Genomic DNA, 113,772 nt, shown 5'->3' on the forward strand with positions numbered 1-113,772 from the left:
ACAAGGTTCCGATTCTCGGCGACATCCCCGGCCTCGGGTATCTGTTCCGCAGCAGGGAGACGGTCAACGACAACGCCGAGCTCTTGATCTTCGTCACGCCGCGGATCATCGACGACGGCGTCGGCATCAACTGACCGGCGCAATCGGAATCTTTCGGACTTAGGGACAGGCGGGCGGGCTCGCCGGCCATCTAGGGGACCAGGCATATGCGAAGGCTCACCTTCTTGCTGATCATCGTTTCCGTCCTCGCCGGCGGGTGCAGTGGCGGCAGTGACAACACGCTCGGAGGCGCCACGGGAACCGGCGGCGACACGGGCGACACGGGTGGAAACCAGGCCGGAGGCGACACCGCCGCTCCCGCGGCGACGCTCACCGTGACCACGAGCACCCAGAGCATCGCCGCCGACGGCTCCGAAAGCGCCACGATTACCGCGTTCGTCCGGGACGCAGACAACAATCTTGTCGCGGGCGTCCCGGTAGAGTTCACCGCATCGTCTGGTGGAATCTCCGGCTCCCCTGCCGTCACCGACGACAGCGGACAGGCCACCGCCACCCTGGTCACGGCGGGCGATAATTCGCTGCGCACCATCACGGTCACGGCCGCCGCCGGCTCGTTGCAGGCGCAAGTGAACGTTCAAGTGGTAGCTTCGTCCTCCGCCTCCTCCGTTCAAATGGGAAACGGCAGCGGCGCGACTTTCCAGGCCGGGATCATCGGTATTTCTAACTCCGACGTCTCCGCCGGCGGCGCCACGAGCTTGACCGTTTCCCTGGTGCAGTCGGGCGGTACTCTGTACACCGGCGCCGCGACGATCAACTTCAACTCCCCCTGCGTCGCAAACGGCCTCGCCGAGATCCGCCAAAACGGCGCCCCCGTGACGGCGGTCACCACGCAAACGGGTATCGCCACGGTCACCTACGCGGCTGTGGGCTGCAGTGGCGATGATGTGATCACCGCCAGCTCCACGATCGACAACGAAAGCCTGTCCGCCACGGGGACGGTCACCGTGGCGGCGGCAGCAGTGGGATCCATCGAATTCGTGTCGGCGACGCCCACGAACATTGCGCTGCAGGGCACCGGCGACGCAACGCGCCCGGAGAGCTCCACCGTCGTTTTCCGCGTGAAGGACGCGTCCAACGGACCCGTGCAGGGCGCGACGGTCGCGTTCACGCTGAATACGGCGGTCGGCGGCATAGCCTTGTCGACGACGTCCGAGACGAGCGATAACCAGGGCTTCGTTCAAACCGTGGTGAACGCGGGTACGGTCGCGACGTCCGTCAAAGTCACGGCCACCGTCACCAGCGCTTCGCAACCGATATCCACGCAGTCGAGCCAGCTTACGGTGACCACCGGAATTCCGACGGACGACAGCTTCTCCTTGGCCGTGGGCTGCTTCAACATCGAAGGGTGGGAGTACGACGGGGTTACGACCGAGGTCACGGCAAGGCTCGGCGACAGATTTCAGAATCCGGTGCCCGACGGCACGGCTATCACTTTCACCGCCGAAGGCGGCAACATTCAGTCGCAGTGCACGACAGAGACGACGGATATCGAAGGCGGCGTTTGCTCCGTCAATTTCCGCAGCTCGAATCCGCGGCCGGCCGACGGCCGTGTCACGATACTGTCGAAGGCGATCGGCGAGGAATCGTTCGTCGACGCGAACGGCAACGGCGCGTTCGACGACAGCGAGACGTTCTCGGACATTCCCGAGCCGTTCCGCGACGACAACGAAGACGGAGACTACGACGCGGGCGAAGATTTCTTCGATTTCAACAACAATCAGTCGCGGGACGTCGAGGATTCCAACTTCAACGGCGTCCTCTGCAACGACCCGCTCCGCTGTTCCGGCGCCCCCTCCACGGGCATTGCGGAATCGAACCTGATCATTCTGTCTGGCAGCGCGGCGGTCATCACGGACGACGCGGGGCTGCCTCCGCCCTCGTCGGTGACGATGGGAACGGACTCCGCGATGAGCTTCGCGTTCTGGATCCGCGACGTCAACGGCAACGTCATGCCCGGCGAAACCACCGTGACGCTTTCGGCGAGCGGGGGAGGCTTGACCGTCACGCAGCCGGCGTCCTATGCGATTCCGTGCAGTGCGATCGCGCCAGACGTCCAGTTCCCTGGGATCACTCTGTTCCCGTTCACGATCACGTCGAGTGATGCGCCGGGAACCGGTGTGGTCACACTGACGGTCGAGACGCCGCGCGGGCTCCTGTCGACGCACCAGATCACGGTCGACGTGTCCTGAGCTCCGACGATGCATGGAGGGCGGCGGTCACCGGCGGCCGCCGTCCTCCCGGTCTGACCAGCTTCGTTCAGCCGGCCCGGGGAGTATCATCTTCGGCCGAGCCAACTCCCCCGTGCCTCCTCCTTTGGTTGTATCACGCGGCAACTACTACCTCATCGGTCCGATGGGCGCCGGAAAGACGGCCGTCGGGCGTCAGCTCGCCCGGGAGCTCGAGCTCACCTTCAAAGACAGCGACGCCGAGATCGAGCGGCGCACGGGCGTGGACATCCCGTTTATCTTCGAGAAGGAAGGCGAGGCCGGTTTTCGCAGCCGCGAGAAGGAGGTGATCGCGAGCCTCACGGCCGAGCGCGGCATCGTGCTCGCGACCGGCGGCGGCTCGATCCTCGACCCCGATAACCGCGAGCGGTTGAAGAGCAACGGAATCGTGATCTATCTGCACGCGAGCATCGCCGACCAGCTCAAACGCACGGCACGCGTGCAGGATCGCCCGCTGCTGATGGAGGCCGACCCGCAAGCGGTGCTCGAGCGGCTCATGGCGGTCCGCGGGCCCCTTTACGAGGAGATCGCCGATATTCGGATCGATACGAGCGGCCGCCATGTCGGCTCGGTAGCCGCCGCGCTGCGCCGGCTTCTCGCCGAGGGGGACCTGCTGCCGTTGAAAACTTGAGCGGCGCCTGCGACCCTTCGGGCGTGAAAAGGTTACGAGTCGAGCTCGGCGAGCGCAGCTACCCGATCTACATCGGCTCGGGGGTGATGCGCGACGCCGACGTGCTGCGCGACGCCGTGCGCGCCCGCCAGGTGCTGATCGTCACGAACGACGTCGTCGGGCCGCTCTATCTCGAGCCCCTTCGCGCCGCGCTCGGCGAGCGCAGCATCGAAACGCTGATCCTGCCGGACGGCGAGCGGCACAAGACCGTCGCGACGTTCGCGGCGATCGTCGATCGCCTGGTCGGGGCCGCGTTTCACCGCGACTGCTGCGTCGTGGCGCTCGGCGGAGGCGTCGTCGGGGACGTCGCGGGATTCGCGGCGGCGTGCTACCAGCGCGGCGTCGACTTCGTGCAAGTGCCGACGACCCTGCTCGCGCAAGTGGACTCCTCCGTCGGCGGCAAGACGGCGGTCAACCACCCGCAGGCGAAAAACATGATCGGCGCGTTCCACCAGCCGTCGGCGGTGCTCGCGGACACGGCCGCGCTCGCCACGCTGCCGCCGCGCGAGCTTTCCGCGGGCCTCGCCGAGGTCGTGAAGTATGGTTTGATCCTCGACCGGCCGCTGTTCGACTGGCTGGAGGAGCACATCGAATCCCTGAGACGTCTCGACGAGGCGGGCTTGATCCACGCGATCGGACGAAGCTGCGAGATCAAGGCCTCCGTCGTCGCCGAGGACGAACGGGAGCGAGGGCGGCGGGCGCTGTTGAACCTCGGGCACACGTTCGGGCATGCCCTCGAGGCGATCGGCGACTACGAGCGCTGGCTCCACGGCGAAGCCGTCGCGATCGGCATCGTCCTCGCCGCGAGAGCCTCCGCCGCGCTCGGGCGGATCGGCGCCGAGGATTGCGCGCGGATCGAGTCGCTGCTCGCGCGCGCCGGCCTGCCGACCCGCGCGCACGGCGTCGACCCCGACGCGCTGCTCGATCGGATGCGGCTCGACAAGAAGGCGGGCCGAGAGGGGCTGAAGGTCGTGCTCCTCCGCGGGATCGGCGAGGCGGACGTCGTGCCGGCGCCGCCCCGGGCGCTGCTGCGCGACGTCGTCGCGGCCATGACGACGGAGCCGGGCGGCGCCACGAGCCATGCCTGAGGCGGCTTACGTCACGTTGGCCCCGTACGCCGCGGACAGCCGACGGTCGCGCGGCCGCCGGCACGCGGAGGACCCGCCGGCGCATCGGACGGAGTTCCAGCGCGACCGCGACCGGATCGTGCACTCCACGGCGTTTCGCCGCCTCGTCTACAAGACACAGGTCTTCGTGAATCACGAAGGCGATCATTACCGCACGCGCCTCACGCACTCGCTCGAGGTCGCGCAGATCGCGAGGACGGTCGCGCGCGCGATGCGGCTCAACGAAGATCTCGTGGAGGCGATCAGCCTCGCGCACGACCTCGGGCACACTCCTTTCGGCCATGCCGGACAGGACGCGCTGAACGAATGCATGCGCGAGTTCGGCGGCTTCGAGCACAACCTCCAGTCGCTGCGAGTCGTCGACGAGCTCGAGGAGCGTTACGCGGCGTTCCCGGGGCTGAACCTGACGTTCGAGACGCGCGAAGGCATCTTGAAGCACTGTGCGCTGCGGCATGCGCGCGACCTCGGTGACGTCGGGCGGCGTTTCGTCGAGCGCACGCAGCCGAGCCTCGAGGCGCAGCTCGCGAACATCGCGGACGAGATCGCATACAACAACCACGACGTCGACGACGGCCTGCGATCGGGGCTGCTCACGCTCGACCAGCTCGCGGAGCTGCCGTTCTTCGCCGAGCAGCTCGAAGCCGTCGAGGCGCGCTATCCGAACGCACCGCGGGAGCGCATCGCGCGCGAGGTCGTGCGCAGGATGATCGGTCAGCTCGTCGCGGACCTGATCCGCACGAGCAGCGAGGCCGTGAGCGCCGCGGCTCCGCGGAGCATCGACGACGTCAGGGCGCTCGACCGACCGTTGATCCGATTCAGCGAGCCGTACGTCGCCGTGCAGACCTCCCTGAAGCGGTTTCTGCGCGACCACCTGTACACGCATCCGCGCGTGAAGCGCATGACCGACCACGCGCGCGAGACGGTGCGCCTGCTGTTCGACGCGTTCAGCGCCGACCACGCACGGATGCCGGAGAAGCATGCCGCCCGGGCCGCGGCCGCCGAGGCCCGGTCGGGCCGCGCCGGCGCAGCCCGCGTGATCGCGGACTACGTCGCCGGCATGACCGACCGCTTCGCGCTCGAGACCCGCGAGAGGCTCGCGCTCGGCAAGAAGGGCGCGGCGCACCGCTGACAGGCGATCCCGCTCGGCGCTGCGCGCGCCGATGCGGCTGCCCGACCGTTCGCGCCACCGTTCCCCGAGCGGCACCTGGAACGCGCGGCCGCCGCTATCGATTTGACCGTTGCGGGCCTCTAGAATGTGCGCGTGCCGCCGGACGCCACCCCGTGAGCATCCCCGTTCGTGAACGCCTGATCGTCGCGCTCGACGTTCCCGACGTCGAGTCCGCGAAGTCGCTCGTGCACACGCTCGGCGACGCCGTCGTCTTCTACAAGATCGGCCTCGAGCTCGCGATGTCGGGCCGCTACTTCGAGCTTCTCGACTGGCTGCTCGAGCAGGACAAGCGCGTGTTCGCCGATCTCAAGCTCTACGACATCCCGGCGACCGTGGCCGCCGCCGTCCGGCAGCTTCGCGACCGGGGCGCGTCGTTCCTCACGGTGCACGGCGAGCGCTCCGTGATGGAGGCTGCCGCACGGGAAAAAGGCGAGCGGACGAGAATCCTCGCCGTCACCGTGCTGACGAGCATCGAGCAGGCCGACCTCGAGAGCGTCGGCATCGACGTGCCGGTCGAGACGCTCGCGCGCCGCCGCGCCGCGCAGGCCCTCGGGGCCGGCTGCGACGGCGTGATCGCCTCGCCGCTCGAGGCGCGAAGGCTGCGCGAGGACCTCGGCCCCGGCGCGCTCATCGTCACGCCGGGCGTGCGCCCGGCCGGCAGCGGGGGCGGAGACGACCAGCGGCGGGTCGCAACGCCGCGCGCGGCGCTCGAGGCCGGCGCCGACCATATCGTCGTCGGCCGGCCGATTCGCACGGCCGCCGACCCCCGCGAGGCCGCGCGGCGCATTCAGGCCGAGATCGCCGGCTGCTTCGAATGATCCCCGGACAAGCGGAGCGCGCGCGGCGCTTGAAACGCATGCAGCGCTTCGCCACCGGCTTGCTGGTCGCGATGACGGCGCTCTTCGTGAGCGCGGCCCTTCTCGGCCGGCGATACCCCGCGCTCGGCGTCGTCGAAGCGTTCGCGGAAGCCGCGATGATCGGCGGCCTCGCGGACTGGTTCGCCGTCACGGCGCTGTTCAGGCGGCCGCTCGGGCTGCCGATCCCGCACACCGCGATCGTGCCGACACGCAAGAACGAGATCGGGCGCGCGCTCGCCCGATTCATCCGCGACCACTTCCTGACCCGCGAGGCGGTGCAGGGCCGTCTCGAGCGCGCGGACCTGGTCGCGCGGCTCGGCGGCTGGCTGCGCATCGAGCACAACGCGCGCCTGCTTTCGCGCGACGCCGGCGTCGCGCTCGACTGGCTGATGCGCGCGGTCGACAGCGCGGACCTCCGCCTCGCGATGCGCACGAGCCTGCGCGAGGCGCTCGACCGCGTGCCGGTCAACGTCGCGCTCTCCACCGTGATCGACGTGCTGCTCGCCGGCGACCACGCGCAAAAGCTGATCGATCAGCTCGTGCAGTTCGGCCGCGAGCAGCTCGAGCGGAACAAGGCCGAGATCAGGCGGCGAATTCACGACCGCAGCCCATGGTGGCTGCCGCGCTTCGTCGACGAGGAAATCTACGACCAGCTGGTCGCCGAGTTCGAGCGCATCCTGAACGACGTCGGCGACGATCGGCACCACCCGGCTCGGGTCCAATTCAACGAACGGCTGCGATCGCTGAAGGCGTCGCTCGCGACCGACCCGGAGCTGATCCGCAAGGGACAGACGCTGTGGGACGAGCTGGTCGAGCATCCCGCGGTCCGCCGCTACGTGCAGGAGCTGTGGGAGCGAATGCGCGGCTACCTGCACGCATCGTTCACGACGCCCGACTCGGCGCTCCGCGTCGGCATCGAGCGGGAGATCCGCAGCATCGGCGAGACGTTCACGCGCGACGCGGACGCGGCCCGGCGGCTGAACCGCCGCCTCGAGGATCTCGTGATCTATCTCGTCGAGAATTACCGAGATCCGCTGAGCGAGATCGTTTCGGACACGATCGAGCAGTGGGACCCGGACGCGACCTCCGAGCGGATCGAGCTGCACATCGGCCGGGACCTCCAGTTCATCCGCGTGAACGGCACGCTGGTCGGCGGGCTCGTCGGCGTCGGGATCTATCTGCTCGCGGCGGCGCTGCCGGCCTAGTGGACTCCTCTGGTATCGTGTCCCGCAAATACCTAGACATGATGCTTGACGGGACGCTCCGCGTACGCCACCCCAGCGCTCACTCCGTTCGCGCCGGGGACCCCGGGCAGGGATGTCGCGGAGCGAGCCCCCAGGGATGATGAAATGGACTCCTCCCCCGGGCAGTACGGGTTCACGGCGTTCCCGGCAAGCATCATGTCTAGGTATTTGCGGGACACGACGCCTACGAACCTTCCGCGACGCGCCGAACGGCGGCGTCCGCCCGCTGCTTCAGCTCCCGTCTGAGGATCTTGCCGACGTTCGACTTCGGCAGCTCGTCGATGAACTCCACGAGATGCGGCACCTTGTAGCCGGTGAGCCCCGCGCGGCAGTGCGCGATCACCTCCGCCTCGGTCAGCGACGGATCCCGCTTCACGACGTAGAGCTTCACCGCCTCGCCGGACTCCGGGTCCTTCACGCCGACCGCGGCGGTCTCGAGGATTCCGGGGTGCGTGGCCGCGACGTCCTCGACTTCGTTCGGATACACCTTGAACCCCGACACGACGATGACGTCCTTCTTGCGGTCCTCGATGTAGAGATAACCTTGCTCGTCGAGCCGCCCGATGTCGCCGGTCCGGAGCCAGCCGTCCTCGCTCAGCACCTGGGCGGTCTCCTCGGGCCGGTTCCAATAGCCGGCCATGACCTGGGGGCCCTTCACGCAGATCTCGCCGGCCGTCCCGAACCCGAGGTCGCGGCCGTCGTCGTCCATGATCGCGACATCGGTCGAAGGGAACGGCAACCCGACCGAGCCGTTGAACTCCGTGAGATCGAGCGGATTCGCCGACACGATCGGCGAAGCCTCCGTCAGGCCGTAGCCCTGCGCGATCAGCACGCCGGTGACCGCGCGCCAGCGCTCCGCCACGCTGCGTTGCACGGCCATCCCGCCGCCCATGCTGGCCTTGAGCGCGCTGAAGTCGAGCCGATCGAAACCGGGCGTGGCGAGCAGCGCGTTGAACAGCGTATTGACGCCGGTCATGTAAGCGAACGGGCGCTTCTTCAGCTCCGCGACGAAGCCTTTCATGTCGCGCGGGTCCGTGATGAGCACCTGATGCCCGCCGAGCTCGACGAAGCAGAGGAGGTTCGCCGTCAACGAATAGATGTGATAGAGCGGCAGCGCCGTGATCACGACGCCGTCCTCGTGGGAGTAGAACGGCGAGGCCCATGCGGCGGCCTGGAGCGTGTTCGCGACCAGGTTGCGGTGCGTCAGCACGGCGCCCTTCGCGACGCCGGTCGTGCCGCCCGTGTACTGGAGAAAGGCGGGATCGCCGGGACCGACCTGCACCGGCTCGTAGTCGTGCCACGCGCCCTCCGCGAGCGCGTCGCGATAATCGACGGCGTCCGGAATCCGCCACTCCGGCACCATTCGCCGCACGTGCCGCACGACGAAGTTCACGGCCTTGCGCTTGACGAGCGGGAAGTGGTCGCCGAGCCGCGTGACGACGACCCGCTCGACCTTCGAGCCCGGCAGCGCGTGCATGACCGTGCGGGCGAAGTTCTCGAGCACGACGATCACGCGGGCGCCGCTGTCGGACAGCTGGTGCTCGAGCTCGCGCGCCGTGTAGAGCGGGTTCACGTTGACGACGACCAGGCCCGCCCGCAGCACGGCGAACAGCGTGACCGGGGATTGGAGAAGGTTCGGCAGCATGACGGCGACCCGGTCCCCGCGCCCGAGGCCCGGAATCGCCTGCAGATAGGCGGCGAGCGCGCGGCTTTGCCGGTCGATGCCGGCGAAGGTCAGCGTGGTGTCGCGGTTCGTGAAAGCGGGTTGGTCGGCGAATCGCGCGAAGCTTCGCTCGAGCAGCGCGACGAGCGATGGATACTTGTCGGGATCGATTTCTGCCGGGACGCCGTCCGGGTACGCGTCCAGCCACGGCTTCGCGCCCGCCATCTCAGAGTGGCGGCTCGAAGGCGGCCCGCGGATGCGGCCGGACGTGCGGACGGACGAGCGATACGAGCATGCCGATACGCGCAGAGTCGTGGACGAGAGAGGTTACCAGCCCCGAAGGCGCGCTGCATATTCCTGCCGCGCCGCTCGTCGGCGCGCGCCTACACCACCCGGCGCAGGCTGCGGCTCTCGATGAAGTGCGCGACGTTCTCCGCGACCTGGTTCAGGGCTCGCTGACGGGCCTCGCGGGCGGCCCACGCGACGTGCGGCGTGACGATCAGGTTCGGGACGTCGGGCGCGAGTAGCGGCTCGTCACCGACCGGGGGCTCCGTGGGCAGCACGTCGATGCCGGCTCCGCCGATCCGCCCCTCCCGGAGCGCCTGCGCGAGGGCCGCGCCGTCCACGAGACCGCCGCGCGCCGTGTTGATCAGCAGCGCGTCGCGCTTCATCCGCGCGAGCTCCGGCGCACCGATCAGGCCGCGGGTGGAGTCGTTCAGCGGACAGTGCAGGCTCAGCACGTCGGCTTCCGCGAGCACCGTGTCGAACGGCACGCGGTCGGGCGGCACGTCGGCCGGCGGCGTTCGCGGGCGCGCCGAGACGAGGACACGCATGCCGAGACAGCGTCCCAAGTCGCCTACGGCGCGCCCGAGCGTGCCGTAGCCGACCACGCCGAGCGCGCGGCCGGCGAGCTCCCGGATCGGATAGTCGAACATCGCGAAGCTGCGGCTGCGGGCCCAACCGCCCGAGCGGACGAGCGCGTCGTATTGCGCGACGTGCTGCGTCAGGCCGAGCACGAGCGCGAACACGTGCTGCACGACGGCCGTGCTGCAGTAGTCGCGCACGTTGGCGACAGCGATCCCGCGCTCGCGGGCCGCCTCCGTGTCCACGTTGTCGGTGCCCGTGGCGGACAGGGCGATCATCCGCAGCCGGCGCGCTCGTGCGATCATATCCGCGGATATTTGCGCCTTGTTCACGATCGCGAACTCGCACGCTTCGATCCGGGCGAAAATCTCGTCCGGGGACGAGAACGGGTAGTACGTGACGTCGAGCAGCCGATCGAGCGCGCTCGTGTCGACGTCCGGTCCGAGCGTCGCAAAGTCGAGGAACGCCGCCTTGGGCTTCGGCATGCGAAAAGCTTACACCACCGTGCGCGAGACGATCAGCGCGCAACTCCCGTACTGTGAGCGCGACCTCGTTCGAGCAGCCGACCGATGACGAATTCGAAACCGTTTTGGGAGCGGAAGCGCCTGCACGAGATGAGCGACGAGGAATGGGAGTCGCTCTGCGACGGCTGCGCACGATGCTGCCTGAGGAAGCTCGAGGATGCGGACACCGGCGAGATCTACTACACGGACGTCGCCTGCCGCCTTCTCGACCTCCGCCGCTGCCGATGCCGGCACTACGGCGCGCGCTTACGGCTCGTGGCCGATTGCGTGGACCTGCGGCGCGCGCCGCCCGACGCGTTCCGTTGGATGCCGAGCACGTGCGCGTACCGCAAGATCGCGGAGGGGAAACCCCTCGAGTGGTGGCACCCGCTCGTGTCGGGCGATCCGGAAACGGTTCATCTCGCGGGCGTGTCGGTGCGCGGGCGCGCGATCTCGGAGCGGCACGTGCACGAGCGCGACGTCGACGAGCGCGTGGTCGACTGGCCGAAGTGAGGCCTTTCGGGGAGGAGGCGGCGCGCGCCGCGATGCCGGCGGGGCGTGTCCGGGCAGGCGCGGCCGGCAAGGATTTCCGCGTGCCGGGGGATCCGACATGGACTTCTCATACCTTTCGGGTGCATGCTGGCCGGATCGGATTTCCCCTGCGTCGAGGAGGACCATGGGATTAGGCGGAGTCAGCATGACGGAGCTCTTGATCATCCTCCTGATCGTCGTCCTGATCTTCGGGACCAAGCGGCTCGGGACGCTCGGAGCGGACCTGGGCAGCGCGATCAAGAGCTTTCGTAAGGCGATGGAGGCCAAGGACGAGGACACGCCGGCACCGAAGCCTGCGGGCGCGCTTCCGCCGCAGGCGGCGGCCGAGCCGCAGAGCGTCGCCGCGAAGGTCTCGGCGTCGTCTCAAGCGCCCGGGCGACCGGACGTCGAGCCGCTCGGCGCAGGCCCGGCGAGCCGCGACGCGTAGGCTGCGACGCGGGTTACCGCGAGAGCGCGGGCGTCAGCCCGTGTTCTGCATGCCGTGCGCGATGCCGTTGACGCTGACCATCAGCGCCTGGAGCAACGCGCCTTCCGGGCGGCCGCTGCGCCGCCAGCGGTCGAGCAGATCGACCTGCAGGAAGTTCATCGGGTCCATGTAGGGGTTGCGGAGCCGGATCGCGCGCCGCAACGTCTCTTGCTCCGCGAGAAGCTCGTCGTTCCCGGTCAGGGTCAGCACGAGCTCCACGCAGCGCTCGTACTCGGCGCGGATCGCCGGGAAGAACTCGTCGTGGAGCGGCCCGGCGAGGCGCGAATAATGCGCGGCCACCTCGAGATCCGCCTTCGCGAGAACGGCCTCGACGTCGCTGATCAAAACCTTGAAGAACGGCCAGTTCGCGTGCATCTCGCGCACCGTGTCCCGCCCGTATGTCTCGACCGCATGCGACAGACCCGTGGCGAAGCCGAACCAGCCCGGCAGCAGGCACCGGGACTGCGTCCACGCGAACACCCACGGGATCGCGCGCAGCTCCTCGATGCCGCCTTTGCCGTCGCGCGAAGGCGGCCGCGAGCCGATATTGAGCCGCTCGATCACGTCGATCGGCGTCGCGTCGCGGAAGTACCGGGCGAATTCCGGGCGGTCGTAGACGAGCCCCTTGTATGCCTGGCGGCTGCGATCCGCGATCCGCTGCATGATCGCCTGCCATTCCCGTTGCCGCTCGTGCGCGGGCTGTGACCGCGCGGTGAGCCACAGCACGGAGCCGAGGGTCTGCTCGAGGCTGCGCATCGCGATCCCGCGCAGGCCGTACTTCGCGTTGATCGTCTCCCCCTGCTCGGTCATCCGTAGCCGCCCGTTCACGGCCCCTTCGGGCGCCGCCAGCAACCCCTCGGTCAGCCGCCCGCCCCCGCGGCTGATCGTGCCGCCCCGTCCATGAAACAGCGTGAGCTTCACGCCGAGGTCGCGCATCGTCCGAACGAGCGTCTGCTGCGCTTTCTGCAGCCCCCAGCGGGCGGAGACGAGCCCGCCTTCCTTGTTGCTGTCGGAGTAGCCGATCATGATCATCTGCTCGTCGCCGCGCGAGCGCAGGTGATTGCGGTAGTGGGCGTCGGCGATCAGCCTCGACATGATCTGGTCGGCGTTCTCGAGATCCTCGACGGTCTCGAACAGCGGCGCGATGTCGAGCGGCACGGCCCCTCCTTTCGGGCCGAGGCCGCCCCAGCGGGCGAGCAGCAGGACCGACAGCACGTCGTCCGGACCGTGCGCCATGCTGACGATGTATTGGCCGATCGCTTCCCGCCCGTACTTGCGCCGGCTGTGCGCGATCGCCTGGAACACCGCGAGCGTGCGGCGCGCCTCCGACGACAACGCGCCCGCCGGCGACTCCCTCCGCTCGAGCGCTTCCTTCAGCCGCGCGGTGCGCGCGTCGCTGTCGAGCGCAAGCCAGTCCGGCTCGCCGAGGCCTTCGCCGACGACGCGCCGGTGCACGAGCGCGTTTTGGCGGACGTCGAGCGTCGCGAGGTGAAACCCGAAGGTCTCGGCCCTGCGGAGCAGCCGCTGCACGAGGAACAGCCCGGCGTGGCGGCCCTTGTTCGCCCGCAGGCTGTCGGCGACGATCGTGATGTCCTCGATGAACTCCTCCGGCGATTCGTACGGAAACGCGGCGTCGTCGTACGTCGCCTGGAGCCGCGCCCTGACGAGGCGCAGAAACACGCGGTACGGCATGCGCCGGTGCCGGGCGGGGACGGAGTGGAACGCCTGCGGGAAGTGCGCGGCATAAAGCCGCGTCTTCGCCTTCAGCTCGTCCGAGACGCCGACGCGCGTGTCGCTCTGGCTCAAGTGCCGGGCGAGGTCGCGGCATTCCTGATAGTACAGATCGAGCACGAGCGAACGCTGGCGCGCGAGCGTCTCGCGCATGCTCTTCGCGGTCACGTTCGGGTTGCCGTCCATGTCGCCGCCGACCCAGGACGAGAACTTGACGACGATCGGCACGCGCACCCGAACGCCGCGCTCCGCGAAGGTCTCGGACAACGCGCTCTCGAGGCTCTCGTAGAACGCCGGGATCATCCGATAAAGCACGTCCGTCACGAAGAAGAGCACGTGCTCCGCCTCGTCGCCGAGCGTCATCTGCTCGCCGGCGAACTCCTCCGTCTGCCAGCCCGTCGTCATCTCTAGCCGGATCCGGCCCATCGTCGCGGCCACCTCCTGCCGCGTCATGTAGGGGTCGAGCATGTCGAGGAGGTAGCGCGCGATGTTCTGCTGCTTGCGCAGGAGCGTGCGGCGCGTGACCTCGGTCGGATGAGCCGTGAAGACGGGCTCGATGCAGGTTCGCGCGATCACGTCCTCGATCGCCGTGGCATCGACGCCCGACGCCTTGAGCCGCTGCAGCACGTCGAGCAGCCCGAACGGCTGAGGCTTCGTGGAGTCTTGAGCATACGCGCGGCGCCGGCGGATGCGATGCACCGTCTCCGCCATGTTCACCATCTGGAAATAGGTCGAGAACGCGCGGATGAAATCTCGAGCCGTGCTCGGCGCGAGCGCGCCGAGCAACGTGCGCAGCTCCGTGAAAGCCTCCGCGTTGCCTTCGCGCCGCGAGATCGACGCGCGCCTCGCGGCTTCGACGAGATCGAACAGCGCCTCGCCGCCCTGCTCCTTGACGAGATCGCCGACCAGCTCGCCGAGGCGGTGCACGTCCTCGCGCAGGGCCTGGTCCTTTTCGGCGAAGAAGATGTCCGTGCGGACCACGCCTTTGGATTTCGATGACGCCAAGCGCCGCTCCGATCGGTGCGCCGCACCCCGTTCCGCCGGGCACGCCGCACGTCCGCTCCCGATGACCGCAACCTCCGATCGGGCGATTGTAGCGCGCCGCTCCCGACCGATCCGTGCGGCCGCGCAGCGACGCCGAAAGGACCAGGCGGCCTCGTTTCGCCGCGGCGTGGACGCGGCGGGTCAGCGATAACCCCGCGCCTGGAGCTCGAACAGACGGGCGTAGCGGCCGCCGAGCGCGACGAGCTCGTCGTGCGTGCCCTGCTCGACGATGCGTCCCTGATCCATCACGACGATCTTGTCCGCGCGGCGCACCGTGGAGAACCGATGCGAGATCAGGATCGTGATCTTGTTACGCGTGAGCGAGCGAAAGTGCTCGAACACCTCCGCCTCCGTCTCCGCGTCCATCGCGGCCGTCGGCTCGTCGAGGACGAGGATGTCGGCGGCGCTCCGCATGAACGCGCGCGCGAGCGCGATGCGCTGCCACTGCCCGCCGGAGAGCTCCTGGCCCTTGTTGAACCAACGGCCGAGCGCGGTCTCGTACGCCTCCGGGAGCGTCTCGATGAAGGTCGCGGCCCGCCCTTTCTCCGCGGCATCGCGCCAGCGCTCGGCGTCCGAGAACTTCTGCACGTCGCCGACGCCGATGTTCTCGCCCGCCTTCAGCTGATACCGGACGAAGTCCTGGAAGATCACCCCGATCCGGCTCCTGAGGGCGTCGCGGTCCCACTGCGGAAGAGGCAGGCCCTGATAAAGGATGCGGCCCGAGTCCGGCTCGTAAAGGCCGGCAAGGAGCTTCACGAGCGTCGTCTTCCCGGAGCCGTTCAGGCCGACGAGCGCAACGCTCTCGCCCCGGGCGACGGCGAGCGAGACGTCGCGCACGGCCGGCGTGTCGGAGCCGGGATACGTGAACGTCACGTGCTCGAACACGAGCCCCGCGTCGGGGTCGGTACCCTGCGTCGCGATGCCGTGCCGGGCCCGGCGCGGCTGCTCGAGGTACTCGTAAAGGTTCGAGAGGTACAGGTTGTCCTCGTACATGCCGCCGATCGCAGTCAGCATCGCCGACACGGCCGACTGCCCCTGCCGGAACACGAGGAGGTACATCGTCATCTCGCCGAGGGTGATCGCGCCCTGGATCGTCGCCACGGCGATCCACCCGTACGCGGCGTAGAACGCGGCGTTGCTCAGGATGCCGAGCGCGAGCCCCCACGCATCGCGGCGCACCGCGAGGCGCTTCTCCTCCTCGTAGATGGCGCGAAAGATGCGCTTGTAGCGGCCGAGGAGCTTCGGGCCGAGGCCGAAGAGCTGCACCTCCTTCGCGTGATCCTCGCGCGCGAGCACGATCTCGAGGTACATCAGCATGCGCCGGTCCGGGGAGCGCCAGCGAAACACGTGGAAGCGCTCGTTCGAGAAGCGCGCTTCGGCGAAGAATACCGGCAGGCCGGCGACGATCAGGATTGCGACGGCCCACGGCGAGAACTGCAGCAGCAGCGCGGCGTAGCTGACGAGCGAGATGCCGTTTCGCCCGAGCGTGAAGGTGCGCGTGACGAGGCTCAGCGGGCGCGTGGACGCGTCTTGACGCGCGCGGGTGAGCTTGTCGTAGAACTCCGAATCCTCGAACTGTGCGAGCTCGAGCGTCAGCGCCTTGTCGAGAATCATCACGTTGACGCGCTCGGAGAGCTTGAGCCGCAGCAACGCGTGGCAGAAATCGATCGCGCGCTGCGCCGCCGCGACGCCCGCGACGAGCGCCCCCTCGAGCGCGACGAGCAGCAGCACGTCCGCATACGGGGCCGCGCCGCCCTCGCGGTAGACCTCGATCGCGGCCACGACCGCATCGACGATCAGCTTGCCGACGTACGCGGCGGCCGCGGGCAGCAGCCCGGCCGCGATCGTCAGCGCGGCGAGCGCGACCGTGAGACGGGCGCTCGTCGACCATACGAGCTCGAGCGCGCGGCGGCTGTATCGCCAGACGCCGAGCGAGCCCGCGACCCGGTCGCGGGCGGCCGCGCCGGAGGCCGTTACGGTGACCATGGCCGCTTCGGCCGCTGCCGAGGCCCGGAGAGAGAAGCGCGTCCCGGCGCTCGCGCCGGCCCGCGTCCGGCGCCCGCGCGGCGCGGGGCGCTTTCGTGCGCCTCGGCGCCGGTGCCCCGCCGGTCCCCGCGGCGCGCGCACACGGGGGCGGCGCCGGTTCCCGCGCGCGGCCCGCGCGCGGCCTCCGCCGGCGGGTTCGTCCGGGCGCTCCGGCCCGGGAGTGCAACGGCTCCGTCGGTCATCGCTCGAGTGCGCTGCGCCCCGCCGGCTGCGGGACCGCGTCGGCGTGGCCCCGCGCCGCGCCGGCCGAGGCTTGGCGCGGCTTCGTTGCGCGTGCTATTAGGGGGAGCAAATATTTCGAATGCTCGGCGAATCATACTCCGTGCCGAATCTCCACGCGCTGGCCGCGCTGCTCTTGACCGTCGTCGCGCTGTATCTGTTCACGCGCGACAAGATCCCGCTCGAAGCGTCCGCGCTCGCGATCCTCGTCACGCTGCTTCTCGTGTTCCAGCTCTCTCCGTACGAGGACGCCGACGGCCCCCTCGAGCCGACGCGCTTTCTCTCCGGCTTCGGCCACGAGGCGCTGATCACGATCGCCGCCCTGATGATCATCGCGAAAGGCCTCGAGACGACGGGCGCGCTCCAGCCTCTCGCGCTGCGGCTCGCGCGGGCGTGGACGGCGCGGCCGCGCGGCGCGATTTTGATGACGATGCTCATCGCCGCCGTGCTGAGCGCGTTCGTGAACCACACGCCGGTGCTCGTGATGCTGCTGCCGATGCTGATCGGCGTCGCCGTCCGCAACAAGATCCCCCCGTCGTCGATTCTGATGCCCATCGGCTTCGCCGCGCTTCTCGGCGGGATGGCGACGACGATCGGCACGTCGACGAACCTGCTCGTGGTCGGCATCGCCGCCGATTCGGGGCTCCCCGAGCTCGGCATGTTCGATTTCACTTTGCCGGCCGTGCTCGTCGGAAGCATCGGCATGGCGTACCTGTGGCTGATCGCGCCGCGGCTGCTGCCGGCCCGCAAGCCCCCGCTCGCCGACACGTCGCCGCGGGTATTCAACGCGACGCTCCACATCACCGAGGACAGCGCCGCCCGCGGCCGGACCTTCGCCGAGTGTCTCGCGATGACGAACAACGAGATGCGCGTGGACCGGATCGAGCGGGGCGAGGGGCTCGTCGTGACGAAGCTGCCGATCGTGCGCATCCAGGCCGGCGACCGATTCGTCGTCCGCGACACGCCCGAGCGGCTGAAGGAATTCGAGAAGCAGCTCGGCGCCACGCTGCACGACGTGCCGGCGACCGCCGGCGTCGCGCAGGCGGCGCCGGTCGAGCAGGAGCAGCTTGCGGAGATCGTCGTGACGCGCGGCTCGATGCTTCACAGGGCGAGCCTCGCGGCGACCCGCTTCGCGCAGCGCACGGGGCTGCTGCCGCTCGCGCTGCATCGCGCCCGCGCGGACGGCGAGCCGCTCAGCAGCCACATCGGCCTCGTGCCGCTCCGCGCCGGGGACGTCGTGCTCGTTCAGGGCACGACGAGCGATCTCGAGCGCTTGAAGCGCTCCGGCACGGCGCTCGTGCTGGACGGCACGACGGATCTGCCCCGCACTCATCGGGCCGACCGGGCGCTCACGATCATGGTGCTGGTCGTCGTCGCCGCCGCGGCGGGGATCGTGCCGATCGCGGTCTCGGCCGTCGTCGGCGTGGGACTGATGCTCGCCACGCGCTGCCTGGCCTGGCGCGACATCGGCAGCGCGCTCTCCGCGCCGATGATCATGGTCATCGTCACGAGCCTCGCGCTGGCTCAGGCGATGACCGAGACCGGCGCAGTCGAGCTCGTCGCGCGCCCGTTCGTCGCGGTCGCCGGCGTGTTGCCGGTCGGCGCGATCCTGAGCGGGCTGATGCTGATCGTCACGATCCTGACGAACGTCGTCTCGAACAACGCCGCCGGCGTGATCGCCGCGCCGATCGCGATCCAGGTCGCGCGGGATCTCGGCGTCTCGCCGGAGCCGTTCGTGCTCGCGGTGCTGTTCGGCGCGAACATGAGCTACGCGACGCCGTTCGGCTATCAGACCAACCTGCTGCTCCTGACGGCCGGCGGGTACAAGTTCGCCGACTTCGTCCGCGCCGGCGTGCCGCTGACCGTGATCCTGTGGCTCGGCTTCTCGTTCGCGCTGCCGGCGATCTACGGCTTGTAGCCGCTCCGCTTGACCCGCGCCGGGACGGCCGACATACTTCCGGCCCATGAACGGCCTGCGACGGCAACGTCCCGATCACCTCCGTTGGTGGCGACGCTCACCAGCGGAGAGGGTAGTGCGCGCCGAATAGCCCGCGGACGACTCGAGGATCAGGCCGGCCACGACCGGCCCGTTCCACGGCGGCAACCGGACGGACGGAGCCTCGCAGAAGCTCTAGCCGTTCCTCGAATCCAGCAAGACCCGTCTCCGCGTATCCGGAGACGGGTCTTTTCGTTTTGGGACCCGACCACCGACGAGCGCCGGCGATTCCCGGGAGTTCCGGGCCGGCAACGACCGAAGGCTAGAGCCACGATGGAGTCACCGTTCGACATCGCCGCGGACCTCGATACACCGGTGTCCGCCTACATCAAGCTGAAGCCGTTCAAGCCCCGCTTCCTGCTCGAAAGCGTCGAGAGCGGCGAGCGGCTCGCGCGCTACTCCTTTCTCGGCTTCGGCGAGGGCCTCACGCTCGAGCTTCGGCCCGACCGCGTGCTGCGGAACGGCAAGCCGACGCCTCGACCGGAGGGCCGCGCGGAGTGGCTCGCGCTGATGCGCGCCGCGCTCGCCGCGAGCCCGGTCCTGCGGCCCGCGATCGATGGGATCCCGTTCACGGGCGGGCTCGTCGGCACCGCCGGCTACGACGTCGTCCGCCACTTCGAGCGCCTGCCGGCGAGCCGCGCGCCGCTCGAGGATCTCCCCGAGGCGGCTTTCGTCGCGCCGGAATCGCTCCTCGTGTTCGATCACCTGACGCGGCGGGTCGCGCTGCTGCACGCGGGGTCGGAAGCCGACCGGCGCGCGCTTCGCGCCGAGGTCGTCGCACGCCTCCGCGGCGGCGTGGACGCGCCGGAGCGCTCCGGCGGCTTCTCGGATGCGGCGCCGAGCTTCTCGCGCGGCAGCTTCATCGAGGCGGTGGAGCGGGCGAAGCGCTACATCAAGGCCGGCGACATCTACCAGATCGTGCTGTCGGAGCGCTTCAGCGGCCGCAGCGACCTCGATCCGTTTCAAACGTACCGGGGCTTGCGGCTGCTGAATCCGTCGCCGTACATGTACTTCTTCGAGCTCGGCGACGTGCGCGTCGCGGGCTCCTCGCCCGAGGCCCTCGTGCGGCTCCACAACGGCAACGCGAGCCTGCGCCCGATCGCCGGCACACGGCCGCGGGGCGCCACGCCCGACGAGGACCGTGCCCTCGAGCGCGAGCTTCTCGCCGACCCGAAGGAGAACGCCGAGCACGTGATGCTCGTGGATCTCGCCCGCAACGACCTCGGGCGCGTCGCGCGCGCCGGATCGGTGGTCGTGGACCCGTACCGGAGCATCGAGCGCTACAGCCACGTCATGCACATCGTGAGCGGCGTGAAGGGCCGCCTTGCCCCCGAGCGCGACGCGTTCGATCTCTTCGCGGCCGCGTTCCCGGCCGGCACGCTGGTCGGCGCGCCGAAGGTCCGCGCGATGGAGCTGATCGCGAATCTCGAGCCCACCGCGCGGGGGCTCTACGGCGGCACGGTCGGCTACTTCGCGAACAACGGCAACATGGACCAGGCCATCACGATCCGGACGATCGTCTTCAACGGCGACGAGTACAGCTTTCAGGCGGGCGCGGGCATCGTCGCCGACAGTGTGCCCGACAACGAGTACCGCGAGGTGCTCGCGAAGAGCGCGATTCTGCGGCGGGCGTTGGAGCTCGCGGAGGAAGGACTGTGAGCGCGCGGCTGCTTCTGATCGACAACTACGACTCGTTCACTTACAACCTCGTGCAAGCCTTTCTCGTGCTCGGGGCCGAAGTGCTCGTCTACCGGAACGACGCGCTGTCGGTCGCCGACGCGCAGGCGCTCGAGCCGACGCACCTCGTGATCTCGCCCGGTCCGGGCCGCCCGGAGGATGCCGGCGTCTCGCTCGCGATGATCGACGCGTTCGCCGGCAAGATCCCGATGCTCGGCGTCTGTCTCGGCCACCAGTGCATCGTTCATCATTACGGCGGCCGTATCGTGTCGGCCGGCACGCTGATGCACGGGAAGACGTCGCAGGTGAGCCACGACGGCGACAGTATCTTTCGCGGCGTGCCGAACCCGTTCGAGGCGGGCCGCTATCACTCGCTCGCCGCGGACCGCGATGACTTGCCGGCGGTGCTCGAGATCACCGCGCGCACGGAGGACGGCGAGATCATGGGCGTGCGCCACCGCAGCTTGGCGGTGGAGGGCGTGCAATTTCACCCGGAGAGCGTGCTGACGCCGGAAGGTCCGACGCTGCTCGCGAATTTTCTCCGTCAGGCCGAGCGGAGGCGATCATGAGGGAGGCGTTCGAGATCCGTCCGTCCGAGCTTCTCGAGCGCGTGTCCGCGGGACACGACCTGGACGAGCGTGAGGCGGATGCGCTCCTCGCGTCGATGGCCGGCGGCGAGATGGCGCCGGCGCTGGCCGGCGCGCTGCTGATCGCGCTGCGCGTGAAGGGCGAGAGCGCGCCCGAGATCCGCGGCTTCGCAACGGCGATGCGCCGCCTCGCGCGCCGTCCGAGCCTTCCGGAGGGCGGCCGCTACGTCGACGTCGTCGGCACCGGCGGGGACCGCTCCGGGAGTCTCAATCTGTCGACCGGCAGCGCGCTGCTCGCCGCGGCCTGCGGCGCGACCGTCGTGAAGCACGGCAACCGCTCGGTCTCGAGCCGCTGCGGCAGCGCCGACGTGCTCGCAGCGCTCGGCCTGCCGATCCCGCTCGACGAGCGCCAGGCCGCCGACTGCCTCGCGGCGCACGGCTTCACGTTCCTGTTCGCGCCGCACTACCACCCCGCGATGAAGCACATCGCGCCGGTCCGCGCGGCGCTCGGCGTGCGCACCGTGTTCAACATCCTCGGCCCGCTGTCGAACCCGGCCGCGCCGCCTTACCACGTGATCGGCGCCTTCAGCGAGCCGATGGCGGCGCTGATGGCCGAGACGCTCGCCGGGATGGGAATCGAGCGCGCGTTCGTCGTGCATGGGGCGGACGGATGGGATGAGGCGACGCCGGTCGGGCCGTTCGTCTGCTTCGACGTCGGTCCGGGCGGGGTGGAGAGGACCGTGCGGGACCCGCGCGACTACGGGCTCGAGCCCTGCCGCGCCGAGGACTTGAAGGGCGGCGACGCGGCCGAGAATGCCGCGCGGCTCCGGGACGCCCTCGCGGGCGGCGACTGCCCGGGACACCGCGATGCGCTGGTCCTCGGCGCCGCGCTCGCGCTCGAGGTGACCGGGGCGGCCGCGGACGCGCGCGAGGGCGTCGAGCGCGCGCGCGAGGCGATCCGGGACGGGTCCGCGGCCCGGCTCGTCGACCGTCTCGCCGGCCTCGGGAAACAGGGCGCGGCATGACCGGGCTGCTGCAGCGCATGGCGGAGGCGAGCCGCGCGCGTGTGCGCGCGGCCCGCGCGGCGTTGCCGGAAGGGCGGCTGCTCGAGCGCGCGGCGGCCGCGCCCCCGCCCCCGCCGCTCGCGATCGACCGATTCGACGTGATCGCCGAGCTCAAGCTACGGAGCCCGGCGGCGGGCGGCCTGGCGGCGGCCGATTTCGACCGTGGACGGCAGCTCGCGGCCTATGCGGACGGCGGCGCCGCGTGCGTGTCGGTGCTCACCGAGCCGTCGGCGTTCGAAGGCTCGCTGGATCACCTGCGCGAGGCCGCGACGGCGCTCGCGCCCCGGGGCGTCCCGGTGATGCGCAAGGATTTCCTGACCGACCCGTATCAGGTCCTCGAGGCGCGCGAGGCGGGTGCCGGGGGGGTTCTGATCATCGTCACGATGCTCGCCGACGCCGACGTGCGGGCGCTGCTCGCCGCGGCGGGCGAATCGGGGCTCTTCGCGTTGCTCGAGACCTTCGACCGCGCGGACCTCGAGCGCGTCGCCGCGCTCGACGTGCCGCGCGGGGGGCCGCCGGTCCTCGTCGGCGTGAACTGCCGCAACCTGGACACGCTCGAAGTCGATTTCGGGCGTTTCGCCGAGCTCGCTGGCTCGCTGCCCGAGGGCCTGCCGGCCGTCGCCGAGAGCGGGATCGGCAGCGCCGACGACGTGCGTGCGGTGGCCGCGGCCGGGTACCGGCTCGCGCTCGTCGGCTCGTCGCTGATGCGGGCGGCGGATCCCCGGCAGGCGGTCGCCGACCTGATCGCCGCCGGCCGGCTCGCGGCCGAGCGCCGATGTTCGTGAAGATCTGCGGGATCACGAGCGCGGCGGCGGCCGACGCCGCCGCCGAGGCCGGGGCGGACGCTGTCGGCTTCGTGCTCGCGCCGTCGCCGCGGCAGGTGACGGTCGCGCAAGCGCGGGAGCTCGGCGCGCGGCTGCCGCGAGGCGTGCTCCGGGTCGCGGTGCTCCGCCGCCCGGAAGCCGACCTCGTCGCCCGCGTGCTCGACGAGCTCGAGCCCGACTGGCTCCAGGCGGACGCGGAAGACTTCGCCGCGATCCGCCTCCCCGCGGGGTGCACGGCGCTCCCGGTCTACCGGACGGGCCGCGCGCCGGGCGCGGACGAAGCTCCCGGGCGGCTGCTGTTCGAAAGCCCGTGGAGCGGCAGCGGGCGGCTCGCCGACTGGGACGAGGCGCGCGCGCTCGCCGAAGGCCGCGAGCTGATCCTCGCGGGCGGCCTCGACGCGGCGAATGTCGAGGCCGCGATTCGCGCGGTGCGTCCGTGGGGCGTCGACGTCTCGACCGGCGTCGAGCGCGCGCCGGGCGAGAAGGATCCGGACAAGATCAAGGCGTTCGTCGCCTGCGCCCGGCGCGCCGGGCGCGAATGAGAACATGCATTCGGTGCCGAACATGCATGGCGTGCGCTCGGCGCCGGACGTGCATTCCGCCGAATGCGGAGGGACGAGGATGAACGAGAACGAAGCGCTGCTCGACGCGCTGATCGAAGGCCGGCTTCCCGACGACGCCGGACGATTCGGGCCTTTCGGCGGCCGCTACGTGCCGGAGACGCTGATGGCGGCGGTCACCCGGCTCGACGAGGGCGTGCGCACGCTGCTGCGATCGGCCGAGCTCCAGGCGCGGCTCGAGGCGGAGCTTCGCGACTGGGTCGGCCGCCCCACACCGATCACGCCCGCGCCGGCGCTCGGCGCGCGCTGGGGAGCGGAAGTGTGGCTCAAGCGCGAGGACTTGGCGCATACCGGCGCTCACAAGATCAACAACGCGATCGGCCAGGCGTTGCTCGCGCAGGCCCTCGGCGCGCGGCGCATCGTCGCGGAGACCGGAGCGGGCCAGCACGGCGTCGCCTCCGCGGCGGCCTGCGCGCGCGTCGGGCTGCCGTGCACCGTCTACATGGGCGAGGTGGACGTCGCGCGTCAGGCGCCGAACGTCGACCGGATGCGACGCCTCGGCGCCGAGGTCGTGCCGGTCACGTCCGGCGACCGGACGCTGCGGGCGGCGATCGACGAGGCGATCCGCGACTGGGTCTCCGATCCGGCCGGCACCTATTACCTGATCGGCTCCGCGATCGGCCCGCACCCGTACCCTTACCTCGTCCGGGAGCTCCAGGCCGTGATCGGCCGGGAAGCGCGCGCGCAGATGATCGAGCGCGCGGCGTTGCCCGAGGCCGTGTTCGCCTGCGTCGGCGGCGGCTCGAACGCGATCGGCCTGTTTCACGCGTTCCTCGGCGACCGCGACGTGCGCCTCGTCGGCGTCGAGGCCGGCGGCCGCGGCAGCGGCCTCGGCGACCACTCGGCGACCTTGTCCGCGGGGCGCCCCGGCGTGCTGCACGGCAACTACTCGATGCTGCTCTACGACGACGACGGCTTGATTCACGAGACGCACTCGGTCTCCGCGGGCCTCGACTACCCGGGCGTGGGCCCCGAGCACGCGCTCCTGAAGCTCGTCGGGCGCGTCGACTACGTGACCGCGAGCGACGATGAAGCGCTCGCCGCGCTCGACGAGTGCTGCGAAGCCGAGGGCATCCTGCCGGCGCTCGAAAGCGCGCACGCGCTGGCCGGTGCCAGGCGCTGGGCGCAAGCGCACCCGGGCGCTCGGCTCCTCGTCGGACTGTCCGGCCGCGGGGACAAGGACATGCCGATCCTCGCGCAATACCCGGTGCGGAAGGAGCGCTCCGATGCGGCCGCATGAGCGCGTCAAGGCGGCGATCGAGCAAAGCGAAGGGCCCGCGGTCGTCGGGTTCCTGACCGCGGGCCATCCGCATCCCGACCGGTTCCTGCGCGACCTTGCCGCGATCGCGGAAGCGGCCGACGCCGTCGAGATCGGCGTGCCGTTCTCGGACCCGATGGCGGACGGCGTGACGGTCCAGCGCTCGAGCCGCGTTGCGATCGAGCACGGCGTGAGCCTCAGGTGGATCTTCGCGGAGCTCGAGCGGCGGGATTTCGAGCTCGCGGCGCCGGTGCTGCTGATGAGCTACCTGAACCCGCTGCTCGCGTTCGGGTACGAGCGGCTCGCCGCGCGCGCAGCGGAGACCGGCGTCTGCGGCTTCATCGTCCCCGATCTGCCGTTCGAGGAGAGCGGGCCGCTGAAGGCCGCGCTCGACGCCGCGGGCCTCGCGCTCGTTCAGCTCGTGACGCCGGCCACGCCGCGCGAACGGCTGCGCCGGCTCGCCGCGGAGAGCTCGGGCTTCCTCTACGCCGTCACGCGCACCGGGACCACCGGCGCCGGGCTCAGCGTGCCTGCGGAGCTCGCCGAGTACCTCGCGGCCGTGAAGGCCGCGTCGCCGCTGCCCGTCTGCGCGGGATTCGGCGTGCGCGAGCGCGCCCACGTCGAGCTGATCGGCCGGCACGTGGACGGCGTGATCGTCGGCTCGGCGCTCGTCGAGGTCCTCGAGAGCGGCGCCGATCCGGCCGCGTTCCTTCGCGGGCTCAAGGGCCGGAGCGCGACCGTATGAAGCGGCTGATGCAAAGCGAGTCGCTGGCCGAGGTCGGCCACTATCGCAATCTGCTCGAGCAGGCCGGCATCGCGTGCGTGATCCGCAACGAGCAGCTCTGCGGCGCGCTCGGCGAGATTCCGTTCCTCGAGTGCCTACCGGAGCTTTGGGTCGTGCGCGACGAGCAGCTGCAGGCCGCGCGCAACCTGCTCGAGGAGATGCGCAAGCCCGTGACCGGCGCTCCCTGGCGTTGCCGGGGCTGCGGCCAATCGAACGAGGCGCAGTTCGCGGTGTGCTGGAGCTGCGGCCTGCGCGACGACGATCGGGGCTGAGCCGTGCCCGCCGCCGCGGCACGCAGGATCGATCCGCTGCTCGCGCTCGCGGCCGCGGGGTTGATCGCGGCGAGCGCCGCGGCGCTCGCCGCGGAAGCGTGGTGGGGCTTCGAGCTCCTCGCGCATTTCCGCGTGCAGTATCTGGCCTTGCAAGCCCCGCTCGTGCTCGCGCTCCTGGCCCGCCGGCGCCTCGCCTGGTGCGCGGCGCTCGGCGCGTCGGCCGTGCCGAACGCGCTCCCGGTGCTGCCGTACCTCGTGCACGATGCCCCGGCGGCGGAAGCCGCCCGAGCCGCCGACGCGCCCCTCGAGCTCCTCGAGGTCAACGTGCAGGCCGGCAACCGCTCCTATGCGCGCCTGCGCGAGATCGTGATGGCCGAATCGCCGGACGTGCTGCTCGTCGTCGAGCTCACGCAAGCCTGGGCCGAGGCCCTCCGGCCGCTCTTCCGCCTCTACCCCCATCGCGTTCTGCGGCCGGCCGGCGGCGCCTTCGGCGTGGGGCTCCTCTCGCGCTACCCGCTCGAGGCCGCGCACGCCTTCGAGCTCGGGTCGACGCATGCCGTGGACGCGCGCGTGCTGAGCCCGCAAGGCGCTTTTCGGCTGATCGGCGTGCATCTTCGCCCGCCGACGGCGCCCGGGTGGGCGGCCGAGCGCGAGCGGCAACTCGACGCGCTCGCGGCACTCCGCGCCCGGATCCACGAGCCCCTCGTCGTCGCCGGGGACTTCAATCTGACCCCGTACTCGCCGTACTTCGCCGACTGGACCGCCGAGACGGGGCTGCGCGACGCCCGGCGCGCGTTCGGCTTGGGGCTCTCCTGGCCGACGTTCTTGCCGATCCTCGGCATTCCCATCGATCATTGCGTCGTGAGCAAGGAAGTCACCGTCGTCGGGTTCAAGCGCCTGCCGGCCTTCGGGTCGGATCACTATCCGATTCTGATCGAGCTCCAAACGGGATCGAGCGCATGAGCACGCCATCCGTTCCGACCGCCTGCGTGCTGATCATCGGCAACGAGATCCTCTCCGGGAAGACGCAGGACGCGAACCTGCGCTTCCTCGGGACCGAGCTCGCGAAGCTCGGCATCCGCCTCGAGGAGTGCCGTGTGATTCGCGACGACCTCGACGCGATCGTCGCGCACGTGAACGAGTGCCGCGCGAAGTTCACGTACGTCTTCACCACGGGCGGTATCGGTCCGACGCACGACGACATCACCGCCGAGGGCGTGGCGCGGGCGTTCGGCGTCGAGCTCGTCGTCGATCCGGAGGCCGTCGTGCGGCTGAAGCACGCCGGCGTGCAGCTGAACGAAGCGCGAATGAAGATGGCCCGCGTGCCGGCCGGCGCGAGCCTGATCGACAACCCGGTCAGCGCGGCGCCCGGGTTCCGCATGGACAACGTGTTCGTGCTCGCCGGCATCCCGGCGATCGCCCGGGCGATGTTCGCGGCGGCGGCTCCGCTCCTCCACGGCGGCGCCGCGATCCACTCGCGCAGCGTCGACGTGTTCCTCAAGGAGGGCGACCTCGCCGAGGCGCTCGAGCGCATCGCGCGCGCGCACGACGACGTCGAGATCGGCAGCTACCCGTTCGCCCGGGACGGCCGCTTCGGCGCGAACCTCGTGGTGCGCGGCGCCGACGAGGTCAAGGTCGAAGCGGTGCTGCGCGAGATCACGGAGGCCATGGCGGCGCTCGGCGGCGAGCCCCGGCCACCGCCGCAGTAGCGGTGTCGGGTCACGGCCGCCGCATCGCGCGGAGCAGGAGCACGAGACCCACGGCCGCGCCGAGCCACCCGACCCAGAGCGGGGCCGTTTCGAGTCCCGTCCAGAGGACGCCGGCCACGAGCAGCGCCGCGCCGGCGAAGAGCCGGTCGTCGCGGCCGCCGGCGTGCCGCTCGTCGTCGTGGCGACCCGGGTTCGACGCGCGGCGCGCACGCGCGGCGCGCACCGGTTCGCGCTGCGGGCTCGCCGCCGCCTGGCGGATCGCGCGGTGCAGCAGCTCCGGAATGAGCAGCAGGTCGTCGCCGATCTCGGGCCACGCGTCGATGAGCCGCCGCAGCTGGACGCGCGGATCGCGCCGCTCGCGCATCCACTCCTCGAGGATCGGCTTGGCCGTCTGCCAGAGGTCGAGCTCCGGATAGAGCTGACGGCCGAGCCCCTCGATCTGCAGCAGCGTCTTCTGCAGAAGCACGAGCTGCGGCTGCACCTCCATGTTGAACTCGCGGGCCGTCTCGAACAGCCGCAGGAGCACGAGGCCGAACGAGATGTCCTTCAGCGGACGGTCGAAGATCGGCTCGCACACGGCGCGGACGGCGGACTCGAGCTCGTCGATGCGCGTCTCCGGCGGCACCCATCCGGAGTCGACGTGCAGCGCGGCCACGCGCCGATAGTCGCGCTTGAAGAACGCGAGGAAGTTCTCGGCGAGATAGTGCTGATCCTCGGCGCTCAGCGTGCCGACGATCCCGAAATCCACGGCCACGTAGCGCGGAGCGGCGGGGTCCGTGAGGTCGATGAAGATGTTGCCGGGATGCATGTCGGCATGAAAGAAGTTGTGCCGGAACACTTGCGTGAAGAACACCTCGACGCCGTTCTCCGCGAGCAAGCGGATGTTCGCGCCCCGCGCCTTCAGCGCCTCGATGTCGCCGATCGGAATGCCGTGGATGCGCTCGAGCGTCAGCACGTTCGAGCGGCAATAGTCCCAGTAGACCTGCGGGACGTAGAGCTTCTCCGAGCCCTCGAAGTTGCGCCTGAGCTGCGCGGCGTTCGCCGCTTCGCGCATGAGGTCGACCTCGTGCAGCAGCGTCTTCTGGAACTCCTCGACGACGGCCACCGGGCGCAGGCGGCGCGCGTCGGGCCAGTAGTGCTCGGCGAGCCGCGCGAGCTGGAAGAGCACCTCGAGGTCGCGCTCGATCTGCGCGCGCACGTCGGGGCGCAGGATCTTCACGACGACCTCGGTGCCGTCGTGCAGCCGCGCCGTGTGCACCTGAGCGATCGAAGCGGCGGCGAGGGCGCGCCGGTCGAAGTCGGCGAACAAGTCGGATACGCCGCGGCGAAAGGCTCGCTCGAGCACCGCGACCGCGACCTCGGACGGAAACGGCGGCACCTGATCCTGGAGCTTCGCGAGCTCGTCGGCGAGCTCGGGCGAGAGCAGGTCGCGGCGGACCGAGACCGCCTGCCCGAACTTCACGTAGATCGGCCCGAGCTCCTCGAGCGCGAGCCGGAGCCGCTCGCCGATCGGCCGCGCCTTGACCCTCGCGCCCGGCAGCAGCCTCTGCAACCACGCGACCGGACGAAACAGATGCGTCCGCCAGACGATCTCGTCGAGACCGTAGCGCAGCAGGGTGCGCTGGATGCTGAGCAGCCGGAGCAGCAGTCGCAGGCGGCTCATCTCAGGCTCACTCCTCGGCTCGGCCGGCGCCCGCGGCTCATCCGTCACTCCGCCGCGGCGCGCTCGCGCGGGCACGCGTGCTCGGCGAGCCGCTCGATGCGCTCGGCCGCCCGCTCGACGTCGTCGCGCAGGCGCTCGACCTCGGCGAAGAGCCGGTCGGCCTCGTAGCGGGTCGGCAGCACGCGGCTCTCCTCCGTCAGGTACTCGGACGTATCGAGACGCAACGCCTCGGCGGCCTTCGCCGCCCACCCGCCCGCTCCGCGGACGGCCCGGCCGACCCGATACGCGACGACGTCCCCGACCCAGCCTGCGAGCTCCTCCTCGGGATCGGGCCACGCGAGCCGCAGCAGCGCCGCGAAGCGCTCGGCGACGGCGACGCGCCCGCTGACCTCGACGCCGGAGCCGTGGATCCGGCCCGCCATGCCCGGCCCGAGCAGGCGCAGCAGGTCGAGCGGCGTCCCGCGGACGGTCGCGCTCGCGGTGGTCCCGCCGCCGGCGCGCGTCAAGCGCAGCCGCCCGGGCTCGGCGGCGATCAGGACGTCGATGCCGAGGCCTTCGACACGCAGGCGCACGCTCCGGCCTTCGAGCTCGGCCAGCACGCTCGACGCGCTCGCCGATTCGCCGATGTGCCGATTGAGCCAGCTCTCGGCGCGCGCGAGGAGCGGCCCGGTCATCGCCCGGGCACGGCGGGTGCCGGGCGGCCGGTCGTGCTAGACCTTGAAGCCGACATGCAGCGCGACGATGCCCGCGGAGAGATTGTGATAGCGGCACCGCTCGAAGCCGCGGCGCTCCATCATGCGCTGCAACGCTTCTTGATCCGGGTGGCGCCTGATCGACTCGGCGAGGTAGCGGTAGCTCGCCGCGTCCCCGGCGAGCCATTGGCCGAGGCGCGGGAGCACCTGGAAGGAGTAGAGATCGTAAAGCGGCTCGAGAGGCCCGAGCCGCGGCTTCGAGAACTCGAGCACGAGCAGCCGGCCGCCCGGCTTCAGCACGCGATAAAGCTCGGCCAGCGCCGCCTCCTTGTCCGTGACGTTGCGCAGGCCGAAACCGATCGTGACGCAATGGAAGCGCCCGGCCGCGAACGGCAGGGCCTCCGCGTCGGCCTGCACGAACGAGGCGTTACGCCCCACGCCGGCATCGATGAGGCGATCGCGCCCGAGCTCGAGCATCGTGCGGTTGACGTCGGTGACGACGACGCGGCCCGTGGGGCCGACGCGGCGCGCGAGGCCGAGCGCGAGGTCGCCGCTGCCGGCGGCGACGTCGAGCGCGGACTGCCCGGGCCGGAGGCCCGTCCGCGCGATCGTGAACGCCTTCCACCAGCGGTGCAGCCCCGCCGACATCACGTCGTTCATCAGGTCGTAGCGCGGCGCGACGGAATCGAACACGGCGCGCACGCGTGCCTTCTTCGCGCTCTTCGGCACGCGCTCGTAGCCGAAGTCCGTGAACGGCTCCGGCGTGGGCTTCGGCTCGGCGCGCCTGTGGACGTCCGTGGTCATGTCGAATTGCGGGTCTTTCCGGCCTTGCTCAGCCGCTCGAGGTACCGGCGCCAATTGCGCTCGCGGTGACGGCCGAGCTCGTACAGTATAGGCCACGTGTACAGCCCGGTACTGTGCCCGTCGTCGAAGACGAGGCGCACGGCGTACGCGCCCACCGGCTCCACCCGCTCGATGCCGACGTTCTCCTTGCCGGTGACGAGCACGCCCTCGCCGGCCCCATGCCCCTTGACCTCGGCCGACGGCGAGTGCACGCGCAGGTACTCGGCGTCGAGCTCCGTCTCGAAGCCGTCGGAGAACACGACCGCCAGGCGCCGCGCGCGCTTTCGCAGCCTGATCTCGACGGGCCGCGGGGTTTCTGTCTCGCCCATCTCGCCGCTCACCTTCGGGGCGGATCCGCCCCCTGACCGAGAAGCGGATAATCGTAGCAACACCGCGCGGTCAAAGGATGTAGCGCGCCAGGTCCTCGTCCTTGACGAGCTCGCCCAGATGGGCGTCGACGTATGCGGCGTCGACGACGACCGTCTCCCCGGCACGGTCCGCCGCCTCGAACGAGATCGACTCGAGCAAGCGCTCGAGCACCGTGTGCAGCCGGCGCGCGCCGATGTTCTCGCTGCGCGTGTTCACCTCGTACGCCACCTCCGCGATGCGGCGGATACCGGTGTCGTCGAACCGGAGCTGAACCCGCTCCGTGCCGAGCAGGCTCGCGTACTGCTCCGTGAGCGACGCGCTCGGCTCCGTCAGGATCGCGACGAAGTCGTCGATGCCGAGCGCCGAAAGCTCGACGCGGATCGGAAACCGGCCCTGAAGCTCCGGGATCAAGTCCGACGGCTTCGCGACGCTGAAGGCGCCGGACGCAATGAACAGGATGTGGTCCGTGCGGACCATGCCGTAGCGGGTGCTGACCGTCGATCCCTCGACGAGCGGCAGCAGGTCGCGCTGCACGCCTTCGCGCGACACGTCGGCGCCGATCGATTCCGAGCGCCGCGCCACCTTGTCGATCTCGTCGATGAACACGATGCCGTTCTCCTCGACGGCCCGGAGCGCCTCGAGCTTGATCTCGTCCTCGTTCACGAGCTTCGCCGCTTCCTCGTCCTTCAGAAGCTTCAGCGCGTCCTTCACCTTGAGCTTGCGCCTGCGCCGCCGGCCGCTCGAGAGGCTCTTGAACATGCTCTGGAGCTGGCTCGTCATCTCCTCCATGCCGGGCGGCGCCATGATCTCCACGCCGACCGAAGGCGCCTGAACGTCCACCTCGACCTCGCGCTCGTCGAGGCTGCCTTCCCGCAGCATCTTGCGAAAGCGCTGGCGCGTCTCGCGCCCTTCGCTGTCCTGATGCGTGCCGGGCAGCAGAGCATCGAGCAGCCGGTCCTCGGCCGCGTCCTCGGCGCGGTGCGACACTCTCCGCATCGCGTCCTCGCGGATCATCTTCACGGCCATGTCGACGAGATCGCGCACGATCGAGTCGACGTCGCGCCCGACGTAGCCGACCTCCGTGAACTTCGTGGCCTCGACCTTGATGAACGGCGCGTTCGCGAGCTTCGCGAGCCGGCGCGCGATCTCCGTCTTGCCGACGCCGGTGGGCCCAATCATCAGGATGTTCTTCGGCGTGATCTCGCTGCGCAAAGGCTCGGCCACCTGCGCGCGGCGCCAGCGGTTGCGCAGCGCGATCGCGACGGCGCGCTTCGCCTCGTCCTGGCCGATGATGTGCTTGTCCAGCTCCTGGACGATCTCGCGTGGCGTCATCGACATCGGTGCGGCTCTCTACAATTCCTCGATCGTGATCTTGTGGTTCGTATAGATGCAGATGTCGGCCGCGATCTCCATCGCCTTCTCGACGATGCTGCGCGCGTCGAGGTCGGTGTTCTCGAGCAGCGCCTGTGCCGCCGCCTGCGCATAGGCGCCGCCCGAGCCGATCGCGATCAGATCGCGCTCGGGCTCGATCACGTCGCCGGTGCCGGAGATCAGCAGCGATTGCGTCGCGTCCGCGACGCAGAGCAAGGCTTCGAGCCGGCGCAGCATTCGATCCGTGCGCCAGTCCTTCGCGAGCTCGATCGCGGCCCGGGTCAGATTGCCGTACTGCTCGAGCTTCTTCTCGAAAAGCTCGAACAGCGTGAACGCGTCGGCCGTGCCGCCGGCGAAGCCGGCGAGCACGCGCCCGTCCCGCAGCCGGCGCACCTTGCGCGCGTTGCCTTTCATGATCTTGTCGCCCATCGTCACCTGGCCGTCGCCGCCGACGGCGACCTTGCCGCCGCGGCGCACGCACAGGATCGTGGTGCCGTGAAATTGCGTCATCGCTTGCTCGTCATGCGCTCTTGTTGCGAATCGGGCCGTGCACGGGCCCGAACGCCGATTCGGGCGGCGGGAGCCGCCCGGGCCGCGGCCCGAGGTTTCGCGGCGCGTCGGGGTCAGCGCCGCCGCGCGCGAGGGTGTGCTTTATCGTAAATGTGGGCCAGGTGCTGGAAATCAAGGTGCGTGTAGACCTGCGTCGTCGAGAGGCTCGAATGGCCGAGAAGCTCCTGGACCGCGCGCAGGTCGCCGCTCGACTCGAGCAAGTGGGACGCGAAGGAGTGCCGCAGCATGTGCGGGTGCACGCGCACCGGCGCGCCCGCGCGCCGCGCCCAAGCCTCGACCCGCGCTTGCACGGAGCGGGCCGCGAGCCGGTTGCCGCGCCGGCTGACGAACATCGCCCGCTCGCCGTTGCGGGCGAGGGCCGGCCGCGCCCGCAGCCACTCCTGGAGCACGGCCGCCGCGACCCGCCCGACCGGCAGGACGCGGTCCTTCCCGCCCTTGCCGGTGACGCGGACCGTCCGATCGCGGAGGTCGACGGCGTCGACGTCGAGGCTCACGAGCTCCGCGAGCCTCAGCCCGGACGAGTAGAAAAGCTCGAGCATCGCCGCGTCCCGGAGCGCGAGCGGGCCGGAGCCGGTCCGCTTCAGCAGGCTTGCGACCTGATCCGTATCGAGCGTCTTCGGCAGCCGGCGCGACGGCTTCGGCGCCTGCACGTGCACGGCCGGATTCTGCGCGACGACCCCGGCACGCAGCAGAAACCCGAAGAACGTGCGCACGGCCGACAGACGCCTGGCGATGCTTCGCGGGCTCGCGCCGCGGCGGTGGCACTCGGCGGCGAAGCGCCGAACGTGGTACGCATCGATCGACGCGAGGGAAGCGACGCGCTCCCGCGTGCAGAAGTCGAGGAGCGCATCGACGTCGCGCCGATAGGCAGCGACGGTATGGCGCGACAGCCGCCGCTCGGTCTCGAGCTCGCGCAGGAACGACGCGAGCGCGTCAGACGGCTGCACGCGACGCCTGCGGGGCCGCCAGCGCGGTCGCGATCAGCTCGCCGATCCGCACGAGGAAATCCATCCGCTGCCCCGGGTGGAAGTGCGACGGATCGCGGTTCGCGACGACGAGGAAGCCGACGCTCGCCTCAGGACCGAGCGGGAGCATCGCGGCCGAGCCGACGCTCTCCGCGTCGCGCTCGAAGAGCGCCGCTCTCTGCCGCTCGCGCATCGGGCCGCAACGCGGGCGCGCGGCCTGCAGGAAAGTCAGGAACGGCCGCAGCAGCGGGTCGTCGCGCCGCAGCTTCCAGACGAAGCCGTCGCGCACGGCCGGTGACTCCTCGGTGCCGAACAGCACTAGCGCCGCGCGCTCGGCGCCGAAATCCTCCCGCAGGCTGGTCTCGAGCTGCTCGAGCCGTTCATCCCAGCTTTCGGCCGCCATCAGGCGGATGGACAGCCGATGGATCTTCTCGATCAGCGAGTCGTTGACCTTCGCGACGGCGATCAGATCCTTCAGCTGCCGCTCGAGCTCGCCGTTGCGCTGACGGAGCATCGACACTTGACGCTCGACGAGCGAGACCGTGAAGCCGTTCGTCGGGTGAGGCAATCGCAGCCGCAGCAGAAGCGGCGTGTGGCGTTCGAAGAAGTCCGGGTGACTGCGCAGATAATCCGCGATGGCGCTCTCGGTGAACGTCTCGCTGAGCGCGGCCTCGTTCTTCTGTTGGCTCATAGTTCGATCTGACCCTCGTACACCGTGGTTGCCGGCCCGGTCTGCCACAGCGGCATACCGGGACCCGGCCAGCGGACGGTCAGCGAGCCTCCCGAGAGCCGCACCTCGACCTTCTCGGCCAGAGCCCCCCAGCGCCGCCCTACCGCCACCGCCGCCGCGGCCCCCGTGCCGCACGCCGGTGTTTCGCCCACGCCGCGCTCGTAGACGCGCAAACGAATCGAGTCGCGACGCACAATCTCCAAGAAACCGACGTTCACGCCCTTCGGAAAATTCCGATGCGCCGCGAGCTCGGCGCCCAGTATACCCACGTCGGCCTCGTCCACCGAATCCACGTGGATGACCGCATGCGGATTGCCGATCGAGACTGCACCGAGCTCGATCTCGCGATCGCCGACGCGCACACGGTATCGGTCGCGCTCGGCGTCCGCCGAGAACGGCAGCGACGCCGGATCGAAGCAGGGCACGCCGAGGTTCACGCTCACGAGGCCTGACGGCTCCACCTCGGCTTCGACGCGCCCGCCCGCGCTCTGCAGCACGAGCCTCCGGTGCGACACGTCGCCGGCGCGCGCGGCGACGAAGCGCGCTATGCAGCGGGCGCCGTTGCCGCATTGCTCGACCTCGCCGCCGTCGCTGTTGAAGACGCGGTACGCGGCGTCGCCTTCGGCCGACGGCGTCACGATCAGCAGCTGGTCGAAGCCGACGCCGAGCCGCCGGTCCGCGAGCGCCCGGACCGCGGCAGGCTCGGGCACGGGCGCGCCGGCCGGCCACTCCGCGACCATGAAGTCGTTTCCGAGACCGTGCATCTTCGCGAAGCGGATCCGCATGCTGGTCCGTGCCCTACTGGTAATGCGTGGAACGGAAGGTTAATGTCGCCGGGCGCGTCGCGCGCGGCTCGCGTTTCGATTCCAGGCGATCGCGCCGCACGCTCCGCGGCGCGCACATCGTCCTTCGTACGGTCGGCAGCCCGGCAAAGTATAGTGGAAACTCCGTGGCCCAAAGCGCAGCAGCCCTGCCGGGATCTGCGCGAGTTCCTCGCGCTGCTCGAGCGGCGAGGCGAGCTCAGGACGGTCGAGGCGCACGTCGATCCCGCGCTCGAGCTGACCGAGATCTGCCGCCGGACGCTGCTCGCGGGCGGTCCGGCGCTCCTGTTCAACGACGTCGGCCGCGGCGGCATTCGCGCGCTCGGCAATCTGTTCGGCACCGAGTCGAGGATCGCGGCCGCGCTCGGCGCCGACGGCCCGGAGATCTTCACCGAGCTCGGCAAAGTGTTGGCCGCGCTGAAAGCGCCGGAGCCGCCGCGAAGCGTCGGCGAGGCCTTCCGCAAGCTGCCGCTCGTGAAGGAGATCATGAAGATGGCGCCGCGGGTGCTTCGCTCGGGCGCGACGCAGGAGGTGCGGATCGAAGGCGCCGACGTCGACCTCGGCGCGTGGCCGGTGCAGACCTGCTGGCCGGACGACGCAGGCCCGCTGATCACGTGGGGTCTCACGACGACGCGGGGCCCCGACGACGAGCGGCAGAATCTAGGGGTCTACCGGCAGCAGGTCATCGGCGCGAACAAGGTCATCATGCGCTGGCTCGCGCACCGCGGCGGCGCGACCGACTTCGCGGCGTGGCAGGCAGCCCGGCCCGGCGAGCGCTTCCCGGTGGCCGTCAGCATCGGCGCTGATCCGGCCACGATCCTCGCGGCCGTCACACCGATCCCGGACACGCTCTCGGAGTACGCGTTCGCGGGCCTTCTCCGCGGGGAGCGCACCGAGCTCGTCGAGTGCATCGGGTCGCCGCTGCGCGTGCCGGCGCACGCGGAGATCACGCTCGAAGGCTACATCGAGCCCGGCGAGACGGCGCTCGAAGGGCCGTTCGGCGACCATACGGGCTACTACAACGAGGCCGAGACCTTCCCGGTGATGACCGTCGAGCGGATCACGCACCGGCGCGATCCGATCTACCACACGACGTACACCGGGCGCCCGCCGGACGAGCCGTCCGTCCTCGGCCTCGCGCTGAACGACGTGTTCGTTCCGATCCTGCAAACTCAGTTCCCCGAGATCGTCGACTTCTACCTGCCGAGCGAGGCGTGCTCGTACCGCGTCGCGGTGGTCGCGATCCGCAAGGAATACCCCGGGCACGCGCGCCGCGTGATGTTCGGGATCTGGTCCTACCTTCGCCAGTTCATGTACACGAAGTTCGTGATCGTCGTCGACGACGACATCGACGCGCGCGACTGGAAGGACGTGGTCTGGGCGATCGCGACCCGCGTCGACCCGGCGCGCGATACGGTCGTCGTCGAATCCACGCCGATCGACTATCTCGACTTCGCGTCGCCGGTCGCGGGCCTCGGCTCGAAGCTCGGCATCGACGCCACGAGCAAGTGGCCGGGCGAGATCTCGCGCGAGTGGGGCCGCCCGATCACGATGCGCCGCGATATCGTCGAGCGCGTCGACCGGCGCTGGGCCGAGCTCGGCATCGACTGAGCGCCGGGCGCTCGGCGCTTTTCGCCGAGTAGAAACGGTTCACGGCCTGGCGCGCCCTCCGAAGGCACACTCGGGCCATTCGACCGCCGCGGTCCGGCGCTCGACCGGAGGCGTTTTCGAAAGCGCCTTCGTGCACCTCGTTGCAGGCAGGCGTGGGCCGCGCATGTACGCGTGAGTCTTGAATGGTCTCGGCAATTGGACATTTGTCATAAGCATCGCTAAGTTATGCGCCTGGCGGCGGTCGGGGCCCGACGATTAAGTACGACCGGAACGCTCGGGAGTGGCTATGAGAAGTATCCTGATCATGAACGCGAAGGGCGGGTGCGGAAAAAGCACGATCGCCACGAACCTCGCCGCTTACTACGCTTCCGAGGGCTTCGGCACCGCGCTGGCCGACTTCGACCCGCAGCGTTCCGCGCTCGCCTGGCTCGAGGAGCGCCCGGAGGACTACGGCCCGATCACCGGAATCGAGGGCTTCGATTCGGGGCTCCGCTCCGTCCCGCGCAATACCGAGTACCTGATCATCGACGCGCCGGCACGCTCGCACGGCCGCGAGCTCACCGATCTCGTGAAGCGCGCCGAAAGCATCATCGTGCCCGTGCTTCCGTCGCCGATCGACATCAAGGCGGCCGCGAGCTTCGTCGAGGAGCTTCTCAACGTCCACAAGATTGCGGACAAGAAGGCCAAGGTGGCGCTGGTCGCGAATCGCGTGCGGGACAACACGCTGATCTTCGAGGAGCTCGACGCGTATTTGTCGAAGCTGAAGGTGCCCTACATCGCGACGCTGCGCGAGGCCCAGAACTACATCCGCGCGTACCAGCGCGGCCTCGGCGTGCACGAGCTGCCGCCGTATCTCGCGTGGCCCGACTGGGAGCAGTGGGACCCGCTGCTCGAGTGGCTCGACTCGCGGCGCTCGATGCCGCGCTGACGCCGCCGCGCTCCTGGTGTGGCGTCCCGCAAATACCGATACAGGATGCTTGGCGGGAACGCCGTGGATACATCCCTGTAGGCTCGCTCGCGCGCGTCCATGCGCGCAAGCGTCCCGTCAAGCATCCTGTATCGGTATTTGCGGGACGCGATTCAGCTTAGGAGGGCGCCGGGCCTTCCCCGCCCGCGCCCGGCGCGGGCTTGCCGGCACCCGGGAGGAGGGCTTCGGCCTCGTCATCGTCCTCCTCCTCGTCGCGCTCGCGCCCGCGCCGCGGCGGCGCGAGCGCCGGCAACGGCGTCTCCCCGCCGTCGACGAGCGCGAGGCCCGAGCGGAACGCGAGCGCCGCGCCGTCGTTCTCGCCGAGCCGGTCGAGCAGCCGCCCGTAGAGGGCATAGGACGCGGGCGCCGGGTCGATCGCGATCGCCGATTCGAGATAGCTCCGGGCCTTGCCCCAAAGCTCGTTCACGACGCAAAGGCGGGCCGCGGCGACGAGCAGCGCCGCATCCTCCGGGCGCTGCCGGAGCCACGCCTCGGCGTGGCGCAGCTGCTCCGCCGGTCGATTCGTGCGGATCTCGCCGTAGGCCGCGACGAGCGGCGCCGACCAGCGGCGCTTCAGCGCCGAGCGCAGCTCCCGCTCGGCCTCGTCGCCGAGCCCGAGGCGATCGAGCGCGCGCGCCCGAAGGACCAGCAGCCGCGGCAGCGCGCGGATGTCGGCCGGCAGCGATTTCCAGTAGCGGTCGAGCGCTTCCTGCGTGACCTCGGGCCCCGCGGTGACGCCGCGAAGCGCCTCGGCCGCGGCCTCCTCGAGCAGCTCCGGCGACAGCTGCGCGCGGCCGAGCCGCGGCAAGAGCTCCGCGAGCCGCCGCCGGTCGCCGAGCGCGACGCACGCACGCGCCGCGAGCGCGAGCGCCACCGGATGCTTCGCGGCCGACTCGAGCACCCGCGACGCGGTCGCGAGCGCCCGCTCGTGCTCACCGGCCTCGAGCTGAAGCTCGGCCTGCGTGAGCAGGACGGTCTGCTCGGCGTCCGGCTGCGCCTCGTACGCGATCCGCAGCCATTCGTCGCGGCGCTCGCGCGACCCCTGCCAGTGCGCCGCGCGCGCCGCCATCAGATAGTTCACGAGCGGGGTGCCGCTGCCGCGGGCGCCCTGCGTGAGCAAGCGCTCGCCTTTCGCCCAGTTGCCGTCGGCGAGCTGCATCAGGCCGCGGGTGAGCTTCATGCCGGCACGGCGCGTCCGGCGGTCGGCCAGCGCCGTGCCGAGCGCGCGCGGCGCGCGCCAAATGCCGGCCGCGGCGCGAATCAGCAGGTAGGCCGCCGCGAGCACCAGCACGAGCCCCGGGACGGACATCTCGACGATGTATCCGCGGAAGTCGATCAGCACGTAGCCGCGGTCCTGGAGCAGGAAATGCGCGGCGACCGCGCCGGCGAGCAGGGCGGCGACGACGGCGAGGCCGAAGCGCATCATTCGGCCCCGGCCGAGAGCTCGCGCAGCAGGGCCAGCGAGCCGCCGATGTCCGGGCGGGGCGCGTCGATGACGACGCCGGCGAGCTCGTCCACGAGCGCGGCGGCCGCCTTCACGGCGGCGTCCGCCGCGTCGAAGTCCCGCTCGAGGAGCGCGGCGGCCGCATCGAGGCTGCCGGCGTACGCGTCCGGCTCGCCGCGGAGCGCGGCGATCTGCGCGAGCTGAAGCTCGATCGCGAGCTCGCGGCGCGCAAGGGTGCGCCGCTCGGCCGAGAGCGTGCGCGCGGCCGCTTCCTCGCGGCGCTCGATCGTGACGAGGCTCGAGAGCGCGCGCTTGACGCCGGCGAGCAGCCGGTCGAGGCCGGGCTCCGCCTCCTCCGGCGAAACCTCGGTCGCGTCCGCACCGGCGCGGCCCGCCGCGCGCAACGGCAGCTCGTCGACCCGCGCGGCGAGGCTCGCGAGCCGGAACACGATCCGCTCGACGTCGGGCGGATCGACGGTCCGGAGCGCGACGAGCTCGTCGGCGACCCGCCGCCGCACCTCGGCGAGCGCCGGGTCGGCCAGCGCGCGCAGCCGATCGTCCGCGAGCTCGAGCGCGGCGACGGCGTTGTCCCATCGGCCGCCAAGCGCGAGCTCGGTGTTCGCGACCGTCAGGTAGTACTCCGCCTCGGCCCGCAGCCACGCGTTGCGTGCGTCGATCGATCCGCCCTGGATCGCGTCCAACCGCGACTCGATCGCGGCGAGCCGCGCCGGCCACTCCTCGACGCGCCGCTCGACGTCCGCGAGCTGCGCCGGAAAGTCCGCGATCCGCTCGACCGCCGCATCGACGCGCGCTCCGCTTGCCACCGTGGATTCCGCGAGATCGTCGAGCCGATCCGAGAAGGCGCGCTGCGTCGCCCGCACGCGCTCGAGCGATGCCTCGATCTCGGTGTCCGTGCCGTGCAGCGCGACGTAGAACTGCCGGTACTGCCACCACAGAAGCCCCGCGATCGCGGTCGCGAGCAGCGCGAGCGCCATCGCGAATGCCGCGGCGATCACGGGCCAGGCCCCGGGGGACGAAGAGCGGGGGAGGTTCTCGACGGCGGGTGCGCTTGGGCCGGCCGTCTCGCGCCCGTCGGACGTGTGCTGTTCGGTCATCGTGTGCGTGACGGGGGTGAGTGCGGCGTATTGTCTATGCGCGTGCGCTCACATTCCAGGCCGCTTCCCGTGCCGTGCGCCGAGGCGGCGCTTGAGCTCCCCGAGCTGCCGGCGGCTCACGGGCAACAGCTCCCCGGTGTGCCGCATGCGCAGCGCATAGGACGCGTCGTCGCTCCTCTCGAGCGCGTCGACGTGCTCGACGGCCGCGAGGAGGCTGCGGTGCACGCGCACGAAATCCGCGGCGAACTCTTCCTCGAGCCGGCGGAGCGACTCGTCGATCAGCTCCTCGCCGCGCAGGTGCCGCACCGTCACGTACTTCTGGTCGGCCCGAAAGTAGAGGATTTCCTTGACCGGTATCAGCCGCAGCTCGTCGCGCACGCGGGCCGCGACGTGCCGGCGCGCGGAGAGCGGCCGCGCCGGCGAGGCGATGCCCTCGAGCTGCGGAGGACCGAGCCGCGACGCGTGCTTCAGCGCCGACAGAAGCCGCTCGCGGCGGACCGGCTTCAGCAAGTAGCCGACGGCGTGCGACTCGAAGGCCTCGAGCGCGTACTGATCGTAGGCCGTCGTGAACACGACCGCCGGCGGCGCCGCGAGCGCGCTCAGGTGTCGCGCGGCCTCGATGCCGGTCATGCCCGGCATGCGGATGTCGAGCAGCACGATCGCGGGCTTCAGCCGCGCGACCTCCGCGAGCGCCTCGAGCCCCGACGCGCAGCTGCCGGCGACCCGAAAGCCGTCGAGCTCGCCGATGAGCCGCTCGAGCCGCTCCCGGGCGGGCGGCTCGTCGTCGACGATCAGCACTTCGATCGGCTCGCTCACTGCTCGAGCGGAATTCGAACGGTGACCGCGTAGAGCCCGTTCGCGCTCGCGGTCTCGAGACGGCCGCGATCGCCGTAGGCGAGCCGCAGGCGTTGGCGCAGGTTCTCGAGCGCCTGGCGGTTGCCGGGGCGCTCCTCGGCCTCGGGCGCGACCGGATTCGTGATCGTGAAGACGAGATCGCGGCCCTCGACCCGGCCCGCGATCGTGACGGTCCCGCCCGCATCGAGCGGCTCGATGCCGTGGTAGATCGCGTTCTCGAGAAGCGGCTGGATCGTCAGGCTCGGCACGAGCGCGCGCATCGGCACGGCGGCGACGTCCCAGACCACCTTCAGCCGGTCGCCGATCCGAAGCTCCTCGATGCGCTGATAGATCCGCGAGAGCTCGAGCTCCTCCTTGAGCCGAAGCGGACGGTCCGAGTCGCGCAGCGTCACGCGGAAGAGATCGGCGAGATCCTCGACGGCCTCCTCCGCGCGGCGCGGGTCGGTGCGCGTCAGCGCGGCGATCGTGTTCATGCTGTTGAACAGGAAGTGCGGCCGCATCCTCGCCTGGAGCGCGTGGATGCGCGAGCGCGCCTCGGCGCGGACGTGATGGCGCCACTGGTGCGCGACGAAGAAGTAGCGCAACAGCAGCGCCGCGACGATCACGCAGATCGCCTCCGTCCGCAGCAGGAACGCGGGCGCATCCGACGGAAAGAGCGCGGCACCCGCGAGCGCGGGCTGCCGGGCGCCGAGCCAGAGCGCGAGCGCCGAGAAGACCGCAGCGTTCAGCATCAGCAACACGAAGATCGAGGTCGTCGCGGCCGGCACGGAAAGGCGCGCGAGCCAGCGCCGCGCAAAGCACAGCAGGCCCGCGCCGGTGAGGCCAAGCCACTGCACGAACAGGGACAGGCGGGCGAGGTCCGTCAGAAACGGCGTTTCGGCCGGACGGACGAGCGCGAACACGACGGCGAGGAGCTCCGAGATCAGGACGACCGCGAGCACCATGCGCGGATGACAGAAATCCGGCAGGAAGAAGTCGTCTGCCGGGAGCCTCTGCGGCGGGGATGTCTCGTCGCGGGCCGCCTCGTCAGCCGCACCAGGTCTCGACATCAGCCGCGGCGCGGGCTCGGGCCTCGTCGATCTCGGCGTCATTCAGGTACTCGCGCTCGCCGCTCGGCAGCGTCCGGTAGAGCCGATGCGCGGTGGCGTAGCGCTCCACACGCTCGCGCGCGACGGCGCAATTCTGCGCGCGCTCCTCGGCCGTCGGCTCGGGCCGCGCGCTCTCGGTCTGCGAGGCCTGCCCGGCGTCTTCCGCCGGCTGGGCCTCGGCCGGGCGGGCGGGCACCGGCGGCGGGGGAGGCGCGGTGTGCACGACGCCGGCGTGTGACGTCACGACCAGCACCGGCGTGGCCCCGGCCTCGAGCGGCCGGTCGCTGTAGACGACCGTGCCGTCCGGGCTGATCGAACGATAAACCACGTCGTCCGCCGATACGATCGCGGCGACGAGCGCCAACGACAGGCAGAAAAGCAGCCGCACGAGAAGGCCTCCGCTTCGGGTGGGCCGGAGTCTAGCACGCTGCCCCACGGCGCTCGCGTGAACGCCGTCGCCTTTTGCCCGGCTTCGGTCCGCTCGGATTCGGGCGCCCCCGCCGGGCGCCCGAAGGGACCGGAAGCCGGCCGCCGACGCGGGGTATGATGGAGATCGTGTTTATCGCCGGCTCGCCCGGTTTCGAGGCTCGAAGCCCGGGGCGATGGGGAATGAAATGCCCGAGAAGTTCACTCGTTCCAGCCTAGACGATCTTGCCCGGCAGCTCGCGCAGTCGCTACCGCAGAATCTCCGCGCGCTCGGCGACGATCTCGAGCGCAATTTCCGCGCGTTGCTGCAATCCGGCCTCGAGCGGATGGATCTCGTCACGCGGGAAGAATTCGACGTGCAGGCCGCCGTGCTCGAGCGGACGCGGGAGAAGCTCGAAGCGCTCGAGGCGCGGCTCGCGGAGCTCGAGCGCGAGCTCGGCGGCCAGAAGGGGCCGGAGCCCGGCTGACGGCGGGCGGCCGCGCCGGGCGGCCGCGTGGCACCGAGGCTCGGCGGCGCGCCACCGGGGCCGGAGCTCGGCCGCGCGGCGCGCGAGGCCGGCAGGGCGCCGCTCGAGCTCGGCCACTCGCGCCGCAATCTGCCGCGTCCCGCCATGAGCCTCTCGCGGCTGCTGAGCCGCGGCCAGAGCGGGCTCGAAGCCTACGAGGTCACCGTAGAGGTCCACCTCGCGCGCGGCCTGCCGGCCTTCGCGATCACCGGCCTGCCGAACGCCGCCGTTCGGGAGAGCAAGGATCGCGTCCGTGCGGCGCTCGACTCGTGCGGCGTGAAGCTGCCGGACATGCGGATCACGACGCACCTCGGCCCGGCGGACGTGCCGAAGGACGGCGGCCGGTTCGACCTTCCGATCGCCCTCGGGCTCGTCGCGGCCGCGCAGCCGGGCTCATGGAGCACGTCGCAGATCGAGTTCATCGGCGAGCTCGCGCTCTCCGGTGAGCTTCGTCCGGTCACGGGCGCTCTCCCCGCGGTGCTCGCGGCGAAACGGGCCGGCCGTGCGATCGTGCTGCCGGCCGGCAACGCGGTCGAGGCGGCTCTGGTCGACGACGCCGAAGTCTATTCGGCGGCGCACCTTCAGGACGTGCTCGCGCATCTCGACGGCAGCCGGCCGCTCCCCCGGGTCCGGCCGCAGCCGCTCCGTACACCGGCGGACACCGGCGCGGATCTCGGCGACGTGCGCGGCCAGGCCGTCGCGAAGCGCGCACTCGTGATCGCGGCGGCTGGCGGCCACAACGTCCTGCTCATCGGCCCGCCGGGCAGCGGCAAGAGCATGCTCGCCGAGCGCTTTCGCGGCTTGCTGCCGCCGCTCACGCTCGACGAGATGATGCTCGTCGCGACGATCGCGTCGGTCGCCGGCGACCGTGCCGCGCTCGAGAACGGGCTGCGGGCGCCGTTTCGCGCGCCGCACCATACGGCCTCCGCGAGCGCCCTCGTCGGCGGCGGCAGCCGGCCGCGGCCGGGTGAGATCTCGCTCGCGCATCGCGGCGTGCTGTTTCTCGACGAGCTGCCGGAGTTCTCGCGGAACGCGCTCGAGGCGCTGCGCGAGCCGCTCGAGGCGGGCGTCGCACGGATCTCGCGCGTCCGCGAGCAGGTCACCTTCCCGGCCGAGTTTCAGCTCGTCGCCGCGATGAATCCTTGCCCGTGCGGACACCGCGGCGACGGGACCGACCGGTGCAGCTGCTCGGCGTCACGACTCGAGCAGTACCGCGCGCGCGTCTCGGGCCCGCTACTCGACCGATTCGACATGCACGTCGAAGTGCCGCGCGTGCCGTTCTCGAATGTCGCAGGGCAGGCCCCGAAGCCCGAGACCGCGGAGGTCCTGCCTCGGATCGCGGCGGCGCGCGAGCGCCAGCTCCGCAGGGCCGGACGGCTGAACGCCCGCCTCGGCGACGCCGCGATCTGGAGCGAGGCTGCTCTCGACGGCGAGGCCGGCCGAATCCTCCAGCGCTCGGTCGACCGCTGGCGGCTCAGCATGCGCAGCTGCGTGCGCGTGCTGCGGGTCGCGCGAACGATCGCGGACCTCGCGTCGGCCGATCGCGTGTCGGCCGCTCACGTTGCCGAGGCGCTGCAGCTCCGCTGCCTCGACAAGATCCCGTGACCGGCGGTCGATCGGCTATAATCGCGCCCGCTTTCGACTCCCCCCACTCGAGAGGACCTTCGTTTTGCGGGACCAGGACCAGCAATTCTTCGACAGCTTCATGCTCGTGATCGGGATCCTGATGGGCGTGGCCGTCGGGCTGTTCTTCCTGGCGCGCGCGATCGCGATCGACACGCAGGGCCAATTCGTCATCGAGGACCCGCGAGTGCAGGCCGAGATTCTCGCGCGCATCGAGCCGGTCGGCGAGGTCGTGCTGATCGGCGACGAGGAGCTCGAGGCGGCGCGCCAGGCGGCGGCCGCGGCGCCGGCCCCGGTCGACATGCCGCTTTCCGGCCCGCAGGTCTTCAACGAGGCCTGCTACCTCTGCCACGCGCCGCCCGGCAATGCCGGCGCCCCGGTCGTCGGCGACATGGAGGCGTGGGCGGACCGGATCGCGAAGGGCATGGACGTCCTCGTCGACCATGCGTTGAACGGCTTCCAGGGCGAGAGCGGATTCATGCCCGCGAAGGGCGGGCGGCTCGATCTGTCGGACGACGAGATCCGGGCCGCGGTCGAGTACATGGTCGAGCAGGCCCAAGGGGGCGAGGCCGCGCCGGCCGCGCAATAGAGGCGATGCGCCGTCAGGCCCGGACGGCGGTCACTCGAATCATCCCCGACGGCATCGTGCGCGCGTCGACGCGAAGGCCGCGCGCTTCGAGCACGCTCGCGAGCCGGGCGGGCGCGAGGCGCAGCTTCGGGTAGCTGCTGACGCGCATCGTCCACTCCCCATTGACCCGCTCGTGCAGGATGTCGTGCACGATCACGTGCGTGGCGCCGGGCTCGAGGAAGCAGGTAAGAATGCGCCGGTCGTCGCTGCGCACCGGAATGAAGCGGCGCTCTCCGGTCGGCGGCGACGAGTAATCGCGCAAGGTCGCGACGAAACGCCCGCCCGGCGCGAGCACCGAGGCGACGCCGGCGACGAGGCGCTCCACGGACGGCTCGTCGGCAAGATGCGTGAGCGTGTCGCCCATGCAGAGCACGATCTCGGGTGCTCGGGCCAAGTGCTTCTCGAACGACAGCAGATCGTCCTCGACGGTGCGGATCGGGAGCGCTCCTGCGCGACCGCGGAGCTCGTCGAGGAGGCCGGCGCACGCGTCGATCGCGAGCACCTCGAAGCCGCGCTCGGCCAGCGGGATCGCGTGCATCCCGAAACCCGCGCCGAGATCCACCGCGAGCGCGCCGGTCACGGTCGGCGCCGCTCCGAGCGCGTCGAGCTCGTCCGCCCCGCGGCGGAGCGCGCTTTCGATGCCGCCCGCCATCCAGGTGTAGACGGGGCCCAAGAGGCGGTCGTAGTGAGTCCGGACGTCGGCCATCGGTGCAGCCCCTTCGAAATTCCAGACCGCTTTCGCGCACCCTTGCGGCACGCGGGTCGGGAACGAGCGCATGCGCGGATTCTATACCTGCGGCTTCGCTCGGCCGAGCCGCGGCCCCCGCGGGCGGGTTTGACAACCGAGAACCCTTCGGCCAGCATCCCCGGCATGTTTCGGTACGCGTCTCACCTTCGCTTGACACGACATACGGGCAGGCTGCTCGCACGCGTCTAGCCCCGGGTGGCGCGCGAGTCTTCGCGCTCGCCACACCGGGGTCTCATCCATCGACTCCAACGCGGAAGCGGCCGACGGCCCGCGAGCCGTCGTGCGCATCGGCTTCCGCTCTTGCGCGCGTTGCGCACAGCTCTCGAGGAGGGAACGGACACGTCATGAACACGGAAAGACATCGCGACGTCGGCTCGAAGGCTTTGCAGCCCTGGAGGCGCACGGTGTCTGGCGCTCGCCTCGCGGACGCCGATGCGAGCCTCGCGGCTGTCGCACGGACGTTCGCCGGCCGGAACGCAAGGCGGCTCGCCCGCGAAGGATCGCCGGGAAGCCGGGCCGACAGCGTTCAGGCCGGGCCGAGCGAAGCGGCAGCGGAAGCGCGCCTCGACGAGTTTCTCGCGACGTTGGCTCATGAGCTCAGAGGCCCGCTCGCGTCGCTCCACGCATCGACGGAGCTGCTCGCCCTGCTGCTGCCGCCGGATGCCGCGAAGCTGCGCGAGGTCGAGGCCCGGATCCGCCGGCAGCTCGCGCATCTGACGCGGCTCGTCGACGATCTCCGGGACGTGCCGAGCATCTTGGCCGGGGAGATCGTCGTCGAGCGCTCGAGAGTGGACTTGCGCGACGTCGTGGACCGCGCGCTCGAGACGTGCGCGCCGTCGATGAACGCGCGCCGTCACTTGCTCGTCCACACGCGGCCGGAGAGCGCGTTGTGGGTCGACGGCGACGACGTCCGCCTCGCGCAGATTCTGATCAATCTGCTGACGAACGCCGCGAAGTTCACGCCGCCCGGCGGCCGCATCGAGGTACGCGTCGAGCGCAGCGGCGACGACGCCGTGATCACGGTGGCCGACGACGGCATCGGCATCGACGCGGCCACTCTGCCGCGGCTCTTCGACCGCTTCATTCAGGCCGGCGCGACGATCGACGGCGGCATGGGCCTCGGTCTGCCGCTCGTCAGACGGCTCGCGGAGCTGCACGGCGGCACGGTCACCGCGAAGAGCGAAGGGATCGGACGCGGGAGCGAGTTCGTGGTGCGCCTGCCGCTCGCGCGCGAGACGTGACCCTCCATCCGCCGCGAGCGCCGGCACGCCATGGCGTGCCGCGCCGCACGCTTTGGGCGACGTCGCGCCCGGCGGCGTCGCCCGGCTAAGCGGACAGCGGAGAGCTCGTAGCGGGCGCCGCCGGGCGCGCGCCGTCGACCGCGCCCGGCGGCACCTCGCGGACGTGGAGGTCCATCTGCGGCACCGCGATCTCGATGCCGCGTTCCCTGAAAACCGCGAGGATCGTGCGGTGGAGATCGCTCAGCGTGTCCATGCGCTCGCGCAGCTGATTCACGTAGACCCGCAGCTCGAACTCGAGCCCGCGCTCTCCGAACTTCGTGAACAGCACGGTGGGCGCGGGATCGGCGAGCACGAAGGGATGGCTCGCCGCGATCTCCGAGAGCGTGCGCATGACCAGCTCGGGGTCGGTCTCGTAACGCACGACGACGGGCAGAACGATCCGCGTCATCGTGTCGGAAAGCGTCCAGTTGATCAGGCGCTCGGTGATGAACGTCTTGTTCGGCACGACGATCTCGCGGTTGTCCCAGTCGATGATCGTCGTCGCGCGGGTGCGGATTCGCGCGACCGTGCCGCTGTACTCGCCGATCGTGATCGTGTCGCCGACGCGCACCGGCCGCTCGAACAGCATGATGAGGCCGGAGACGAAGTTCGCGACCACCTCCTGGAGCCCGAAGCCGAGGCCGAGCGTCAGCGCCGCGACCATCCACTGAAGCTCGCTCCAGCGGAGGCCGAGCAGAGAGAACGCGGTCACGACCGCGACGACGGTGATCGCATAGCGAAGCAGCGTGGCGACGGTATAGCGCCCCGCGCCGTCCATCCGGGTCGCGCGCGTCAATAGGATTTCGACGAGGCCCGGCAGATTGCGCGCGGCCATTGTGAAGAGCACGGCGAGAAAGACGGCGAGCAGCAGATCCTGGAGGCTGACGCTGCTCTCGATCTCGGCGCCCGCGACGGTCACCGTCCGCGACCAAAGCGTCACGCGGTCGAGCCAGCTCAGCGCGGGGAGCACGTCGGCCCATACCCAGAACAGACCGATCACCATCAGCCCGCCGGCCGTCACGCGGACGAGGGTCCGCGTTTGCTGGTTGATGTCCTCCATGCTGAGATGCGGCTCCGGCACCTCGACCGCGCCGTCGCCGAGCGCGGCCGTGCTCTCGAGCGCCGCGGCCTTCTCGCGCTGCTCGTGCATGCGGCGGATCCTGACGCGCAGCTCGCTCAACATCAGCGCACGCAACGCGAGCCGATAGAGGAGCCAGACGCCGCCGGCGACGACCGCGGTATCGATCGTGCGCCTCAGCAGCTCGCTGACGGTCAGGAGGTAGCCCGCGGCGGCGAGGATCACGAGCGCGCCGGCGTAGCCGACAGCCGCCAGCCGGATCAAGCGGCGTCTGCGGTCGGGCATCGCATGCGCCGGCCCGTCTTGCTCCGCGGCGTGCTCGGGTTCGGCGCGGGGCGCGAGCAGACGCCAGGCGAGCAGCCCGGTGAGCGAGGCCGCGACGACGAGCGCAGCGCGGCCGAGGACGTCGAACACGACGTCGTTCGGGTGCCCGAAGGCGAGCGCGAGGCAGATGATCAGGACGAACTGGACCGGCAGATACCACGGCAGGTCGCGCCGTAATCGCAGCACAGACGACGGATTCCATTCGAAATGAACCGTGCCGACGCCGTTGCGGCTGATGAACAGCACCAGCAGGTGCCCGGCAAGCCACCAGACCGCGGCGCTGAACAGCACCGCGGACAGGATCTCGACGCCCGGAGCGGTCTCCGGAAGCTGGCGGAGACGATAGGCGAGCACGGCGAGCAGCATCGGCACGGGCAGAATGCGCAGCAGGCTCCAGCCCATGGCCTTGAACGTCAGGCCGATGTTGTCGGTGAAGCGGTGGCGCGTCTTCTCGGCGAGCTCCCACAGCCGGCGCCCGGTACGGCGGCCGCTGCGATACACGAATCCGACGACGAGCAGCGTGAGAAAGCTGATGCCGGGGCTGCCGAGCGTGACGCGCCTGACGGCCGACCCGGTGGCCTGCCACGACTCGGGCTCGAGGAGCGCCATCACGGCCGCCGGCACGCGCATCAGCCACTCGGCGCTGATCGGCTCATGGCTCGGCCACCAAAGCAGCGTCTCTCTCAACAGGAGGTCGAGCTCGTCGACGAGCGCGACCACGGCACGCAACCGCGCTTCGTTCTGCTGAAGCTGCTCGGCTAGGCTCTCCTCGCCCTCGAGCAGCGCGCCGGTCACCTGCTCGCGAATCCGACGGAGCTCCGCGGCACCCGCGTCGACCGTGCCGCCGCCGGCGGACGCGCTTCGATTCTCGCGCTGGCTTTCGCGCAACGAGATCGCCCGCAGCCGCGACTGCGCGAGCTCGCGCTCGATCGCGCCGAGCGTGAAGCGCAGGTCGCTGAACGCGCCCAGCCGCCGCTGCTCCTCGAGGAAGAGTCCGCCGAGGCTCTCGGTCAACCCGCCGACGGCCAGGCGCTCGCGCACGTTCGCGAGCGTTTGAGTGAGGTCGTTCTCGATCTGCCGATAGTCCTCGCGATCCTCCTGCAACGCGCGGATGCGGTTCTGCGTGCTGCCGATGCGATCGATTTGCGCCCGCAGCGCGGTGATCGGTCCGCCGAGCCGCTGCGTGATGCCCGGATCGCCCTCGATCAAGGTCTGAAGATCCGCGCTCAGCACGCGGAGCTCGGCCGTCGACCGGCGGTCGAACTCCGCCTCGAGCGACTGCAATCGCTCCTCGATCCATCGTGCCTGGAGCTCGTCCGCGCGGATTTCGAGCCGCAAAAGCTCGATGCGCGGCGGAGTCGTGCGCGAGTCGAGCTGCGCGGCAACGATGCGTGCGTCGGTGCTGCGGTCGAGCGCCGCGCGCGCCGCCTGCTGCGCTTCGGCGAGCGCCGGGTCGTCGACCTCCTCGGCGTCGGCGGCCGCGAGCTCCTGCTCGCGCACGCGGCGGAGCTGCTCCAGCGTCTCGGCCTGGCGGCGCAGCTGCTCCTCGAGGCGCGCGAGCGTCTCGCGCCTCTGGTCGAGGCCGAGCCCGATCTGCGCCTCCCGGCTCTGGAGCGATGCGATCTCCTGCTCGATGCCGCTCAGCGGACGTTCCGCGTCGGCCGCGTCGCCGCGCGCGAGCGATTCCCCGATCGCCTGCACCTGGCGCTCCGCTTCCTGCAGCCGCTGGTCTCCGGACGCGACGAGCGTCGCGGAATTCACGGCCGCCCGAACGCGCTCGGCCGCCGCCTGCTCGCGGTCTAGCGCCTCCTGCCACAGCGCGCGCGCCTCGTCCGTGAGGGCAGGGTCGGCGAGCCGTTCACGAAGCCGCTCGAGCGGGCTCGCATCGAGCCACGCCTGCGCCTCGCTCGGGTCGACGGCCTCGAGCATCGGCGCGATCCGCTCCTGGCCGGCCTCCAGGTCGTCCCGAAGCTGCTCGACTTCCTCGGCCATGACCGGCGGCTCGCGACGCTCGACGGGCTCGGCCGGCTCGGCAGGCGGCGGGGCCGTCTCCTGCGCGGGGGCCGGAGCGCTCGCGGCGAGCGACGCGAGCAGCAGGGCGGCGCCCCGTGCCGCGAGGCGGGCAACAGTCGGCATGATCGGCTACGGCGCGATAGTGTCGTTGTCGAGACGGACGGAGCGCGGGAAACCGCGCCATTATGGACCATCGCGGCAGAAGTTGTGCGAGTGACGCGCTTCGGCGACGCGCGCCGCCGGTTCGCGGTCGGCACGCGTCACTTCGGCGGTCGGGGTGCTCTTCGGTCCTCGCCCTTCAGCAGCGTCTCGACGGTCTCGAGCTCGGCGGGCTTCACGAGGTAGTGATCGAAACCCGCAGCGCGCGCCTCGGCGCGGTCGCTTTCGCGAGTCCATCCGGTGATCGCGATGATGAGCATCTCCTTGCCCCAGGGCTCCGCCCGGATGCAGCGGCAAACGTCGTAGCCGGACAGCCGCGGCAAGCCCAGATCGAGCAGAACGGCGTCCGGCCGCTTCTCGGCGGCGACAGACAGGGCGACAAGCGGATCGGTCTCGATGAAGACTTCGTAGCCGTGGAGTCTCAAAAGCGAGCCGAGCGCGTTCGCGTTGTCTTCCCTGTCGTCGACGATGAGGATTCGTCGGCGTTCCATGCGGTCCCCGAAAAACATCGCTCTAGACGGAGAGACGGATGAGAAACGAAGTTAGTTCCAAAGTTCGTGATTTGTCGCAGAGTGGAGACACAAAGGCTTTCGTCGATACTCGACCATCGACGTTGCGATCGTGACGCGCAAGCCGAGCTCACCGGCCGTGGTCGTGAAACCGCTCGTGGTAGTGAAAGAGAGCTCGAGAAGCTAGAGCACGTGCGCAGGGATGCCGTGCCCGCATCGGCCATACCGCAGAAGTGGTGATTCCCGTTTCGTGAGGAGCAGCTGTCGTGTCGGCGACCTTGGGGCGTGCATTGGAGCAAAGCCGCCTCGCTATCGGACCTATTGCCGATGTTCGGACCGCGCGACCGTGACTACGCTTGAGCGTTGATGGCTCCGGCGGCCGCCTGAGGGAAACGGAAACGGCGCCGTTTCATCGCGGCCTGCGCGGTGGCCGGCCCGAAACCGCGTTACCGCGGACGGGAGAGGTGTTGTAGTCCGTTCCCGGGGATCCAGTCATGAAAAGCAGCATGCTCGGAACGATATTCGTGCTGGCGTCTCTGGCGCCGGTCTACGCATTTGCGCAAGGGCAATCGTTGGCGGCCGCGATCGAGGTCTACGTGTTCCCGAGCGAAGGTCAGGACAGCGGCAGACAGTCCATGGATGAATCTGATTGCTATCAATGGGCCGTGGCCAACACAGGAGGCGATCCGTTCGACCTCGCGAAGCAGCAGGGCGTCGACGAGCAGCAGGCGCAGGCCGAGCTTCAGCAGGCGCAGCAGGTAGGCCGTGGAGCGGGCGCAGCGGGTGCGGCCGGCGGCGCGGCGGCCGGTGCGCTGATCGGCGAGATCGCGAATGACGACGCCGGTGAGGGCGCGGCGTGGGGCGCCGCTCTCGGCGCCATCGCCAGCCGGCGGAAGGCCAAGGAAGCACAAGCGCAGGCGACCGACGCGGCCGCCGGGCGAGCCGTGCAGCGCGAGACGGCGACAGCCGAGCAAATAGACAACTTCAAGAAGGCGTTCAGCGTCTGTCTCGAGGCGAAAGACTACTTGGTGAAGTACTGAGGACGCCTCACGCCGTACGGAGAATCTGAATGAACAAGTCTGCACTGAGTTGGATCGGGTTGCTCGTCCCGATAGGCGCGTGGGGTGACGACGTTTCCGAAGCCGACCGGCTGTTGTGTTCCGTCTCCCGCATCATGCTGTGCGTCGAGACCGGCGAATGCTACGAGGCGGAGCCCTGGGAGGCCGACGTGCCGCAGTTCGTCGTCGTCGACACGCAGCGGAAGACGATCTCGACGACGCGAGCGAGCAACGAACAGCGGTCGACGCCGATCGCGAGCTATCGGAGAGAAGGCGGACTGATCTACTTGCAGGGGATCGAGGCAGGCCGCGCCTTCAGCTTCGTCGTCGACGAAGCAACGGGCCTCGTCACCGTGGCCGTATCACGAGATGGACTGTCCGTGAACGTCTTCGGAGCGTGTACCGACTCCGGCGTCGAGGCAGCCATTCACCGCTGATCCAATAAGACTATGAGTTAGGCTTCTTCGACAAGGACGAGGGGCGCATCGAACCCGGCCCCAACCCCTTCGCCCGGAGCAGGTGTAAACCATGTCTCCGGAATGAACCGTAAACCATGTCTTCGGAACGGACACCAAGCAGAATGGCGCGCCCTGAGGGATTCGAACCCCCGACCCCTGCCTCCGGAGGGCAGTGCTCTATCCACTGAGCTACAGGCGCGCCGATCAGAACCGCAAACGCTAACCGAACTCGGGCACGGCGTCGAGCACGGCGCCGCTGGCGGCGGCGCCCCGGCGCGCATTTGCGGCCGTGCGTCGCGGCGCCTTATGTGATCTCGCCGCCGCTTCCGGCCGCCGGGCGGACCGTGATCTGCGTCACTTTCCGCAGCCTTCCGTTCTCATAAAGTGCCTTTCACGGCGCGATGCGCACGCGAGGCAACGAGCTGAGCCCGACCGACGACATGAAGCGGACGCCCAGGCCTCCGGCCCCCGGCGACGACGACCCGGCCGGCGCGAAGCCGACCGGCGACCCGCAGGCGGACGAGCGGATCCGCTTCGTCGTCTCCGCCCGGGACAACCCGATGGGCACGATCGGCGTCGACGATCTGGGGCAGCCGCGGTGGACATGGATCACCGAGCTCGAGGAGTCGACCGGCGACGAGCGCACGGAAGATACCTTCGACTACCTGAAGGCCCTCGACAACACCGCGCTTACGGTCGCGGACGAGCCGGGCGCGACGGGGCGCGACCGGCGCCGGGCGTCGAAGGAGAACGGCTACGATCCGTACGATACGTCGCGGATCAAGATCAAGGGCAAGTTTCCCGGCCGCTGAGGCACCGCCGGCCGCGAACGCCGGGAAGGCAACCGAGCGCGGCTGCTGCTCTACTCCCCGGTCCGCGGCCCGCTTTCCTCGGGCAACGCGAGCGCGACCAGCTCCGCCCCGCGCTCGCCGTCGACGGACATCACGATGAACTGACGCCCGTCGATCGCGTAGGTCATCGGCAGGCCGCCGACCGCGCCCGGCAGCTCGATCTCCGCGAGCACCTCGCCGGTCGCCTTGTCGTGCGCGCGGAGCACGGGGCTGCCGCCCCAGCCTTCCGCCGTGAAGAGCAGCGTCTTCGTCACGAGGGTCACGGCCCGCGTGGCCCGGCCGGTCGGCGGGAGATCGAGCCCCGCAAGCGCCGGGTGATTCGCGATCTCGGGCGGCGTGGGGCCGTTCGAAATCACGAAGAGGTGCTCGCCCGCGTTCATGTCGATCGCCGTGATCCGTCCCCAAGGCGGCTTCACGATCGGCAGGCCGTCGAGCCACGGCAGCTCGCCGGCCCCGCCGGTGATGTAACGCACGTCGGAGACGTCGGGCTCCGCGACGAGCGCCATCACGCTCGGCACGGTATAGGAGCCGACGTAGAGCACGTTCGTCTCCGGGTCGAACGCGCCGCCTTCCCAGTTCGCACCGCCGGTCGCGCTCGGCAAGGTCAGCGTCCCCTGCGTGCCGTCCGCCGCGTTCGAGAGCGACGGCGGCGTGAAGATCGGACCGGTGCGAAAGATCCGGATGCCGTCGAGCGCCTCGGCGCGAAGCTCGGGCGTGAAGTCGATGAGGTCGTCCTCGGTGAAGCCTTGTCGGTCGAACGGCGGCGGCTTCGTCGGGAAGGGCTGCGTCGGCGATGTCCGCTCGCCCGGCACGTCCGATTGCGGCACCGGCCGTTCCTCGATCGGCCATACGGGCTCGCCGGTCACGCGATCGAACGTGTACACGAACGCCTGCTTCGTGATCTGCGCGACGGCCTTGATCTCGCGCCCGTCCACGGTGAGGTCCATCAAGATCGGGGCGGTCGGATTGTCCCAGTCCCAGATGTCGTGGTGGATCAGCTGGTAGTGCCACACGACCTCGCCGGTCCGCGCGTCGAGGCAGACGAGGCTGTTGCCGTAGAGATTGTCGCCGGGGCGCTCGCCGCCATAGCGGTCGCTCAGCGGCGCCTCGACCGGCAGGTACACGAGACCGAGCTCGGTGTCGGCCGACATCGACGCCCAGACGCCGGCATTGCCGGTGTACTCGGCGGAGCCCTCGAGCCACGTCTCGAAGCCCGGCTCCCCGGGCGCGGGAATCGTGTGGAACGTCCACAAATGCTTGCCCGTGCGCACGTCGTAGCCGCGCACGTCGCCCTTCAAATTCGACTTCGACGGCGGGCGCATCGCGACCGCGTGCGCGGGACCGACGATGACGACGTCGCCGACGACGAGGGCCGGCGAGCTGTTGCCGATGCTCGAGTGCTCGTCGAGCTCGCCGCGCACGCCGACCATGAGGTCGACCACGCCGTTCTCGCCGAAGCCCGGGACCGGCCGGCCGGTATCGGGATCGAGCGCGACGAGGTAGAAGCCCGGCGTGACGACGATCAATCGCTCGTTGCCGCGCCCGTCCGTCCAGTAGGCGAGGCCTCGCCCGGAGGTCTTGCGCGGAGCCGTCTCGAAGCGCTCGCCGTCGTTCGGGCGCCAGAGCCACAGCGTCTCGCCGGTGGCGGCATCGATCGCGACGACGTTGCGCGTGATGCCCGCGGTCGTGTAGAGCACGCCGCCGATCATCAGCGGCGTCGCCTCGTTGCGCTGCTCGGGCCGCGGGCCGAAGTTGCCGGCGTGCCAGCGCCACGCGACCCGCAAGTCGCCGACGTTACCCCGGTGGATCAGATCGAGCGGCGAGTAGCGTTGCGATGCGAGGTTGCCGCCGTAGACGCGCCATTCGGCGCCGGCGAAGCCGGCCGAGTCGACGGCGGCCTCCGCGCGCGGCACTTCGGCCGCTGCGGCCGGTGAAGTTTCGGCCTCGGCGATCCCCGCGGCTTCGGCTTCGACGGCCGGCGGCTCGGCCTCCGGAGCGCACGCGGACGCGAGAAGAGCGAGCGCTAACGCCGCCGCGGATGCGCAAGCCCTCACGGCGTCTCCATCGCGCCCGGCGGCCCCGGCGGTTCGTCCGTGCTCAATCACGCCCGGCGCCGCCTTCACGGCCGGCGTCCCATAGTCGCTCGAACTCCGCCCGACTGACGTTGCTGCTCAGCATGAGCGGTGCGAGACGCGTGATGCCGAACCATCCGGGATGCGTCCTCGTCGGAGTGAGCTGATGCGTGACCAGCCCTTCGTCGTCGACGCCGACCTCGCGTTGGACCCATCCGTCCTCGTCGACCTCGGTGTAGAGCGCCGACATCTCGAGCGTGGCGAGCTCGGTCGTAGTCCATTTGAGATAAACCATGGCTCCCCGGCGCGACGTCGTCGAGCGATTATAGCGGGCGCGCCGCCAGCCTCGCGGCGCATAAAAGCCCGCCCCCTCGTCCCGCCGCCGTTCGGCGGGACGCGTCGATGCTTCGCGCCCCCGATCGTCTATCGGGCACGCCGGCCGATCGCGCGCGCCCGCGGCTCGCGGGCGAGCGCATCGGCCAAAGAGCTAGCGCGGGGTGGGGCCGGCCGGGCGCCGGGCCGACGAAGTGCTCGTAAACCGATCCGGGCCGGCCCGCCTTCGCGCGGACGAGCCCCTAGTGCCTTTCGCGCGGCCGCGCCTCGTTGACGCGCAGCGCGCGACCGCCGACATCCTTGCCGTTCAACTGGGCGACTGCCGCTTCCGCCTCTTTCTGATTCGGCATCTCGACGAAGCCGAAGCCGCGCGAGCGGCCCGTCTCGCGATCCATGAGGATCTTCACGGAGGAGACTTCGCCGTATGCGGCGAACGCATCGCGAAGCTCGCTCTCGCTCATGCCGTAGGAAAGATTGCCGACGTAAATATTCATAAGACCGACTCTCGCGCCGTTTCGCACAGCTAGCCACTCAACCAACGGCGCAAGATCAAGCGCTAGATCGGTAGATCCTTAGAGCAAAAGGTCCTAGCGCTTTCGTCCAACCTCGATCGACCGAAACCTACGCCACAAGGGCGTGACACCGACTCTACGGCGAGCCATCGAGAGCGTCAATCCCGGGACATTCTCGAGGTCGTCGAAATTCGGCGTCGCGCTTCCGGCCTGGTGCAGCCGAGCGCGTCGAGCCATGCACAGACGCACAGGACCGCCACCGCGGCGAGCCACAGATAGAACCCGGCGCGCAACATAAAGTCGGGGGCCTGCTGACCGCCGCGCAGCAGCACGTCGGTCGCGAAGGTCGAGAGCGCGAAGAGCAGCGCGGCCGCGGACGCGCCGGCCGCAACGCGAGCGCGGCGAAGCGCGGCGGCGGCGAGGGCCGCCGCGAACAGGGGGTTCGCGAGCCACGCAGGCATGCCGCGAGGCAGGGCTTGCCACCCGCGCACGAGCACGTCGAGCCCGTCGAGCGTCGGGCCGCCCCGAACCTCGATCGCGGGCAGCGCGAGCGACGCGGCCCACGCGAGCGCGACCGCCGCGAGCGCGCCGAAGCGAAGCGAGGATGCGGAAGAGCGGTTCATGCGGCACGTTGGACACGTTGGACGCCCCCGAATGCGGGACGCGGGAGCACGGACGGGCGGTGGATGCGCGGCGCCCGGCGCGTCACTCGGGAAGGGGCGTGAAGCGCGTCAGACGCACGTCGAGCTCGTCGCCGATCAGATTCGGGTCGTAGTCGACGTACACCCGCGTCGGGTAACCGAGCTCGGCGTCGTAATCCACGCGGACCACGGCCGCCCACGCGCCGGCCGCCTCCACGAGATCGAACAGCCCTTCGATCGTCCAGTACCAGCGCAAGCTCTCCGGAGCGGCGTCGACGAAACCGTCCGCACCGACGACTTCGTGCCGCACGCGGACGACCTCGTTGCCGCGAACCGTCACCAGCGTCTCGGGCGGCGATTCCGGATGGCACTCGCAGTATTTGTCGTAGCCGTATTCGTAGGCGCCGACGGCCGCGGCCTCCCACAGGCTCCGGTACTCGGCCAGCTCGTCGGCTCCGGCCCCGATCGCGGGCGCCGCGACGGCTAACGACAGGATCGCGGCGAGCGCGGAGCGGAGCCTAGCGCGCATGACTTCCTCCTTCCTCGAGCGGCGGCAGCTCGTGAGCGTGCTGTTCCCAATTCGCGCCGTCGAAGTGCCGGACGATGCGCACCGCCTTCACGGTCTCGGGCGAGATGCACCGCGCGTTCACGCTCACGCCCTCGGGGTGCGAGCGCGGCACGTAGAAGGACTTGACGCCGCACACACGGCAAAACAGATGCTCGGCGACGCCCGTGTTGAAGCGATAGCTCGTGAGGTGCTCGCGTCCGCGCAGCAGCTCGAAGCGGCTCTTCGGCACGATGTAGTGCAGATGGCCCGACATCCGGCAAATCGAGCAGTTGCATTCCGAGACCTCGAGCTCGTCCGGCCCCTCGACCGTGAATGCGACCCGCCCGCAATGGCAGCCGCCTTGATGCATCGTCATCGCCGTCGTCTCCCGAGGTCTGCTTTGCGTCGCCCTTCGCCGGCCTTGGCAGCCTGTCGCCGTCAAGAGGATACGGCGCCCGGTTGACGGCGGCGCCCGAGCCGGATCAGCAGCCCGGCCACAAGGTAGCAGACGTTCAAACGGCCCGCCCACCCCAGCCAGTGGTCCGCGCCGACGAGCGCGAAGCCGACCGGAAAGAACGACGCGGCGAAGAGGAAGAGGAGGACCGTGCCGTGACCGCGCACGGCCGCGATCACGGCGAACAGCCCGAGCAGCGCCATCAGCAGCGAGACGACGAAATTGATGCCGGTGAGCGCCACGCCCGGCGACGGCATCCAGAGCGCGAGCACCCAGAGAACGCTGACGGCCGCGCCGGCGAGCGCGCCGAGCCCCCGCCCCGTGTAATCGAGCGCCTTCACCTCGGCCCGCGGGCGACGCGCCCGCGGCGCGCCGGCCAGCCGTTCAGAGTCGGGCCGACGCGATGACGATCGCCGCCGCGAGCAGCGTGAGACCGACGCCGATCCCGAGGCCGGCGCCGATCGCGGCGCCGATGCCCGGAATGCCGAACAGCGCGCCCCCGAAGATGCCGGACAGCGTGCCGAACACGAGGCCGCCGGGTACGGCCAGCACTCCCCAGAACGGAAACCGGCTCGGCGGGCGGCTGGGCCCGGCGCTCACGGGAGCGCCCCGGTGAATCGGCGGGGCATGACGAGAACCCCTTTCGAGGTGGGCTTGGGTCCATCATACGCGCGCGGCCGACCGCCGGCGCTATGGGGCGGCCCAGACGGTCCAGATACCCACCGCGATGAAGCCGACGCCGGCGGCGTAGGACAGGTACTTCGGGCTCACGTACTGCGCCACGAGCGAGCCCGCGGCGACGCCGAGCGCGGAGCAGACGACGAGCGCCGCCGAAGCGCCGAGAAAAACCAGCCAGGGACTGACGGCCTCGCGGCTCGCGAAAAGCATCGTCGCGAGCTGCGTCTTGTCGCCGAGCTCGGCGAGAAAGACCGTCGCAAAGACGGTGAGGAAAAGCTTGATCGACATGGTCTCCATCGCTTGCGGCCGTTCGTCAGTGCGCACGGAACACGAAGTATACGGCACCGACGAGACACAACGCGGCCCACAGGTAGTCGAGCTTCAACGGCTCCTTCAAGTAGAGAAACGCGAACGGCACGAACACCGCGAGCGTGATGACCTCTTGCAGCACCTTGAGCTGCCCGACCGACAGCACCGCGTATCCGATCCGGTTGCCCGGTACCTGCAGCAGGTACTCGAAGAATGCGATGCCCCAGCTCGCGATCGCGGCCACGAACCACGGCCGGCCGCCGAGCTCCTTCAGATGGGCATACCATGCGAACGTCATGAACACGTTGCTGACCGACAGGAGGAGAACCGTCAACACCACGTTGTGCATCGGGAGCGACTCGCTTCGGATTGGATTTTGCGCGGGCCGGCGGCCGCCGCGCCCGTCTTCGAACGCTTTCAGCGCCTCTTGATGACGAGCCTGCCTTTCGGCGGCTCGCGATGATGCTTGTCCTTGTACATCGCACGGTCCGCGGCGCTGATGATCTGTTGCAGACCATTGCCGTCCTCGGGAAAAGTCCCGGCGCCGACGGCGACCTTCACGCGCACCATCTTCACCTCGACCTCGAGGGTCGTGGAGAACACGACGTTGCGGATGCGCTGCGCCACTTCCTCCGCCACCGCTCTGTCGACGTCGGCGAGCAGCACGACGAACTCGTCGCCGCCGTAACGGGCGACGATGTCGCTCGAGCGCGTGAGGCGCTGCAGCGCGTCCGCAACGAGCTTCACCGCACGGTTCCCCGCCTCGTGGCCGAACGTGTCGTTGATCGACTTCAGCCGGTCCATGTCGATCAGCAGCACGGAGTAGGGCCGTCCCGTCCGGCTCGCACGCGTGTGCTCGCGATCCGCGAGCCTCATGAAAGCGCGCAGGTTGTAGAGGCCGGTGAGCTCGTCGCGATCGGACAGGGCGCGAATGCGCGCCTTCGACGCGTGGATGTTCTCCGCGAGCAGCGTCGTCGAGAACGTGACGAGCACGAACGGCGCGAGCACACCGACCGCTTCCGCGGCCATGCGCGCGTCGATCGCGTCGAAGCCCGCTTCCAGCGTGGCGAGGAGCGCGTAGCACAGGCACACGAGCACCATGACGAGAGATGCGGCGCGCTTGTCGAGCGCGAGAGCCGCCGTGATGATCGGCAGCAGATACAGGTTCACCAGCGGGCTGTCGACGCCGCCGGCGAAGCCGAGCACGCCGGTGGTGAACGCGAGCATCGCGAGGATCTCGACCGCGATCTTGAAGCGCGGCTGCCGCGAGAGAACGCGCGTGTAGCGGAACACCAGCACGAACGCGGCGAAGCCGACGAGGATCGCGATCACGGCCGGAGCATGCGCAAGCTCCGGACCGGTCACGAACAGGTAGAGGATCACGAGGATCAGGAGCAGCCACTCGACTTCCGAGATGCTGCGCGCAAAGCCTCGCAGCTGCGCCTGCTCGATCTCGAGACTATGGTCGATCGGGTTCTGGTTCATCGCGCCGGCATTACCGACCCGGCGGCCGGCCCGGGGCGTCCAAAGCCGGCACGAGAATCATCGCGGAATCCGCGTCGTCTGCGCGGGCCGACCGGACTCGAGCCGCTCGTTCCGATGAGCATCGGGCGCGACACGCGCCGGAGCCCGCGTGCCCGCGATCAGTCCGCCCGGCTCGCCGTGACCGGCTGCGCGGGAATGTCGAGGCCAGTGAACCCGATCAGCCGCAGCGCTTCGCGCAGCTGCCGGTCCTCGAGCATCGTCGTGGTCCCGTCCGGCCCGCGGTAGCGCCGCTTCGGGTCGTCGTTCTCGACGGTCACGTCGGGCTCGATGCCGATGCCGTTGATCGAGTGGCCCGACGGCGTGACGTACAGGGACGTGGTCAGCTTGATCGCGCTGCCTTGGCCGAGCGGCATCACCGTCTGCACCGAGCCCTTGCCGTACGTGCGCGTGCCGACGAGGCGGGCGCGCCCGTGGTCCTTCAGCGCGCCGGCGACGATCTCGGAGGCGGACGCCGAGCCGCCGTTCACGAGCACGACCAACGGCACCTTCTCGAGCACGTCGCCCTCGTCGGCGTAGCGCTCGAAGGTGGCCTTCCGGGCGCGGCCGTTGCCGCGCACGATCAGTCCCTGGCGGAGGAACAAGTCCGAGACGTCGATCGCCGCCTCGAGCACGCCGCCGGGATTGTTGCGCAGATCGAGGACGAGCCCTTTGAGCTCCTCGCCCGCGTCGCGGCGGAGCTCGATCGCAGCCGACTCGAGGTCCTTCGCGGTCGTGTTCGAGAACGACGTGAGGCGCAGATAGCCGAAGCCGTCGTCGAGCAGCTCGCTGCGGACCGTGTTCACGTGGATGTCGGCGCGCGTCAGCGTGAATTCGAGCGGCGCCGCGGCGCCGTGCCGCGCGACGTCGAGCGTGACGCTCGTCCCCGCCTCGCCGCGCATGCGCCCGACCGTGGCCTCGAGGTTCTCCGGGTCCACCGGCACGCCGTCCACGGCGACCACGACGTCCCCCGGCAGAATGCCGGCCCGTGCCGCCGGCGAGCCTTCGAGCGGCGCGATGACGACGACCTTGCCCTCCTCCACGTTGACGTCGATGCCGACGCCCGAGTAGTTGCCGGTGGTGCTGATCCGGACGTCCTCGTAGTCGCCCGGGGCGAGGTACCGGGAATGCTTGTCGAGCTCGCCGAGGATGCCGCGGATCGCGTTCTCGACGATGCGCCGCTCGTCCACCGGGTTCACGTACTCGTCGCGGACCCGCTCGACGACCTCGGTCAACAGCCTCAGGTTTTCCGGCGAGAGCCCGGCGTGCGTGCCGACGTCGTGCTGGACCTCGCGGCCGGCGAGGACGGTGCCTCCGAGGGACATCGTGAGCCCGAGCACGATACCCGTGGCCATAACCAGAATACTTCTAATTTTCAGCGGCATAGCAAAAGGCTCGCCCCCCGGTACAGGCACCTTAGCATATCGAGAGCAAAATCTGGAATGGCCCCGTGCGGAGCTCGCGAGGGCCGCGCGGGCCGGCCGGGAGCCGCGCCCCTCCAGTCAGTCCGCGATCCATGCGTGCGGATCCACGGGCTCGCCGGCGTGACGGATCTCGAAGTAGAGCGACGGCTCCGCGCGCCCCCCGGTGTCGCCGACCTCGGCGATCGGCTCGCCCGGCCGAACGACGTCGCCCGGCTCCTTCAGGAGGGCGTCGTTGTGAGCGTACAAGCTCATGTACCCGTCGCCGTGGTCGACGATCATCAACAGGCCGAGGCCGGGCAACCAGTCGGCGAACGCGACGCGGCCGTGGTAGACCGCGCGGACCGGCGCGCCGCGCGGCGCCGCGAACAGCACGCCGTTCCAGCGCAACCCGCCGCCGCGCGGCGTATCGAAGTCCGCCACGATCTTGCCGACCACGGGCCACGCGAGGCGTCCCCGGAGCTCGGGGAACGGCGCCTCGGATTCGGCCGGGTAGGCGGCAAGCAGCTCGCCGAGCTCGGTCACGAGCTTCACGAGCCGCTGCTCCTCGGCGCGGAGCCGCTCGAGCTCGCCGCCCCCGGCCTCGATCGTCTCATCGAGCTCGGCGAGCACCGCCTCCCGCTCGCGCCGCGCCCGCTCGAGCGTCTCGAGCTCCGCGGCCCGCTCGCGGGCGGTCGCTTCGAGGTCCGCTTGCACGGCGGCGGCCTCGTCCTCGAGCCGCGCGAGGGTCTCGAGCTCGTCGAGCACCGCGCGAATGCGGCGGCTCCGCGCGCGATTGAAGTAGTCGTAATAGACGAGCATCCGCCCGAAGGCCGCCGGCGACTCCTGGCTCAGGAGCAGCTTCAGCGCCTCCTCGCGGCCGTTCACGTACGCGAGCCGAAGCTGATCGGCCAGGGCCGCGCGCTCGGCCGCAAGACGCGACCGGGCCGTGCGGCTCGACTCGTCGAGCGTCGCCGCCCGCGCCTTCTGGTCGCTCAGTCGAGCGTCCAGGCGTGCGAGCTCCGCGCGCGCGGCCGCCGCCTCCCGCTCGACGCTCTCGAGCGCGGCGCTCGCGTCGTCGCGCAGCCGGCTCTCGCGCGCGAGACGGCGCTCGAGCTCGGCGATCTGCTCGCGTACCGCGCGAAGCGAGCTCTCGGCGTCTTCCTGCGCCGCGACACCCCCGGGCGCGAGCGCGATCAGCGCGGCCGCGAGCGCGGCGGCAATGCGTCCGGAACCCCCCATCGTCCCCATCGGGGTCGCAAGTCTAGTAGCGCGATACCCGAAATACCTATACAGGCCGCTCGGCCGCGGACGACCGGGGTTTTCCGCGTGCTCCTTCCGGCCGCGCCGGAAGCGCGGACGCGACAAGCTATACTTCCCCCTTTTTCGACGGTGGAGCGCTTCATGGGCCAGCTGGCCGAGCATGTGCTGAACCATCCTTTTCTCGTCGGGGGCTTGCTCGTGATGTTCGCGGCCGTCGTGTTCGTCGAGACGCGCATCCGCTCCCAGGCACGGTTCCACGTCTCGGCGGCGGACGCGGTCAGGTTGATGAACGGCGGAGCGATCGTCATCGACGTCCGCTCGCCGGAGGAATTTCAGCAAGGCCACATCGTCAATGCGCGCAACGTCGAGCTCGCCCGGTTGACGTCCGATCCCGGCTCGCTGAAGAAGCAGAAGAACAAGGTCTTGATCACGGTGTGCGATAACGGGATAAACTCCAACCGGGCCGCGGGCGTGCTGCGCAAGGCCGGCTTCGAGAAGGTCTTCAGCTTGAAAGGCGGCCTGAACGGCTGGCGCGCCGAGAATCTGCCCCTCGTCAAATGACGCCGCGAAAAGAGCGTATCGTCGTCTACTCGTCGCCGTTCTGCGGCTATTGCGCGGCGGCGAAACGGCTTCTCCGCGGCAAGGGGGTCGAGTTCACCGAGATCGACGTGCTGGCCGAGCCCGGGCGGCGCACCGAGATGATCGAGCGGAGCGGCCGGCGCACCGTCCCGCAGATTTTCATAGGCGCCACTCACGTCGGCGGTTTCGACGACCTGCGCAAGCTCGACTCCCGCGGCGAGCTCGACACCCTCTTGAAAAGCGCGGCCGAGACCCCGGACGAACCTTCCCATCACCCATAACGAAACGACGAACCATGGCAGAACAACCGGCTCAAAGCACCGCTCCCAAGCAGCTCCTTCTGCAGAAGATCTACGTGAAGGATCTGTCCTTCGAATCGCCGAAGGCTCCCGGCGTCTTCAACACCACGGTCACCCCGCAGACGCAGCTGAACATGCGCTCGAGCGCGCGCGAGGTCGCGCCCAACACGCAGGAAGTCACGCTGACGCTGACGGTCGAAGCGAAGGACCGGGATGCGACGCTCTTCCTCGTGGAGGTCGCGCAGGCAGGCATCTTCACGATCCAGGGCTACAACGATCAGGAGCGCGCGATGATCGTGGGCAGCTACTGCCCGAGCACGCTGTACCCGTACGCGCGCGAGGCGATCTCCGACGTCGTCGTCAAGGGCGGCTTCCCGCAGCTGCTGCTCCAACCGATCAATTTCGACGCGCTGTACGCGCAAGCCCTGCAGCAGCGCGCGCAGCAGCAGGGCGTGCAGCCGCCGACGATGCAGCAGGCGACGATCGAGACGCAAACGCCGCCGAGCGGGCAACAGGACTCGAAGGCCGCCGACGGGGAATCGCCGGCGGAACCGAAAGCGGGCGAGACACATTAGCGACGTTCGACCGATCGCCGTGCTCGGCGCCGGGTCGTGGGGCACGGCGCTCGCGATTCAGCTCGCCCGGGCCGGCCGCCCGACGGTCCTGTGGGCGCGCGACGCCGAGCAGGTCCGCACGATGCGCGCCGAGCGCCGCAACCCGCGCTATCTGCCCGACGCGCCGTTCCCGGAAGCCCTCGAGGTCACGGCGGACTTCGCGGCCGCCGTCGGCGCGGCCGACGACGTGCTGATCGTCGTGCCGAGCCATGCGTTTCGGGCCACGCTCGAGGCGTTGCGTGCGCTCGCCCGCCCGCCGCGGCGGCTCGCCTGGGCCACGAAAGGCTTCGAGCTCGAGACGGGGCTGCTGCCGCATCGGATCGCGGCGGAGCTCCTGCCGCCCGAGATCCCGACGGCCGTGCTCTCCGGCCCCACTTTCGCCCGCGAGGTCGCCGCCGGGCTGCCGAGCGCGATGACGATCGCGTCCGAGCGCGAGGAGTACGCGGCGGACCTCGCGCGTTCCATCTCGACCGACAGCTTCCGGGCCTACACCTCGACCGACATCGTCGGCGTCGAGGTCGGCGCGGCGACGAAGAACGTGTACGCGATCGGAGCGGGCATCTCCGACGGCCTGGGATTCGGTGCGAACACGCGGATCGCGCTCGTCACCCGCGGGCTCGCGGAGATGACCCGGCTGGGGCTCGCCCTCGGCGCCCGGATGGACACCTTCATGGGGCTCGCCGGAATCGGCGACCTCGTGCTGACGTGCACGGACGATCAGTCGCGCAACCGCCGCTTCGGCCTCGCCCTCGCGCGCGGCGTCGCGGTGCAGGACGCGCTGCGCGAGATCGGTCAGGTCGTCGAAGGCTACTACGGCGCGCGCTCGACTCGCCTCGTCGCCGCGCGCCTCGGCGTGGACATGCCGATCGTCGAGCAGATCCACGGCGTCCTGTACCGCGGGATCGGCCCGCGCGCGGCCGTTGCCGCGCTGATGCGCCGCCCTCTCGCCCCCGAGCAACGGGACCCGGCGTGAGCGTCCGGCACGTTGCGCGTGGCCTGAAGCCGGCCTGACAGTCAGGCGTTCCGCGAGCGCGGCGCCGTTCCTCGTTCCCGCGATGATGCCCGGCCGTGCGGCTACGGCGCCGCGCCGTTGAACCCGAGCTGCCGCCAGGCCTCGTAAAGCGCGACGGCCGCGGCGTTCGACAGGTTGAGGCTGCGGTTACCGGGCCTGAGCGGAATCCGGAGCCGCCGAGACTCGGGCAGCCGCTCGAGAACGTCGGGCGGCAAGCCCCGGGTCTCCGGGCCGAGCAGGAACGCGTCGCCGTCCGCAAAGCGCGCGTCGGAGAGCGCGCGCGACGCGCGGGTCGTCAATGCGAAGACGCGCTCGGCGTTCACGCTGGCAAGGCAGGCGTCGAGAGTCGGATGCTCCGCGACCGATGCGAGCTCCCGGTAGTCGAGCCCGGCGCGCCGAAGGCGCCGCTCCTCGAGCGTGAAGCCGAGCGGATGCACGAGGTGCAGCATCGCGCCGACGTTCGCGCAGAGCCGGATCACGTTGCCGGTATTCGGCGGGATTTCGGGCTGGTACAGAATCAGATGCAGCACGCGGCCTCCATGGGCCTGCGGCCGATGGGCCGCGCGTCATAGTGTGCCGCGCGTTGTGGCATCATGCCCGCGCAGGGCTTGCGGGAAAACTGAAGAGATCATGGACCGGCTCGCGATCGATTTTTGCGGATTGAAGCTCGCGTCTCCGGTCGTGCTGCTCTCCGGCTGCGTCGGCTTCGGCGAGGAGTACACGCGCGTCGAAGGCTTCTCGAACCGCGACGTCGGCGCGATCGTGCTGAAGGGCACGACGCTCGCGCCCCGGCTCGGGAACCCGCCGCACCGGATCTGGGAGACGCCCGCGGGCATGCTGAACGCGATCGGCTTGCAGAACCCGGGCGTCGATCACGTGGTCCGGAAAATCTTGCCGCGCCTCGACTTCGGTGAGACGCGCTTCATCGCGAACGTTTGCGGGTCGACGATCGAGGAGTACGCGGAGGTCACGCGCCGCTTCGACGATTCGCCGATCGACGCGATGGAGATCAACATCTCGTGCCCGAACGTCAAGGAAGGCGGCGTCGCGTTCGGGAACTATCCCGACACGTCCGCGCGCGTTGTCGCCGCGTGCCGCAAGGCGACCGCGAAGCCGCTGATCACGAAGCTCTCCCCGAACCAGACGGACATCGCCGAGAACGCGAGAGCCTGCATCGACGCGGGCACCGACGCGTTCGCGGTCATCAACACGGTGATGGGCATGGCCGTGGACGTCGAGCGCCGCAGGCCGATCATCGGCAACGTGCAGGGCGGGCTCTCGGGCCCCGCGATCCGTCCGATCGCGCTGCTGAACGTCCATCGCGTCTACCAGGAGGCGCGCCGGCACGGCGTGCCGATCATCGGCCAAGGCGGCATCGAGACTGCCCGCGACGCGCTCGAGTTCCTCGTGACCGGCGCCGCGGCGGTCGGCGTCGGCACCGCGCTCTTCTACGACCCGATGGCCCCGAAGAAGATCAACGCCGGGATCGCCGAGTATCTGGACGCGCACGGCTTCACGTCGGTCGCGGAGCTGACCGGAACGCTCGATCTCGGCCACACGCTCGACATGCAAGCGAGCGGTTGACGCCGCCGCCGTCAATGCATGTGCAGCTCGACGACGTCGCGGTCGTGGAGCTCGTGCTCGGGGCCGACCTGCTGACCGTCGAACACTCCGGTGCCCCACACGCGCGCGTATTTCAGCGAGCTCGCGATGTCCTTGTGCACGAGCCGCGCGACGTCGAGGACCGTCTCGCCGCGGCGGATCGTGAACGGCCGGTCCATTTCCGGCGGCTTGCCGGGCGCCTTGGTATAGACCCGCACGATGCCGAGCTCGCGGAACAGGAACGGCCCGATCGCGTCGAGGCCCGCGCCCGTCTCGGCCGAGACGGCGATCGACGGAAACGCGATGCCGATGAGCTCCTCGAGCGCTTCGAGATCGGCGGGATCGAGCTCGCGGTCGCTCTTGTTCGCGACCAGCAGCGTCGGCAGACGGATGCGGAACGGATCGGGCATCTCGTCATCGTCGTCTTCATCGTCCTCGGCGCCGTGCGCGGGGCGCGCAACGCTCGCCGGCCATTCGGCGATCAGGCTGACGCGGCGCTCCTCGAGCTGCCTGACGATCGCCTCGACCTGCTCGGCGCAGGCCGGGTCCGACATATCGACGACGAGCAGCGCGGCGTCCGCGCGTTGCAGCGCATTCACGAGCCAGCTGTCGACATAGTCCGCCGAGATCGGCGGAAGGTCGACGAGCTGAAAGTGGATGTCCTCGAACGGCAGCATGCCGGGCAGCGGCTCGCGCGTCGTGTGCGGATACGGGCCGATCGCCGCGCGCGAGCCGGTGAGCCGCGCGTGCAGGCTCGACTTGCCGGAGCTCGGCGGCCCGAGCAGCGCGATCTGCGCCGCTCCTTCGCGCCGCACCGTGTGCACGGGCCCGGTGCGCGCCGCGCCTTTTCTCGGCCCGGCGAGCTCGTCCGTCAGCTGCTTGATGCGGCTCTTCAGATCCGCCTGAAGGTGCTCGGTGCCCTTGTGCTTCGGAATCGTCCGGAGCATCTCCTTCAGCAGCGCGAGCCGCTCGCGCTCGTCCTGAGCCGCGCGATATGCCTGCTCGGCGCGCTTGTACTCGGGCGTCAAGTTGGCCGGCATCGATCGAGCTCCGAGCCGAGAGCATCGATTATAGTGGCGGCTGCCTTGTGGAGGTCCGCCGAGTGAGCATTCATCCCACCGCCTGCGTCGACCCGGGCGCCGAGATCGCGCCCGATGCGGAGATCGGCGCGTTCACGGTGATCGCGGATCGCGTGCGGATCGGGTCCGGCACGGTCGTCGAGTCGCACGTGCGGATCGGCAGCCGCTTCGGGCGCGTCGCGATCGGCGAGCGCAACCTGATCCAGAGCGGCTCGGTGCTCGGCGGCCCGCCGCAGGATCTCGGCTACGCGAGCGGCTTCGACGACGCTCTGCTCGAGATCGGCGACGGCAACCGGATCGGCGAATACGTCACGATCAGCCTCGGCACCGAGAAGGGCGGCGGCACGACGCGTGTCGGCAACGACAATTTCCTGATGGCGTACACGCACGTCGGGCACGACTGCCGGCTCGGGAACGGCGTCGTGTTGACGAACCTCGCGCAGATCGCGGGACACGTCGAGATCGACGATCATGCGATCCTGAGCGGCCACAGCGGCGTCACGCAGTTCGTGCGCCTCGGAGCGTATTCCTTTCTCGCGGGCGGCTCGTATGCGAACAAGGACATCCCGCCGTTCACGATCGCCGAAGGCTACTGGGCGACCGTGCGCGCGACGAACAAGGTCGCGCTGAAGCGCGCCGGCTTCGACGCACAGGAGCGCCGTAACATCGACCGGGCGGTTCGGCTCGTGCTCGATTCGGCGCTCACGATCCCCGCCGTCGTCGAGCGGATTCGCGGCGAGTGCGCGCCGAGCCCGCAGATCGACCGCCTCGTCGCGTTCCTCGAGTCCTCCCGCCGCGGGATCGCACGATGAGCAGGCTGCGTGTCGCCGTCGTCGGCGCCGGATACCTCGGGCGCTTTCACGCGGAGAAATACCGCGCCGTGCCCGCGGCCGATCTGGTCGGCGTCTGCGACGTCGACGCGGCCGCCGGCCAGAGCGCGGCGGCCGCGCTCGGCACGCGCTTCTTCGCGGATCACCGCGAGCTCGCCGGGCTCGTCGACGCCGTGACGATCGCCGCGACGACGAGCGCGCACTTCGAGCTCGCGCGGTTCTTCCTCGAGCAGGGCGTGCACGTGCTCGTCGAGAAGCCGATGACGCGAACGGCGGAGGAGGCGAGGGTCTTGACGGAGCTCGCGGAGGCGCGGGGGCTCAAGCTCCAGGTCGGCCATGTGGAGCGGTTCAATCCGGCGCTACTGTCCGCGCGCGAAGGGCTGACGGCCATCGACTTCATCGAGTGTCACCGCCTCGCCCCGTTCAAGCGCCGCGGCGCCGACGTCAACGTCGTCCTCGATCTGATGATTCACGACCTCGACGTCACGTTGTCGCTGGTGGGATCGAAGCCGTGTGACGTGTCGGCCGTCGGCATCGGCGTGCTGACCGACACCGTGGACATCGCGAACGCGCGGATCGAGTTCGAAAGCGGCGCGATCGCGAACGTGACCGCGTCGCGCGTCTCCGCGAGCGCGCAGCGGCGCTTCCGCGTCTTTCAGCGCAACCAGTACGTCTCGATCGACTTCGGCGAAGGCGAGGTGCGCCGCGTGATCACGCACGCCGGCCGCGGCGACGAGGACCCGCTCAAGTTCGAGCGCTGGAGCCTCGACAAGGGCGATGCGCTGCTCGCCGAGACCGAGGCGTTCGTCGACGCCATCCTGAACGACAAGGCCTGCGTCGTCTCCGGCCGGGACGGCGTCGCGGCACTCGAGCTGGCCGAGGCGATCATCGAGGACATCGACCGTCGCGCAAAGCGCCGGACTCGAGACCGAGCTCCTTGATCTTGCGGGTCAGCGTGTTGCGCCCCCAGCCGAGGAGCTTCGCGGCTTCCAGGCGCTTGCCGCGGGCCGTGCGGAGCGCGGCGACGATCAGCGTGCGCTCGAAGGCCGGCAGCGCTTCCTCGAGCAGTGGTTGCGGCGCACCGGCCGCGAGCTGCCCCTCGGCCCACTGCGCGAGCTCCGCGGTCCAATCGGCCGACGTCTGGGTTTCGAGGCCGCCGAGCTCGCGCGGCAGATCGTGCACGACGATCTCGCGGCCCGCCGCCGTGACGGTCAGCCGGCGGCAGAGGTTCACGAGCTCCCGGACGTTCCCGGGCCAGTCGTAGCGCGTCAGCACCTCGACGACGGCCGGGCCGAGGGTCTTCGGCGCGACACCGAGCTCGCTCGCCGCGCGCTCGAGATAGAAGCGCGCGAGAACCGGGATGTCCTCGCGCCGGTGCCGAAGCGGCGGGACCTCGATCCGCATGACGTTCAGGCGGTGGTAAAGATCCTCGCGGAAGCGGCCCGCCGCGACGGCCTGCGCGAGGTCCTGATGCGTCGCCGCGATGACACGGACGTCCACGCGGATCGGCGTCTGCCCGCCGACACGGAAGAACTCGCTTTCGGCGAGCACGCGCAGCAGCCGCGTCTGAAGCGCCGGCGACATGTCGCCGATCTCATCGAGAAACAACGTGCCGCCGTTCGCCTGCTCGAAGCGGCCGATGCGCCGCTCCATCGCTCCGGTGAACGCGCCGCGCTCGTGGCCGAAGAGCTCCGACTCGAGAAGCTCCGCCGCGATCGCCGACGTGTTCAGCGCGACGAACGGTGCGCGCGCGCGCGGCGAGTTCTCGTGCAGCGCCCGCGCGACGAGCTCCTTGCCCGTGCCCGACTCGCCGGTGATCAGCACCGTCATGCTCGAGCGCGACAGCCGGCCGATCGCCTTGAAGACCTCCTGCATCGCCGGGGCCTGCCCGATGATCTTCGGCGTCGTCGGTGCACGGGTCTCGGTGCTCGGGCGGCGCCCGTTTTGACGCGCGGCGCGCGACACGAGCTCGATGGCCTCGTCGATGTCGAACGGCTTCGGCAGATACTCGAACGCGCCGCCCTGATAGGCGGAGACCGCGCTGTCGAGATCGGAGTGCGCCGTGATCACGATCACGGGCACGTCGGGCTCGGCCGCTGCGAGCCGCTCCATCAGCTCGAGGCCGCTCATGTCCGGCATCCGAATGTCGGTGACGAGCACGTCCGGCCGATCCCGCTCGAGCGCGTGCAGAAGCTCGCGGCCGGAGCCGAAGCTGCGCGGCAGCATCTGCGCCTGCTTCAGCGCCTGCTCGAGCACCCAGCGGACCGACTCGTCGTCGTCGACGACCCAGACGGAGAGACCGGGCGTCGTCATGCCGCGCTCCCTCCGGGCCCGGGCGCGTCGGTGCTCGGCACGAGCGGCAGCAGCAGCTGAAAGGCCGTCCGCCCCGGCCGGCTCGTGAACTCGATCAGCCCGCCGTTCCGGCTCACGAGATCCTGGGCGATCGTGAGGCCGAGGCCGGTGCCGGTGTCACGGCCGGTGACGAGGGGGTAGAAGATCGTCTCCTTCAGCTCTTCGGGAATGCCGGGCCCGTCGTCCTCGACCTCGAGGGACAGCACGAGCCGGTGATGCTCGCCGCCGATCGTGTAGTTCGACAACGCCCGCGTCCGGAACACGATGCGCCCTTCGCCGCCGACGGCCTGAAGCGCGTTTCGCGCGAGATTCAGGAAGGCTTGAATCATCTGGTCGCGATCGGTCGTCGCCGCCGGCAAGCTCGGGTCGTAATCGCGGACGAGCTGCACGCCGGACGGCTTCTCCGCGGCGATCAGGCTCGCGACGTGCTCGGTGATCTGATGAACGTTGATCGGCGACGGCCGCGGGCGGCCGCCGGCCTTGACGATGCCGTCGACGAGCGAAGCGAGCCGGTCGGCCTCGTCGATGATCACCTGCGTATACGCCTTGAGCTCCGGCGCGGGCAGCTGGCGCTCGAGCAGCTGCGCGGCGCCGCGCAGGCCGCCGAGCGGATTCTTCACCTCGTGCGCGAGCTGCCGGATGATGCGCCGCGAAAGCCGCTGCTGCGCGAGCAGCTCGTTCTCGCGCCGGATCTTGCGGTCGCGCTCCATGTCCACGAGCTCGAGCAGCAGGCCGCGGTCCGTGTCGAGTGGGCCCGCCCGGCAGTCGACGATGATCTCGCGCTCGCCGACCCGTGCCGCGAGCTCGCGCAAGCTGAAGGTGAGACCGCTGTCGAGCACGCGGCGGCAGAGCCGCTCGAGCTCGTCGGGCGGGCGGACCAGCTCGGAGAGCGCGCGCCCCGCAGCCTGGCGGGCGCTGATCCCGAGAAGGTTCTCGGCCGCAGGATTCAGGTACGTGATCGAGAGCCGCTCGTCGAGCGCGACGATCGCCGTCGTGAGGCTCTGCAGGATGTCGCCGGCATCGGGCGACGCGCCCGCGCCCGCCCGGCTTGCGCCGGCCCGCCTCGACGGCGGCGGCGGTGCCGGGGCGCTGGCCGAGCAGGTCAGTTCCCGCCCGCGCGGACGCCGTTCGGGTTGTTCGGGTTCAGGATGCTGGTCTGCTGGACCATGAACGTGACGGCCAGCGATCTGACGATCTCGTTGCCATTCTCGTCGAAGATCGCCGCCTGCAGAGTGTGGACGCCGCGGAACACTTCCGGCACAGAGAGCTGCGGCGACGTCGAGCTCAGATTGCGCCGCTGCCCGTCGAGGTAAACGTCGAGCGTGTGCCCGGCTTGCAGCGGCGGATCGAGGTCGAGCTGCACGTCGAGCGTCCCGCCGATGTTCCACAACGTTTGCTGCTGCGACGGCGTGATCACGTTGAAGCGGCGGTACGGCTGCGCCTGCGCGCGCGGCTGCTCCGCCGCGGGCGGCGCGACGCTCGGAGCGGCACGGGCCTGGCTCCGGATCGTCTGCGCGCTCGTGAGCTCGATGCGCTCCGCGCCCGGCACCGGAAGGTCCGAATAGTGGGTGACCCCGTTCTCGTCGACCCACCGCCAGACGGGCACCGCGCTCGCCGCGCCCGAAGCCAGGGCGATCAGGGATAGCCACCACTTCCGCATGCTCCAAAGCTTAACGTCGCCCGATCGGGCGAGCTACCGAGCGGGCGGAATTCTGAGAGTTCCGCCACATTTCGGCATTTAACAAAACGGGTCCGCCCCGCAATCACAGCGGCATTCGGTGCGGTGCTGCGACTACGGAACGGACCACCGAGCTCGCGACGCCGTCAGAGGCTGTAGTACATGTCGAATTCGACCGGATGCGTGGCCATCTGCACCCGCGTGATCTCCTCCTGCTTCAGCGCGATGTAGCCGTCGATCAGCTCGTCGCTGAACACGTCGCCCTTCTTCAGGAACGCGCGATCGCGGTCGAGGGCCTCGAGCGCCTGCTGCAGCGAGAAGCAGACGGTCGGAATCTCCTTCTCCTCCTCGGGCGGCAGGTCGTAGAGGTCCTTGTCCATCGGCTCGCCGGGATGGATCTTGTTCTGTATCCCGTCGAGCCCCGCCATCATCATCGCCGTGAACCCGAGATAGGGGTTCGTGGTGCTGTCCGGGAAGCGCACCTCGATGCGCCGGGCCTTCGGATTCGCGACGTACGGGATGCGGATGGAGGCCGAGCGGTTGCGCGCGGAGTACGCGATCAGCGTGGGCGCCTCGAAGTGCTTCACGAGCCGCTTGTAGCTGTTCGTGGACGCATTCGTGAACGCGTTGATCGCGTGCGCATGCTTCATGATGCCGCCGATGTAGTAGAGCGCGAGCTCCGACAGCCCGCCGTAGCCGTCGCCGGTGAACAGATTCTTGCCGTCCTTCGCGAGCGACTGGTGCACGTGCATGCCGTTGCCGTTGTCGCCGACGAGCGGCTTCGGCATGAACGTCGCCGTCTTGCCGTAGCTGTGCGCGACGTTCTGCACGACGTACTTCAGCACCTGGACCTGATCGGCCTTGCGGACCAGCGTGTCGAACTTGATGCCGATCTCGCCCTGGCCGGCGGTCGCGACCTCGTGGTGGTGGACTTCCACGACGAGGCCCATCTCCTCGAGCGCGAGGCAAATCGCGGAGCGGATGTCGTGCAGCGAGTCGACCGGCGGCACCGGGAAGTACCCGCCCTTGATGCCCGGGCGATGGCCGAGGTTGCCGTCCGGACGCGCCTTTCCGGACTGCCAGTGCCCCTCGACGGAATCGATCGCGTAGAAGACCTCCTGCATCGAGACCGACCAGCGCACGTCGTCGAAGATGAAGAACTCGTTCTCCGGCCCGAAGAACGCCGTGTCGGCGATGCCGGTCGACTTCAGGTAGGCCTCGGCCCGCTTCGCGGCCGAGCGCGGATCGCGCACGTAGCCCTGCATCGTCGCGGGCTCGATCACGTCGCAGCGGACGTTGAGCGTCGGCTCCTCGGTGAAGACATCGAGGACGGCCGTATCGCAGTCCGGCATCAGGATCATGTCCGACTCGTTGATGCCCTTCCAGCCGGCGATCGACGAGCCGTCGAACATCTTGCCGTCCTCGAAGAAGCTCTCGTCGACCGTCGCGGCCGGAACCGTTACGTGCTGCTCCTTGCCTCGCGTGTCCGTCAGCCGTAAGTCGACGAACTTGACGCCTTTTTCCTTGATCAACTGCAATACTTCGGCTGGGGACATGGTTTCCTCCGATTCCTGACTTGATCTCGTGTCGTTGTCGATCCGCCGCGGCGGAGCCCGCCGAGGGCGCGTGCTCCATCTTGGAGCCTGCCATTGTGCACTATTTGTGCCACCCAGCCGTTGCGCGCTAACGCGTTGATCAGACGAGGAATAGGTCGATTTGGCTGCTGCTCGTTGCACCAATGTGGTGCGGGACGCTAGGCATGATGCACCAAATGGGTGCGCTTTGCCAGCGGCGCGGCGCGGCCGGTGCGCCTGCCGGACGCTGCGGCGCTGGCTATACTTGCGCGCTTTCCCGGCCCGCCCCGGAGTTGCTGTGATGGTCTCGATGGAAAAGCTCGTCTCTCTTTGCAAGCGTCGCGGCTTCATCTTTCCGTCGAGCGAGATCTACGGCGGGTTGAACGGCGCGTGGGATTACGGGCCCCTCGGCGTCGAGCTGAAGCGCAACATCAAGGCCGCGTGGTGGGACGACATGATTGCGCACCATGACGAGACGTCCGTCCCGGAAGGCGCGCCGTCGGCGTTCTCGATGGTCGGCATCGACAGCGCGCTCCTGATGAATCCCCGGGTCTGGGAGGCGAGCGGGCACGTCGGCGGCTTCAACGATCCGATGGTCGACTGCCGGGAGACGAAGGCGCGGTACCGCGCGGATCAGCTCGTCGTCTTCGCCGTCGTGCTCGACGGCGAGCGGGTCGAGGACGTGCTGTTCGCGTCGCCGGGCGAATGGGGAAAGACCGGCGAGGAGGAGCTGATCGCGCCGCACGCGAAGCGCATCGCCGCGCTGCGGAAGGGCCGCGCCGGCAAGACGCTGCGGCTCGAGGCGGTCGAAGGCGCGCTCGCCGACGACGCGCAGCGGGCGAGGACGATCGCGCCGGGCGCGAGCGGCCCGGGCACGCTGACCGCGCCGCGCGCGTTCAACCTGATGTTCAAGACGCACGTCGGCGCGCTCGAGGACAACTCGAGCGTCACGTATCTTCGGCCGGAGACGGCGCAAGGCATCTTCGTGAACTTCCGCAACGTGCTCGATACCGCTCGCGTGCGCCTGCCTTTCGGGATCGGCCAGATCGGCAAGGCGTTCCGCAACGAGATCAATCCGCGCAACTTCACGTTCCGCAGCCGCGAGTTCGAGCAGATGGAGATCGAATTCTTCTGTCGGCCCGAGGAAGCTCCGGCCTGGTATCGCTACTGGCGCGACCGGCGCTACGCGTGGTATCGCTCGCTCGGGCTTCGTGCGGAGAACCTTGCGCTTCGCGAGCACGAGCCCGACGAGCTCGCGCATTACGCCGCGAGCTGCGCCGACGTCGAGTACCGCTTCCCGTTCGGGCAGAGCGAGCTCGAAGGCATCGCGAACCGCTCCGATTTCGATCTGCGCCGTCACATGGAGGTGAGCGGGAAGGACCTGCGCTACATCGACGATCTGGAGCCCGATCCGGAGAAGCGGCGTTTTCTCCCGTTCGTGATCGAGCCGTCGGCCGGGGCGGATCGCGCGGCGCTCGCGTTTCTCTGCGACGCGTACGCGGAAGACGAAGTCGGCGGCGAGCCGCGAACGGTGCTCCGGCTTTCGCCGCGGATCGCGCCGATCAAGGCCGCCGTGTTTCCGCTCGTTCGCAAGGAAGGGATGCCGGAGGCGGCGCTCGGCATCTACCGGCAGCTGAAGCGGCGCTTCAACGTCTTCTACGACGAGAAAGGGGCGATCGGCCGGCGGTATCGGCGGCAGGACGAAGCCGGGACGCCGTTCTGCATCACGGTGGACGGCGACACCCTCGCCGACGGCACGGTGACCGTTCGCGAGCGCGACAGCTGCGAGCAGACGCGAGTGCCTGCGGATCGAGTCGGCGATTACGTCGCCGAGCGGGTCGGAGGGGCCGTGTGAGCGACACGGGCCGCAAGCTGGTCGTTCTCGACCGCGACGGCGTGATCAACGAGGACTCGGACGACTACGTGAAATCGCCCGACGAGTGGCGCGCGCTGCCCGGCAGCCTCGACGCAATCGCGAGGCTTCATGCCGCCGGCTTCGACGTCGTCGTCGCGACGAACCAGTCCGGCGTCGGCCGCGGGCTCTACTCGATGGACACGGTCGATGCGATCCACGCGCGGCTGCGGGCTGAAGCGGGCGCCGCCGGCGGGGCGATCGCCGGCATCTACGTGTGCCCGCACCGTCCCGAGGACGGCTGCGATTGCCGCAAGCCGAGGCCGGGGCTGCTGCGGAAGATCGAGGAGGATTTCCGCTGCTCGCTTCGCGGCGTGCCGTTCGTCGGCGACAAGCTGACGGACGTCGAAGCCGCGCGGGCGGTCGGGGCGCGGCCGCTTTTCGTCGGCGGCCGATCGGAGGCGGACCGTCGAGCGGCCGAGGCGCTCGGCGTCCCGATCTACCCGGATCTCGCCGCCGCCGTCGATGCGCTGCTTGCCGAGTGACGCCGATGGCGCTTCGGCAGTGGATCGGCTCCGTGCTGTTCACGCTGTATCTCTTCGTCTCGATCCCCGTCTACGCGCCGATCGTGCTGTTGACGGCGCCGCTGCCGCGGCACGTGACGTATCGAGCCGCGCGCGGCTGGTGCCGCGCGATGCTCTGGATGCTCCGGCGGCTGTGCCGGCTCGACTTCGTCGTCGAGGGACGCGAGCACTTGCCGGAAGGCAGCGCCGTCGTGCTGATGAAGCACTCGTCGACGTGGGAGACGATTGCGCAGCTCGAGCTGTTTCCGCGCCAGACGTGGGTGTTGAAGCGCGAGCTGATGTGGGCGCCGTTCTTCGGCTGGGTCCTGCGGCTCCTGAAGCCGATCGCGATCGATCGCCGAGGCGGACGCGCCGCCGTCGAGCAGGTGATCGCGCAGGGCCGCGAGCGCCTCGCCGAAGGCCTCTGGGTCGTGATCTTCCCGGAGGGCACGCGCGTGCCCTTCGGACAAACGGGGCGCTTCGGTCTGAGCGGCGCGCTGCTCGCGCAGGCGGCCGGCAAGCCGATCGTGCCGGTCGCGCACGACGCGGGCCGCTATTGGCCGCGGCGGGGCTGGCTCAAGCGCGCCGGGACCGTGCGGGTGCGAATCGGCTCCCCGATCCCGACCGGGGGGCGGGACGCGCGCGACGTGACCGCCGAGGCCCGGGCCTGGATCGAAGCCGCGGTCGAGGACATCACGCGCGACGCGCCGTCCCCGGTCCCCGGCCCGCTGCCGGAGCGGCAGCCCCAGGCCTGAGGGCGAGCCGGTGAGCGGCGCCCGCGGGCCGGCCGAGCCCGCGATCAGACGTCGAGATTCGAGACCGCGAGCGCGTTGCGCTCGATGAAGTCGCGCCGCGGCTCCACCTGGTCGCCCATCAGCGTGCTGAAGATCTCGTCCGCAGCGACGGCGTCCTCGATCCGCACCTGCATCAGCCTGCGCGTGGCGGGGTTCACCGTCGTCTCCCAGAGCTGCTCGGGATTCATCTCGCCGAGACCCTTGTAGCGCTGGATCGACTGACCCTGCTTCGCCTGCGCCATCAGCCAATCGACCGCCTCGGGCAGCGTGACGACCTCCTTGCGCTCCTTGCCGCGCCGAACGTACGCGCCGGCCGACAGCAAATCCTTGAAGCCGGCGCCGATCGTCGCGATCCGTTGATATTCCGGCGAACGGAAAAATCCCGGCTGGAGGTTTTTCGTAGCGGTGACGCCGTGGAACTCGCGCGTAACGTAGAGCGCCGGGTCGACGCCGCTCTCCGCCGGCTGATAGTGAACGCGGTATCGCGGGCCGGTGCCGTTCAGCGCGCGCAGCCGCTCCTCGAGCCGCGCGCTCCAGCCCCGCATGTAGGCCGCATCCTCGAGCTGCGCGGACGTGATCGCGGGCAGCCACATCATCGCGCGCAGCACGTTCGCGTCGTACCGCTTGCCCCAGCGCTCGATGATCGCCTTGGCTTCCATGTACTGACGGGCAAGCTGCTCGAGCGTCTCGCCCTGGATCGGCGGCCCGTCCGCGCTCGGGTAAAGCTCCGCCTCCTCGACCGCGCTGCGCAGCAGCAGCGCATTCAGCTCGGCATCGTCCTTGACGTAGAACTCCTGCTTGCCGCGCTTGATCTTGTAGAGCGGCGGCTGCGCGATGTAGACGTGCCCGCGCTCGATCAGCTCCGGCATCTGCCGGTAGAAGAAGGTGAGCAGCAGCGTGCGGATGTGGGAGCCGTCGACGTCCGCGTCGGTCATGATGATGATCCGGTGGTACCGCAAATTGTCCGGATCGAACTCTTCGCGGCCCACGCCGCAGCCGAGGGCGGTGATCAGCGTGCCGACCTCGGGCGACTGTAACATCTTGTCGAATCTCGCTTTTTCGACGTTGAGGATTTTTCCCTTCAACGGCAGGACGGCCTGCGTGCGTCGGTCGCGCCCCTGCTTCGCCGAGCCGCCTGCCGAGTCGCCCTCGACGAGGAAAAGCTCGGACAAGGCCGGGTCCTTCTCCTGGCAATCGGCGAGCTTGCCGGGCAAGCCGGCGACGTCGAGCGCGCTCTTGCGACGCGTCATCTCGCGCGCTTTCCGGGCGGCCTCGCGGGCCCGCGCCGCCTCGATGACCTTGCCGACGATCACCTTGGCTTCGCTCGGGTGCTCGAGCAGGAAGGTCTCGATCTGCGACGAGACGATCGACTCGACGACCGCCTTGACCTCGGACGAGACGAGCTTGTCCTTGGTCTGCGACGAGAACTTCGGGTCGGGCAGCTTGACCGACAGCACGGCGGTCAGGCCTTCGCGCGCATCGTCGCCGGAAGGGCTGACCTTCTCGCGCTTGCCGATGCCTTCGTGCTCGATGTAGTGGTTCAGCGTTCGGGTCATCGCCGCGCGGAAGCCGGCGAGGTGCGTGCCGCCGTCCCGCTGCGGAATGTTGTTCGTGTAGCAGAACATCGACTCCTGATAGCCGTCGTTCCACTGCAGGGCGACCTCGACCTGAATCGAGCCGCGCTTGTCCTCGAAATGGATGACCGTCGGATGGATCGGGGTCTTGTTGCGGTTCAAGTGCGTGACGAAGGCCTTGATCCCGCCGGCGTACTCGAAGACGTCGCTGCGGTCGTCGCGCTCGTCCGTCAGCGTGATCCGGACGCCGGAATTCAGGAACGAAAGCTCGCGCAGACGCTTCGCGAGCGTGTCGTAATCGAACTCGAGGTTCGAAAACACCACCGGGCTCGGCTGAAAGCTGATCGTCGTGCCGGTCCGATCCGTGGTGCCGATCTCGGCCAGCGGCGCGAGCGGCTCGCCGTTCGCATACTTCTGCCGATAGACCTTGCCGCCGCGGTAGATCGTCAGAACGAGCGACTCGGACAGCGCGTTCACGACGGACACGCCGACGCCGTGCAGGCCGCCAGAGACCTTGTAGGAGTTGTCGTCGAACTTGCCGCCCGCGTGGAGGACCGTCATGATGACTTCGGCGGCGGAACGCCCTTCGTCCGGGTGGATGTCGACCGGGATCCCTCGTCCGTTATCCGTGACCGTGATCGACTCGTCCGGATGGATCGTCACGGCGATTTCGGTGCAGTAACCGGCCAGCGCCTCGTCGATGGAGTTGTCGACGACCTCGAAAACCATGTGGTGCAGGCCGGTGCCATCGTCGGTGTCGCCGATGTACATTCCCGGCCGCTTTCGGACCGCTTCGAGCCCCTTTAAGACCTTGATATTCTTGGACGTGTACTCGCTCTGACTCATCGGTTGCAGATCTTGAGCTAAATCGACTCATTATAGCATCGCTCGACCCTCCCCTGTTCCACGTGGAACACCGGGCACCCGGCCTCGACCGGCAGCCCCTCGGGTGACAGCCCCGTGATCACGAGCTGGCAGGGCAGCGCTTCGATCTCGGTGACCAGCCGGCCGAGCGCGTGACGATCGAGCTCCGCGGCGGGGTCGTCGACGAGCAGGACCACATCTGCCTTCGCCGCGCGGTGCGTCTCGCGAATCTGCGCCGCGATCAGCGCGGCTGCGACCAGCTTCTGCTGCCCGCGCGAGGCCTCGTCGGCGGCCGGGACGCCGTCGACCGAGACGACCAGGTCCGCGCGGTGCGGACCCACCTGCGTGTGGCCGAACGCCCGATCCCGCTCGCCCGCCTCCGCGAGCGCCTCGGCGAAGCCGAGGCCTAGGCGCCACCCGGGCCGATACGTGATCTCGAGCCTCGAGCCGAGCAGGCGGCCGCCGACCTCCGTCACGGCCCTCGCCAGCCTTTCGACGTATTCCTCCCGGGCGCGATGCACGACCTCGCCCGCGTCGATCAACGCTCGATTCCACGTCGCGAGCTGCTCGGTCCCGGCCTGCGCCTTCAGCGCTGCATTCCGCTGCCCCAAAACGCGTCGGTACCGCTTCCACGCGTCGAGGTAGGAAGGTTCCACGTGGAACACGCCCCAGTCGATGAAGCGGCGGCGCTCGCTGGGACCGCCTTCGACGAGCTTGTGCAGGCTCGGGTCGATCACGTCGACGCGCACCCGTCTGGCGACGTCAGTGACGCCGACGCCCGCCCGGCGGTCGATTCGATACTCGAGCCCGTCCGGTCCGACACCGACGCCGATCCGTTGCACGTCTCCCGCCGCGCCCCGGTGCTCGGCGTAAACCGACAGGCTCTCCCGTCCGTGCTGCACGAGCCGGCGGCTCTGCCGTGTACGGAACGACCGGCCGCGACCGAGCAAATAGATCGCCTCGAGGAGGCTTGTCTTGCCCGCGCCGTTCGGGCCAAAAAAGTAGTTCCGCTCCGGGTGCAGCCGGCAGTCCACATCCTTCAGGATGCGCAGCCCGTCGACCCGGATCCGTTCGAGCGGCACGACTGGAAGCCCGATCAGCCGGCCGCGCGGCGCGCTCGGGGCCGCTGCTCGGGGAGCAAAGCCGGAAGGAGTGTCGAGTCGGCCATTCGGAATTCCGGTCCGCGGCTCAGTGGCTTCCGTCCCTCCGCGCGCCGCGACCGCGGAGCCGCCGCGGGATTCCTCCAACGTCGTGGCACGCTGCCCGGGCGGAGCGCGGCAGCGGCCGCCTGGGCCACGCGCGTCGCCGGTGCACCGACGCTACTCGATGACGGCCGACTCCGTCAGGTTGCAAGGCGGGTCATTTCCTCGATCCAGGTTGCCTCGGCGGAGCGTCTCCCGCTACGGATGCCGTCGAAGCGCGGGCGCTGCCCCGCTGCCGGGCCGCCGGACCGGAGGAAGCGCGCCGCTTGGTCAAAGACGCATCGGCATCACGACGAACTTCGTCGTCTCGTCGTCGCCGGTGATCAGACAGCTCGAGTTCGCGTCCGTGACGCCGATGCGCACGCGCTCGCCGTCGACCGCTCCGAGGGCATCGAGCAGGTAGTTCACGTTGAAGCCGATCTCCATCGCCTTCCCGGCATACTCCACCTCGAGGCTCTCGACCGCCTCTTCCTGCTCCGGATTGTTCGCTTGCACGACGACGCTGTTCTCGTCGAGCTGAAGCCGCACGCCGCGGTACTTCTCGTTCGACAGAATCGCTGCGCGCTGGAGCGCCTGGCGGAGCAGCTGCCGGTCGGCCGTCATCACGTTCTCGGGGCTGCGCGGAATCACGCGGCTATAGTCGGGAAAGCGGCCGTCGATCAGCTTCGATGTGAGCCGCAGCCCGTCCACGACGACCCGCACGTGGTTTCGTCCCAGCGCGAGCCGGACCCGGCCTTCGTCCCCGAGAAGGCGATTGAGCTCGAGCACGCCCTTGCGCGGCACGATCTGTTGCTCGTTCTGCGCTGCCGGCTCCTCGAGCTCGATCTGGGCGAGCGCGAGCCGATGTCCGTCGGTGGCGACGCCGCGGAGGAAGCCGCCGTCGGTCTCGAGCAGCAGCCCGTTCAGGTAGTACCGCACGTCCTGCTGCGCCATCGAAAAGTGCGTCTTCTCGAGCAGCCGCTTCAAGTCCTTCGCGCCAACGTCGAGGCTCTGCTGCGCGGCGACGTCGTCGACCGTCGGAAAGTCGCCGGCCCGCAGCGTCGACAGCGTGAACCGGCTTCGCCCGGCCTTCACGGTGACCTTCTCGCCGCTCAGCGCGACCTCGGCCCGAACGCCGTCCGGCAGCGCCCGGACGATGTCGTGGAGCTTTCGCCCCGGCACGGTGATCTCCCCGGGCGACGCGTCGTCGACGCTCGCTTCGGCCACGAGCTCGACCTCGAGATCGGTAGCCGTGACGCTCAGCACGCCGTCTCGCACGACCAGCAGCACGTTGCTCAGGATCGGCATCGTTTGCCGTCGCTCGACGACCCCGATCACGGCTTGCAGGGGCCCGAGTAGCGTCTCTCGTGGTGCGCTGAACTTCATTTCTGATTTACCTGTTTATATTTCTTCGATGTCTACTAGAGCCCCGGCAAAATGCTGGAGAACTGTAAAAAGACCAATAAAAACAATCTATTGCGACAAGAGCACCCGTGTGCACAAGGATGCCCGCGCCTGTGCATAGACTGTGTGCGAAATTCGGACCGCGAGTTGTCCACAGCTTTCCCACGTCAGCTGGTCAGTGTTCTCAAGAGGTTGTTGTAGTCCTCGGCGACTCGGGTCTCCGTCTCGCGGAGCGCCTTCACCCGGCGGCAGGCATGCAGGACCGTGGTGTGATCGCGACCGCCGAAGGCATCGCCGATTTCTGGAAGGCTGTGCGTCGTCAGCTCCTTCGCGAGCGCCATCGCGATTTGCCGCGGCCGGGCGATCGAGCGGCTGCGCCGCTTCGAGAGGAGATCCGAGACCCGAATCTTGAAGTAGCCCGCCACGGCCTTCTGGATATTCTCCACCGTTACCAGCTTGTCCTGAAGCGCCAAAAGGTCGCGAAGCGCTTCTTTCGCGAACTCGAGCGTGATCGGCTGACCGGTGAAGCGGGCGTTGGCGATCACGCGGCGCAGCGCCCCTTCGAGCTCGCGCACGTTCGAGCGAATCCGCTGCGCGATGAAGAACGCGACCTCTTCGGGCAGCGTCTCCTGCTCGGCGGCGGCTTTGCTCATCAGAATCGCGACGCTCGTCTCGAGCTCCGGCGGCTCGATCGCGACGGTCAGGCCCCATCCGAAGCGCGACTTGAGCCGTTCCTCGAGACCGGACACTTCCTTCGGATAGCGGTCACAGGTCAGAACGATCTGCCGCTGCCCTTCCAGCAACGCGTTGAACGTGTGGAAAAATTCCTCCTGTGACCGCTCCTTGCCGGCGAAGAACTGGATGTCGTCGATCAGCAGCGTGTCGAGCGAGCGGTACGTCCGCTTGAAGTCCGCGATCGTGTTGTGCTGGAGACCGCGCACCATGTCGCCGACGAATCGCTCGGAGTGGATGTACGCGACTTTCGCGCCGACGTCGCGCTGCAGAATCGCGTTGCCGATCGCGTGCATCAGGTGCGTCTTGCCGAGGCCGACGCCGCCGTAGATGAACAGAGGATTGTACGCGGTGCCCGGGTTCTGCCCCACCTGCACGGCCGCCGCGCGGGCAAGCTGATTGCTCTTGCCTTCGACGAAGCTCTCGAACGTGAAGCCTGCGTTCAGCCGGCTGCCGAGCCCATGCGCGGGGGCACGCGGCTCGTGCTCCGTGGCCGGCACGGCGGGCGCCGGCCGACGGCGCGTTCCGACCTCGAGCAGCACCGTGCGGGTGCCGCCGTGCTCGTTCCACCACGCGCGGATGCGATCGAGACAGTGCGCTTGCACCCAGTCCACGACGAACCGATTCGGCGCGAGCAGCTTGACGACGCCATCGCCGTCGCCGACCGGCTGCAACGGCCGTATCCACGTGTTGAGCTGCTGCTCCGAAAGGTCGGCCGACAACGCTCCGACGCACTGTTTCCACAGGGACGAGAGCGCCGCCGAATGATCTGCCACGGTGGTTCTTGAAAGCTTAGAGTCGAGGGTGGGCGTCGCCCGCGGAACAGCGAGTCTAATACGCCGACCGACGGTTATCCACAGCGGCCGGAGCGTCGCCGCTATTGACAGCCGTGCGCCGCGCGCGTAAAGTTCCGCGTTCTCCACGGCCCTCCTATCCCTTTGTTTGTCATCCATTTTCGTCCGGAAATAGAGACGCGGAACCGCCATGAAGAGGACCTTTCAACCGAGCAAGCTGCGCCGCAAGCGTACTCATGGGTTCCGCGCGAGGATGGCGACGCGGGCTGGACGTGCCGTGCTGAAGAATCGCCGCGCGAAAGGAAGGGCGCGACTGACGCCTTCGTGAGCCGGCGCCTTGCTCGGAATTGACACGCCCGGATAAAGGGCTCCCGTCGCAAAGACGCCTGCACGGCTCGAAGGAGTTCGGCCGGGTCTTCGCTGATCCGGTACGATCGTCCGACCGCCTTTTCACGGTCCTCGCACGGCCGAACGAAGTCGGCGCGGCTCGGCTAGGATTAGCGATTTCACGCAAAGCCGCCAGGCGGGCAGTGGACAGAAACAGGTTGAAACGCATCGCGCGCGAGTCGTTCCGTCACCAGACGGACCTCCCCGCGATGGACTTCGTCGTGCTGGCCCGTCCCGGCGCCGCCGCTGCGTCGTCCGCGGCGCTGCGGGCGAGCCTCGACGCGTTGTTCGCGCGCATCGGGCGGCGCGCCGGAGGATCGCGGCCATGATGGACAACACCCGGCTGTTCCTCTGGCTCGCGCTGGTCGCGATGGTGTGGCTGAACTACAGCGCATGGGTCGCGGACCGCGCCCCGGCGCCCGCTGCCGCCCCGCCGGCCGGCGTCGAAGCGCCGGAGGCCCCGACCGCGGAAAGCGAGGGTGCGGGCCAAGGCGACGGCGCTGATCTCCTCCCCGAGCTCGAGGACGGCGCCTCCGCCGGCGCCGCGTCGTCTTCGGCAGCCGCCGCGCCCGATGCGGCGCCGAGCATGCCGATCCGGGTTCGCACGGACGTGCTCGACGTCGTGATCGATCCGGAAGGCGGCAGCCTCGTGCGCGCCGACCTTCTCGATTACCCCGTGCACAAGGACGAGCCCGACAAGCTCGTTCGGCTCCTCGACTACGCGCCGGACACGCTCTGGGTGCTGCAGACGGGGCTGCGCAGCGCAACCGGCGGACCCGAGCCGAATCACCGTGCGCGGTTCCGCGCCGACCGCGACTCGTACGAGCTCGCTCCGGGGCAGGACGAGCTCGTCGTCACGCTCGAATGGGTCGGCGGCGGGCCCGTGTCGGCGCGCAAGATCTACACGTTCCACCGCGGGCGATATCACGTCGACCTGGAGCTCGTCGTCACGAACGAGAGCGATGCGGCGTGGCGCGGGGCCGCGTATGCGCAGATGGTGCGCCGCCACCATCCGGTCGAGCGCTCGTTCAGGTCGATCGACAGCTACTCGTTCACCGGGCCGGTGCTCTACGACGGCGATCAATACCAGAAGCTCGACGTCGAGAGCCTCGCCGAGGAACCCCTCATGCAGCAGGTTGCCGGCGGCTGGCTTGCCGGCATCCAGCATCACTTCCTCGCGGCGATCGTTCCGCCGCCCGATGCGACATTCAAATACAGTGCGACCGCACCCGACGGCCGATACGTGCTGAGCGCGGTCGGCCCGATCCAAGAGATCGCGCCGGGAGCGCAGCACCGCATCCCGTTCGAGCTCTTCGTCGGCCCGAAGCTGCAAGACGAGCTGCGGGACACGGCCGACGAGCTCGAGCTCACCGTCGACTACGGCCGGCTTACGATTCTCGCCCAGCCGCTGTTCTGGGCGCTCTCGCACATCCACGACGTCGTCGGCAACTGGGGCTGGTCGATCGTCATCATGACGCTGCTGATCAAGCTCGCGTTCTACAAGCTGACCGAAGCGAGCGGGCGGTCGATGGCGAAGATGCGCAGGGTCGCGCCGCGGATGAAGGCGCTTCAAGAGCGCTACAAGGACGACCGCCAGGCGTTGAGCCGGGCGATGATGGAGCTCTACAAGCGCGAGAAGATCAATCCGGCCGCGGGATGTTTGCCGATCCTGGTGCAGATGCCCTTCTTCTTCGCGTACTACTGGGTGCTGATCGAGAGCGTCGAGATGCGGCAGGCGCCGTTCCTGCTATGGATCAACGATCTCTCCGCACGCGACCCGTACTTCGTGCTGCCGTTGCTGATGGGCGCGGCGATGTTCCTGCAGCAGCGCTTGAACCCGGCGCCGCCGGATCCGGTTCAGGCGCGCGTGATGCAGATCATGCCGATCGCCTTCACCGTGTTCTTCTCGTTCTTCCCGTCCGGCCTCGTGCTGTACTGGCTCACGAACACGCTCGTGTCGATCGCGCAGCAGTGGCGGATCAACCAGGTCGTCGCCCGGGAGGCCTGATGCGGCCGCGGCCGCGTGCGCCGGCACGGTGCCGGGCCGCCACCGCTCGGCGGGCACCGCGCGCGCTTCGCGAAGCGCAGTGACGCGAGACCCCCGAATGGATCCGCCGCGGGACACGATCGCCGCGCTCGCGACCCCTCCGGGCCGAGCCGCCGTGGCCGTCGTTCGACTCTCCGGCCCCGACGCCACGGCGATCGCCGAGCGCGTGATCGGGCGCCGTCCCCGCCCGCGCCGCGCCGAGCTTTGCCGCTTCGCCGCGGCCGACGGGACGCCGATCGACCGCGGTCTCGTGATCGCGTTTCCCGCGCCGGCCTCATATACGGGCGAGGACGTCGTCGAGCTTCACTGCCACGGCGGCGCGGTCGTCACCGATTGGCTGCTCGAGACCCTGCACGCGCTCGGCGCGCGCCCGGCGCAGCCGGGCGAGTTCACGCTCCGCGCGTTCTTGAACGACAAGCTCGATCTCGCGCAGGCCGAGGCGGTGGCGGATCTGATCGAGAGCGGGTCGCGCGCGGCCGCGCGGGCCGCGCTGCGGTCCCTGGACGGTCGCTTCTCGGCGGCCGTCGACGGCATTCAGGCGGAGCTCACCGCGGTGCGGATGCACGTCGAGGCGTGCCTCGATTTCCCCGAGGAGGAGCTCGCGACGGAGGCCGCGGAGGCGCTCGAGCAGCGCCTCGGCGCTTTGCTCGAGCGCCTCGACGGGCTCCGCGCGCAAGCCGCGCAGGGGCGGGTGCTGCGCGACGGGCTCTGCGCGGTCCTCGCCGGGCCGCCGAACGCCGGGAAGTCGAGCCTGATGAACCGGCTCGCGGGCTACGAGGCCGCGATCGTCACACACGTGCCCGGCACGACCCGCGACCCGCTGCGCGAGCAGCTGTCGCTCGAAGGCCTGCCGGTGACCCTGGTCGACACGGCGGGCCTGCGCGAGGCGCACGACCTCGTCGAGGCCGAAGGCGTGAAGCGCGCCCGGCGCGAGCTCGAGCGTGCCGATCTGGTCCTGTGGGTCACGGACGTGCGCGAAGGCGCGGAATGCGCCGCGCACGCCGCGCGAGCGTCCCTCGGCGACGATCCGCGCATCACGCTCGTCCTGAACAAGGCCGATCTCGTCGCGGAGCCGGCGGCGCTGCTCGACCATGACGGCCGGCCCGCGATACGGCTCTCGGCGCTTACCGGCGACGGGCTCGAGCTCCTCGTGCGTCACCTGCAAGCGGTTGCCGGCTGGAGCGGCGATGCGGCCGGAACGTTCAGCGCGCGCCGCCGGCATCTCGACGCGCTCGAGCGCGCCGCCGCGCACCTTCGGGTCGCCGCCGAAGAGCTCGCCCGCGCGCCCGAGCTCGGCGCCGAGGAGCTGCGCGCGGCGCAGACCGCGCTCAGCGAGGTCACGGGCGCGTACACGAGCGACGATCTCCTCGGCGAGATCTTCTCGCGGTTCTGCATCGGCAAATGACGCTCCAGGCGCGGCGTCCGCGTGCTCAGCCGAGGAGCGCCTCGCGCTCGTAGAGCCGCGCCGCCGCGAGCCCGAGGAGCGCAGCGGCGATCAGCGTCGACGACGCGGATTGCACCGCATGGGCGGCCGCGATCGGGTCCTGCCGGATCAGCGACGTGATCAAGAGGTGCTGGCTCAGGCTCGGGATCCACATCAGCGCGTCGCTCGGCTGCACGTTCAGCATCGTCGCGAAGACGAGCGGCAGAGTCGGCACGAGGAGAACGAGCGTGAGGTACGTTTGCGCTTCCCGGTAGCTCTTCGTGAACGACGCGACGAGCGTCATCAGCGCCGCGCCGAGCGGCGCGAACGGCAACAGGATCCCGAACGCGGCGAGCGCGGCGCGGGCGTCGAATCCCGAGCTCATGCCGATGGCTTCGAGCGGCGCGAAGCGGAGCGCGAGCGTGAACGCCGCAAGCGTCAGGACGAGGCCGATCAGCATGTAGCAGACGGTCGCGGCCATCTTGCCGAGCATCAGGCTCGACCGAGGCACCGGCGTCGTCAGCAAGGGCTCGAGCGAGCGCCGCTCGCGCTCGCCGGCCGTGCTGTCGATCGCGACGTAGAAGCCGCCCATCAGGGTCGCGAGCAGCAGGAAGTAGGTCAGCATGCCGAGCAGCACGACCGAGCGCCCGGCCGCCGTCGAGAGGTCGAGCTCGTCGAGCGTCACGCTCGTCAGGACGTCCGGATCGACGCCGCGGGCGATCAGCTTCAGCGTGCCGATCTGCTGCGCGTAGCTCGAGACGGCCGCGCGCACGCGCCGGACGTCCGCCGCCGCTCCCGTGTTCGACTCGTCGTAGAGCAGCGTGACGCGGGCGGTGCCGCCCGACGTGAACTGCTCGGCGAAGTCCGGCGCGATCAGCAGAACGGCGTCGCGGCGGCCGCTCTCCACCGCTTCGATCGCCGCGTCGAGTCCCGCGATTTCCGGCGCCGGCGCCGCCCGTATCCCGCGCGCCTCGAGATAGTCGACGAGGTTCGGCGCCTTCGCGGCGCCGACGATCGGGATCTCGACCGGCTCCTCGGCGGTCGAGACGGTTTGCGACACCATCACGTTGACGAGCACGGCGAAGAGCAGCGGTCCGAGCAGCGGCCCGAAGACGAAGGCCGAGAGCAGCGTGCGCCGATCGCGCGCGTTGTCGAGAAGCTCCTTCAGGCAGACCGTGAGCACCGCCCTCATCGCGCCGCACCCTGGACGGCCTCGATGAAAATCTCCTCGAGATCGCGGCCCGGATAGCGGGCCGCGAGCTCGTCCGGCGTGCCCCGCGCCGCGATCGCGCCGCCCGCGATGATCACGAGATCGTCGACGAGTGCCGCGACCTCTTGCATCACGTGGCTCGACAGCAGCACGCAGCAGCCGTCGTTGCGCAACGCCCGGAGCCAGTCGCGAAGGTGCCGCGCGGCCATCACGTCGAGCCCGCTCGTCGGCTCGTCGAGGAGGATGTGCCGCGGTGCGTGCACGAGCGCCCGCGCGAGCGCGACCTTCGTCCGCTCGCCCTGCGAGAAGCCCTTCGCATGCCGGTCCGCGACGTCCGAAAGCCCGAGCCGCTCGACCAGCTCGTCGACGCGCGCGGCCGCTTTGCGACGGCCGAGCCCGTGCAGCCGCGCGTAATACGCGATGTTCTCGCGGGCCGTGAGGTGCGGGTAGAGGCCCGCCCCATGCGGCAGCACGCCGATGATCCGGCGCGCGCGGAGCGGCTCGGCGACGACGTCGATGCCGCCGATCCGCGCGCTGCCTTCGTCGGGCCAGATCACGGTCGAGAGAATCCTGAGGCACGTGGACTTGCCGGCGCCGTTCGGGCCGAGCAGCCCGGTGATGCGGCCGTCGCGGGCCGTGAAGCCGACGTCGTCGAGCGCGCGCACTGCGCCGAAGCGCTTGCCGAGTCCCGTGACTTCGATCATCGAGGTGTGCGCGGCGTGCGGGATCGGATCAAGGGGCCGGGCCCGCCGTCGACAGAAAGAACGGCGTCGGCGGCTCCGCTTCGAGGCACCCCGAATCGAGGGCCTCGGGGGACGGCATCTCCAGGAAGTCCGCGATCAGGCGCGGGGCGCACCCGATGCCGGCCATGCCGTGACCCTGGCCGGGCACGATCAGGTGCCTCGCGTTGCGCAGCCCGTCCGCGATCGCGCGGGCAGCGTACGCGGGCGGCGTGACCGGGTCGTTGCCGCCCGACAAGAGCAGCGCCGGTCCCGCAAACTCGAGCGGCGCCTTGAGATCCGGATCGAGCACACCCGCGGGCCACACCTCGCAGATCGTCTCGAGCGCGTCGACGATGCTCGAGCCGAGATACGCGCTCTCGAACGCGGATTTCGGCCGATGCGGATAGAACGGCACGTCCTCCGTGCAGACGACGGAGTTGTGCATCGGCATGCTGATCGTCGCCGCGAGATCGCCGGTGAGGATGTCGACCTGCGCGGCGAGGAGCGTGTAGTCGCCGCGGTAGCCCTGGCTCACCGCGAGCGGCAGCAGGGACGCGGTCGGTGCCGAGTAGCTCATGAGCCGGACGACGCCGGCGAAGTCGCCCGCGGAGAAGAGCCGCGTCTCGACTTTCCCGGTCGCGGGATTCGCGACGTCGATCGAGACCGGCCCGGCCGCGAGCCGCAGCCGCAGCCCTTCGAACTGCGTCGCGAGGTCCGGATAGCGGGCCGCGCAGGCGGGCTGCGCCTCGCAGCGTTCGAAGATCGCGTCGAGCGCGGCCTGCGCGTCGGTCGCGATGTTCGGGCCGAGCGCGAGCGTCGCCGGGACGACGCCGTCGAGTATCATCGCGCGCACGCGCTCCGGGAAGCGCCGCGCATAATGCTGCGCGACGCGCGTCCCGTAAGAGATCGCATAAAGGTTCCACCGTTCCGCGCCCAACGCCGCGCGCAGCGCATCGAGATCGGCGACCGCGAGCGAGGTCGTGAACAGGCGCGGATCGGCCTCGAGCACGTCCAGGCAGTCCTCGATCACCGCCCGGAGCTCCTCCGCGCCGCCGGCGTCGAACGCCGCGGCTTCCGTCAAGTCGCAGTGGAAGCCCTCCGCCGAGCGGCCCGTCCCGCGCTGGTCGAGCAGCACGATGTCCCGGTCGCGGCGCGCCGGCTCGAACGCCCGCCGCATTTGAAGGTAAAGGTCGACCGCGGACTGTCCCGGTCCGCCGGCGATCAGCACGAGCGGGTCCGGTTGCGGCGCGGCCGCGAGCGCCGGCACGCGCGCGACGAAGAGCCGGATCGTCCCGCGGTCGGGCCGGTCGGGATCGAGCGGCGCCCGGAGCTCGCTGCACCAGGCGAGGACCGCCGGCATGCCGGGAGCCTCGAGCCGGCAGCGCGACTCGTCGAGGGCCCCTTCCGCCCCGCCCGGCAGCAGCGCGCCGACGGCGATTGCGGCCGCCGCGGCGAGCGCGGGCAGCACGGCGCGCGTCGCGGAACAGCGCGGTCTCCAAGCCTTCGAGCGCATCGGGCGCATGTTGACCGGAACGCAAACGACTTGCCAGGTGCCGAGCCGCAATTTCGCGAGCTTCGTGCGCGGAATCGGACCAGCGTCGCCGTTCGGCGCGGCAGGGCGGGGAAAATTCACGTATCCCGGGGTCGGTACCGTAGAATCGCGCCGATGCCAGAATCGCCCGCCACCGCTTATCCGGACCGTTTCGACTGCATCGTCGTCGGCGGCGGTCATGCCGGCACGGAAGCCGCGCTCGCGGCCGCGCGGATCGGCGTGAAGACCCTCCTCGTCACGCAGAACGTGGAGACGATCGGTCAGATGAGCTGCAACCCGTCGATCGGCGGGATCGGCAAGGGGCACCTCGCGAAGGAGATCGACGCGCTCGGCGGCGCGATGGCCGCGGCCGCGGACCGCGCCGGGATTCATTTCAGGATCCTGAACGCCAGCAAGGGCGCCGCCGTCCGGGCGACGCGCGCGCAGGCCGACCGCGTGCTGTACCGGCAGGCCATCCGCGCCGCGATCGAGAGCCGGCCGAACCTGACCGTGCTCCAGCAGGCCATCGACGATCTCGTCATCGACGCCACCCGGGTCCGCGGCGTCGTCACGCAGATGGGGCTGACGATATGCGCGCCGACCGTCGTTCTGACCGTCGGCACGTTCCTCGACGGCAAGATTCACGTCGGCCCGGCGAGCTATGCCGGCGGACGGGCGGGAGACCCGGCGGCCGCACGTCTCGCGCACCGTCTCCGCGACCTCGGTCTCGCGGTCGGGCGGCTCAAGACCGGGACGCCGCCGCGGATCGACGGGCGCACGATCGACTACGACGGGCTCGTCGAGCAGCCGGGCGACGAGCCCGTGCCGGTCTTCTCGTTCATCGGCCGGCGCGCGGACCATCCGCGGCAGGTGTCCTGCCACATCACGCGCACGACGGAGCGCACGCACGAGATCATTCGCGGCGCGCTCGATCGCTCGCCGCTCTTCACCGGCGCGATCGAGGGCATCGGCCCCCGCTATTGCCCGTCGATCGAGGACAAGGTCGTGCGCTTTCCGGACCGCGCCGGCCACCAGATCTTCATCGAGCCCGAAGGCCTGACCACCCGCGAGGTGTATCCGAACGGCATCTCGACGTCGCTGCCGTTCGACGTGCAGCACGCGCTCGTGCGCTCCATTCCCGGCTTCGAGCGGGCGCATATCACGCGGCCCGGCTACGCGATCGAGTACGACTTCTTCGATCCCCGCGACCTGCGGCCGAGCCTCGAGACGAAGGCGATCGAGGGGCTCTTCTTCGCGGGGCAGATCAACGGCACGACCGGCTACGAGGAGGCGGCGGCACAAGGTATCGTCGCCGGCATCAACGCGGCGCTCCGCGTGCGCGATCGTGAGCCGTGGTGGCCGCGGCGGGACGAGGCGTACATCGGCGTGCTGATCGACGACCTGATCACGCGCGGCGCCCCGGAGCCGTATCGGATGTTCACGAGCCGAGCGGAGTATCGGCTGACATTGCGGGAGGACAACGCCGACGTCCGCCTCACGCCGGTCGGGCGCGAGCTCGGCGTCGTCGACGACGAGCGTTGGCGCCGCTTCGAGACCAAGCGCGAGGCGATCGCCGCGGAGCGGAGCCGCCTCGCGGGCATCACGATACGTGCCGACGACGAGCCCCGCGCCGAGCCGCTCGCGATCGGGCGCGAAACGAAGGCGGCCGACCTGCTGCGCCGCCACGGGGTCCGCTACGAGGACGTGATCGCGCTCGGGCCGGTCGGCCCGTCGCCTTGCGTGGCACGGCTCGAGCCGGAGGAACGCGAGCAGATCGCCCGCGCGCTCGAGACCGAGGCGCGGTACGCGGGCTACGTCGAGCGGCAGGGCCGCGAGATCGAGCGCCAGCAGAGGCTGATGTCGACGCCGATGCCGGCGGACTTCGACTACCGCGCCGTGAGGGGGCTGTCGAACGAGGTGCGCGAGAAGCTCGAGCGCGTGCGCCCCGTGGACATCGGACAGGCGTCGCGGATCGCCGGCGTCACACCGGCGGCGGTCTCGCTGCTGCTGATTCATTTGAAGCGGCGTCAGCGCCGGAGCGCCTGACGCGGGGCGCCGGCCGGCGCCCGATCCGCGACTCGAGGAGCCCGGAAGCTCCCACGCGGGAATCGAAAAAAACGGAGAACGAGCATGAGGAAGTCGGCGGCATGGTGGTCTCTCGCGGCGATGATGCTCGGCGGATGCGGGCAAGGGGGCGGACCCGCGGCGTCGATCGGCCTGATCGGGGGCGAGAGCGGGACGGAGCTCGCCGCCGAGCAGGTCATCCACATCGGCAATCTCGCGGACCCGCAAACGCTCGATCCGCACCGCAACCAGGGCGTGTCCGAGGCGAACATCGACCGCGATCTCTTCGAAGGGCTCGTGAACGAGGCGCCGAACGGAGATCTGATTCCGGGCGTCGCGGAGTCGTGGGAGATCAGCGAAGACGGCAAGACTTACACGTTCCACCTCCGGGCCGACGCGCGCTGGTCGAACGGCGATCCCGTCACGGCCGAAGATTTCGTCTATAGCCTGCGACGCTCCGCCGATCCGGCGACGCTGTCGCGGTACTCGTTCGTTCTCGCTCCGATCGTGAACGCGGAGGAGATCACGGCGGGCGACGTGCCGCCGAGCGAGCTCGGCGTCCGCGCCCTCGACGCGCACACGCTCGAGATCCGGCTCGACAACGCGACGCCCTATTTTCTCGGCCTTCTGGCGCACTCGGCGACCTACCCCGTGCATCGGCCGACGGTCGAGCAGTTCGGCGACGAGTTCACGAATCCGGGCAACCTCGTATCGAACGGCGCGTACGTCCTCGCCGAATGGGTCGTGCAGTCGCACGTGAAGCTCGTGCGCAACCCGCTGTACTGGGATAACGAGTCGACGACGATCGACGAGGTGTACTACTACGCCACGGAGAACCAGGCGGCCGAGCTGCAGCGTTTTCGCGCCGGCGGCCTCGACATGACCTATACGATCCCGAAGGCGCAGCTGCCGTGGATCCGCGAGAACTTGGCCGATCAGCTCGTGATCGCCCCGTATCTCGGCACCTACTACTACGGGCTGAATCTGACGAAACCGCCGTTCAAGGACGCCCCGGCGCTTCGCCGCGCGCTCGCGCTCGCGATCGACCGCGACATCATCACGCAGCAGGTCACGGCCGCCGGCGAGATCCCGGCCTACGGCTGGATTCCGCCGAACGTTGCGAACTACGAGAGCCAGCAGATGCCGGAAGCCGCGTGGACGCAGGAGGAGCGCGAGACCGAGGCGAAGCGGCTCTACGCCCAGGCCGGCTACTCGGCGGCGAATCCGCTGCGCGTCGAGCTGCTCTACAACACGCAGGACGACCACAAGCGGATCGCGGTGGCGGTCGCCGCGATGTGGAAGCAGGTGCTCGGCGTCGAGACGACTCTCGTGAACCAGGAATGGAAGGTCTATCTCGACACGCGCAACCAGCGCAAGACGCAGGTGTTCCGCGCGGGCTGGATCGGCGACTACAACGACGCCTACTCGTTCGCCGAGGTCCAGCACTCCGCGAGCGGGCTGAACAACACGGGCTACGCGAACCCCGAGTACGACCATCTGCTCGAGCTCGCGTCCGCCGAGCAGGATCTCGCGAAGCGCGCCGAATATCTGCAGGAAGCCGAGCGCGTGCTGCTCGACGACATGCCGTTGATCCCGATCTACTACTACGTTACCGCACGGATGGTGAAACCGTGGGTCCGCGGCTACGAGGCGAACATCATGGACCACTTCCACACGAAGGACCTTTCGATCCTCGCGCACTAGGCGCCGCACGTGCTTCGATACTCGCTTCGCCGCTTCCTCGGCGCGATCCCGACGCTGCTCGTCCTGATCGCGCTCGCGTTCTTCATGATCCGGACGGCGCCGGGCGGTCCGTTCGACCAGGAGCGCGCGCTGCCGCCGGAGATCGAGGCGAACCTGCGCGCCGCCTACCATTTCGACGAGCCGCTCTACCGCCAGTTCGGGCGGTATCTCTTCGGCATTCTTCGCGGCGACTTCGGCCCTTCGTTCCAGTACCGTGATTTCACCGTCACCGAGCTGATCGCCACCGGCTTCCCCGTGTCGCTGCGGCTCGGCGGCACGGCGATCCTCCTCGCGTTCGTGCTCGGCGTCGGCGCCGGCAGCATCGCGGCGCTACGGCAGAACACGCCGACCGACTACGCGGTCATGTCGGTCTCGATGACCGGGATCTCGATCCCGAACTTCGTGATGGCGCCGGTGCTCGTCCTGGTCTTCGCCGTGTATCTCGGGTGGCTGCCCGCCGGGGGGCTCGGCGACGGCGCGATTCGCAACATGATCCTGCCGGTCACGGCGCTCGCGCTGCCGCAGCTCGCGTACATCGCAAGGCTCACGCGCGCGAGCATGATCGAGGTGCTGCGCAGCAATTTCGTCCGGACGGCGAAGGCGCAAGGCTTGCCGATGCGGACGATCCTGCTTCACCACGCACTGAAGCCGGCGCTGCTGCCCGTGGTCTCGTATCTCGGCCCCGCCACCGCCTCGGTCATCACGGGTTCCGTCGTGATCGAGCAGATCTTCGGCGTGCCGGGGATCGGCCGATTCTTCGTGCAAGGCGCGCTGAACCGCGACTACACGCTCGTGATGGGCGTCGTCGTGTTCTACGGGATCCTGATCATCCTGCTGAACTTCCTCGTGGATCTCGCGTACGCGTGGCTCGATCCGAAGGTGAAGTACTCGTGAGCGCCGAGATCGCCGAAAGAATGCCGGCGCAGCCGGAGGTTCCGGGCCGGAGCTTGTGGATCGACGCGTGGCGGACGCTCCGCCGCAACCGTGCGGCCGTCGCCGGCGGCCTGATCATCGCCGGCATGACGCTCCTCGTTCTGATCGGCCCGCTGTTCAGTCCCTACGCTTACGACTTCACGGACTGGGCGAACACGTCGATCGCGCCGAGCCTCGAGACCGGGCACGTCTTCGGCACGGACACGCTCGGCCGGGATCTCTTCGTGCGCACGCTCTACGGCGGCCGGATCTCGCTTTTGGTCGGCGTCGTCGCGACGATCGTGAGCCTCTTGATCGGCGTGAGCTACGGGGCGACCGCGGGCTATTTCGGCGGGCGCGTGGACCACGTGATGATGCGCATCGTCGACATCCTGTACGCGATGCCGTTCATGTTCTTCGTGATCCTGCTGATGGTGTTCTTCGGCCGCAACATCCTGCTGATCTTCGTCGCGATCGGCGCGATCAACTGGCTCGACATGGCGCGCATCGTCCGCGGGCAGACGTTGAGCTTGAAGCACAAGGAGTTCGTCGAGGCCGCGGAAGCCCTCGGCGTCTCGACCTTCGCCGTGATCCGCCGGCACATCGTGCCGAACCTGCTCGGCGTCGTCGCGGTCTACGTGACGCTGACGATCCCGCAAGTGATCCTCGTGGAATCGTTCCTGAGCTTTCTCGGCCTCGGCGTGCAGGAGCCGATGACGTCGTGGGGCGCGCTCGTGAAGCAGGGCGCGGAGGAGATGGAGAGCGCGCCGTGGATGCTGATCTTCCCGGCCGTGTTCCTCGCGACGACGCTCTTCTGCTTCAACTTCCTCGGCGACGGCCTGCGCGATGCCCTCGATCCGAAGGACCGCTGAGAAAAAAGGTGTCAGACACCATTTTCCCGAAAATCGTGTCTGACACCTTTTTTGCTGCGGAGGCTTGATGGCGCTGCTCGACGTCAAGGACCTGAACGTTCGGTTCGACACGCCGGACGGCGACGTGCACGCGGTCAAGGGCCTCACGTTCGCGCTCGCGGCGGGCGAGACGCTCGGCATCGTCGGCGAGTCGGGCTCGGGCAAGAGCCAGAGCATGCTCGCGTTGATCGGCTTGCTGGCCGACAACGGCCGCGCAACAGGCTCGGCGATCTTCGACGGGCAGGAGCTCCTCGGGCTCGACGACCGGCAGCTGCGGCGCATCCGCGGCCGCCGCATCTCGATGATCTTCCAGGACCCGATGACGTCGCTGAACCCGTACCTCACGATCGGCGACCAGATGACGCAGGCGCTCCGCGCGCACGAGCGCGTGTCGGCCGCGGCCGCGAGGGCGCGCTGCGTCGAGATGCTCGACGCGGTGCGCATCCCGGACGCGCGCGCCCGCCTGCGCCGGTACCCCCACGAGCTTTCGGGCGGCATGCGCCAGCGCGTCATGATCGCCGCGAGCCTGCTGCTCGGTCCGCAGGTCTTGATCGCGGACGAGCCGACGACGGCGCTCGACGTCACGGTGCAGGCGCAGATCCTCGAGCTGATGCGCGAGCTGAAGGACCGCTTCGGTACGGCGATCATCCTGATCACGCACGATCTCGGCGTCGTCGCGGGCCTCGCCGACCGCGTGCTCGTCATGCACGACGGCGAGCTCGAGGAGCAAGGCGACGTCGAGCGCATCTTCTACCGGCCCGAGCGCCCGTACACGCAGGCGCTGCTCCGCGCCGTCCCGCGGCTCGACGGGGCCCGCGTCGAGCGGCTCGCGAGCGTCGCGGACGCCGTCGGCCGCAACGGCGGCGAGGCGGCGGGCCCGTCGGGCGACCGCGTTGCCGGGCAGCCTGCCGAGAACGCGGCGCCGTCGATGCCGGCCGGACCGGCGGCGGCTGCCTCCGCCGATCGCGGGCGATCGCCCCACGCCCCGGCGCTCCTGAAGGTAGAGAGCCTGCGAGTGCATTACCCGGTTCGCACCCGCGGGTGGTGGGGGCGGCCCGCGACGTTGAAGGCCGTCGACGGCGTGGACCTGACGCTCGCGCCCGGGGAGACGCTCGGCATCGTCGGAGAGTCGGGCTGCGGCAAGTCGACGCTTGCGCGTGCGATTCTGAGGCTCGCGCCGGCAACCGGCGGCACGGTGTGGATGGCCGGGCGCTCGCTGACCGACCTCGAGCAGAAGGAGCTCAGGCCGCTCAAGCGCGATCTCCAGGTCGTCTTTCAGGACCCGCTCGCGTCGTTGAACCCGCGGATGACGGTCGGGGACATCGTGGCCGAGCCGCTCGAGGTTCACCGTCCGGAGTTGAGCAAAGCGGAGAGGCGCGCGCAGGTCGCCGACGTGCTGCGCCGAGTCGGCTTGAGCGGCCGCGAGCTGAACCGCTACCCGCACGAGTTTTCCGGCGGGCAATGCCAGCGAATCGGCATTGCCCGCGCGCTGGTCCTGAAGCCGAAGCTGATCGTGTGCGACGAGCCCGTGAGCGCGCTCGACGTCTCGATTCAGGCCCAGATCGTGAACCTGCTGATGGATCTGCGCCGCGACCTCGGCCTCTCGCTGATCTTCATCGCGCACGACCTCGCCGTCGTCCGGCACATCAGCCATCGCGTGATGGTCATGTACCTCGGCGCGGTCATGGAGCTCGCTCCGCGGGACGCGCTCTACGAGCGCCCCGCCCACCCGTACACGCGTGCGCTGATCAGCGCCGTGCCGCTGCCCGACCCGCGGGCCGAGCGCGCGCGGCGGCGCGAGCTCTTGAGCGGAGATTTGCCGTCGCCGATCGATCCGCCTTCCGGCTGCCGCTTTCGGACGCGGTGCCGGTACGCGGCGGAGCGCTGCGCGCGCGAGGCGCCGGCGCTCCGCCCGGTCGGCGGGAGCCTCGTCGCCTGCCACCGTGCCGAGGAGGTGGCGGGAAAAAAGGTGTCAGACACCATTTTTCGCGGGGACATAAGGTGCGGCGAAAAACAAGGTGTCTGACACCTTTTTTCGTGTCAGACACCTTTTTTTTCGGGCCGTACGCAGAGTCCGAACTGGAAATAGCCGCGGGCTGCCGATAACATGCGCGCCCCGGGAGCTCACGACGACACGGAGAGTCTTCAAAATTGTCCACGCACGCAAGGATTAGCGCGTCCGCCGGTCTGGGCGCTCTCGCGGTGCTCGCTTTGGCCATGCTCGCGCCGTCGACCGAGGCGCAGGCGCCGGCCGCCAAGGCGCCTCTGCCCCCGCTCGCGCCGCTGACGATCGAAGGCAACCCGGAGCGCGGCAGGCAGCTTGCGGCGACCTGTGCCGGCTGCCACGCGATCCCCGGCTATCACAACGCGTACCCGTTCTACCACGTGCCGAAGCTCGGCGGGCAGAACGCCGATTACCTCGAGGTCGCGCTGCAGGGCTACCGGCGCGGCTCGCGCTCCCACCAGACGATGCAGGCGCAGGCGGCGAACCTCACGGATCAGGACATCGCCGACATCGCGGCCTATCTCTCGAGCCTCGACGACGGCGACACGTCGGGCATCTCGCGGGCGTCTCCGGAGGAGATTCTCGCGGGTCGGGAGAAGTCGGCCACGTGCGCGCCGTGCCACGGGCCGGCCGGCATCGCGCAGTCGAGCCAGTGGCCGAATCTCGCCGGGCAGCACGAGTCGTACCTCGAGCAGGCGCTCGCCGAATACAAGAGCGGCGCGCGCGAGGATCTCGTGATGGGGCCGATGGCCTCGTCGCTCGACGCGGAAACGATCGAGCAGCTCGCCGCGTATTTCGCCGCCCAAGACGGGCTCTACACGCCGGACAAGATGTAGCGGCTCGCGCCGGCCACCGGCCCGCGGCCGAGCGGGCCGGAGACCCCTTCTCGTCGGGAGCGGTGTACCCTGGCGCCTGCGGCCGGGGCCTTTCCCTGCGGAGTGCGGCGATGACCGAAAGCTTTCGCGCCTTCCGAATCCACGAGTCGAACGGCGGGATCCGCGCGGCGCTCGAGCGCCTCACGCTCGCCGATCTCGGCGCCGGCGACGTCGTGATCCGCGTCACGTATTCGTCGATCAACTACAAGGATGCGCTCGCCGCGACCGGCGCGGGCTCGATCCTGCGCCGGTTTCCGCTCGTCGGCGGCATCGATCTCGCCGGCACCGTGCTCGAGTCCGACGACGCGCGCTTCGCGCCGGGCGACGAGGTGCTCGTGTGCGGCTGCGGCCTCGGCGAGACGCACGACGGCGGCTACGCCGAGATCGCCCGCGTGCCCGGCGATTGGGTCGTGCCGATGCCGCCGGGACTCGACGCGCGGCGCGCAATGGCGATCGGCACCGCCGGGCTGACCGCGGCGCTCGCGATCCATCGGCTCGAGCGGAACGGCCAGCACCCCGCGCTCGGCCCGATACTCGTGACCGGCGCGACGGGCGGCGTCGGCAGCATCGCGATCGATCTCCTGAGCGGCCGCGGCTACGAGACGGTCGCGCTGACCGGGAAGCCCGACGCGCACGCGTACCTCGAGTCTCTCGGGGCCGCGCGCATCGTCGATCGCCGCGGCCTCGAGCTCGCCGGCAAGCCGCTCGGGCCCGCGACGTGGGGCGGAGGCGTCGACGCCGTCGGCGGCGATGTCCTCGCATGGCTGATCCGCACGACCCGCGCGAACGGCAACATCGCGTCGATCGGCCTCGCCGGCGGCGCCGCGCTCGCGACGACGGTGCTGCCGTTCATCCTCCGCGGCGTGAGCCTGCTCGGCATCAACTCGGTCTCGATCGAGCCGGGGCTTCGCGCCGACCTCTGGACGCGGCTCGGCGCGGCGCACGCGCCGCGGAACCTCGACCGCATCGCGGCCCGCGAGGTCTCGCTCGACGAGCTGCCGGGCGCCTTTCGCGCGCTCCTCGACGGCGCCGTCGTCGGCCGCGTGATCGTTCGAGTCGCGGGTTCGTCGTAGCGCGCCCGCGGGGAACGAGCGCCGCCCGGGCCCCCGTATACTCCGCCGATGCAGCACGCCCCGCTCGACGAGTCCCGCGTGGGCCGGTCGCTCGCGGCCGCGGGTGCCGCGGCCGGCGCGGCGGAGGTCGGCCGGCTCACGGCGTTCCTCAACCTGCTCGTCAAATGGAACCGCGTCTACAACCTCACCGGAATCCGCGACGCCGACGAGCTCGTCGAGCGGCACCTGATCGAGAGCCTCGATCTCGCGCCGCTGCTCCGCGGCGAGCGGATCGCCGACGTCGGCACCGGGGCCGGCCTGCCCGGCCTGCCGCTCGCGATCGTCGCGCCGGACCGGCGCTTCACGCTCGTCGAGAGCCGCGCGAAGCGCGTGCGCTTCCTGCGTCACGTCGTCGGCGAGCTCGGGCTTTCGAACGTCGAAATCGAGCATTGCCGGGTCGAAGACTTACGTTGCGAGCGGCCGTTTGATACCGTGCTCGCCCGGGCGGTGGCGCCGCCGGCCGAGCTCATCGCGATGACACGACACTTGACCGCGCCGAGCACGATCCTGCTGCTCCTGACGGCCGCGCGGCTCGAGCGGGAGTGGCGGGATCTCGCCGCGAGCCTCGGCGTCCGGCCGATCGCGGTCGACGCGCCGGGCGCGGCGCGGCGCAGCGCCATCGTGATGCTCGAGCGGATCTGACCGAACCCGGGGGGCACCCACACGATGGCGAAGGTGATTGCCGTAGCTAACCAGAAGGGCGGCGTCGGCAAGACGACGACCTGCGTGAATCTCGCGGCGTCGCTCTGCGCGACGCAGCGCCGCGTGCTGCTCGTGGACCTCGATCCCCAGGGGAACGCCACGATGGGATCGGGCATCAACAAGAACGGCGTGGAAAGCACGATTTGCGACGTGCTGCTCGACGGGGTCGCGATCCGCGACGCGGTCGTGCGCCCGGCCGAGGGCGGCTTCGAGGTCGTGCCGAGCAACCAGTCGCTCACCGCCGCCGAGGTGGAGCTGCTCTCCCGCCCCGACCGCGAATTCAGGCTGCGACGCGCGCTCGAGCCCGCCGCTGCGGATTTCGACTACGTGCTGATCGACTGCCCCCCGGCGATCAACATGCTGACCGTGAACGCGCTGGCGGCCGCCGATCACGTGTTGATTCCGATGCAATGCGAGTACTATGCGCTCGAAGGGCTCACCGCGCTGATCGATACCATCGACCAGATACGCGCGAGCGCGAATCCCAAGCTCGAGATTCACGGCATCCTGCGGACGATGTTCGATCCGCGAAACAATTTGGCGAACGAGGTGTCCTCGCAGCTGATCGACCACTTCGGCGAGCGGGTCTACCGCACCGTCATTCCGCGCAACGTGCGTCTCGCCGAAGCCCCGAGCTTCGGTCGCGCCGTGCTGTTCCACGACAAGTACTCGCGGGGAGCGCTGGCCTATCTGGCGCTCGCCGGCGAGATCAACCGCCGCGAAGGGGCGGCGCCGGCAGGCGTGCGTTGAAATCGGAGGAGTTCGGGCGCATGGCGAAGCGAAGAAGTCTCGGGCGAGGACTCGACGCGCTGCTCAGCACCGCCGCTCAGAGCACCGCAAGCGCACCGCGCGCGGACGACGCGTTGCGGGAGGTCCCGGTGGACCTGCTCGAGCGCGGCCGTTACCAGCCGCGGATCGACATGCGCGAGGAGACGCTGGCCGAGCTCGCCGAGTCCATCCGCGCGCAGGGTATCGTGCAGCCGATCGTGGTCCGGCCGCTCGCCGGCGGCAACGGGGAGACCCGCTACGAGATCATCGCCGGGGAGCGCCGCTGGCGGGCCGCGCAGATCGCCGGGCTCGAGAAGGTTCCGGCCGTGGTCCGGGATATCCCCGACGAGGCGGCCGTCGCCGTCGCGCTGATCGAGAACATCCAGCGCGAGGACCTGAATCCGCTCGAGGAGGCCCGCTCGCTGAAGCGCCTCGTCGAGGACTTCAACATGACGCACGCGCAGGCGGCCGACGCGGTCGGCCGATCGCGGGTGACGGTCAGCAACCTGCTGCGGCTCCTCGAGCTGCCCGAGCCCGTGCGGACGATGCTCGAGCGCCGCGAGCTCGACATGGGGCACGCGCGGGCGTTGCTCGGCGTCGCGTCGCCGGCCGTTCAGCTCGAGCTCGCGCAGAAGATCCGCCGGGAAGGCTGGAGCGTCCGCGAGACCGAGAAGGCGATCCGCCGGCTGGGCGAGGCGTCGCGCACGTCGAGCAAGCCGTCGAACGGGCATGCGAAGGACCCGAACGTGCGGCGCCTCGAGTCCGAGCTCTCGGAAAAGCTCGGCGCGGCGGTCACGATCGAGCACGGCCGCGGAGGCGGCCGCATCACGATCCGCTACCACAGCCTCGAGGAGCTCGACGGCATCGTCGAGCATATTCGGTAAAACGGAAAACGGCGGGATCTTCCGCCGTTTTTCCGGGCCCCGCGGAGGTCATCTCGCACCGGTGCGGAAACGGCCGCCGACCGCTTCTTGCCCGGCCCTGTTTCCGGGTCGCGTCGTGTTGAATAGCCGCTGGCGACTCCTTACAATGCCGCGGCTGAACGGGGGCCGCGGCTCCGCCGCGGCTTTTTGCCGACAAGCCAGCATCTAGCGCAATCAAGAGGCCCCGTGCTCAACGACGACAGGCGCGTCGTGCTGCTGACATTGCTCCTGCAGACCGGCGCCAGCCTGGGGTTGGCCGGACTTTTGGCGCTGTGGGATCAGGTGGCCGCCCTATCCGCGCTGCTCGGCGGGATGACCGCGGTCGTTCCAAACGGGTTTCTCGCTGCAAGGCTCCTGAAGCCGCGCGCCGGCGGCGCGCGCGGCCTGATGCGGTCGGCCTGGATCGGCGAGATCGGCAAATTACTTCTGACGGCATTGCTGTTCGGGGTGATATTCGCGTTCATAAGACCGTTGGCGGTGCCCGCCGTGTTCGGCGGATTCATCGGCGCGCAGTTGGTGGTGTTCGGGGCGCTGCTCATCGGCGGCACGGCGCGCCCCTCGACGACGAAGAGCTGAGCAATGGACGAATCGCACGCGGGCGGGCATGGGGAAACCGCCACGGACTACATCTCTCACCACCTGACGAATCTGCAGGTGTGCCGAGCCGACGGCCGGTGGGTATGGAACGACTGCGCCGGCAACTTCTGGACGCTCAACGTCGATTCGATGTTCTTCGCCGTGCTGCTCGGCGTCGTGTTCATCTGGCTCTTCGGCAAGGTCGCGAAGAACGCGACGGCCGGCCGACCGGGGAAGCTCCAGACCGCGATCGAGATGATCGTCGGTTTCGTCGACACCTCCGTGAAGGACGCGTTCCACGGCAACAACGCGCTGATCGCGCCGCTTGCCCTCACGCTCTTCGTGTGGATCTTCCTGATGAACCTGATGGACCTTCTTCCGATCGACTGGCTGCCGACGGCGGCGGCGGCGGTCAACGTCGAGTATCTGCGCGTCGTGCCGACGGCGGACGTCAACGTCACGTCCGCGATGGCCTTCGGGGTATTCCTGCTGACGATCTATTACTCACTGAAAATCAAGGGAGCTGGAGGGTTCGTCAAGGACTTCACGATGCATCCGCTGCCGCCGCCGACGAAGGGCATCGGCCTGATCGCCGCGCCGCTGATCATCGCGTTCAATTTCGTTCTCGAGTTCGTCTCGTTCCTCGCGCGTCCCCTCTCGCTGTCGCTGCGACTCTTCGGCAACATGTACGCCGGCGAGCTGCTCTTCGTTCTGATCGGCCTGCTCGGCCTGTACCAGCTCCCGCTCCATTTCGGCTGGGCGGTGTTCCACATCCTGGTCGTCATCCTGCAGGCCTTCATCTTCATGATGCTGACGATCGTGTACCTCAGCCAGGCGCACGAGCAGGAGCATTGACGGGCGCCGCGGGCGGCGAAGAAATTTTTCGAAGCAAGATCATCCTGGACTGGAGAGACTGATGGATATCGTGATTGGCATGACCGCAATTTCGGTGGCGATCCTGATCGGCCTCGGCGCCTTGGGAGTGGGTGTCGGCATGGGCCTGCTGGGGGGCCGGTTCCTCGAAGGCGCGGCCAGGCAGCCGGAGCTCGCTCCGATGCTCCGAACCCAAATGTTCCTGGTCGTCGCGCTGCTCGACGCGGTCGCGATGATCGGCGTCGGCATCGCGCTGTACTTCGCATTCGCGAATCCGTTCGTCGGGCAGCTCCAGGGCGCCCTCTGACGGTCCCGGCTCCGGGAAGGCGCTTTCGAAGCGACCAGGCAGGGGAACGCGAGTGGATATCAACATGACTTTCGTCGGCCAGACGATCGCGATGATCTTCTTCGTGTGGTTCACGATGAAGTACATCTGGCCGCCGATCATCGGCGCGATCGAGGCGCGGCAGGTGGCGATCGCCGACGGCCTCGCGGCCGCGGAGCGCGGACAGAGCGATCTCGCGCGGGCGAAGAGCGAGGCGGAGAAGATCATCGCGGCGGCACGCGAGCAGGCGCGCGGCATCGTCGATCAGGCAAGCGCCCGCGCGGCCGACATCGTCGAGTCCGCGAAGGCGGAGGGCGAAGCGGAGAAGCAGCGCCGGCTCGAGAGCGCGCGCGCCGAGATCGAGGTCGAGATGAACCGCGCGCGCGACGAGCTGCGCGCGCAGGTCGCGGCGATCGCCGTCGCCGGCGCGGAGCGGATCCTCGCGCGCGAGATCGACGCGCAGGCGCACCGCGATCTGCTGGACCGCCTCGCGGCCGAGCTGTAGTCCGCGGGCGGCACGATGGCGGACTACGGCACGGTGGCGAGGCCTTACGCACGAGCGGCGTTCGACATCGCGCGCGAGGCAGGGGCGCTCGAGGAGTGGTCGCAGGCGCTCGCGGCGGCCGCGTCCGTCGTCGCGAACGAAGACGCGGAGCGGGTCCTGTCGAGCCCTACCCTGACGGACGAGCAGCGCGCGGAGCTCGTTGCGAGCATTGCCGGCGCCGTGGCGGACGGGGCTCTCCTCGCCGCGCCCGAGGGTAAGAGCTTCCTGCGGCTGCTCGCGGAGAACGATCGGTTGTCCGCGTTGCCCGCGATCGCGGAGCAGTTCGACGAGCTCAAGTCCGAGGCGGAGAACAAGATCGAGGTCACGCTCGTGTCCGCGTCCTCCGTCGAGCCGGAAATCGCGGAGAGGATCGCGGCGGCGCTCGAACGCAGGCTCGGCCGCAAGGTCGAATTGAAGCTCGAGGTCGACGAGAAGCTGCTCGGCGGCGCGATCATTCGGGCGGAAGACATGGTCATCGACGGCTCGGTCAGAACGCGCCTCCAGCGCTTGGCCGAGACGCTGATCGATTGAGAGGATCGACACATGGCAGCACTCAAGGCTTCCGAGATCAGCGATCTCATCCGGCAGCGAATCCAGAATTTCGAGGCGACCGCGGAAGCCCGCGACGTCGGCACGATCATCGCGCTCACCGACGGCATCGTGCGCATCCACGGCCTCGCCGACGTGCAGTACGGCGAGATGCTCGAGTTTCCCGGCGGGAGCGTCGGGCTCGCGCTGAACCTCGAGCAGGACTCGGTCGGCGCCGTGGTCCTGGGCGACTACACGCACATCTCGGAAGGCGACACGGTCAAGACCACCGGGCGCATCCTCGAGGTGCCCGTCGGCGAGGCGCTCCTCGGGCGGGTCGTCGACGCGCTCGGCAACCCGATCGACGGCAAGGGCCCGATCGCGGCCACCGAGACGTCGCCGATCGAGAAGGTTGCGCCGGGCGTCATCGAGCGCCAGTCCGTGAGCCAGCCGGTGCAAACCGGCCTCAAGTCCATCGACTCGATGGTGCCGATCGGCCGCGGCCAGCGCGAGCTGATCATCGGCGACCGCCAGACCGGCAAGAGCGCCGTCGCGATCGACACCGTGATCAATCAGCGCGGCACCGGCATCAAGTGCATCTATGTCGCGATCGGGCAGAAGAACTCCACGGTTGCGAACGTCGTGCGCAAGCTCGAGGAGCACGGCGCGATGGAGCACACGATCGTCGTCGCGGCGAGCGCGTCCGAGTCGGCGGCGATGCAGTACATCGCGCCGTATGCCGGCTGCTCTATGGGCGAGTACTTCCGCGACCGCGGCGAGGACGCGCTGATCATCTACGACGACCTGACGAAGCAGGCCTGGGCGTACCGGCAGGTGTCACTGCTTCTGCGCCGTCCGCCCGGCCGCGAAGCCTATCCGGGCGACGTCTTCTACCTGCACTCGCGGCTGCTCGAGCGCGCGTCGCGCGTGAACGCCGCCTATGTCGAGCGTGTCACGAACGGCAAGGTCAAGGGCAAGACCGGGTCGCTGACGGCGCTGCCGATCATCGAGACGCAGGCGGGCGACGTCTCGGCGTTCGTGCCGACGAACGTGATCTCGATCACCGACGGCCAGATCTATCTCGAGACGGACCTCTTCAACGCGGGCATCCGGCCGGCCATCAACGCGGGTCTCTCCGTGTCGCGCGTCGGCGGCGCCGCGCAGACGAAGATCATCAAGAAGCTCGGCGGCGGTGTGCGCCTCGCGCTCGCGCAGTACCGCGAGCTCGCGGCCTTCGCGCAGTTCGCGTCGGACCTCGACGCCGCCACGCGCCGCCAGCTCGAGCGCGGCCAGCGCGTCACCGAGCTGATGAAACAGAAGCAGTATTCGCCGCTGTCGGTCGCCGAGATGGCGCTGTCGCTCTTCGCCGTGAACAACGGCTACCTCGACGACATCCCGGTGAGCAAGGTCGTGACGTTCGAGGCCGGGCTCCACGCCTACGCGCGCGCGAACGCAAAGCCGCTGCTCGACCGGATCAACCAGTCCGGCGACTACGACGACGAGATCGAGGCCGAGCTCCGCCGGGTCGTCGAAGGCTTCAAGACCACCGGCACGTACTGAGCGAGAAATAAAAGGTGTCAGACACCTTTTCCGTAGCGTCGGCAAAAAAAGGTGTCAGACACCCTTTTTTAAGGTGAAACGAGATGGCGAGCGGTAAGGAAATCCGCACGAAGATCGCGAGCGTGAAGAACACGCAGAAGATCACGAAGGCCATGGAGATGGTGGCGGCTTCGAAGCTGCGCCGCACCCAGCAGCGCATGGAAGCCTCCCGCCCCTACGCGGAGCACATCCGCACCGTGATCGGGCACCTGTCCCAGGCGAACCCGGACTACCGCCACCCTTACCTCGTGACCCGCGACGTCAAGCGCGTCGGCTACATCATCATCAGCACGGACCGCGGGCTCGCCGGCTCGTTGAACGTCAACGAGTTCCGCGTGATCGTGAACGACCTTCGCAAGTGGCAGCGCGAGGGGATCGAGGCCGATCTTTGCATCATCGGAGCGAAGGGCATCGCGTTCTTCCGACGGCTGCAGACGAACATCGTCGCCGCCACGAGTCACCTCGGCGAGGTGCCGCGCGTCGCGGATCTGATCGGCGCGATCACGGCGATGACCGTCGCGTATCAGCAGGGGCAGATCGACCGCCTATTCCTCGTCCACAACGTGTTCGTCAACACGATGACGCAGCGGCCGGAGATCACGACGCTGCTGCCGGTCGAGCCGGTGGATGCCGATTCTCTCCAGCAGCATTGGGACTACATCTACGAGCCGAACGCGGCCGAGCTCCTCGACGGGGTGCTCACGCGCTACATCGAGTCGCAGGTCTACCGCGCGGCGGTCGAGAACGTCGCCTGCGAGATGGCCGCGAAGATGGTCGCGATGAAGGCGGCGACGGAGAACGCCGGGAAGTTCATCGATCAGCTCCAGCTCGCATACAACAAGGCGCGCCAGGCCGCGATCACGCAGGAGATCGCGGAGATCGTCGGCGGCGCCGCAGCGGTTTCACAGTAAAGGGAAGTTTCGAGATGAGCGCTATTGCGGCAACCCAGCCCAGCACGGCAACCGGAAAGGGCACGATCGTTCAGGTGATCGGCGCCGTCGTCGACGTCGAATTCCCGCGCGACTCGATCCCGAAGGTCTACGATGCGCTGAAGCTCGACGACCGCCACCTGACGCTCGAGGTCCAGCAGCAGCTCGGCGACGGCATCGTCCGCTGCATCGCGATGGGCTCGAGCGAGGGGCTGCGCCGCGGGCTCGCCGTGACCAATACCGGCGAGCCGATCTCGGTGCCGGTCGGCGCGCCGACGCTCGGCCGCATCATGGACGTGCTCGGCGAGTCGATCGACGGCAAGGGTCCGATCAACGCCGACGAGCGCTGGCCGATCCACCGCGAGGCGCCGAGCTACGAGGAGCAGGCGCCGACGACCGAGCTGCTCGAGACCGGCATCAAGGTCATCGACCTGATCATGCCGATCGCGAAGGGCGGCAAGGTCGGCCTCTTCGGCGGCGCCGGCGTCGGCAAGACCGTCACGCTGCTCGAGCTGATCAACAACATCGCGAAGGAGCACGGCGGCTACTCGGTGTTCGCGGGCGTCGGCGAGCGCACGCGCGAGGGCAACGACTTCTATCACGAGATGACGGAGGCGGGCGTCCTCGACAAGGTCGCGCTCGTGTTCGGCCAGATGAACGAGCCGCCGGGCAATCGGCTCCGCGTCGCGCTCACGGGCCTCACGATGGCGGAGTACTTCCGCGACGAGGGCCGCGACGTGCTGATGTTCATCGACAACATCTATCGTTACACCCTCGCCGGCACGGAGGTCTCGGCGCTTCTCGGCCGCATGCCGTCCGCCGTCGGCTATCAGCCGACCTTGGCCGAGGAGATGGGCGTGCTGCAGGAGCGCATCACGTCCACGAAGAAGGGCTCGATCACGTCGTTCCAGGCTGTGTACGTGCCCGCCGACGACCTGACCGACCCGTCGCCGGCGACGACGTTCGCGCACCTCGACGCGACGCTCGTGCTGTCGCGGCAGATCGCCGAGCTTGGCATTTATCCGGCCGTGGATCCGCTCGACTCCACGAGCCGTCTCCTCGACCCGAACGTGATCGGACAAGAGCACTACGATACGGCGCGCGGCGCGCAGGCCGTGCTGCAGCGCTACAAGGAGCTTCAGGACATCATCGCGATCCTCGGCATGGACGAGCTTTCCGAGGACGACAAGCTCACCGTGCAGCGCGCGCGTAAGATCCAGCGCTTCCTGTCGCAGCCGTTCTCGGTCGCCGAGACCTTCACCGGCCAGCCCGGCAAGTACGTGCCGCTCAAGGATACGATCCGCGGCTTCAAGGCGATCGTCGAAGGCGAGTACGATCATCTGCCGGAGCAGGCCTTCTACATGGTCGGCACGATCGAGGAAGCCGAGGAGCGCGCGAAGACGCTGGCGTAGGAGCCCCGAGCACATGACCATTCACGTCGACATCGTCAGCGCCGAGGGCGCGATCTACTCCGGGGAGGCGCGAATGGTCTTCGCGCCGGCCAAGATGGGCGACGTCGGGATCGCACCCCGGCATGCGCCGCTGTTGACGGACTTGAGGCCGGGCGAGGTGCGCGTGCAGACCGGCGAAGGCGAGGAGAAATTCTTCTACGTCACCGGCGGCGTGCTCGAGGTGCAGCCGCATCTCGTGACCGTCCTCGCCGACAGCGCCCTTCGGGCCGAGGACCTCGACGAGGCCGCGGCGCTCGAGGCCCGGGAGCGGGCGCGGCAGGCGCTCGAGGGCCGCACGGGCGAGATCGACCTCGAGCAGGCGCAGCGCGAGATGGTCGAAGCCGAGGCCCGCTACCGCGCCGCGCAGAAGCTGAAGGGCAAGCGCTCGAGCTGACGCGGCGCGGCGCGACGCCGCGGCCGGGCCGGCTCGCGCCCGCAGGCGGCGCGCGTGCCTCGGCGGCCGGCACGTCTCCCGCGGTCGCCGCTGCGCCGCCTCCCGTGCCCCGGCCGTGTGACCCGCTAGGCGGCGTCGCTTCCCGGCGACGGTATCATCCCCTACGGGCCTAGCGTCGCATCCCGGATAACCCTTAGATTGTGCATTCCGGAACGTTCCTTCGAGGAGCGCGCCGGGGCGGCGGACAGGGAAGTATTGGAGGTTCCCGGACTGCGGAACGGCCCCTACTAACTCGTCGAGGATTCTTCGTTGCCGGTATCCGTCATCGTCCTGGCCGCGGGCCAGGGCAAGCGCATGTATTCGGACGTGCCGAAGGTGCTGCAGCCGCTCGCCGGCCGGCCCCTCCTCGCGCACGTGCTCGACACCGCGCGGGCTCTCGGCCCCGCGGCGATCTACGTCGTTTACGGCCACGGCGGCGAGCAGGTCCGCGAGGCCTTCGCGGATGCGGACCTCCGCTGGTGTCTCCAGGCGGAGCAGCTCGGCACCGGCCACGCGGCCGCGCAGGCCCTGCCCGCGGTCCCCGACGATCACGTCGTGCTCGTGCTGTGCGGCGACGTCCCGCTCGTCGGCGTGGCGACCTTGAACCGGCTCGATGCGGCCCTTCGCGAAGGCGTGGGGCTGGCCTTCTTGACCGCGCAGGTCGAGGATCCCTCCGGCTACGGCCGAGTGCTGCGTGATCCGGAAGGCCGGGTCGTGCGGATCGTCGAGGAAGCGGAAGCCGCAGGCGGCGAGCGCGACGTACGGGAAATCAACACCGGCCTGCTCGCGGCAGGCGCCGCGGACCTGCGCCGATGGCTTGCCGGTGTCGGCAACCACAACACGCAGCGCGAGTACTACCTGACCGACGTCGTCGCCGCGGCCGTCGCCGAAGGCCGGACCGTCGCCGGCATCCCGGTCGAGGAGGCCGCGGAGGTCCTCGGCGTGAACGACAAAGCGCAGCTCGCGGCCGCCGAGCGCGCGATCCAGCGCCGCATTGCGCGTGCGCTCCTCGAGCAAGGCGCGACGATCGCCGATCCCGACCGGATCGACGTGCGCGGCACGCTCGAGGTCGGGCGCGACGTGTTCATCGACGTCGGCGCCGTGTTCGAAGGGCGGGTGCGGCTCGGGGACGGCGCCCGCATCGGCGCCTACAGCGTGATTGTCGACGCGACGATCGGCGCGGGATCGCTCGTCCATCCGCACACCGTCGTGCAGGGGCTCGAAACGGGCGCGCGTTGCGAGATCGGACCGTTCGCCCGCATCCGGCCCGGCACGTCGTTCGCGGATCGCGTGAAGATCGGGAATTTCGTCGAGGTGAAGAACAGCCGCGCCGATCAGGGGACGAAGGTCAATCATTTGACCTACATCGGGGACACGACGCTCGGCAGCGCCGTCAACGTCGGCGCCGGAACGATCACCTGCAACTACGACGGCGCCGCAAAGCACCGCACCGTGATCGGCGATCGCGCGTTCATCGGCTCGGGCGTCATGCTCGTCGCGCCGGTCTGCGTCGGCGAGGACGCGACGATCGGCGCCGGCTCTACGATCACGAAGGACGCCCCGCCGGGCGAGCTCACGCTCGCACGCTCGCAGCAGGTCACCGTGCAGGGGTGGAAGCGTCCCCGCAAGAAGGATCCGCACGCGGAGAAGGAAGCGGAAAGCGAGAAGAACGGCCGCCGCGATTGAGCGGCGCCGCGGACGGGAGGAGTCCTAACGGCCATGTGCGGAATCGTCGGTGCGATTGCGGAACGCAACGTGACGCCGATCTTGATGGAGGGGCTCAAGCGGCTCGAGTATCGCGGCTACGACTCGGCAGGTCTCGCCGTCGTCGAGGGCCGCGAGCTCAGGCGCGTGCGCCGGCTCGGGAAGGTCGAGGCGCTGCGGGAGGCGCTCGAGCGCGAGCCGCTCCGCGCCTTCGTCGGTATCGCGCATACCCGCTGGGCGACGCACGGCGTGCCGAGCGAGGCCAACGCGCACCCGCACATCTCGGGCTCCGATGTCGCCGTCGTGCACAACGGCATCGTCGAGAACCACGATGCGCTCAGGGCCGAGCTCCTCTCGGCCGGCTTCGAGTTCA

Annotated in this window: 111 protein-coding genes, 1 tRNA gene and 1 pseudogene (1 of these 113 only partly in view); 65 read left to right on the plus strand and 48 right to left on the minus strand. The window is 69.7% G+C overall.

The features are described from left to right. Positions 1-11 precede the first annotated feature (11 nt). The 7 genes from VF329_07800 (at position 12) to VF329_07830 (ending at position 7,312) form a co-directional block, all read left to right on the plus strand. Complete coding sequence (locus tag VF329_07800) at positions 12-134, plus strand: hypothetical protein (GenBank protein HEX7080900.1); 123 nt, start codon at positions 12-14, stop codon at positions 132-134. Between the two features lie 90 nt (positions 135-224). Continuing rightward, positions 225-2,249, plus strand: a complete 2,025-nt coding sequence (locus VF329_07805) for an Ig-like domain-containing protein (GenBank protein HEX7080901.1) — start codon at positions 225-227, stop codon at positions 2,247-2,249. A 124-nt stretch (positions 2,250-2,373) separates the two neighbouring features. Next, entirely contained in the window at positions 2,374-2,916 is a 543-nt protein-coding gene (gene aroK / locus VF329_07810; protein HEX7080902.1) for a shikimate kinase AroK, read from the plus strand. Between the two features lie 23 nt (positions 2,917-2,939). Beyond that, positions 2,940-4,043 carry a 3-dehydroquinate synthase gene (aroB, locus tag VF329_07815; GenBank protein ID HEX7080903.1) on the plus strand — a complete coding sequence of 368 codons (1,104 nt, stop codon included), beginning with the start codon at positions 2,940-2,942 and terminating at the stop codon, positions 4,041-4,043. Continuing rightward, complete coding sequence (locus VF329_07820) at positions 4,036-5,211, plus strand: deoxyguanosinetriphosphate triphosphohydrolase (GenBank protein HEX7080904.1); 1,176 nt, start codon at positions 4,036-4,038, stop codon at positions 5,209-5,211. The genes aroB and VF329_07820 overlap by 8 nt, the downstream gene beginning before the upstream one ends. 152 nt (positions 5,212-5,363) lie before the next feature. After that, complete coding sequence (pyrF, locus tag VF329_07825) at positions 5,364-6,068, plus strand: orotidine-5'-phosphate decarboxylase (protein ID HEX7080905.1); 705 nt, start codon at positions 5,364-5,366, stop codon at positions 6,066-6,068. After that, positions 6,065-7,312, plus strand: a complete 1,248-nt coding sequence (locus VF329_07830; GenBank protein ID HEX7080906.1) for a DUF445 domain-containing protein — start codon at positions 6,065-6,067, stop codon at positions 7,310-7,312. The genes pyrF and VF329_07830 overlap by 4 nt, the downstream gene beginning before the upstream one ends. A gap of 223 nt (positions 7,313-7,535) precedes the next feature. Here the strand turns inward: VF329_07830 and VF329_07835 are convergent, their stop codons facing one another. Both VF329_07835 and VF329_07840 read right to left on the minus strand, forming a co-directional pair. Next, a complete protein-coding gene (locus tag VF329_07835) occupies positions 7,536-9,239 on the minus strand; it encodes an AMP-binding protein (protein ID HEX7080907.1) in 1,704 nt (567 codons plus the stop codon). Positions 9,240-9,397: 158 nt separating this feature from the next. Then, positions 9,398-10,363, minus strand: coding sequence for a D-2-hydroxyacid dehydrogenase (locus VF329_07840; GenBank protein ID HEX7080908.1), 966 nt, complete (start codon positions 10,361-10,363; stop codon positions 9,398-9,400). An 84-nt stretch (positions 10,364-10,447) separates the two neighbouring features. Here VF329_07840 and VF329_07845 point away from each other — a divergent pair, with 84 nt between their 5' ends. Then, the gene (locus tag VF329_07845) at positions 10,448-10,894 is read left to right on the plus strand and encodes a YcgN family cysteine cluster protein (protein ID HEX7080909.1); all 447 of its coding nucleotides are present in this window, start codon (positions 10,448-10,450) and stop codon (positions 10,892-10,894) included. A gap of 163 nt (positions 10,895-11,057) precedes the next feature. Beyond that, entirely contained in the window at positions 11,058-11,360 is a 303-nt protein-coding gene (gene tatA, locus VF329_07850; GenBank protein ID HEX7080910.1) for a twin-arginine translocase TatA/TatE family subunit, read from the plus strand. Between the two features lie 33 nt (positions 11,361-11,393). Here tatA and ppc read toward each other — a convergent pair whose 3' ends face one another. Both ppc and VF329_07860 read right to left on the minus strand, forming a co-directional pair. Beyond that, on the minus strand, positions 11,394-14,135 hold the full coding sequence (gene ppc, locus VF329_07855) for a phosphoenolpyruvate carboxylase (GenBank protein ID HEX7080911.1): 2,742 nt from the start codon (positions 14,133-14,135) through the stop codon (positions 11,394-11,396). 180 nt (positions 14,136-14,315) lie between these two features. After that, positions 14,316-16,160 (minus strand): ABC transporter ATP-binding protein, encoded by a 1,845-nt coding sequence (locus VF329_07860; protein ID HEX7080912.1) that lies wholly within the window; start codon positions 16,158-16,160, stop codon positions 14,316-14,318. A gap of 361 nt (positions 16,161-16,521) precedes the next feature. Between VF329_07860 and VF329_07865 the strand changes: the two genes are divergently transcribed. The 11 genes from VF329_07865 (at position 16,522) to VF329_07915 (ending at position 27,230) form a co-directional block, all read left to right on the plus strand. Beyond that, entirely contained in the window at positions 16,522-18,357 is a 1,836-nt protein-coding gene (locus tag VF329_07865) for an SLC13 family permease (GenBank protein HEX7080913.1), read from the plus strand. A 351-nt stretch (positions 18,358-18,708) separates the two neighbouring features. Next, entirely contained in the window at positions 18,709-20,094 is a 1,386-nt protein-coding gene (locus tag VF329_07870; GenBank protein ID HEX7080914.1) for an anthranilate synthase component I family protein, read from the plus strand. Beyond that, on the plus strand, positions 20,091-20,681 hold the full coding sequence (locus VF329_07875; GenBank protein ID HEX7080915.1) for an aminodeoxychorismate/anthranilate synthase component II: 591 nt from the start codon (positions 20,091-20,093) through the stop codon (positions 20,679-20,681). Before VF329_07870 ends, VF329_07875 begins: the two co-directional genes overlap by 4 nt. Next, positions 20,678-21,724 carry an anthranilate phosphoribosyltransferase gene (trpD, locus tag VF329_07880; protein ID HEX7080916.1) on the plus strand — a complete coding sequence of 349 codons (1,047 nt, stop codon included), beginning with the start codon at positions 20,678-20,680 and terminating at the stop codon, positions 21,722-21,724. The genes VF329_07875 and trpD overlap by 4 nt, the downstream gene beginning before the upstream one ends. Beyond that, positions 21,721-22,548 (plus strand): indole-3-glycerol-phosphate synthase, encoded by an 828-nt coding sequence (locus tag VF329_07885; GenBank protein ID HEX7080917.1) that lies wholly within the window; start codon positions 21,721-21,723, stop codon positions 22,546-22,548. The genes trpD and VF329_07885 overlap by 4 nt, the downstream gene beginning before the upstream one ends. Beyond that, entirely contained in the window at positions 22,539-23,129 is a 591-nt protein-coding gene (locus VF329_07890) for a phosphoribosylanthranilate isomerase (protein HEX7080918.1), read from the plus strand. The genes VF329_07885 and VF329_07890 overlap by 10 nt, the downstream gene beginning before the upstream one ends. A 79-nt stretch (positions 23,130-23,208) precedes the next feature. Further along, positions 23,209-24,447 (plus strand): tryptophan synthase subunit beta, encoded by a 1,239-nt coding sequence (trpB, locus tag VF329_07895; protein HEX7080919.1) that lies wholly within the window; start codon positions 23,209-23,211, stop codon positions 24,445-24,447. Continuing rightward, complete coding sequence (gene trpA, locus VF329_07900; GenBank protein HEX7080920.1) at positions 24,434-25,210, plus strand: tryptophan synthase subunit alpha; 777 nt, start codon at positions 24,434-24,436, stop codon at positions 25,208-25,210. The genes trpB and trpA overlap by 14 nt, the downstream gene beginning before the upstream one ends. Continuing rightward, positions 25,207-25,521 carry a DUF2007 domain-containing protein gene (locus tag VF329_07905; GenBank protein ID HEX7080921.1) on the plus strand — a complete coding sequence of 105 codons (315 nt, stop codon included), beginning with the start codon at positions 25,207-25,209 and terminating at the stop codon, positions 25,519-25,521. The genes trpA and VF329_07905 overlap by 4 nt, the downstream gene beginning before the upstream one ends. 3 nt (positions 25,522-25,524) lie before the next feature. After that, complete coding sequence (locus VF329_07910) at positions 25,525-26,484, plus strand: endonuclease/exonuclease/phosphatase family protein (GenBank protein HEX7080922.1); 960 nt, start codon at positions 25,525-25,527, stop codon at positions 26,482-26,484. Then, on the plus strand, positions 26,481-27,230 hold the full coding sequence (locus VF329_07915; protein HEX7080923.1) for a molybdopterin-binding protein: 750 nt from the start codon (positions 26,481-26,483) through the stop codon (positions 27,228-27,230). Before VF329_07910 ends, VF329_07915 begins: the two co-directional genes overlap by 4 nt. Positions 27,231-27,240: 10 nt before the next feature. On the opposite strand, the gene ubiB is transcribed toward VF329_07915, so the two are convergent. From ubiB to dapF, 9 genes are all read right to left on the minus strand, one after another. Beyond that, positions 27,241-28,893 (minus strand): ubiquinone biosynthesis regulatory protein kinase UbiB, encoded by a 1,653-nt coding sequence (gene ubiB, locus VF329_07920; GenBank protein HEX7080924.1) that lies wholly within the window; start codon positions 28,891-28,893, stop codon positions 27,241-27,243. A gap of 44 nt (positions 28,894-28,937) precedes the next feature. Then, positions 28,938-29,567, minus strand: a complete 630-nt coding sequence (locus tag VF329_07925) for a sterol-binding protein (GenBank protein ID HEX7080925.1) — start codon at positions 29,565-29,567, stop codon at positions 28,938-28,940. Positions 29,568-29,603: 36 nt separating this feature from the next. Then, complete coding sequence (gene ubiE / locus VF329_07930) at positions 29,604-30,389, minus strand: bifunctional demethylmenaquinone methyltransferase/2-methoxy-6-polyprenyl-1,4-benzoquinol methylase UbiE (protein ID HEX7080926.1); 786 nt, start codon at positions 30,387-30,389, stop codon at positions 29,604-29,606. Next, positions 30,386-30,757: a DUF971 domain-containing protein gene (locus VF329_07935; GenBank protein HEX7080927.1), complete on the minus strand. Its 372-nt coding sequence runs from the start codon at positions 30,755-30,757 to the stop codon at positions 30,386-30,388. Before VF329_07935 ends, ubiE begins: the two co-directional genes overlap by 4 nt. A gap of 70 nt (positions 30,758-30,827) precedes the next feature. Then, positions 30,828-32,135: an ATP-dependent protease ATPase subunit HslU gene (gene hslU / locus VF329_07940; GenBank protein ID HEX7080928.1), complete on the minus strand. Its 1,308-nt coding sequence runs from the start codon at positions 32,133-32,135 to the stop codon at positions 30,828-30,830. Positions 32,136-32,147: 12 nt separating this feature from the next. Continuing rightward, positions 32,148-32,678: an ATP-dependent protease subunit HslV gene (gene hslV / locus VF329_07945; protein ID HEX7080929.1), complete on the minus strand. Its 531-nt coding sequence runs from the start codon at positions 32,676-32,678 to the stop codon at positions 32,148-32,150. 113 nt (positions 32,679-32,791) lie between these two features. Further along, positions 32,792-33,685, minus strand: coding sequence for a tyrosine recombinase XerC (xerC, locus tag VF329_07950; GenBank protein HEX7080930.1), 894 nt, complete (start codon positions 33,683-33,685; stop codon positions 32,792-32,794). After that, positions 33,672-34,394, minus strand: coding sequence for a DUF484 family protein (locus tag VF329_07955; protein HEX7080931.1), 723 nt, complete (start codon positions 34,392-34,394; stop codon positions 33,672-33,674). Before VF329_07955 ends, xerC begins: the two co-directional genes overlap by 14 nt. Further along, positions 34,391-35,212: a diaminopimelate epimerase gene (dapF, locus tag VF329_07960; protein HEX7080932.1), complete on the minus strand. Its 822-nt coding sequence runs from the start codon at positions 35,210-35,212 to the stop codon at positions 34,391-34,393. Before dapF ends, VF329_07955 begins: the two co-directional genes overlap by 4 nt. Positions 35,213-35,371: 159 nt before the next feature. Here dapF and ubiD point away from each other — a divergent pair, with 159 nt between their 5' ends. Next, positions 35,372-36,865, plus strand: coding sequence for a 4-hydroxy-3-polyprenylbenzoate decarboxylase (gene ubiD / locus VF329_07965; GenBank protein HEX7080933.1), 1,494 nt, complete (start codon positions 35,372-35,374; stop codon positions 36,863-36,865). A gap of 286 nt (positions 36,866-37,151) precedes the next feature. Then, positions 37,152-37,793, plus strand: coding sequence for a ParA family protein (locus VF329_07970; GenBank protein ID HEX7080934.1), 642 nt, complete (start codon positions 37,152-37,154; stop codon positions 37,791-37,793). A gap of 157 nt (positions 37,794-37,950) precedes the next feature. Here VF329_07970 and VF329_07975 read toward each other — a convergent pair whose 3' ends face one another. The 5 genes from VF329_07975 to VF329_07995 are packed head-to-tail and all read right to left on the minus strand — an operon-like array spanning position 37,951 to position 42,722. After that, positions 37,951-39,258 (minus strand): heme biosynthesis HemY N-terminal domain-containing protein, encoded by a 1,308-nt coding sequence (locus VF329_07975; protein HEX7080935.1) that lies wholly within the window; start codon positions 39,256-39,258, stop codon positions 37,951-37,953. Then, on the minus strand, positions 39,255-40,391 hold the full coding sequence (locus VF329_07980) for a uroporphyrinogen-III C-methyltransferase (protein ID HEX7080936.1): 1,137 nt from the start codon (positions 40,389-40,391) through the stop codon (positions 39,255-39,257). Before VF329_07980 ends, VF329_07975 begins: the two co-directional genes overlap by 4 nt. A gap of 48 nt (positions 40,392-40,439) precedes the next feature. Next, positions 40,440-41,195 (minus strand): LytTR family DNA-binding domain-containing protein, encoded by a 756-nt coding sequence (locus VF329_07985; protein ID HEX7080937.1) that lies wholly within the window; start codon positions 41,193-41,195, stop codon positions 40,440-40,442. An 8-nt stretch (positions 41,196-41,203) separates the two neighbouring features. Next, positions 41,204-42,295, minus strand: a complete 1,092-nt coding sequence (locus VF329_07990; GenBank protein HEX7080938.1) for a sensor histidine kinase — start codon at positions 42,293-42,295, stop codon at positions 41,204-41,206. Further along, the gene (locus VF329_07995; GenBank protein ID HEX7080939.1) at positions 42,273-42,722 is read right to left on the minus strand and encodes a hypothetical protein; all 450 of its coding nucleotides are present in this window, start codon (positions 42,720-42,722) and stop codon (positions 42,273-42,275) included. Before VF329_07995 ends, VF329_07990 begins: the two co-directional genes overlap by 23 nt. A gap of 226 nt (positions 42,723-42,948) precedes the next feature. Here VF329_07995 and VF329_08000 point away from each other — a divergent pair, with 226 nt between their 5' ends. From VF329_08000 to VF329_08010, 3 genes are all read left to right on the plus strand, one after another. Then, the gene (locus VF329_08000; GenBank protein ID HEX7080940.1) at positions 42,949-43,227 is read left to right on the plus strand and encodes an accessory factor UbiK family protein; all 279 of its coding nucleotides are present in this window, start codon (positions 42,949-42,951) and stop codon (positions 43,225-43,227) included. 27 nt (positions 43,228-43,254) lie between these two features. Next, positions 43,255-44,871: a YifB family Mg chelatase-like AAA ATPase gene (locus VF329_08005; GenBank protein HEX7080941.1), complete on the plus strand. Its 1,617-nt coding sequence runs from the start codon at positions 43,255-43,257 to the stop codon at positions 44,869-44,871. Between the two features lie 64 nt (positions 44,872-44,935). Further along, the gene (locus VF329_08010; protein ID HEX7080942.1) at positions 44,936-45,478 is read left to right on the plus strand and encodes a c-type cytochrome; all 543 of its coding nucleotides are present in this window, start codon (positions 44,936-44,938) and stop codon (positions 45,476-45,478) included. A 13-nt stretch (positions 45,479-45,491) separates the two neighbouring features. Here VF329_08010 and VF329_08015 read toward each other — a convergent pair whose 3' ends face one another. Next, a complete protein-coding gene (locus VF329_08015; protein HEX7080943.1) occupies positions 45,492-46,223 on the minus strand; it encodes a class I SAM-dependent methyltransferase in 732 nt (243 codons plus the stop codon). Positions 46,224-46,609: 386 nt separating this feature from the next. Between VF329_08015 and VF329_08020 the strand changes: the two genes are divergently transcribed. Continuing rightward, a complete protein-coding gene (locus VF329_08020) occupies positions 46,610-47,506 on the plus strand; it encodes a HAMP domain-containing sensor histidine kinase (protein HEX7080944.1) in 897 nt (298 codons plus the stop codon). 85 nt (positions 47,507-47,591) lie between these two features. Here VF329_08020 and VF329_08025 read toward each other — a convergent pair whose 3' ends face one another. Both VF329_08025 and VF329_08030 read right to left on the minus strand, forming a co-directional pair. Further along, on the minus strand, positions 47,592-51,083 hold the full coding sequence (locus VF329_08025; protein HEX7080945.1) for a mechanosensitive ion channel domain-containing protein: 3,492 nt from the start codon (positions 51,081-51,083) through the stop codon (positions 47,592-47,594). Between the two features lie 137 nt (positions 51,084-51,220). Beyond that, positions 51,221-51,610 carry a response regulator gene (locus VF329_08030; GenBank protein ID HEX7080946.1) on the minus strand — a complete coding sequence of 130 codons (390 nt, stop codon included), beginning with the start codon at positions 51,608-51,610 and terminating at the stop codon, positions 51,221-51,223. A gap of 512 nt (positions 51,611-52,122) precedes the next feature. Here VF329_08030 and VF329_08035 point away from each other — a divergent pair. Beyond that, positions 52,123-52,668, plus strand: coding sequence for a hypothetical protein (locus VF329_08035; protein ID HEX7080947.1), 546 nt, complete (start codon positions 52,123-52,125; stop codon positions 52,666-52,668). A gap of 29 nt (positions 52,669-52,697) precedes the next feature. Further along, a complete protein-coding gene (locus tag VF329_08040; GenBank protein ID HEX7080948.1) occupies positions 52,698-53,123 on the plus strand; it encodes a hypothetical protein in 426 nt (141 codons plus the stop codon). A 144-nt stretch (positions 53,124-53,267) separates the two neighbouring features. Here VF329_08040 and VF329_08045 read toward each other — a convergent pair. Then, positions 53,268-53,343: transfer RNA gene (locus VF329_08045), tRNA-Arg, on the minus strand. A gap of 202 nt (positions 53,344-53,545) precedes the next feature. On the opposite strand from VF329_08045, the gene VF329_08050 reads away from it, so the two are divergent. After that, positions 53,546-53,956 (plus strand): hypothetical protein, encoded by a 411-nt coding sequence (locus tag VF329_08050; protein HEX7080949.1) that lies wholly within the window; start codon positions 53,546-53,548, stop codon positions 53,954-53,956. Positions 53,957-54,006: 50 nt separating this feature from the next. Here the strand turns inward: VF329_08050 and VF329_08055 are convergent, their stop codons facing one another. The 13 genes from VF329_08055 to VF329_08115 form a co-directional block, all read right to left on the minus strand. Then, positions 54,007-56,049: a pyrroloquinoline quinone-dependent dehydrogenase gene (locus tag VF329_08055; GenBank protein ID HEX7080950.1), complete on the minus strand. Its 2,043-nt coding sequence runs from the start codon at positions 56,047-56,049 to the stop codon at positions 54,007-54,009. 43 nt (positions 56,050-56,092) lie between these two features. Further along, entirely contained in the window at positions 56,093-56,362 is a 270-nt protein-coding gene (locus VF329_08060; protein HEX7080951.1) for a hypothetical protein, read from the minus strand. Positions 56,363-56,642: 280 nt separating this feature from the next. Next, positions 56,643-56,894, minus strand: coding sequence for an RNA-binding protein (locus tag VF329_08065; protein ID HEX7080952.1), 252 nt, complete (start codon positions 56,892-56,894; stop codon positions 56,643-56,645). A gap of 176 nt (positions 56,895-57,070) precedes the next feature. Continuing rightward, positions 57,071-57,535, minus strand: a complete 465-nt coding sequence (locus tag VF329_08070) for a hypothetical protein (protein ID HEX7080953.1) — start codon at positions 57,533-57,535, stop codon at positions 57,071-57,073. Between the two features lie 82 nt (positions 57,536-57,617). Beyond that, the gene (locus VF329_08075) at positions 57,618-58,082 is read right to left on the minus strand and encodes a DUF6174 domain-containing protein (GenBank protein ID HEX7080954.1); all 465 of its coding nucleotides are present in this window, start codon (positions 58,080-58,082) and stop codon (positions 57,618-57,620) included. Then, positions 58,072-58,476, minus strand: a complete 405-nt coding sequence (locus VF329_08080; protein HEX7080955.1) for a GFA family protein — start codon at positions 58,474-58,476, stop codon at positions 58,072-58,074. Before VF329_08080 ends, VF329_08075 begins: the two co-directional genes overlap by 11 nt. A 62-nt stretch (positions 58,477-58,538) precedes the next feature. Next, on the minus strand, positions 58,539-58,895 hold the full coding sequence (locus VF329_08085; GenBank protein ID HEX7080956.1) for a hypothetical protein: 357 nt from the start codon (positions 58,893-58,895) through the stop codon (positions 58,539-58,541). A gap of 43 nt (positions 58,896-58,938) precedes the next feature. Then, positions 58,939-59,154, minus strand: coding sequence for a hypothetical protein (locus VF329_08090; GenBank protein ID HEX7080957.1), 216 nt, complete (start codon positions 59,152-59,154; stop codon positions 58,939-58,941). Between the two features lie 90 nt (positions 59,155-59,244). Further along, the gene (locus VF329_08095) at positions 59,245-59,520 is read right to left on the minus strand and encodes a TMEM165/GDT1 family protein (GenBank protein HEX7080958.1); all 276 of its coding nucleotides are present in this window, start codon (positions 59,518-59,520) and stop codon (positions 59,245-59,247) included. A 25-nt stretch (positions 59,521-59,545) separates the two neighbouring features. After that, entirely contained in the window at positions 59,546-59,890 is a 345-nt protein-coding gene (locus VF329_08100) for a DMT family protein (GenBank protein HEX7080959.1), read from the minus strand. A gap of 68 nt (positions 59,891-59,958) precedes the next feature. Beyond that, positions 59,959-61,026 (minus strand): GGDEF domain-containing protein, encoded by a 1,068-nt coding sequence (locus tag VF329_08105; GenBank protein ID HEX7080960.1) that lies wholly within the window; start codon positions 61,024-61,026, stop codon positions 59,959-59,961. Between the two features lie 158 nt (positions 61,027-61,184). Beyond that, positions 61,185-62,417, minus strand: coding sequence for a S41 family peptidase (locus VF329_08110; GenBank protein HEX7080961.1), 1,233 nt, complete (start codon positions 62,415-62,417; stop codon positions 61,185-61,187). Positions 62,418-62,564: 147 nt separating this feature from the next. After that, the gene (locus VF329_08115; protein ID HEX7080962.1) at positions 62,565-63,704 is read right to left on the minus strand and encodes a peptidoglycan DD-metalloendopeptidase family protein; all 1,140 of its coding nucleotides are present in this window, start codon (positions 63,702-63,704) and stop codon (positions 62,565-62,567) included. Positions 63,705-63,866: 162 nt separating this feature from the next. Between VF329_08115 and VF329_08120 the strand changes: the two genes are divergently transcribed. The 4 genes from VF329_08120 to VF329_08135 are packed head-to-tail and all read left to right on the plus strand — an operon-like array spanning position 63,867 to position 66,190. Continuing rightward, positions 63,867-64,286 carry a rhodanese-like domain-containing protein gene (locus VF329_08120; GenBank protein ID HEX7080963.1) on the plus strand — a complete coding sequence of 140 codons (420 nt, stop codon included), beginning with the start codon at positions 63,867-63,869 and terminating at the stop codon, positions 64,284-64,286. After that, positions 64,283-64,585 carry a glutaredoxin 3 gene (gene grxC / locus VF329_08125; protein ID HEX7080964.1) on the plus strand — a complete coding sequence of 101 codons (303 nt, stop codon included), beginning with the start codon at positions 64,283-64,285 and terminating at the stop codon, positions 64,583-64,585. The genes VF329_08120 and grxC overlap by 4 nt, the downstream gene beginning before the upstream one ends. A 14-nt stretch (positions 64,586-64,599) precedes the next feature. After that, entirely contained in the window at positions 64,600-65,178 is a 579-nt protein-coding gene (secB, locus tag VF329_08130) for a protein-export chaperone SecB (GenBank protein HEX7080965.1), read from the plus strand. Then, complete coding sequence (locus VF329_08135) at positions 65,174-66,190, plus strand: NAD(P)H-dependent glycerol-3-phosphate dehydrogenase (protein ID HEX7080966.1); 1,017 nt, start codon at positions 65,174-65,176, stop codon at positions 66,188-66,190. Before secB ends, VF329_08135 begins: the two co-directional genes overlap by 5 nt. Before the next feature lie 101 nt (positions 66,191-66,291). Here the strand turns inward: VF329_08135 and VF329_08140 are convergent, their stop codons facing one another. Beyond that, a complete protein-coding gene (locus VF329_08140; GenBank protein HEX7080967.1) occupies positions 66,292-66,759 on the minus strand; it encodes a tRNA (cytidine(34)-2'-O)-methyltransferase in 468 nt (155 codons plus the stop codon). Positions 66,760-66,859: 100 nt separating this feature from the next. Between VF329_08140 and VF329_08145 the strand changes: the two genes are divergently transcribed. Further along, positions 66,860-67,813 (plus strand): dihydroorotate dehydrogenase, encoded by a 954-nt coding sequence (locus tag VF329_08145; protein ID HEX7080968.1) that lies wholly within the window; start codon positions 66,860-66,862, stop codon positions 67,811-67,813. A gap of 11 nt (positions 67,814-67,824) precedes the next feature. On the opposite strand, the gene VF329_08150 is transcribed toward VF329_08145, so the two are convergent. After that, complete coding sequence (locus tag VF329_08150; protein ID HEX7080969.1) at positions 67,825-68,871, minus strand: GTPase; 1,047 nt, start codon at positions 68,869-68,871, stop codon at positions 67,825-67,827. Between the two features lie 62 nt (positions 68,872-68,933). Between VF329_08150 and lpxA the strand changes: the two genes are divergently transcribed. Both lpxA and VF329_08160 read left to right on the plus strand, forming a co-directional pair. After that, positions 68,934-69,722, plus strand: a complete 789-nt coding sequence (lpxA, locus tag VF329_08155) for an acyl-ACP--UDP-N-acetylglucosamine O-acyltransferase (protein ID HEX7080970.1) — start codon at positions 68,934-68,936, stop codon at positions 69,720-69,722. Then, positions 69,719-70,681: a Gfo/Idh/MocA family oxidoreductase gene (locus VF329_08160; protein HEX7080971.1), complete on the plus strand. Its 963-nt coding sequence runs from the start codon at positions 69,719-69,721 to the stop codon at positions 70,679-70,681. The genes lpxA and VF329_08160 overlap by 4 nt, the downstream gene beginning before the upstream one ends. Here the strand turns inward: VF329_08160 and ntrC are convergent. From ntrC to glnA, 4 genes are all read right to left on the minus strand, one after another. Then, a complete protein-coding gene (gene ntrC / locus VF329_08165) occupies positions 70,626-72,053 on the minus strand; it encodes a nitrogen regulation protein NR(I) (protein ID HEX7080972.1) in 1,428 nt (475 codons plus the stop codon). The two genes, VF329_08160 and ntrC, sit on opposite strands and share 56 nt — an antisense overlap. Further along, complete coding sequence (gene glnL, locus VF329_08170) at positions 72,050-73,279, minus strand: nitrogen regulation protein NR(II) (protein ID HEX7080973.1); 1,230 nt, start codon at positions 73,277-73,279, stop codon at positions 72,050-72,052. The genes ntrC and glnL overlap by 4 nt, the downstream gene beginning before the upstream one ends. Further along, complete coding sequence (locus VF329_08175) at positions 73,195-73,752, minus strand: DUF4124 domain-containing protein (protein HEX7080974.1); 558 nt, start codon at positions 73,750-73,752, stop codon at positions 73,195-73,197. Before VF329_08175 ends, glnL begins: the two co-directional genes overlap by 85 nt. Before the next feature lie 164 nt (positions 73,753-73,916). Next, on the minus strand, positions 73,917-75,326 hold the full coding sequence (gene glnA, locus VF329_08180) for a glutamate--ammonia ligase (GenBank protein HEX7080975.1): 1,410 nt from the start codon (positions 75,324-75,326) through the stop codon (positions 73,917-73,919). Positions 75,327-75,654: 328 nt separating this feature from the next. Between glnA and VF329_08185 the strand changes: the two genes are divergently transcribed. From VF329_08185 to VF329_08195, 3 genes are read left to right on the plus strand one after another with little or no spacing between them, the layout of a single operon-like run. Further along, a complete protein-coding gene (locus VF329_08185; protein HEX7080976.1) occupies positions 75,655-77,199 on the plus strand; it encodes a glycine--tRNA ligase in 1,545 nt (514 codons plus the stop codon). Then, a complete protein-coding gene (gmhB, locus tag VF329_08190; GenBank protein HEX7080977.1) occupies positions 77,196-77,741 on the plus strand; it encodes a D-glycero-beta-D-manno-heptose 1,7-bisphosphate 7-phosphatase in 546 nt (181 codons plus the stop codon). The genes VF329_08185 and gmhB overlap by 4 nt, the downstream gene beginning before the upstream one ends. Positions 77,742-77,746: 5 nt before the next feature. Continuing rightward, positions 77,747-78,514 (plus strand): lysophospholipid acyltransferase family protein, encoded by a 768-nt coding sequence (locus tag VF329_08195; protein HEX7080978.1) that lies wholly within the window; start codon positions 77,747-77,749, stop codon positions 78,512-78,514. Positions 78,515-78,558: 44 nt separating this feature from the next. Here the strand turns inward: VF329_08195 and gyrB are convergent, their stop codons facing one another. The 4 genes from gyrB to dnaA all read right to left on the minus strand — a co-directional run bounded on the left by gyrB (position 78,559) and on the right by dnaA (position 85,084). Next, positions 78,559-80,973, minus strand: coding sequence for a DNA topoisomerase (ATP-hydrolyzing) subunit B (gyrB, locus tag VF329_08200; GenBank protein HEX7080979.1), 2,415 nt, complete (start codon positions 80,971-80,973; stop codon positions 78,559-78,561). Positions 80,974-80,990: 17 nt separating this feature from the next. Further along, complete coding sequence (recF, locus tag VF329_08205) at positions 80,991-82,073, minus strand: DNA replication/repair protein RecF (GenBank protein ID HEX7080980.1); 1,083 nt, start codon at positions 82,071-82,073, stop codon at positions 80,991-80,993. 390 nt (positions 82,074-82,463) lie between these two features. Beyond that, complete coding sequence (dnaN, locus tag VF329_08210; protein HEX7080981.1) at positions 82,464-83,558, minus strand: DNA polymerase III subunit beta; 1,095 nt, start codon at positions 83,556-83,558, stop codon at positions 82,464-82,466. 185 nt (positions 83,559-83,743) lie between these two features. Beyond that, positions 83,744-85,084: a chromosomal replication initiator protein DnaA gene (gene dnaA, locus VF329_08215; protein ID HEX7080982.1), complete on the minus strand. Its 1,341-nt coding sequence runs from the start codon at positions 85,082-85,084 to the stop codon at positions 83,744-83,746. Between the two features lie 208 nt (positions 85,085-85,292). On the opposite strand from dnaA, the gene rpmH reads away from it, so the two are divergent. The 4 genes from rpmH to mnmE all read left to right on the plus strand — a co-directional run bounded on the left by rpmH (position 85,293) and on the right by mnmE (position 88,941). Further along, complete coding sequence (gene rpmH, locus VF329_08220) at positions 85,293-85,430, plus strand: 50S ribosomal protein L34 (GenBank protein ID HEX7080983.1); 138 nt, start codon at positions 85,293-85,295, stop codon at positions 85,428-85,430. A gap of 19 nt (positions 85,431-85,449) precedes the next feature. After that, the gene (gene rnpA / locus VF329_08225) at positions 85,450-85,818 is read left to right on the plus strand and encodes a ribonuclease P protein component (protein ID HEX7080984.1); all 369 of its coding nucleotides are present in this window, start codon (positions 85,450-85,452) and stop codon (positions 85,816-85,818) included. Next, positions 85,815-87,497 (plus strand): membrane protein insertase YidC, encoded by a 1,683-nt coding sequence (gene yidC, locus VF329_08230; GenBank protein HEX7080985.1) that lies wholly within the window; start codon positions 85,815-85,817, stop codon positions 87,495-87,497. The genes rnpA and yidC overlap by 4 nt, the downstream gene beginning before the upstream one ends. A gap of 97 nt (positions 87,498-87,594) precedes the next feature. Next, positions 87,595-88,941, plus strand: coding sequence for a tRNA uridine-5-carboxymethylaminomethyl(34) synthesis GTPase MnmE (gene mnmE, locus VF329_08235; protein HEX7080986.1), 1,347 nt, complete (start codon positions 87,595-87,597; stop codon positions 88,939-88,941). 25 nt (positions 88,942-88,966) lie between these two features. On the opposite strand, the gene VF329_08240 is transcribed toward mnmE, so the two are convergent. The 3 genes from VF329_08240 to VF329_08250 are packed head-to-tail and all read right to left on the minus strand — an operon-like array spanning position 88,967 to position 92,359. Beyond that, positions 88,967-90,151 (minus strand): ABC transporter permease, encoded by a 1,185-nt coding sequence (locus tag VF329_08240; protein ID HEX7080987.1) that lies wholly within the window; start codon positions 90,149-90,151, stop codon positions 88,967-88,969. Continuing rightward, positions 90,148-90,873: an ATP-binding cassette domain-containing protein gene (locus tag VF329_08245; protein HEX7080988.1), complete on the minus strand. Its 726-nt coding sequence runs from the start codon at positions 90,871-90,873 to the stop codon at positions 90,148-90,150. The genes VF329_08240 and VF329_08245 overlap by 4 nt, the downstream gene beginning before the upstream one ends. Positions 90,874-90,901: 28 nt before the next feature. Next, positions 90,902-92,359, minus strand: coding sequence for an alpha/beta fold hydrolase (locus tag VF329_08250; GenBank protein ID HEX7080989.1), 1,458 nt, complete (start codon positions 92,357-92,359; stop codon positions 90,902-90,904). Positions 92,360-92,557: 198 nt separating this feature from the next. On the opposite strand from VF329_08250, the gene mnmG reads away from it, so the two are divergent. The 22 genes and pseudogenes from mnmG to glmS all read left to right on the plus strand — a co-directional run. Then, on the plus strand, positions 92,558-94,468 hold the full coding sequence (gene mnmG, locus VF329_08255; GenBank protein ID HEX7080990.1) for a tRNA uridine-5-carboxymethylaminomethyl(34) synthesis enzyme MnmG: 1,911 nt from the start codon (positions 92,558-92,560) through the stop codon (positions 94,466-94,468). Between the two features lie 84 nt (positions 94,469-94,552). Beyond that, positions 94,553-96,190, plus strand: coding sequence for a peptide ABC transporter substrate-binding protein (locus VF329_08260; GenBank protein ID HEX7080991.1), 1,638 nt, complete (start codon positions 94,553-94,555; stop codon positions 96,188-96,190). A 9-nt stretch (positions 96,191-96,199) separates the two neighbouring features. Then, positions 96,200-97,123: an oligopeptide ABC transporter permease OppB gene (gene oppB / locus VF329_08265; GenBank protein HEX7080992.1), complete on the plus strand. Its 924-nt coding sequence runs from the start codon at positions 96,200-96,202 to the stop codon at positions 97,121-97,123. 20 nt (positions 97,124-97,143) lie between these two features. Continuing rightward, positions 97,144-98,013, plus strand: a complete 870-nt coding sequence (locus VF329_08270) for an ABC transporter permease subunit (protein HEX7080993.1) — start codon at positions 97,144-97,146, stop codon at positions 98,011-98,013. Between the two features lie 67 nt (positions 98,014-98,080). After that, positions 98,081-100,078, plus strand: a complete 1,998-nt coding sequence (locus VF329_08275) for a dipeptide ABC transporter ATP-binding protein (protein ID HEX7080994.1) — start codon at positions 98,081-98,083, stop codon at positions 100,076-100,078. 191 nt (positions 100,079-100,269) lie between these two features. Continuing rightward, positions 100,270-100,590 (plus strand): annotated as a pseudogene (locus VF329_08280) (cytochrome c). Positions 100,591-100,635: 45 nt separating this feature from the next. Beyond that, a complete protein-coding gene (locus tag VF329_08285) occupies positions 100,636-100,893 on the plus strand; it encodes a c-type cytochrome (GenBank protein HEX7080995.1) in 258 nt (85 codons plus the stop codon). A 110-nt stretch (positions 100,894-101,003) separates the two neighbouring features. After that, positions 101,004-102,005 (plus strand): acryloyl-CoA reductase, encoded by a 1,002-nt coding sequence (locus tag VF329_08290; protein ID HEX7080996.1) that lies wholly within the window; start codon positions 101,004-101,006, stop codon positions 102,003-102,005. A 48-nt stretch (positions 102,006-102,053) separates the two neighbouring features. Next, entirely contained in the window at positions 102,054-102,686 is a 633-nt protein-coding gene (rsmG, locus tag VF329_08295; protein ID HEX7080997.1) for a 16S rRNA (guanine(527)-N(7))-methyltransferase RsmG, read from the plus strand. 24 nt (positions 102,687-102,710) lie between these two features. Beyond that, positions 102,711-103,496 carry a ParA family protein gene (locus tag VF329_08300; protein ID HEX7080998.1) on the plus strand — a complete coding sequence of 262 codons (786 nt, stop codon included), beginning with the start codon at positions 102,711-102,713 and terminating at the stop codon, positions 103,494-103,496. A 20-nt stretch (positions 103,497-103,516) separates the two neighbouring features. Further along, on the plus strand, positions 103,517-104,398 hold the full coding sequence (locus VF329_08305) for a ParB/RepB/Spo0J family partition protein (GenBank protein ID HEX7080999.1): 882 nt from the start codon (positions 103,517-103,519) through the stop codon (positions 104,396-104,398). Positions 104,399-104,623: 225 nt separating this feature from the next. Then, positions 104,624-105,013 (plus strand): ATP synthase subunit I, encoded by a 390-nt coding sequence (locus VF329_08310; GenBank protein HEX7081000.1) that lies wholly within the window; start codon positions 104,624-104,626, stop codon positions 105,011-105,013. 3 nt (positions 105,014-105,016) lie between these two features. Further along, positions 105,017-105,868 carry a F0F1 ATP synthase subunit A gene (gene atpB, locus VF329_08315; GenBank protein ID HEX7081001.1) on the plus strand — a complete coding sequence of 284 codons (852 nt, stop codon included), beginning with the start codon at positions 105,017-105,019 and terminating at the stop codon, positions 105,866-105,868. 61 nt (positions 105,869-105,929) lie between these two features. Beyond that, positions 105,930-106,193, plus strand: coding sequence for a F0F1 ATP synthase subunit C (gene atpE / locus VF329_08320; GenBank protein ID HEX7081002.1), 264 nt, complete (start codon positions 105,930-105,932; stop codon positions 106,191-106,193). 52 nt (positions 106,194-106,245) lie between these two features. After that, a complete protein-coding gene (locus VF329_08325) occupies positions 106,246-106,716 on the plus strand; it encodes a F0F1 ATP synthase subunit B (GenBank protein ID HEX7081003.1) in 471 nt (156 codons plus the stop codon). A gap of 15 nt (positions 106,717-106,731) precedes the next feature. Beyond that, the gene (locus VF329_08330) at positions 106,732-107,286 is read left to right on the plus strand and encodes a F0F1 ATP synthase subunit delta (GenBank protein ID HEX7081004.1); all 555 of its coding nucleotides are present in this window, start codon (positions 106,732-106,734) and stop codon (positions 107,284-107,286) included. A gap of 12 nt (positions 107,287-107,298) precedes the next feature. Next, positions 107,299-108,843 carry a F0F1 ATP synthase subunit alpha gene (gene atpA / locus VF329_08335; GenBank protein HEX7081005.1) on the plus strand — a complete coding sequence of 515 codons (1,545 nt, stop codon included), beginning with the start codon at positions 107,299-107,301 and terminating at the stop codon, positions 108,841-108,843. Positions 108,844-108,926: 83 nt separating this feature from the next. Beyond that, positions 108,927-109,793, plus strand: coding sequence for a F0F1 ATP synthase subunit gamma (atpG, locus tag VF329_08340; protein HEX7081006.1), 867 nt, complete (start codon positions 108,927-108,929; stop codon positions 109,791-109,793). 14 nt (positions 109,794-109,807) lie between these two features. Beyond that, positions 109,808-111,223, plus strand: coding sequence for a F0F1 ATP synthase subunit beta (atpD, locus tag VF329_08345; protein ID HEX7081007.1), 1,416 nt, complete (start codon positions 109,808-109,810; stop codon positions 111,221-111,223). Positions 111,224-111,236: 13 nt separating this feature from the next. Further along, entirely contained in the window at positions 111,237-111,656 is a 420-nt protein-coding gene (locus VF329_08350; protein ID HEX7081008.1) for a F0F1 ATP synthase subunit epsilon, read from the plus strand. 309 nt (positions 111,657-111,965) lie between these two features. After that, the gene (glmU, locus tag VF329_08355; GenBank protein ID HEX7081009.1) at positions 111,966-113,381 is read left to right on the plus strand and encodes a bifunctional UDP-N-acetylglucosamine diphosphorylase/glucosamine-1-phosphate N-acetyltransferase GlmU; all 1,416 of its coding nucleotides are present in this window, start codon (positions 111,966-111,968) and stop codon (positions 113,379-113,381) included. A 33-nt stretch (positions 113,382-113,414) separates the two neighbouring features. Further along, on the plus strand, positions 113,415-113,772 hold the beginning of the coding sequence (glmS, locus tag VF329_08360) for a glutamine--fructose-6-phosphate transaminase (isomerizing) (GenBank protein HEX7081010.1). 1,475 nt of this gene lie beyond the right edge of the window; only the first 358 of its 1,833 coding nucleotides appear in the window; the start codon lies at positions 113,415-113,417; the stop codon falls past the right edge of the window.

The sequence above is a fragment of the Gammaproteobacteria bacterium genome (assembly GCA_036381015.1).
Classification (GTDB): domain Bacteria; phylum Pseudomonadota; class Gammaproteobacteria; order Steroidobacterales; family Rariloculaceae; genus ZC4RG20.

Bases quoted from the DNA above. Each gene is read 5' to 3' on its own strand.
- mnmG (HEX7080990.1), top strand. From the start codon at position 92,558: ATGCCAGAATCGCCCGCCACCGCTTATCCGGACCGTTTCGACTGCATC.
- gyrB (HEX7080979.1), bottom strand. From the start codon at position 80,973: ATGAGTCAGAGCGAGTACACGTCCAAGAATATCAAGGTCTTAAAGGGG.
- secB (HEX7080965.1), top strand. From the start codon at position 64,600: ATGGCAGAACAACCGGCTCAAAGCACCGCTCCCAAGCAGCTCCTTCTG.
- atpG (HEX7081006.1), top strand. From the start codon at position 108,927: ATGGCGAGCGGTAAGGAAATCCGCACGAAGATCGCGAGCGTGAAGAAC.
- VF329_07860 (HEX7080912.1), bottom strand. From the start codon at position 16,160: ATGGTCACCGTAACGGCCTCCGGCGCGGCCGCCCGCGACCGGGTCGCG.
- hslV (HEX7080929.1), bottom strand. From the start codon at position 32,678: ATGACGCAATTTCACGGCACCACGATCCTGTGCGTGCGCCGCGGCGGC.
- trpD (HEX7080916.1), top strand. From the start codon at position 20,678: ATGAGGGAGGCGTTCGAGATCCGTCCGTCCGAGCTTCTCGAGCGCGTG.
- VF329_07980 (HEX7080936.1), bottom strand. From the start codon at position 40,391: ATGACCGAACAGCACACGTCCGACGGGCGCGAGACGGCCGGCCCAAGC.
- VF329_08150 (HEX7080969.1), bottom strand. From the start codon at position 68,871: ATGCCGGCCAACTTGACGCCCGAGTACAAGCGCGCCGAGCAGGCATAT.
- VF329_07830 (HEX7080906.1), top strand. From the start codon at position 6,065: ATGATCCCCGGACAAGCGGAGCGCGCGCGGCGCTTGAAACGCATGCAG.
- hslU (HEX7080928.1), bottom strand. From the start codon at position 32,135: ATGTCGATGACGCCACGCGAGATCGTCCAGGAGCTGGACAAGCACATC.
- VF329_08000 (HEX7080940.1), top strand. From the start codon at position 42,949: ATGCCCGAGAAGTTCACTCGTTCCAGCCTAGACGATCTTGCCCGGCAG.
- VF329_07845 (HEX7080909.1), top strand. From the start codon at position 10,448: ATGACGAATTCGAAACCGTTTTGGGAGCGGAAGCGCCTGCACGAGATG.
- VF329_08035 (HEX7080947.1), top strand. From the start codon at position 52,123: ATGAAAAGCAGCATGCTCGGAACGATATTCGTGCTGGCGTCTCTGGCG.
- VF329_08025 (HEX7080945.1), bottom strand. From the start codon at position 51,083: ATGCCGACTGTTGCCCGCCTCGCGGCACGGGGCGCCGCCCTGCTGCTC.
- ubiB (HEX7080924.1), bottom strand. From the start codon at position 28,893: ATGAGCCGCCTGCGACTGCTGCTCCGGCTGCTCAGCATCCAGCGCACC.
- VF329_07975 (HEX7080935.1), bottom strand. From the start codon at position 39,258: ATGATGCGCTTCGGCCTCGCCGTCGTCGCCGCCCTGCTCGCCGGCGCG.
- VF329_08120 (HEX7080963.1), top strand. From the start codon at position 63,867: ATGGGCCAGCTGGCCGAGCATGTGCTGAACCATCCTTTTCTCGTCGGG.
- yidC (HEX7080985.1), top strand. From the start codon at position 85,815: ATGATGGACAACACCCGGCTGTTCCTCTGGCTCGCGCTGGTCGCGATG.
- VF329_07925 (HEX7080925.1), bottom strand. From the start codon at position 29,567: ATGACCGGGCCGCTCCTCGCGCGCGCCGAGAGCTGGCTCAATCGGCAC.
- ubiE (HEX7080926.1), bottom strand. From the start codon at position 30,389: ATGACCACGGACGTCCACAGGCGCGCCGAGCCGAAGCCCACGCCGGAG.
- VF329_08015 (HEX7080943.1), bottom strand. From the start codon at position 46,223: ATGGCCGACGTCCGGACTCACTACGACCGCCTCTTGGGCCCCGTCTAC.
- VF329_08075 (HEX7080954.1), bottom strand. From the start codon at position 58,082: ATGCGCGCTAGGCTCCGCTCCGCGCTCGCCGCGATCCTGTCGTTAGCC.
- VF329_08270 (HEX7080993.1), top strand. From the start codon at position 97,144: ATGCCGGCGCAGCCGGAGGTTCCGGGCCGGAGCTTGTGGATCGACGCG.
- VF329_08050 (HEX7080949.1), top strand. From the start codon at position 53,546: ATGCGCACGCGAGGCAACGAGCTGAGCCCGACCGACGACATGAAGCGG.
- VF329_08350 (HEX7081008.1), top strand. From the start codon at position 111,237: ATGACCATTCACGTCGACATCGTCAGCGCCGAGGGCGCGATCTACTCC.
- VF329_07970 (HEX7080934.1), top strand. From the start codon at position 37,152: ATGAGAAGTATCCTGATCATGAACGCGAAGGGCGGGTGCGGAAAAAGC.
- VF329_08020 (HEX7080944.1), top strand. From the start codon at position 46,610: ATGAACACGGAAAGACATCGCGACGTCGGCTCGAAGGCTTTGCAGCCC.
- VF329_08195 (HEX7080978.1), top strand. From the start codon at position 77,747: ATGGCGCTTCGGCAGTGGATCGGCTCCGTGCTGTTCACGCTGTATCTC.
- VF329_07865 (HEX7080913.1), top strand. From the start codon at position 16,522: ATGCTCGGCGAATCATACTCCGTGCCGAATCTCCACGCGCTGGCCGCG.
- rsmG (HEX7080997.1), top strand. From the start codon at position 102,054: ATGCAGCACGCCCCGCTCGACGAGTCCCGCGTGGGCCGGTCGCTCGCG.
- VF329_08260 (HEX7080991.1), top strand. From the start codon at position 94,553: ATGAGGAAGTCGGCGGCATGGTGGTCTCTCGCGGCGATGATGCTCGGC.
- VF329_07870 (HEX7080914.1), top strand. From the start codon at position 18,709: ATGGAGTCACCGTTCGACATCGCCGCGGACCTCGATACACCGGTGTCC.
- VF329_08080 (HEX7080955.1), bottom strand. From the start codon at position 58,476: ATGACGATGCATCAAGGCGGCTGCCATTGCGGGCGGGTCGCATTCACG.
- VF329_08275 (HEX7080994.1), top strand. From the start codon at position 98,081: ATGGCGCTGCTCGACGTCAAGGACCTGAACGTTCGGTTCGACACGCCG.
- VF329_08070 (HEX7080953.1), bottom strand. From the start codon at position 57,535: ATGAACCGCTCTTCCGCATCCTCGCTTCGCTTCGGCGCGCTCGCGGCG.
- VF329_07905 (HEX7080921.1), top strand. From the start codon at position 25,207: ATGAAGCGGCTGATGCAAAGCGAGTCGCTGGCCGAGGTCGGCCACTAT.
- VF329_08175 (HEX7080974.1), bottom strand. From the start codon at position 73,752: ATGCGGAAGTGGTGGCTATCCCTGATCGCCCTGGCTTCGGGCGCGGCG.
- VF329_08330 (HEX7081004.1), top strand. From the start codon at position 106,732: ATGGCGGACTACGGCACGGTGGCGAGGCCTTACGCACGAGCGGCGTTC.
- atpB (HEX7081001.1), top strand. From the start codon at position 105,017: ATGGACGAATCGCACGCGGGCGGGCATGGGGAAACCGCCACGGACTAC.
- grxC (HEX7080964.1), top strand. From the start codon at position 64,283: ATGACGCCGCGAAAAGAGCGTATCGTCGTCTACTCGTCGCCGTTCTGC.
- VF329_08290 (HEX7080996.1), top strand. From the start codon at position 101,004: ATGACCGAAAGCTTTCGCGCCTTCCGAATCCACGAGTCGAACGGCGGG.
- VF329_07840 (HEX7080908.1), bottom strand. From the start codon at position 10,363: ATGCCGAAGCCCAAGGCGGCGTTCCTCGACTTTGCGACGCTCGGACCG.
- trpA (HEX7080920.1), top strand. From the start codon at position 24,434: ATGCGGCCGCATGAGCGCGTCAAGGCGGCGATCGAGCAAAGCGAAGGG.
- VF329_08145 (HEX7080968.1), top strand. From the start codon at position 66,860: ATGGACCGGCTCGCGATCGATTTTTGCGGATTGAAGCTCGCGTCTCCG.
- VF329_08110 (HEX7080961.1), bottom strand. From the start codon at position 62,417: ATGGCCACGGGTATCGTGCTCGGGCTCACGATGTCCCTCGGAGGCACC.
- tatA (HEX7080910.1), top strand. From the start codon at position 11,058: ATGGGATTAGGCGGAGTCAGCATGACGGAGCTCTTGATCATCCTCCTG.
- VF329_08065 (HEX7080952.1), bottom strand. From the start codon at position 56,894: ATGAATATTTACGTCGGCAATCTTTCCTACGGCATGAGCGAGAGCGAG.
- VF329_08115 (HEX7080962.1), bottom strand. From the start codon at position 63,704: ATGGGGGGTTCCGGACGCATTGCCGCCGCGCTCGCGGCCGCGCTGATC.
- VF329_08030 (HEX7080946.1), bottom strand. From the start codon at position 51,610: ATGGAACGCCGACGAATCCTCATCGTCGACGACAGGGAAGACAACGCG.
- trpB (HEX7080919.1), top strand. From the start codon at position 23,209: ATGAACGAGAACGAAGCGCTGCTCGACGCGCTGATCGAAGGCCGGCTT.
- atpE (HEX7081002.1), top strand. From the start codon at position 105,930: ATGGATATCGTGATTGGCATGACCGCAATTTCGGTGGCGATCCTGATC.
- glnA (HEX7080975.1), bottom strand. From the start codon at position 75,326: ATGTCCCCAGCCGAAGTATTGCAGTTGATCAAGGAAAAAGGCGTCAAG.
- VF329_07955 (HEX7080931.1), bottom strand. From the start codon at position 34,394: ATGAGCCAACAGAAGAACGAGGCCGCGCTCAGCGAGACGTTCACCGAG.
- VF329_08245 (HEX7080988.1), bottom strand. From the start codon at position 90,873: ATGATCGAAGTCACGGGACTCGGCAAGCGCTTCGGCGCAGTGCGCGCG.
- VF329_07835 (HEX7080907.1), bottom strand. From the start codon at position 9,239: ATGGCGGGCGCGAAGCCGTGGCTGGACGCGTACCCGGACGGCGTCCCG.
- VF329_07915 (HEX7080923.1), top strand. From the start codon at position 26,481: ATGAGCACGCCATCCGTTCCGACCGCCTGCGTGCTGATCATCGGCAAC.
- VF329_08100 (HEX7080959.1), bottom strand. From the start codon at position 59,890: ATGCACAACGTGGTGTTGACGGTTCTCCTCCTGTCGGTCAGCAACGTG.
- VF329_07890 (HEX7080918.1), top strand. From the start codon at position 22,539: ATGTTCGTGAAGATCTGCGGGATCACGAGCGCGGCGGCGGCCGACGCC.
- rpmH (HEX7080983.1), top strand. From the start codon at position 85,293: ATGAAGAGGACCTTTCAACCGAGCAAGCTGCGCCGCAAGCGTACTCAT.
- VF329_08060 (HEX7080951.1), bottom strand. From the start codon at position 56,362: ATGGTTTATCTCAAATGGACTACGACCGAGCTCGCCACGCTCGAGATG.
- VF329_08105 (HEX7080960.1), bottom strand. From the start codon at position 61,026: ATGAACCAGAACCCGATCGACCATAGTCTCGAGATCGAGCAGGCGCAG.
- mnmE (HEX7080986.1), top strand. From the start codon at position 87,595: ATGGATCCGCCGCGGGACACGATCGCCGCGCTCGCGACCCCTCCGGGC.
- atpA (HEX7081005.1), top strand. From the start codon at position 107,299: ATGGCAGCACTCAAGGCTTCCGAGATCAGCGATCTCATCCGGCAGCGA.
- VF329_08095 (HEX7080958.1), bottom strand. From the start codon at position 59,520: ATGTCGATCAAGCTTTTCCTCACCGTCTTTGCGACGGTCTTTCTCGCC.
- VF329_08305 (HEX7080999.1), top strand. From the start codon at position 103,517: ATGGCGAAGCGAAGAAGTCTCGGGCGAGGACTCGACGCGCTGCTCAGC.
- VF329_07885 (HEX7080917.1), top strand. From the start codon at position 21,721: ATGACCGGGCTGCTGCAGCGCATGGCGGAGGCGAGCCGCGCGCGTGTG.
- dnaN (HEX7080981.1), bottom strand. From the start codon at position 83,558: ATGAAGTTCAGCGCACCACGAGAGACGCTACTCGGGCCCCTGCAAGCC.
- VF329_08160 (HEX7080971.1), top strand. From the start codon at position 69,719: ATGAGCAGGCTGCGTGTCGCCGTCGTCGGCGCCGGATACCTCGGGCGC.
- VF329_08185 (HEX7080976.1), top strand. From the start codon at position 75,655: ATGGAAAAGCTCGTCTCTCTTTGCAAGCGTCGCGGCTTCATCTTTCCG.
- VF329_08300 (HEX7080998.1), top strand. From the start codon at position 102,711: ATGGCGAAGGTGATTGCCGTAGCTAACCAGAAGGGCGGCGTCGGCAAG.
- VF329_08040 (HEX7080948.1), top strand. From the start codon at position 52,698: ATGAACAAGTCTGCACTGAGTTGGATCGGGTTGCTCGTCCCGATAGGC.
- VF329_08240 (HEX7080987.1), bottom strand. From the start codon at position 90,151: ATGAGGGCGGTGCTCACGGTCTGCCTGAAGGAGCTTCTCGACAACGCG.
- VF329_07820 (HEX7080904.1), top strand. From the start codon at position 4,036: ATGCCTGAGGCGGCTTACGTCACGTTGGCCCCGTACGCCGCGGACAGC.
- atpD (HEX7081007.1), top strand. From the start codon at position 109,808: ATGAGCGCTATTGCGGCAACCCAGCCCAGCACGGCAACCGGAAAGGGC.
- VF329_07990 (HEX7080938.1), bottom strand. From the start codon at position 42,295: ATGTCGAGACCTGGTGCGGCTGACGAGGCGGCCCGCGACGAGACATCC.
- VF329_07935 (HEX7080927.1), bottom strand. From the start codon at position 30,757: ATGGGCGAGACAGAAACCCCGCGGCCCGTCGAGATCAGGCTGCGAAAG.
- ntrC (HEX7080972.1), bottom strand. From the start codon at position 72,053: ATGACGACGCCCGGTCTCTCCGTCTGGGTCGTCGACGACGACGAGTCG.